The sequence below is a fragment of the Paraburkholderia sp. C35 genome, assembly GCF_003121405.1.
GTDB lineage: Bacteria > Pseudomonadota > Gammaproteobacteria > Burkholderiales > Burkholderiaceae > Paraburkholderia.
Map to the genome: position 1 here is coordinate 1 of NZ_QBUY01000003.1, position 114135 is coordinate 114135.

Annotated in this window: 111 protein-coding genes (1 of these 111 only partly in view); 51 read left to right on the forward strand and 60 right to left on the reverse strand. The window is 62.8% G+C overall.

What is annotated here, in order from left to right:
- From recD to DK391_RS02395, 5 genes are all read right to left on the reverse strand, one after another.
- The coding region (recD, locus tag DK391_RS02375) for an exodeoxyribonuclease V subunit alpha (RefSeq protein WP_109476388.1) at positions 1–2113 on the reverse strand (2113 nt) is incomplete at its 3' end.
- Complete coding sequence (gene recB, locus DK391_RS02380) at positions 2110–5922, reverse strand: exodeoxyribonuclease V subunit beta (protein ID WP_109476389.1); 3813 nt, start codon at positions 5920–5922, stop codon at positions 2110–2112. The genes recD and recB, both read right to left, overlap by 4 nt.
- Positions 5919–9551, reverse strand: coding sequence for an exodeoxyribonuclease V subunit gamma (gene recC, locus DK391_RS02385; RefSeq protein ID WP_239482682.1), 3633 nt, complete (start codon positions 9549–9551; stop codon positions 5919–5921). The genes recB and recC overlap by 4 nt, the downstream gene beginning before the upstream one ends.
- Before the next feature lie 155 nt (positions 9552–9706).
- Positions 9707–13180, reverse strand: a complete 3474-nt coding sequence (locus tag DK391_RS02390; protein WP_109476391.1) for a YhaN family protein — start codon at positions 13178–13180, stop codon at positions 9707–9709.
- Positions 13181–13183: 3 nt separating this feature from the next.
- Positions 13184–14440 carry a DNA repair exonuclease gene (locus tag DK391_RS02395; protein WP_109476392.1) on the reverse strand — a complete coding sequence of 419 codons (1257 nt, stop codon included), beginning with the start codon at positions 14438–14440 and terminating at the stop codon, positions 13184–13186.
- A gap of 258 nt (positions 14441–14698) precedes the next feature.
- On the opposite strand from DK391_RS02395, the gene DK391_RS02400 reads away from it, so the two are divergent.
- The 13 genes from DK391_RS02400 to DK391_RS02460 all read left to right on the forward strand — a co-directional run bounded on the left by DK391_RS02400 (position 14699) and on the right by DK391_RS02460 (position 28183).
- Complete coding sequence (locus tag DK391_RS02400; RefSeq protein ID WP_109476615.1) at positions 14699–15127, forward strand: DUF3293 domain-containing protein; 429 nt, start codon at positions 14699–14701, stop codon at positions 15125–15127.
- A 113-nt stretch (positions 15128–15240) separates the two neighbouring features.
- Positions 15241–17613, forward strand: a complete 2373-nt coding sequence (locus DK391_RS02405) for a bifunctional salicylyl-CoA 5-hydroxylase/oxidoreductase (RefSeq protein ID WP_109476393.1) — start codon at positions 15241–15243, stop codon at positions 17611–17613.
- Positions 17613–18392 carry an SDR family NAD(P)-dependent oxidoreductase gene (locus tag DK391_RS02410; protein ID WP_109476394.1) on the forward strand — a complete coding sequence of 260 codons (780 nt, stop codon included), beginning with the start codon at positions 17613–17615 and terminating at the stop codon, positions 18390–18392. The genes DK391_RS02405 and DK391_RS02410 overlap by 1 nt, the downstream gene beginning before the upstream one ends.
- Positions 18389–18946, forward strand: coding sequence for a MarR family transcriptional regulator (locus DK391_RS02415; protein WP_109476395.1), 558 nt, complete (start codon positions 18389–18391; stop codon positions 18944–18946). Before DK391_RS02410 ends, DK391_RS02415 begins: the two co-directional genes overlap by 4 nt.
- A 30-nt stretch (positions 18947–18976) precedes the next feature.
- Positions 18977–19828 (forward strand): enoyl-CoA hydratase family protein, encoded by an 852-nt coding sequence (locus tag DK391_RS02420; RefSeq protein ID WP_109476396.1) that lies wholly within the window; start codon positions 18977–18979, stop codon positions 19826–19828.
- Positions 19829–19830: 2 nt separating this feature from the next.
- Complete coding sequence (locus DK391_RS02425; RefSeq protein ID WP_109476397.1) at positions 19831–21030, forward strand: acyl-CoA dehydrogenase family protein; 1200 nt, start codon at positions 19831–19833, stop codon at positions 21028–21030.
- Complete coding sequence (locus DK391_RS02430; RefSeq protein WP_109476398.1) at positions 21027–21470, forward strand: thioesterase family protein; 444 nt, start codon at positions 21027–21029, stop codon at positions 21468–21470. Before DK391_RS02425 ends, DK391_RS02430 begins: the two co-directional genes overlap by 4 nt.
- The gene (locus DK391_RS02435; protein ID WP_109476399.1) at positions 21467–21865 is read left to right on the forward strand and encodes a RidA family protein; all 399 of its coding nucleotides are present in this window, start codon (positions 21467–21469) and stop codon (positions 21863–21865) included. Before DK391_RS02430 ends, DK391_RS02435 begins: the two co-directional genes overlap by 4 nt.
- A gap of 55 nt (positions 21866–21920) precedes the next feature.
- Entirely contained in the window at positions 21921–23561 is a 1641-nt protein-coding gene (locus DK391_RS02440) for an AMP-binding protein (RefSeq protein WP_109476616.1), read from the forward strand.
- Between the two features lie 87 nt (positions 23562–23648).
- A complete protein-coding gene (locus DK391_RS02445; protein ID WP_109476400.1) occupies positions 23649–24872 on the forward strand; it encodes a dienelactone hydrolase family protein in 1224 nt (407 codons plus the stop codon).
- 105 nt (positions 24873–24977) lie between these two features.
- On the forward strand, positions 24978–25649 hold the full coding sequence (locus DK391_RS02450; protein WP_109476401.1) for a glutathione S-transferase: 672 nt from the start codon (positions 24978–24980) through the stop codon (positions 25647–25649).
- A 108-nt stretch (positions 25650–25757) separates the two neighbouring features.
- Complete coding sequence (locus DK391_RS02455; RefSeq protein ID WP_109476402.1) at positions 25758–27227, forward strand: DHA2 family efflux MFS transporter permease subunit; 1470 nt, start codon at positions 25758–25760, stop codon at positions 27225–27227.
- Positions 27228–27325: 98 nt separating this feature from the next.
- Positions 27326–28183 carry an AraC family transcriptional regulator gene (locus DK391_RS02460; RefSeq protein ID WP_109476403.1) on the forward strand — a complete coding sequence of 286 codons (858 nt, stop codon included), beginning with the start codon at positions 27326–27328 and terminating at the stop codon, positions 28181–28183.
- Position 28184: 1 nt separating this feature from the next.
- Here the strand turns inward: DK391_RS02460 and DK391_RS02465 are convergent, their stop codons facing one another.
- From DK391_RS02465 to DK391_RS02475, 3 genes are all read right to left on the reverse strand, one after another.
- Positions 28185–28769 carry a flavin reductase family protein gene (locus DK391_RS02465; RefSeq protein WP_109476404.1) on the reverse strand — a complete coding sequence of 195 codons (585 nt, stop codon included), beginning with the start codon at positions 28767–28769 and terminating at the stop codon, positions 28185–28187.
- A 173-nt stretch (positions 28770–28942) separates the two neighbouring features.
- Positions 28943–29269 (reverse strand): hypothetical protein, encoded by a 327-nt coding sequence (locus DK391_RS02470; RefSeq protein ID WP_109476405.1) that lies wholly within the window; start codon positions 29267–29269, stop codon positions 28943–28945.
- 246 nt (positions 29270–29515) lie between these two features.
- Positions 29516–30736 carry a DUF2252 domain-containing protein gene (locus tag DK391_RS02475; RefSeq protein WP_109476406.1) on the reverse strand — a complete coding sequence of 407 codons (1221 nt, stop codon included), beginning with the start codon at positions 30734–30736 and terminating at the stop codon, positions 29516–29518.
- A 202-nt stretch (positions 30737–30938) separates the two neighbouring features.
- Between DK391_RS02475 and DK391_RS02480 the strand changes: the two genes are divergently transcribed.
- On the forward strand, positions 30939–31658 hold the full coding sequence (locus tag DK391_RS02480; protein WP_109476407.1) for a GNAT family protein: 720 nt from the start codon (positions 30939–30941) through the stop codon (positions 31656–31658).
- Here the strand turns inward: DK391_RS02480 and DK391_RS02485 are convergent.
- The 11 genes from DK391_RS02485 to DK391_RS02530 all read right to left on the reverse strand — a co-directional run bounded on the left by DK391_RS02485 (position 31655) and on the right by DK391_RS02530 (position 38745).
- Positions 31655–32179 carry a GNAT family N-acetyltransferase gene (locus tag DK391_RS02485; RefSeq protein WP_239482683.1) on the reverse strand — a complete coding sequence of 175 codons (525 nt, stop codon included), beginning with the start codon at positions 32177–32179 and terminating at the stop codon, positions 31655–31657. The genes DK391_RS02480 and DK391_RS02485 overlap by 4 nt on opposite strands.
- Before the next feature lie 107 nt (positions 32180–32286).
- A complete protein-coding gene (locus DK391_RS02490) occupies positions 32287–32763 on the reverse strand; it encodes a VOC family protein (protein ID WP_109476409.1) in 477 nt (158 codons plus the stop codon).
- Between the two features lie 87 nt (positions 32764–32850).
- The gene (locus tag DK391_RS02495; RefSeq protein ID WP_109476410.1) at positions 32851–33339 is read right to left on the reverse strand and encodes a VOC family protein; all 489 of its coding nucleotides are present in this window, start codon (positions 33337–33339) and stop codon (positions 32851–32853) included.
- 172 nt (positions 33340–33511) lie between these two features.
- Positions 33512–33733 (reverse strand): YXWGXW repeat-containing protein, encoded by a 222-nt coding sequence (locus DK391_RS02500; protein WP_204117275.1) that lies wholly within the window; start codon positions 33731–33733, stop codon positions 33512–33514.
- A gap of 63 nt (positions 33734–33796) precedes the next feature.
- The gene (locus tag DK391_RS02505) at positions 33797–34957 is read right to left on the reverse strand and encodes a DUF1501 domain-containing protein (RefSeq protein WP_109476412.1); all 1161 of its coding nucleotides are present in this window, start codon (positions 34955–34957) and stop codon (positions 33797–33799) included.
- Between the two features lie 2 nt (positions 34958–34959).
- Positions 34960–36480 (reverse strand): DUF1800 domain-containing protein, encoded by a 1521-nt coding sequence (locus DK391_RS02510; RefSeq protein WP_109476413.1) that lies wholly within the window; start codon positions 36478–36480, stop codon positions 34960–34962.
- A 96-nt stretch (positions 36481–36576) separates the two neighbouring features.
- The gene (locus DK391_RS02515) at positions 36577–37107 is read right to left on the reverse strand and encodes a periplasmic heavy metal sensor (RefSeq protein ID WP_109476414.1); all 531 of its coding nucleotides are present in this window, start codon (positions 37105–37107) and stop codon (positions 36577–36579) included.
- Positions 37104–37556, reverse strand: coding sequence for a hypothetical protein (locus DK391_RS02520; RefSeq protein WP_109476415.1), 453 nt, complete (start codon positions 37554–37556; stop codon positions 37104–37106). The genes DK391_RS02515 and DK391_RS02520 overlap by 4 nt, the downstream gene beginning before the upstream one ends.
- Complete coding sequence (locus tag DK391_RS02525; RefSeq protein ID WP_109476416.1) at positions 37553–38143, reverse strand: RNA polymerase sigma factor; 591 nt, start codon at positions 38141–38143, stop codon at positions 37553–37555. Before DK391_RS02525 ends, DK391_RS02520 begins: the two co-directional genes overlap by 4 nt.
- Positions 38144–38312: 169 nt before the next feature.
- Positions 38313–38417, reverse strand: a complete 105-nt coding sequence (locus DK391_RS44075; protein WP_162600654.1) for a lipoprotein — start codon at positions 38415–38417, stop codon at positions 38313–38315.
- Positions 38418–38442: 25 nt separating this feature from the next.
- Complete coding sequence (locus tag DK391_RS02530; RefSeq protein ID WP_109476417.1) at positions 38443–38745, reverse strand: YXWGXW repeat-containing protein; 303 nt, start codon at positions 38743–38745, stop codon at positions 38443–38445.
- A gap of 185 nt (positions 38746–38930) precedes the next feature.
- On the opposite strand from DK391_RS02530, the gene DK391_RS02535 reads away from it, so the two are divergent.
- The 3 genes from DK391_RS02535 to DK391_RS02545 all read left to right on the forward strand — a co-directional run bounded on the left by DK391_RS02535 (position 38931) and on the right by DK391_RS02545 (position 40620).
- The gene (locus DK391_RS02535) at positions 38931–39380 is read left to right on the forward strand and encodes a low affinity iron permease family protein (RefSeq protein ID WP_109476418.1); all 450 of its coding nucleotides are present in this window, start codon (positions 38931–38933) and stop codon (positions 39378–39380) included.
- Between the two features lie 3 nt (positions 39381–39383).
- Positions 39384–40187: a helix-turn-helix transcriptional regulator gene (locus DK391_RS02540; protein ID WP_109476419.1), complete on the forward strand. Its 804-nt coding sequence runs from the start codon at positions 39384–39386 to the stop codon at positions 40185–40187.
- A 139-nt stretch (positions 40188–40326) separates the two neighbouring features.
- Positions 40327–40620: a DUF1330 domain-containing protein gene (locus tag DK391_RS02545; RefSeq protein WP_109476420.1), complete on the forward strand. Its 294-nt coding sequence runs from the start codon at positions 40327–40329 to the stop codon at positions 40618–40620.
- A gap of 32 nt (positions 40621–40652) precedes the next feature.
- On the opposite strand, the gene DK391_RS02550 is transcribed toward DK391_RS02545, so the two are convergent.
- Positions 40653–41387 (reverse strand): DUF429 domain-containing protein, encoded by a 735-nt coding sequence (locus tag DK391_RS02550; protein ID WP_109476421.1) that lies wholly within the window; start codon positions 41385–41387, stop codon positions 40653–40655.
- A gap of 175 nt (positions 41388–41562) precedes the next feature.
- On the opposite strand from DK391_RS02550, the gene DK391_RS02555 reads away from it, so the two are divergent.
- Together DK391_RS02555 and DK391_RS02560 are read left to right on the forward strand one after the other, a co-directional pair.
- Positions 41563–42519 carry an NADP-dependent oxidoreductase gene (locus tag DK391_RS02555; protein ID WP_109476422.1) on the forward strand — a complete coding sequence of 319 codons (957 nt, stop codon included), beginning with the start codon at positions 41563–41565 and terminating at the stop codon, positions 42517–42519.
- 32 nt (positions 42520–42551) lie between these two features.
- Positions 42552–42728: a DUF1427 family protein gene (locus tag DK391_RS02560; RefSeq protein ID WP_109476423.1), complete on the forward strand. Its 177-nt coding sequence runs from the start codon at positions 42552–42554 to the stop codon at positions 42726–42728.
- Between the two features lie 3 nt (positions 42729–42731).
- Here the strand turns inward: DK391_RS02560 and DK391_RS02565 are convergent, their stop codons facing one another.
- The 4 genes from DK391_RS02565 to DK391_RS02580 form a co-directional block, all read right to left on the reverse strand.
- Positions 42732–44024 carry an RNA polymerase sigma factor gene (locus DK391_RS02565; protein WP_109476424.1) on the reverse strand — a complete coding sequence of 431 codons (1293 nt, stop codon included), beginning with the start codon at positions 44022–44024 and terminating at the stop codon, positions 42732–42734.
- 7 nt (positions 44025–44031) lie between these two features.
- A complete protein-coding gene (locus DK391_RS02570; protein WP_109476425.1) occupies positions 44032–44451 on the reverse strand; it encodes a VOC family protein in 420 nt (139 codons plus the stop codon).
- 31 nt (positions 44452–44482) lie between these two features.
- On the reverse strand, positions 44483–44896 hold the full coding sequence (locus DK391_RS02575; protein WP_109476426.1) for a YciI family protein: 414 nt from the start codon (positions 44894–44896) through the stop codon (positions 44483–44485).
- Between the two features lie 137 nt (positions 44897–45033).
- Positions 45034–45390 (reverse strand): YciI family protein, encoded by a 357-nt coding sequence (locus tag DK391_RS02580; protein WP_109476427.1) that lies wholly within the window; start codon positions 45388–45390, stop codon positions 45034–45036.
- A 228-nt stretch (positions 45391–45618) separates the two neighbouring features.
- On the opposite strand from DK391_RS02580, the gene DK391_RS02585 reads away from it, so the two are divergent.
- Both DK391_RS02585 and DK391_RS02590 read left to right on the forward strand, forming a co-directional pair.
- Positions 45619–45804 carry a glycine zipper 2TM domain-containing protein gene (locus DK391_RS02585; protein WP_109476428.1) on the forward strand — a complete coding sequence of 62 codons (186 nt, stop codon included), beginning with the start codon at positions 45619–45621 and terminating at the stop codon, positions 45802–45804.
- A 689-nt stretch (positions 45805–46493) separates the two neighbouring features.
- On the forward strand, positions 46494–47606 hold the full coding sequence (locus DK391_RS02590) for a porin (RefSeq protein WP_109476429.1): 1113 nt from the start codon (positions 46494–46496) through the stop codon (positions 47604–47606).
- A 152-nt stretch (positions 47607–47758) separates the two neighbouring features.
- Here DK391_RS02590 and DK391_RS02595 read toward each other — a convergent pair whose 3' ends face one another.
- The 5 genes from DK391_RS02595 to DK391_RS02615 all read right to left on the reverse strand — a co-directional run bounded on the left by DK391_RS02595 (position 47759) and on the right by DK391_RS02615 (position 53111).
- On the reverse strand, positions 47759–48223 hold the full coding sequence (locus DK391_RS02595) for an SRPBCC family protein (protein ID WP_109476430.1): 465 nt from the start codon (positions 48221–48223) through the stop codon (positions 47759–47761).
- 215 nt (positions 48224–48438) lie between these two features.
- A complete protein-coding gene (locus DK391_RS02600; protein ID WP_109476431.1) occupies positions 48439–49563 on the reverse strand; it encodes an aromatic ring-hydroxylating dioxygenase subunit alpha in 1125 nt (374 codons plus the stop codon).
- Between the two features lie 229 nt (positions 49564–49792).
- On the reverse strand, positions 49793–51355 hold the full coding sequence (locus tag DK391_RS02605; protein WP_109476432.1) for a glycosyltransferase: 1563 nt from the start codon (positions 51353–51355) through the stop codon (positions 49793–49795).
- Entirely contained in the window at positions 51355–51969 is a 615-nt protein-coding gene (locus tag DK391_RS02610; RefSeq protein WP_109476617.1) for a cytochrome b, read from the reverse strand. The genes DK391_RS02605 and DK391_RS02610 overlap by 1 nt, the downstream gene beginning before the upstream one ends.
- Before the next feature lie 227 nt (positions 51970–52196).
- Positions 52197–53111 (reverse strand): LysR family transcriptional regulator, encoded by a 915-nt coding sequence (locus tag DK391_RS02615; protein ID WP_109476433.1) that lies wholly within the window; start codon positions 53109–53111, stop codon positions 52197–52199.
- Between the two features lie 161 nt (positions 53112–53272).
- On the opposite strand from DK391_RS02615, the gene DK391_RS02620 reads away from it, so the two are divergent.
- Both DK391_RS02620 and DK391_RS02625 read left to right on the forward strand, forming a co-directional pair.
- A complete protein-coding gene (locus tag DK391_RS02620; protein WP_109476434.1) occupies positions 53273–54253 on the forward strand; it encodes a glutathione S-transferase family protein in 981 nt (326 codons plus the stop codon).
- Between the two features lie 50 nt (positions 54254–54303).
- Positions 54304–54588, forward strand: a complete 285-nt coding sequence (locus tag DK391_RS02625; RefSeq protein ID WP_109476435.1) for a hypothetical protein — start codon at positions 54304–54306, stop codon at positions 54586–54588.
- Positions 54589–54937: 349 nt separating this feature from the next.
- On the opposite strand, the gene DK391_RS02630 is transcribed toward DK391_RS02625, so the two are convergent.
- The 4 genes from DK391_RS02630 to DK391_RS02645 form a co-directional block, all read right to left on the reverse strand.
- On the reverse strand, positions 54938–55261 hold the full coding sequence (locus tag DK391_RS02630) for a thioredoxin family protein (RefSeq protein WP_109476436.1): 324 nt from the start codon (positions 55259–55261) through the stop codon (positions 54938–54940).
- Between the two features lie 84 nt (positions 55262–55345).
- Positions 55346–56470: a 3-deoxy-7-phosphoheptulonate synthase gene (locus DK391_RS02635; RefSeq protein ID WP_109476437.1), complete on the reverse strand. Its 1125-nt coding sequence runs from the start codon at positions 56468–56470 to the stop codon at positions 55346–55348.
- Positions 56471–56618: 148 nt separating this feature from the next.
- Complete coding sequence (locus DK391_RS02640; RefSeq protein ID WP_109476438.1) at positions 56619–57155, reverse strand: SRPBCC family protein; 537 nt, start codon at positions 57153–57155, stop codon at positions 56619–56621.
- A gap of 25 nt (positions 57156–57180) precedes the next feature.
- Positions 57181–58644 (reverse strand): PLP-dependent aminotransferase family protein, encoded by a 1464-nt coding sequence (locus DK391_RS02645; RefSeq protein ID WP_109476439.1) that lies wholly within the window; start codon positions 58642–58644, stop codon positions 57181–57183.
- Between the two features lie 102 nt (positions 58645–58746).
- On the opposite strand from DK391_RS02645, the gene DK391_RS02650 reads away from it, so the two are divergent.
- From DK391_RS02650 to DK391_RS02665, 4 genes are all read left to right on the forward strand, one after another.
- Positions 58747–59217, forward strand: a complete 471-nt coding sequence (locus tag DK391_RS02650) for a GNAT family N-acetyltransferase (protein ID WP_109476440.1) — start codon at positions 58747–58749, stop codon at positions 59215–59217.
- 113 nt (positions 59218–59330) lie between these two features.
- Positions 59331–59690 carry a DUF3564 domain-containing protein gene (locus DK391_RS02655; protein WP_109476441.1) on the forward strand — a complete coding sequence of 120 codons (360 nt, stop codon included), beginning with the start codon at positions 59331–59333 and terminating at the stop codon, positions 59688–59690.
- Between the two features lie 241 nt (positions 59691–59931).
- The gene (locus DK391_RS02660; protein ID WP_109476442.1) at positions 59932–60690 is read left to right on the forward strand and encodes a DNA/RNA non-specific endonuclease; all 759 of its coding nucleotides are present in this window, start codon (positions 59932–59934) and stop codon (positions 60688–60690) included.
- Entirely contained in the window at positions 60683–60940 is a 258-nt protein-coding gene (locus DK391_RS02665; protein ID WP_109476443.1) for a hypothetical protein, read from the forward strand. The genes DK391_RS02660 and DK391_RS02665 overlap by 8 nt, the downstream gene beginning before the upstream one ends.
- Positions 60941–60956: 16 nt before the next feature.
- On the opposite strand, the gene DK391_RS02670 is transcribed toward DK391_RS02665, so the two are convergent.
- The gene (locus DK391_RS02670) at positions 60957–62678 is read right to left on the reverse strand and encodes a tetratricopeptide repeat-containing glycosyltransferase family protein (RefSeq protein ID WP_109476444.1); all 1722 of its coding nucleotides are present in this window, start codon (positions 62676–62678) and stop codon (positions 60957–60959) included.
- A 229-nt stretch (positions 62679–62907) separates the two neighbouring features.
- On the reverse strand, positions 62908–63621 hold the full coding sequence (locus DK391_RS02675) for a Crp/Fnr family transcriptional regulator (RefSeq protein WP_109476445.1): 714 nt from the start codon (positions 63619–63621) through the stop codon (positions 62908–62910).
- A gap of 116 nt (positions 63622–63737) precedes the next feature.
- On the opposite strand from DK391_RS02675, the gene DK391_RS02680 reads away from it, so the two are divergent.
- Positions 63738–64283 carry an Mpo1-like protein gene (locus DK391_RS02680; protein WP_109476446.1) on the forward strand — a complete coding sequence of 182 codons (546 nt, stop codon included), beginning with the start codon at positions 63738–63740 and terminating at the stop codon, positions 64281–64283.
- 51 nt (positions 64284–64334) lie between these two features.
- Here the strand turns inward: DK391_RS02680 and rarD are convergent, their stop codons facing one another.
- On the reverse strand, positions 64335–65225 hold the full coding sequence (gene rarD / locus DK391_RS02685) for an EamA family transporter RarD (RefSeq protein ID WP_109476447.1): 891 nt from the start codon (positions 65223–65225) through the stop codon (positions 64335–64337).
- A 484-nt stretch (positions 65226–65709) separates the two neighbouring features.
- Here rarD and egtD point away from each other — a divergent pair, with 484 nt between their 5' ends.
- Positions 65710–66690: an L-histidine N(alpha)-methyltransferase gene (egtD, locus tag DK391_RS02690; RefSeq protein ID WP_109476448.1), complete on the forward strand. Its 981-nt coding sequence runs from the start codon at positions 65710–65712 to the stop codon at positions 66688–66690.
- A 72-nt stretch (positions 66691–66762) separates the two neighbouring features.
- Here the strand turns inward: egtD and DK391_RS02695 are convergent, their stop codons facing one another.
- On the reverse strand, positions 66763–67059 hold the full coding sequence (locus tag DK391_RS02695; protein WP_109476449.1) for an acylphosphatase: 297 nt from the start codon (positions 67057–67059) through the stop codon (positions 66763–66765).
- 177 nt (positions 67060–67236) lie between these two features.
- Between DK391_RS02695 and hpnA the strand changes: the two genes are divergently transcribed.
- Both hpnA and DK391_RS02705 read left to right on the forward strand, forming a co-directional pair.
- A complete protein-coding gene (gene hpnA / locus DK391_RS02700; RefSeq protein ID WP_109476450.1) occupies positions 67237–68247 on the forward strand; it encodes a hopanoid-associated sugar epimerase in 1011 nt (336 codons plus the stop codon).
- A gap of 120 nt (positions 68248–68367) precedes the next feature.
- Complete coding sequence (locus DK391_RS02705; RefSeq protein WP_109476451.1) at positions 68368–68898, forward strand: hypothetical protein; 531 nt, start codon at positions 68368–68370, stop codon at positions 68896–68898.
- A gap of 57 nt (positions 68899–68955) precedes the next feature.
- Here the strand turns inward: DK391_RS02705 and DK391_RS02710 are convergent, their stop codons facing one another.
- The gene (locus tag DK391_RS02710) at positions 68956–69639 is read right to left on the reverse strand and encodes a lytic transglycosylase domain-containing protein (RefSeq protein ID WP_109476452.1); all 684 of its coding nucleotides are present in this window, start codon (positions 69637–69639) and stop codon (positions 68956–68958) included.
- The gene (locus tag DK391_RS02715) at positions 69636–70814 is read right to left on the reverse strand and encodes a glycosyltransferase (RefSeq protein ID WP_109476453.1); all 1179 of its coding nucleotides are present in this window, start codon (positions 70812–70814) and stop codon (positions 69636–69638) included. Before DK391_RS02715 ends, DK391_RS02710 begins: the two co-directional genes overlap by 4 nt.
- Before the next feature lie 472 nt (positions 70815–71286).
- Between DK391_RS02715 and ispH the strand changes: the two genes are divergently transcribed.
- A complete protein-coding gene (ispH, locus tag DK391_RS02720; RefSeq protein WP_109476454.1) occupies positions 71287–72231 on the forward strand; it encodes a 4-hydroxy-3-methylbut-2-enyl diphosphate reductase in 945 nt (314 codons plus the stop codon).
- A gap of 10 nt (positions 72232–72241) precedes the next feature.
- Positions 72242–73399: an adenosyl-hopene transferase HpnH gene (hpnH, locus tag DK391_RS02725; protein ID WP_109476455.1), complete on the forward strand. Its 1158-nt coding sequence runs from the start codon at positions 72242–72244 to the stop codon at positions 73397–73399.
- Positions 73400–73483: 84 nt separating this feature from the next.
- Here the strand turns inward: hpnH and DK391_RS02730 are convergent, their stop codons facing one another.
- Positions 73484–74089, reverse strand: coding sequence for an ABC transporter substrate-binding protein (locus DK391_RS02730; RefSeq protein ID WP_109476456.1), 606 nt, complete (start codon positions 74087–74089; stop codon positions 73484–73486).
- Positions 74090–74292: 203 nt separating this feature from the next.
- Between DK391_RS02730 and DK391_RS02735 the strand changes: the two genes are divergently transcribed.
- Together DK391_RS02735 and DK391_RS02740 are read left to right on the forward strand one after the other, a co-directional pair.
- Positions 74293–76905, forward strand: coding sequence for an MMPL family transporter (locus DK391_RS02735; RefSeq protein WP_109476457.1), 2613 nt, complete (start codon positions 74293–74295; stop codon positions 76903–76905).
- A gap of 10 nt (positions 76906–76915) precedes the next feature.
- Positions 76916–77863 (forward strand): VacJ family lipoprotein, encoded by a 948-nt coding sequence (locus tag DK391_RS02740; protein WP_109476458.1) that lies wholly within the window; start codon positions 76916–76918, stop codon positions 77861–77863.
- 130 nt (positions 77864–77993) lie between these two features.
- Here DK391_RS02740 and DK391_RS02745 read toward each other — a convergent pair whose 3' ends face one another.
- The 5 genes from DK391_RS02745 to hpnD form a co-directional block, all read right to left on the reverse strand.
- Positions 77994–78479, reverse strand: a complete 486-nt coding sequence (locus DK391_RS02745; protein ID WP_109476459.1) for a hotdog domain-containing protein — start codon at positions 78477–78479, stop codon at positions 77994–77996.
- A gap of 142 nt (positions 78480–78621) precedes the next feature.
- Entirely contained in the window at positions 78622–79335 is a 714-nt protein-coding gene (locus DK391_RS02750) for a phosphorylase (protein WP_109476460.1), read from the reverse strand.
- Complete coding sequence (shc, locus tag DK391_RS02755; RefSeq protein ID WP_109476461.1) at positions 79335–81368, reverse strand: squalene--hopene cyclase; 2034 nt, start codon at positions 81366–81368, stop codon at positions 79335–79337. The genes DK391_RS02750 and shc overlap by 1 nt, the downstream gene beginning before the upstream one ends.
- Positions 81365–82642 carry a hydroxysqualene dehydroxylase HpnE gene (gene hpnE, locus DK391_RS02760; protein WP_109476462.1) on the reverse strand — a complete coding sequence of 426 codons (1278 nt, stop codon included), beginning with the start codon at positions 82640–82642 and terminating at the stop codon, positions 81365–81367. The genes shc and hpnE overlap by 4 nt, the downstream gene beginning before the upstream one ends.
- Positions 82642–83490 carry a presqualene diphosphate synthase HpnD gene (hpnD, locus tag DK391_RS02765; protein WP_109476463.1) on the reverse strand — a complete coding sequence of 283 codons (849 nt, stop codon included), beginning with the start codon at positions 83488–83490 and terminating at the stop codon, positions 82642–82644. The genes hpnE and hpnD overlap by 1 nt, the downstream gene beginning before the upstream one ends.
- A gap of 557 nt (positions 83491–84047) precedes the next feature.
- Between hpnD and DK391_RS02770 the strand changes: the two genes are divergently transcribed.
- Entirely contained in the window at positions 84048–84470 is a 423-nt protein-coding gene (locus tag DK391_RS02770; RefSeq protein ID WP_109476464.1) for a nuclear transport factor 2 family protein, read from the forward strand.
- A 48-nt stretch (positions 84471–84518) separates the two neighbouring features.
- Here DK391_RS02770 and DK391_RS02775 read toward each other — a convergent pair whose 3' ends face one another.
- From DK391_RS02775 to DK391_RS02785, 3 genes are read right to left on the reverse strand one after another with little or no spacing between them, the layout of a single operon-like run.
- Positions 84519–85457, reverse strand: a complete 939-nt coding sequence (locus DK391_RS02775; RefSeq protein WP_109476465.1) for a diguanylate cyclase — start codon at positions 85455–85457, stop codon at positions 84519–84521.
- Positions 85454–86077, reverse strand: coding sequence for a chemotaxis protein CheC (locus DK391_RS02780; RefSeq protein WP_109476466.1), 624 nt, complete (start codon positions 86075–86077; stop codon positions 85454–85456). The genes DK391_RS02775 and DK391_RS02780 overlap by 4 nt, the downstream gene beginning before the upstream one ends.
- A complete protein-coding gene (locus tag DK391_RS02785) occupies positions 86070–86438 on the reverse strand; it encodes a response regulator (protein ID WP_109476467.1) in 369 nt (122 codons plus the stop codon). The genes DK391_RS02780 and DK391_RS02785 overlap by 8 nt, the downstream gene beginning before the upstream one ends.
- A gap of 231 nt (positions 86439–86669) precedes the next feature.
- On the opposite strand from DK391_RS02785, the gene DK391_RS44080 reads away from it, so the two are divergent.
- The 3 genes from DK391_RS44080 (at position 86670) to DK391_RS02795 (ending at position 90744) form a co-directional block, all read left to right on the forward strand.
- The gene (locus tag DK391_RS44080; protein ID WP_162600655.1) at positions 86670–87161 is read left to right on the forward strand and encodes a hypothetical protein; all 492 of its coding nucleotides are present in this window, start codon (positions 86670–86672) and stop codon (positions 87159–87161) included.
- Positions 87158–89446 carry a hybrid sensor histidine kinase/response regulator gene (locus tag DK391_RS02790; RefSeq protein WP_109476468.1) on the forward strand — a complete coding sequence of 763 codons (2289 nt, stop codon included), beginning with the start codon at positions 87158–87160 and terminating at the stop codon, positions 89444–89446. The genes DK391_RS44080 and DK391_RS02790 overlap by 4 nt, the downstream gene beginning before the upstream one ends.
- A gap of 200 nt (positions 89447–89646) precedes the next feature.
- Entirely contained in the window at positions 89647–90744 is a 1098-nt protein-coding gene (locus DK391_RS02795; RefSeq protein WP_109476469.1) for a hypothetical protein, read from the forward strand.
- Positions 90745–90825: 81 nt separating this feature from the next.
- On the opposite strand, the gene DK391_RS02800 is transcribed toward DK391_RS02795, so the two are convergent.
- Both DK391_RS02800 and DK391_RS02805 read right to left on the reverse strand, forming a co-directional pair.
- Positions 90826–91377: an NADPH-dependent FMN reductase gene (locus tag DK391_RS02800; RefSeq protein WP_109476470.1), complete on the reverse strand. Its 552-nt coding sequence runs from the start codon at positions 91375–91377 to the stop codon at positions 90826–90828.
- A gap of 364 nt (positions 91378–91741) precedes the next feature.
- A complete protein-coding gene (locus DK391_RS02805) occupies positions 91742–92032 on the reverse strand; it encodes a DUF1272 domain-containing protein (protein ID WP_109476471.1) in 291 nt (96 codons plus the stop codon).
- A 256-nt stretch (positions 92033–92288) separates the two neighbouring features.
- On the opposite strand from DK391_RS02805, the gene DK391_RS02810 reads away from it, so the two are divergent.
- Entirely contained in the window at positions 92289–93254 is a 966-nt protein-coding gene (locus tag DK391_RS02810) for a sulfonate ABC transporter substrate-binding protein (protein ID WP_109476472.1), read from the forward strand.
- 81 nt (positions 93255–93335) lie between these two features.
- Here the strand turns inward: DK391_RS02810 and arsC are convergent, their stop codons facing one another.
- A complete protein-coding gene (gene arsC / locus DK391_RS02815) occupies positions 93336–93707 on the reverse strand; it encodes an arsenate reductase (glutaredoxin) (RefSeq protein ID WP_109476473.1) in 372 nt (123 codons plus the stop codon).
- 761 nt (positions 93708–94468) lie between these two features.
- Here arsC and parA point away from each other — a divergent pair.
- Together parA and DK391_RS02830 are read left to right on the forward strand one after the other, a co-directional pair.
- Positions 94469–95131 (forward strand): ParA family partition ATPase, encoded by a 663-nt coding sequence (gene parA / locus DK391_RS02825; RefSeq protein WP_109476475.1) that lies wholly within the window; start codon positions 94469–94471, stop codon positions 95129–95131.
- A 24-nt stretch (positions 95132–95155) separates the two neighbouring features.
- Positions 95156–96220, forward strand: a complete 1065-nt coding sequence (locus DK391_RS02830) for a ParB/RepB/Spo0J family partition protein (protein WP_109476476.1) — start codon at positions 95156–95158, stop codon at positions 96218–96220.
- 60 nt (positions 96221–96280) lie between these two features.
- On the opposite strand, the gene DK391_RS02835 is transcribed toward DK391_RS02830, so the two are convergent.
- Complete coding sequence (locus DK391_RS02835; RefSeq protein WP_109476477.1) at positions 96281–97630, reverse strand: replication initiation protein; 1350 nt, start codon at positions 97628–97630, stop codon at positions 96281–96283.
- Between the two features lie 1939 nt (positions 97631–99569).
- Between DK391_RS02835 and DK391_RS02840 the strand changes: the two genes are divergently transcribed.
- Entirely contained in the window at positions 99570–100775 is a 1206-nt protein-coding gene (locus DK391_RS02840) for a DNA-binding protein (RefSeq protein WP_109476478.1), read from the forward strand.
- A 79-nt stretch (positions 100776–100854) separates the two neighbouring features.
- Here DK391_RS02840 and DK391_RS02845 read toward each other — a convergent pair whose 3' ends face one another.
- The 3 genes from DK391_RS02845 to DK391_RS02855 all read right to left on the reverse strand — a co-directional run bounded on the left by DK391_RS02845 (position 100855) and on the right by DK391_RS02855 (position 103164).
- On the reverse strand, positions 100855–101910 hold the full coding sequence (locus DK391_RS02845; RefSeq protein WP_109476479.1) for a tyrosine-type recombinase/integrase: 1056 nt from the start codon (positions 101908–101910) through the stop codon (positions 100855–100857).
- Positions 101911–102064: 154 nt separating this feature from the next.
- The gene (locus tag DK391_RS02850; protein ID WP_109476480.1) at positions 102065–102463 is read right to left on the reverse strand and encodes a DUF2471 family protein; all 399 of its coding nucleotides are present in this window, start codon (positions 102461–102463) and stop codon (positions 102065–102067) included.
- Between the two features lie 86 nt (positions 102464–102549).
- Positions 102550–103164 carry an XRE family transcriptional regulator gene (locus DK391_RS02855; RefSeq protein WP_109476481.1) on the reverse strand — a complete coding sequence of 205 codons (615 nt, stop codon included), beginning with the start codon at positions 103162–103164 and terminating at the stop codon, positions 102550–102552.
- 143 nt (positions 103165–103307) lie between these two features.
- On the opposite strand from DK391_RS02855, the gene DK391_RS02860 reads away from it, so the two are divergent.
- Both DK391_RS02860 and tdh read left to right on the forward strand, forming a co-directional pair.
- On the forward strand, positions 103308–104507 hold the full coding sequence (locus DK391_RS02860; RefSeq protein ID WP_109476482.1) for a glycine C-acetyltransferase: 1200 nt from the start codon (positions 103308–103310) through the stop codon (positions 104505–104507).
- Between the two features lie 18 nt (positions 104508–104525).
- Positions 104526–105554 carry an L-threonine 3-dehydrogenase gene (tdh, locus tag DK391_RS02865; RefSeq protein WP_109476483.1) on the forward strand — a complete coding sequence of 343 codons (1029 nt, stop codon included), beginning with the start codon at positions 104526–104528 and terminating at the stop codon, positions 105552–105554.
- 15 nt (positions 105555–105569) lie between these two features.
- On the opposite strand, the gene DK391_RS02870 is transcribed toward tdh, so the two are convergent.
- Positions 105570–106217 (reverse strand): YceI family protein, encoded by a 648-nt coding sequence (locus DK391_RS02870; RefSeq protein WP_109476484.1) that lies wholly within the window; start codon positions 106215–106217, stop codon positions 105570–105572.
- Positions 106218–106346: 129 nt separating this feature from the next.
- On the opposite strand from DK391_RS02870, the gene DK391_RS02875 reads away from it, so the two are divergent.
- From DK391_RS02875 to DK391_RS02890, 4 genes are all read left to right on the forward strand, one after another.
- Positions 106347–106979: a TetR/AcrR family transcriptional regulator gene (locus DK391_RS02875; protein ID WP_109476485.1), complete on the forward strand. Its 633-nt coding sequence runs from the start codon at positions 106347–106349 to the stop codon at positions 106977–106979.
- Between the two features lie 22 nt (positions 106980–107001).
- Positions 107002–107478, forward strand: a complete 477-nt coding sequence (locus tag DK391_RS02880) for a nuclear transport factor 2 family protein (protein ID WP_109476486.1) — start codon at positions 107002–107004, stop codon at positions 107476–107478.
- 256 nt (positions 107479–107734) lie between these two features.
- Positions 107735–108262 (forward strand): hypothetical protein, encoded by a 528-nt coding sequence (locus DK391_RS02885; protein WP_109476487.1) that lies wholly within the window; start codon positions 107735–107737, stop codon positions 108260–108262.
- 334 nt (positions 108263–108596) lie between these two features.
- Positions 108597–109466 (forward strand): LysR family transcriptional regulator, encoded by an 870-nt coding sequence (locus DK391_RS02890; protein WP_109476488.1) that lies wholly within the window; start codon positions 108597–108599, stop codon positions 109464–109466.
- A gap of 15 nt (positions 109467–109481) precedes the next feature.
- On the opposite strand, the gene DK391_RS02895 is transcribed toward DK391_RS02890, so the two are convergent.
- Complete coding sequence (locus tag DK391_RS02895) at positions 109482–110468, reverse strand: zinc-dependent alcohol dehydrogenase family protein (protein WP_109476489.1); 987 nt, start codon at positions 110466–110468, stop codon at positions 109482–109484.
- A 392-nt stretch (positions 110469–110860) separates the two neighbouring features.
- Positions 110861–112612: an ATP-binding protein gene (locus DK391_RS02900; protein WP_109476490.1), complete on the reverse strand. Its 1752-nt coding sequence runs from the start codon at positions 112610–112612 to the stop codon at positions 110861–110863.
- 169 nt (positions 112613–112781) lie between these two features.
- On the opposite strand from DK391_RS02900, the gene DK391_RS02905 reads away from it, so the two are divergent.
- Positions 112782–113183 (forward strand): GFA family protein, encoded by a 402-nt coding sequence (locus DK391_RS02905; protein WP_109476491.1) that lies wholly within the window; start codon positions 112782–112784, stop codon positions 113181–113183.
- Positions 113184–113257: 74 nt separating this feature from the next.
- Here the strand turns inward: DK391_RS02905 and DK391_RS44760 are convergent, their stop codons facing one another.
- Positions 113258–113410, reverse strand: a complete 153-nt coding sequence (locus tag DK391_RS44760; RefSeq protein WP_167538882.1) for a DUF6496 domain-containing protein — start codon at positions 113408–113410, stop codon at positions 113258–113260.
- Between the two features lie 401 nt (positions 113411–113811).
- Here DK391_RS44760 and DK391_RS02915 point away from each other — a divergent pair, with 401 nt between their 5' ends.
- Positions 113812–114093: a DUF6723 family protein gene (locus tag DK391_RS02915; RefSeq protein ID WP_109476493.1), complete on the forward strand. Its 282-nt coding sequence runs from the start codon at positions 113812–113814 to the stop codon at positions 114091–114093.
- Between the two features lie 8 nt (positions 114094–114101).
- Here the strand turns inward: DK391_RS02915 and DK391_RS02920 are convergent, their stop codons facing one another.
- Positions 114102–114135: the 3' portion of a diguanylate cyclase gene (locus tag DK391_RS02920; RefSeq protein WP_109476618.1), read on the reverse strand. It continues 1556 nt past the right edge of the window; the window shows 34 of its 1590 coding nt (coding positions 1557–1590); its start codon lies beyond the right edge, outside the window; its stop codon occupies positions 114102–114104.

Consider the following 114135-nt stretch of genomic DNA (forward strand, 5'->3'; position numbering starts at 1 on the left):
CCACGACCGCACCCCAGCTCGGAGGCCGTCTCGCGGGCTCGGAGATGAGGATAAGAGTCAGCTCGATCACCGACCGCCCGCCCGCACTGGCGATCGTCAAAAACCGCCGCGCGCGCGTGCTCCCCGTATAAACCAGCTCACGCGTCAACACAGGACTCATCGTCTCAGGCAGCAGCAGCGCTGCATGCGTGAACTCCGATCCCTGCGACTTGTGAACCGTCAATGCAAACACGGTTTCCACCGCCTGCAGCCGGCTCGGCAACACCCACTTGATACGCTGCGATCCATCACTCGCGGCAAACGCCACCCGCAGATTCCACCCGCCACCCATAGCAGGCAGCACGAGCGTGATGCCGATATCGCCGTTCATCAGCCCCAGTTCATAGTCGTTTCGCGTCACGAGCACAGGACGTCCGACATACCACTCTCCCGCCGCCGCGATCAGGTGCTCTTCCTGAAGCAGACGCGCAACCCGCCGGTTCAATCCTTCGACGCCCCACGCACCGCGTCTTAACGCGCACAACAACTGGAACTCGCCGTGTGCGGCGAGCACATCGTTGGCCCACGCATCGAAAGCGGCTTGATCCGCTGCGTGCGCAGGCTGTCCGTCATGCAGCGTTTGCAGATAATGCCGATAACCGTGCCGCCCATTCGGCGCATCATCCGATCCGCCACCGCCATTCGCAACGCCGTCGACAACCAGCGCCTTGAACGCCGCATCGCCTTTATCGGTGCCTTCGAGCAGCGCGAGATCGGCGTGATTGCTCGCCCACACCGCGGCGACCTTGCCAGGCTCGCCGCTATTGACGGCTTCGGCCAGTTGCCCAATGCCGCTTTCCGCCGAAAAACGATGGCTGAACCGCAGCATCGCGATAGCCTGATCCAGCGCGCTACCGTCATCATCGACGAGCGATGCTTCGACGGTTTCGCCCGTCGCCTGCTCCAGCCATGCCTGGGTCGCGCGCGTGTAGTGTCCGTCGCTCGCGCGCCGGCACAGTTCGCCCAGCACGGCACCCGCTTCCACCGACGCGAGCTGATCCTTGTCGCCGAGCAGAATCAGGCGAGCCTGCGCAGGCAGCGCGTCGAGCACAGCGTTCATCATCTCCAGATCGACCATCGAGCCTTCGTCGATGACGAGCACGTCGAGCGCCAGCGGATTGCCTGCGTGATGCCGGAAGCGCCGCGTATCGGGCCGCGTGCCGAGCAACCGGTGCAGTGTCGTGACGGCGACAGGAATGGCATCGCGTATCGTCTCGCCATTGGCGAAGCCTTCGAGCGGCAAGCGCTCGACCGCACCTGCAATCGATTCATTCAGACGCGCCGCCGCCTTGCCCGTCGGTGCCGCCAGCCGGATGCGCAGCGGCCTGCCCTCGCCGTCGGACAGCGCCAGCGATTGCAGCAGCGCAAGCAGCTTCACGACCGTCGTCGTCTTGCCGGTGCCCGGTCCACCCGTGACGATGCTGAATGCGCTGCGCGCCGCGAGCGCACACGCGAGCTTCTGCCAGTCGGCGCGCGCGCCGTCCCGCGTCGCCTGCGCGGGAAACAGTGTGTCGAGCGCATGCCGCAAGCGGCTCATATCGAGTGCGATTTCCAGTTCGGCCGATGCATCGAGACGCTCGCCGATCGCGCGGCACACGTTCTGCTCGTACTGCCAGTAGCGCCGCAGATACAGCCGCGTGCCGACCAGCACCAGCGGCGTGCTTCCCTCTGCATCGCTGACCAGCGCGCTGTTGGCGAGCGCCGCGAGCCAGCGCTCCAGCGTGACATCGGCCAGCACTTTCGACGGCAGCGCGACGCTCTCGCCGCTATCTTCGTCTGCGCTCGCGATGAGTCCATCGGGCGGCAGCGACAGCGCGAAAGCAGGATCGCGCAACGTCGCGTCAAGATCGAGACACGCATGGCCGCGCCCAAGCTGATGGCTTGCGAGCGCTGCAGCAAGAATCAGCAACGCGTGCGCGTCGGGCACTTCGCGAGCGAGAAAACGGGCAAACGCGGCATCCACTTCACGCAACCAGCCTCGCTCGACCCAGTCCGCCAGCAGACGCCCGATCTGCTCGCGGCCGCCCGCGCCCTGCACAAGAGAAACGAAGGTGTCGGACATTACCGTGCTCATGCAACCTCCATGTCGGCGAACTGGGCGTCGCCCATAAACAACGCATCGAGTTGCTCGATCAGTTCGCGCGGAGGTCGCTCGGCAAAAATGCCTTGCGTCGATGCATTCAGGCCGCGCAGGAACAGATACACCGCGCCGCCGACATGCGTGTCGTAGTCATAGTCAGGCAAGCGCGCCTTCAGTTGCCGGTGCAAGGCAAGCAGATACAGCACGTATTGCAGGTCGTAACGCGAACGCAGGATCTGCGCTCGAATCCGCTCTGGCGTATAGGCTGCGTCGTCGGCGCCGAGCCAGTTCGACTTGTAGTCGGCGACGTAGTAGCGGCCTTCGTGCTCGAACACGAGATCCATGAAACCCTTGAGCATGCCGTTCAGTTGCGCGGGTTCGATCGCGGCACGTTCCACCTGGCCGATCGTATGCTCGCAGACCAGCCAGTCGAGCGCCGCCGTATCGACGCGATGCGCCGCGAGCCAGAACTCCATTTCGCTGATCGACGTCTGCAGGTCCGACATCCTGATCGACGTCGCTGCCATCCCATGACCCGCCTTCAGCACGAACGGCGTCGTGACGATCTGCTGGAGCCATTGCGTTAACGGCTCGATCCAGCGCTCCCAGCCGCGCACGCTGCAGCGGCGCGCGATCACTTCCCGCAGCGGCAACGGGTCTTCCGCAACCTGCGCGAAGCCATGTTGCGCGGCCCATTCGAGCAGATCGTGCAGGAAGCTGCCTTCGTCGGAACCGCGTGGAAAATCGTGCATCACGGACGTGTTCCGCGACGCCGCGTCGCGTTGCGGCGAAGGCTCTGCGGGCGGCACGTCGGTCTGCTCGACTTCGGCCTCGGCGTCGCGCGCCTCGATGAAATCTTCTTCGTCCGGCGTGTCTGCCGCGATGTACACGTCGTGACTCTTCTTGAGGCTCGAATAGCTCGCCACCGACCACGGTTCGCGCAGCACCCGCGCCGACACGCGCGCCGCGCCTTCCTGCAGCACGTTGTCGCGATGCACGAAGCGGTCGACACCCGCTTCCGGCGCAGGCGTGACCGCAATGCCCGGCGCCTCGCCGAGCGCGTCGTCGAGACACTGTTCGAGTCCACCCGGCGCCAGCGTGCGCGTGCCGCTAAGCAGATAACCGATCGCACTGCGCTCAAACTCCCTGAGTTCCGCGATGCCGATCCACGTTGCGTAGCGGGCGCGCGTGAGCGCCACATAGAGCTTGCGCAGGTCTTCGCCGAGCCGTTCGCGATCGACCTTCTCCAGCACGCCGCCCGTATCGGCGAGCGCGACCTGAAGCGTGCCGTCGGCGTCGTGCCACTTGAGCGGCACATCTTTCGCATCGGCGGGACGGTACGCGCAAATGAACGGCAGGAACACGAGCGGATATTCGAGGCCTTTCGATTTGTGGATCGTCACCACTTTCACGAGATCGCCGTCGCTTTCCAGCCGGATCTGCCGCACGTCGCCACCGCCGCCTTCCGCCGCTGCGTCGCGCTGTTCGACCAGATAGCGGATCAGGCCATGCTCGCCTTCAATCATCGTGCTCGCCTGCTGGAGCAGTTCCGCCAGATGCAGCAGATCGGTCAAGATGCGCTCGCCGCCCTGCACGCCCGGCGCGCTGCCGGCATGCAGACCGAGCAGACGCGCGGGCACGTTGAAATCGTTCAGCAGACGCCGCAGCATCGGCAACACGCCCTGACGCCGCCAGCACTCGCGATAGCCACGGAATTGCAGCACGCACGCTTCCCAGGCCATCTCGTCGCCGTAGTACGCATCGAGTTGCGCCCAGCCGAGACCGAGCGTCGTGGTGGCGAGCGCGGTGCGCACCAGTCGGCCATCGTCGGGATTCGCGCAGGCTGTCAGCCAGTGCTGGAGTTCAGCCGCCTGCGGACTCTCGAACACGGAGTCTTTGTCCGACAGATAGACCGTGCGCACGTTGCGGCTTGCCAGCGCCGTGCGGATCGCTTCCGCCTCCATCCGGTTATTGACGAGCACGGCGATGTCGCCGGGACGCAATGGCTTCAGCGCGCCGCCGGCTTCGCCAAATCCTGCGCGACCATGCTGGCCGAGATCGAGCAGACGCACCATCTCCGTCGCGCAACTCTGCGCCATGCGCTCGATATAGGCGGATTTGCTGAGCGGCTTGCCATCGTCGGAAGGCGGCAGCCACCAGGCCGTCAGCGCGCGCGGTGCTTCGCCATCGACCACGAACGCATCGTCGCGGCCTTTCGCGTCCACCTCGATGAAGGGCACGGGATTGCCGCTCTTCTCGCGAAACAGGAACGCGCCGGAGCCTTCCTTGCGCTGCTCCGCGATGTTGAAGCAATGATTGGTCGCATCGACCATTGCGCGCGTGGAGCGGAAGTTGGTCGCGAGCGTGTAGAGCCGCGTGCCGCATGAACGGCGGGCCGCCAGATACGTGAAGATGTCCGCGCCCCGGAACGCGTAGATCGCCTGCTTCGGATCGCCGATCAGGATCAGCGCGTTGTCCGTTCCGCTCTCCGCTTCCGTCTGCGCCGGATCGCCCGGCTCCCGATAGACGGCGTTGAAAATGCGGTACTGAACGGGATCGGTATCCTGGAACTCGTCGATCAGCGCAACGGGAAACTGCTTGCGGATCACTTCGGCAAGACGCTCGCCGTTCGCTCCATGCAGCGCCTCGTCGAGACGCGTCAGCAGATCGTCGAAGCCCATCTGCGCGCGCCGCGCCTGTTCCGCTGCGAACCGTTCCGCCACCCAGCGCGCCGCATGCGACAGCAGGTCGTCGCGTGCCTCGGGCAACGCATCGAGCTCGGCACGCAAACTTGCGAGCGCAACGAAGCCCGGATGCGAAGGCGGCGTGCCATGCTGGCAATATTGCGCGAGACCATCGGGTGTGAGGCGCGTCCAGCCGGCGTCGTTCAGCGCGGGCAGTTTCAGTTCCGGGGTGCTCACCCATTCGGCCAACGCGGCGAACCACTTTTTGCAGTTGGCTGCGCCCAGCTCTCTGCCCGTGAACTGCTTGGCCGCGCGGGCCGCATCGAGTGCGGATTCCATCTCTGCAGGCCAATCGCGCCACTGCGCCTTCAGCGTCGCGAGCTTGCGCGCGGAATCGTCTCGAGCCGCCTGAAGCGCGTCGGCAGGCGCCTGCGCGTCGGCGAGCAACGCTGCGATGTCGAGCAGATTTCGCAACTGCTTCTGCAAATCCGGCGGACCCGACATCCACTCGCTGACGGTGGCAGCATCGGCCGCAGCAAGCGGCGCCATGAACGTGCGCCAGTAATCGCGCACGACTTCGGCGAGCAGTTCGCTCTGGTCGGTTTCGAGTGTCTGCGTGAACAGGCTGTCGCTATCGAATGCGTGCTCGCGCAGCATCCGGTTGCACCACGCGTGAATGGTCGACACGGCCGCCTCATCCATCCACTCGGCAGCAAGCTGCAAATGGCGCGCGCAGGCCGCCCACTCTTCCGGCGGGTAATCGTCGCGCAATGCATGCAGCAGGTCGGTCTTGCTGGGCGAAAGCTCCGCGGCCTCGTCGGGATCGGCGAGAAAGTACGCAGCCGCCTGCGTCAGCCGCGAACGGATACGGTCGCGCAGCTCTTTGGTCGCGGCGTCGGTGAATGTCACCACGAGAATCTCGGGCGGCGTCAGCGGGCGCGCATGGTCGTTCGACGGATCGTGTCCGAGCACCAGCCGCACATAGAGCATGGCGATCGTGAAGGTCTTGCCTGTGCCCGCGCTCGCTTCGATCAGGCTGCGGCCCGTCAACGACAGGCGCAGCGGATCGAGCGGCTGCGGCGCGCCTGCCGCCGTCGCCGGAAGATTGCCTGCGGTCATTCATCAGCTCCTGCGTTGTTCTTCAGCGCGTCGATCAGCGGCTTGAGCAATCTGTCGGCCAGCATGGCAAATTCGCCGCTCGCGGACAGGCTGTTGAAATCCGGATACGCGCGGCGCAAGCTCGCGCTCTTTTCCACTTCGCCGATCAGGAAGCCGCCGCCGTCGCCTTCGTATTTGCGGCGCGCGGCCTTGCGCGCGTCGCTGAGATCCTGCGGCTGATCCGCTTCCCGGCGCGGCGTGCCGCCCGCAAAGATCCAGTCGAAGCCGGTCTCCACTGCGAGCGGTAGCGGGCTGCGCATGCCTTCTTCCCATGCGCGCAACAACGCGCCGAGATACGCGGCCGCGTCGCCGTCTTTCAGCGGCGGAAATTCGACCACGCCCTTCTTGCTGACGATCACCGTCGATGCCTGCTGGCCATCGAGGTTAGCCGCCAGATGCTGCACCCACGGCGCGACGAGCTTCGCGTAGCGATAACGCCGCGTTTTCCCATCGACCAGTTCGCTGGTTTCGAGCAGCACGCGCGCAAGCTTGCCTTCGTGGTCCGTGCGCCAATGGCCGAGCCAGTCGGCGAGGGCCAGTTTGCCGTGCTCGCCTTCGACCTCGAAGCCGATCTCACGCTCACGCGCGTTCGCGACCGGCCAGCGCGCAAGCTGCTGGCGATATTCCTGAAAGAGCTTGTCCATCGGCTCGATCAGCTTGTCGCTGGCGAGATCGCCGAAGCCGCCCGCAGCCACGTCGCCGCGTCGCCGGATGACAGCGAGGCACGCATCGCGCGCAGCAGCGATGGCCGATGCATCGCCGTCGTCATGCACTTCGGCGGCCTGCGCGCCGATCAGTTCGCTCTGCAGCTTCCATGTATCGAGACCGTCGAGTTCGAACGGCTCCTGATCGTCGCTGGCCGCTTCCTCGACATCCAGCGCGACGCGCAGGCGCTGCGCCAGAAACGCCTTGACGGGATTGCGCAGGAAGTCGGTGAGTTCGCGCAACGACAGCGGTTCTTCGCGAACAATAGCGGCGAGCGGCGCGTCCTGTTGCGCTCCGGACGCTGCCTTCTCAGGCGGCGCGGCGCGCCACTCGGCGGCGTAAGTGAAAAGCGGCGACGCGCCGGCAGCGGCATCGACGGGGAAATAGCCGGCACTGAACGGCTGCAGGCGATGCTCCACCGTCAGCGCATCGACCAGCGCATGCTGCCCGTCCTGTTCATCGTCTTCGAGTTGCCAGCCTGCGGCGAGATGGTCGCGCAACTGACCGATCAGCACAGATGGCGGCCGCTCGCTGTTGTCGTTGATGCTGCGTCCAACCCACGACACATGCAGATGATCGCGCGCCGACAACAGCGCTTCGAGCAGCAGATAGCGGTCGTCTTCGCGGCGCGAGCGATCGCCGGGCCGGTAATAGCCGCGCATCAGGTCGAAATCCATCGGCACGCGCGTGCGCGGATAGTCGCCGTCGTTCATGCCGAGCAGGCAGACGCGGCGGAACGGAATCGCGCGCATCGGCATCAGCGTGGCAAAGGTCACCGCGCCCGCGAAGAAACGCTGCGCGAGGCCGGTTTCATCGAGCTGGCTCAGCCAGTAATCGGCGACTACGGAAAGCGGCAGGAGATCGTCCAGCCCCGCTTCATCGCAGGCGTCGAGCCACGTGTGCAGGATGTTGTCGAGGCGCGCGAGCGTGTAGGCATCGTTGCCGTCGTCGGCGCTGAAGAACGCCTGCTTCAGCTGGCGCAGGCGCTCGCACCATTCGGCGGGCGTCGCCGGCTCGCTCATCGTGCGCCACGCGTGATCGAGTTCGTCGATCAGCCGGACAATCGGTCCGAGCAGCGCGGCATCGAGGCCGCCCACTTCGCCGAACGGCTCGATACCGGCCCACGCTTGCGTGTCGCTGCCGACCGCATAGCCCAGCAGCATCCGGCGCAGGCCGAACATCCACGTGTGCGGCGCCGCGGCGTTGTCGTCGAGCGGCAAGCCGAGGCTCGCGCGATGCTCGGCGTGCAAGCCCCAACGCACATTCGCGCCGCGCATCCATGCGCGCAGCGTCGGCAGATCGCTTTCGTCGATGTCGAAACGTCGGCGCAGCGCGGGCACGTCGAGCAGATCGAGCAGATCGCTGACGGTCAGACGCGAATGCTGCAGGCTGAGCAGCATTTCGAGCGCACCCACCAGCGGATCGGCCTTGCGTTGCCCGCGATCCGCGACGCTGAACGGAATGTAGCGCGGATCGTCGCGGTCGAGCAGCCCGAACACGGCCTGAATATGCGGCGCGTACGCGTCGATGTCCGGCACCATCACGATCACATCGCGCGGCCGCAAGGTCGGGTCGGCGTTGAACGCGGCCAGCAACTGGTCGTGCAGTATCTCGACTTCACGCTGCGGGCCGTGCGCGACGTGAAAGCGGATCGACGTATCCATTTCCGGATCGACAGGCGGCCATTCTTCTTTCGTTTCGTGCAACGGGCGCAGATCGCGGATATCGTCCTGAAGCTGTTGCAGCAGCGTCTCGGCCTCGCGCTCCTCGAACAGGTCGATGCGCTGCCCGATGCCCGCAAACTGCGGCCGATAGCGCTCGCGCGCCTCGGCATTGTCGAACTCGTCCAGCAGGCCGATGAAGTCGCGCCCCTGCTTGCCCCACGACGCCAGCAACGGATGCGCATGCAGATGCAGTTCGTCTGCCTGCAGTTCGGCGGGCGCGCCCGCGCGGCGTTGCTGACGCGAGTGTTGCGCGCGCAGCAATTCCTTGTCGGGCACGATGTCGGCCCAATAGTGCGCGCACGGATTCGGCACGCACATCAGCACCTGAGTCCAGCGCGAAATGGCCGCCAGCGCTTCCAGCGACTGACGCGGCAGGCTCGAAATGCCGAACACGATTACGCGGCGCGGCAAGCCTCGGGGACGTGCGTCGTGGCCCGCTTCGCTGTCTTCTTCGCTACCCCACGCATTGACGCGCGCGAGAAACGCTTCGTGGACGGCGGCCCGGCCGCCATCCGACATCACTTGCGGCGCCGCGCCGCCTTGCGTCGCAAGCGCGACGTCCGCAATCAACTCACGCCACAGCGCGGCCTGCCAGCGCTGTTCATCGGGCAGCGCATGGGACTCGCCGCGCGCATCGAGCACGCTATCGTCGCCACTCGCCCAACTGGCGAGCCAGTCGGAGCGATACATCTGATACTGGTCGAACAGATCGGCGATGCGTTCCGCAAGCTGAAAACGCTTGCGACGATCGTCGTCGTGACTGATAAAGCGGCGCAGCGGCGCGAACGCCGGCTGATCGATCAGCGCAGGCAGCACGCGCATCAAACGCCACACCAGCCGCGACTTGTCGAACGGCGAGATCTCGGCCACCGCCTGCGCGCCCAGCACCGCCCGATACGCCTGCCAGATGAAACTCGAAGGCAGCGAGATGTCGAGCGCGGCAGCAATGCCACAACCACCCGAACCCGTCGCGGGATCAGGGTCGGCGGCAAGCGCGAGCTTCAGCCATTGGGCGATGCCGTTGCTCTGCACGAGAATCGTCTCGTTTTCCAGCGGCGCGAGCGGGTAACGCTTCATCCATTCGACAAGCAGATCGCGAAGCCGCTCGGACCGGTTGCCGTGAATCAGCATCAGGCCGGGAGAAATCGAATTCGAGGTCAAGAAAAGCTCCATGAATGCGCGAAAACCGTGGCGCTACGCGCGCCTTTCGGGGCCGCAACGCGCGCGATCGAATGTTGAATCGCGAGATGCATAGCGACGGTAACAAAGTATCGCGCGCGGTCAACAGATGTTCCGATGTCACAGCAATGCATGCGTCAGCCCAACACCCGCACGTTCGCCGACGCCCCGAAGACGTCATTGACGATATCGACCAGGTGATCATGATGGCTGAGAAAGATCACCTGCATGCGCGTGGCCAGTCCAGCCAGCACGCGCAGCCCGGCTTTCGCGCGCCTGTCGTCGAAATTGATGAAGAGATCGTCCGCGACGAACGGCAACGCGGAACCATGCTCGCAATGCAGTTCGAGCGCGGCAAGGCGCAAGGCCAGATAGAGCTGATCGCGCGTCCCTTCGCTCATGCCGGTGATCTCGACGCGCTCGCCGCCTACGCGTACTGCAGCGAGCGCCAGCGGCTGCCGGTCGTAGTCCACCGACAGACGCTCGAACGCACCCAGCGTCAACTCCGAAAAGATCGTGCTGGCGCGCGCCAGCATCGGTCCCTGGCGACGTTCGCGGTAACGGTCGACGGCCCAGCGCAGCAAGGTGGATGCCGTCTCCACCTTGATGAAGCGTTCGGCGGCCTCGGCCATGGTGGCAAGCGCTTCCTGGCGCTTCGCTTCGGCAATCGCCGCATCGGCGCCGCCCGCGATCGCCGCCAGTTGCTGGCGAGCTTCGGCGAGTGCGGTCGCCCTGTCGGCGCGGGCGTTGACGGAGTCCGTCAACGCGACGCCCACCTCGAGCAACTCGGCCTGCACCGTCTGCGGATTGGTCGCGTCGGCCTCGGCGGCGAGTGCTTCGATGCTCAGGCCATCGCCGTCGCTCACGAGACCGTTGTGGGCCTGTTCGATGGCCGCCGCCAGTTCGCGCTTGCGGTCCGAACGCGCGATCAGCGGTCGCAACAGATCGGGCTTGTCGACAGCGGCGAGCGCATAGAGCGGACTGAGTTGCGCGGCGGCCGCGTCGACTTCGGCGTGGGCGAGGCGCACGCGTTCCGACGCGTCCGCGAGTTCCTTCGTCAGCCGCAGGGATTCGGCCTGCATCGCGCGCGCCGATGAGAGCCTGCGCGACAGTTCGACCGAAACGGCTTTCGCACCCGCATTCGCGTCTGCGTCACTCGCCATCGACACGCCGAACGGGAGCACCAGCCGGCTCGCTTCCGCCGCAAAACTCGCCATGGCTGCGCGCATCGGCTGGATCTGCGCGTTGCGAACCGAGGCGATCTGATCGAGTTGATCACGCACCGTTCTGGCGACGCCGAGCGCTGCCTGCGTCGCAGCGTCCGAATCCGCAACGGCAGACAAACCAGCTTTCGCCATGGCGCCGACCCACTGCGCATTCCAGACGCGATGCGCTTCGTCGTGAACGTCCGCTTCCGCCTGCAGCGTCGCGAGATCGGCCTGACCCGTTTCGATCTGCCCGGCCAGCAGGCGCCGCGTAGCCTGGGCCTGCTTGCGCTCGTTCAGGAGGCGTTCGGCAATCGAGCACATGCCTTCGAGATCGGCAGGCAGCGCGCCCGCGCCGGCCTGCGCGAGACTGGCAGCGAGCCGCGCGCGGCACGCTTCGACATCCGCGCGCTCACGTTCGGAATCATCCGTGCTCTTGTCGAGCGTGGCCGCGGCAAGCAGCGCCTGCTCGCGCCGCGTCATCCACGCGGCGATATCGTCGAGCGCCATGCCGGTGAGATCCGGCTCCGCGACAAGATCGGCCCAGTCTGCGTCGAAGCGCTCCAGCGCCTGCTGTGCCTGCGTCGCCAGCTGGCCGCGGTGCGACGCCGCTTCTCTCGTATCGGCAACACGTTGCTTCAGGTTCGCCAGTTCGGTGGCTTCCGTCACCGAGCCGACCTGGCGATCCGAGAGCCCATCGGCAGCAGAAATGGCCGCTTCGAATGCGGGCGCGCCGGTAACCAGCTGAACCGCGCCGTCCCGGATCGCCAACCACGCTGCGTCGCGGACGTCGCGCGCCTGCAGCACGGCATCGCGCGTCACGATCTGATTCGCCCGCTCGAATGCATCGTGTTCGGCGACGGCCGCGCGCTCGGCTTCGCGCGCTTCCTCAAAGCGGTCGCGCGCGCGGATCAGACGGGATACGAGATCCTCGCGCGTGTTGCGCAGCGAGGCGATGCGGTCCGGCGAAGGCAAGGTCATCGATTTCAGCGCAGCCAGCGGACGCGTCCACTTGCCGAGCGCCGCAAGACTCGCGTCGAGACTGCGCTGTGCCTCCGCCATCGCTTCCCGAAGCCGGCGCTGCGTGGAATCGTTCTCCGCGTAGCGCTGCGCGGCGCGCAGCGCCGCCTGCACGTCTTCTGGCACGTCCCCGGCTGGCAGGTTTTCGAGCTCGCGGCTCAGATCGCGAAGCGCGGCGAGCTTCTTCTGGATAGCCTGCCGCGCGTTGACGACAGACTGTTCGAGCTTGCCGCGCTCGCGCATCAGGCTTTCGACCGTCTGCAACGCCAGCGCGGAAGGCGCCCGCTCGCGTGCCGCCGGTTCGTCCTGCGGCCATTCGAGCTGCGCGCAGGCATCGCCGAGCTGGCCCAGCAGCAGCGCAACCTGTTGTTCGAGGCGCGCGACTTCGGCTTCGTGGTCGCCGCAACGGTGGCGCATGCCGTCCAGCGCCTCCACTTCGCTCGCGAACGCGAGCGCCGTCTGATCGACGTCGATGTTGTCGAGTGCGCCCTGCAACTCGGCGGCACGCCGCCTGTGCACGTCGAGTGCGCCGTCGGCGGTGGCGAGTTTTCGCAATGCCGCCTGCAGCGTGGCGTCGGCATCGTGCGGCAGATCGATCACCTCGCCCAGTGCATGCAGTTCGGCCGTCTTGTCGCGCCACGCGGCAAGATGATGCGTGACGCGGCGAATCCGTTCGAGACGGCTGCGCTTCAGTTCCAGTTCGCCGTGCTCGCGCTCCACGGCGGCTTTCGCTTCCAGCGCGTTGTCGACGGCCTCTTGCGCAGCGCGCCATGACGAGGTCCGCACGACAGCAGTCTTCAGTTCGGCGCTCGCGTCTTCGAGCTGCTTCTGTCCGACGTAGTAAGCGCGTTCGCCTGACTTGCGCTTGCTCCACACGCGGTCTGCCTCTTCCGCGAGACGCTCCCGCACGGGGCCGAGACTCGAAATCCCCGCCGCCGACTGGAACAGCACCTGGCCCCCGTCGCTCGATGCATCGAGAATGCTTTGCCCGCCCTTGATCAACGACGTGTGATCGAGACAGAACATCTGCTCGAAGAACGCGCGGTCCGCCGCGCCGAGGAACGGTGCCAGCGCTTCGCCCGCGAGCGGCTCGCCCGTCGGCGCGGACAGCGACGCTTTTCTCGCCTTCGAGCGATGAAACGCGAGCGCCTGCTCGTCGTGCTCAATTTGCGCGCCCAGCCGCAGTTCGCTCTGGGGATGGATGAAATCCAGCGGCGAACTGTGCGGCATGCCGAACAGCAGTTCGGTGATCGCGGTCTTGATGGTGGACTTGCCGGCTTCGTTGGGGCCGACAATAAAATGAAAATCGTGCGGCGCGCGGGGGAATTCCACCGCTTCGCCGGAGAACTTGCCGTAACGGATCAGTTCGAGCTTGCCAATGCGCATGTGTCAGTTCGCCTTCGCTACCTGTTCGACCAGCCCGGCGCGCACTTCGCGCACCAGGCCCGTCAGATCGCCGTTTCGCACGCTGGAGAGCGCGGGCACCATCTCTTGCAGTTCGTGAGGCGAATGTGTCGCCAGGCCGATCAGCCGTTCCTTCAGCATCGCGAGAAACTCGGGATCGGATTCCGCTTCGACCAGCAGGTTGTGCAGATCGGCGATGGCATCGGCGCGCTCGCTAACGGCGTCGCTGTTGCCCGGCGGTTGCGTCTCGATGCGAACCTTCTCGAGCCACAGCCGGTCGTGGCTCAGACCCGCAATCTGCGCGAGCACTTCGGCACGTAACTGCGGTTCGAGTCCGAACAGTTCGCCATGTGCCGCCGTCGTGCCCGCGACCGTCACCCGCACCGCATGCGGCACTGTCGTGGAGGCGGCACCCGCCAGCGTTTCCAATTGCATGCCTACCGCGCGCGCGACCTCGTTGAGCGTCGTGCACGCCGACGCATCGACTGTCAACGATTCCCAACGCAACACATCGACGTAAAGACGCTCGACGTCGATTTCGCCCGTATCGCTCACGGTGACCATCACAGCGCCGCGACGCCCCGTCTCGCGGATATTGCGACCTTGCAGATTGCCCGGAAACACGACCGTCGATTGCTCCTGCCACATCGCGAATTCATGCACGTGACCGAGCGCCCAGTACTGATAGCCCTTGCCATGCAGCTCCGCCAGCGAACAGGGCGCATAGCTTGCGTGCGCGGCGTTGCCTTCGAGGGCCGTGTGCAGCACGCCGATATTGAAGTAGCCGGCCACGGGCGGCGGATAGCCCGTAACGAGGTTCGCCGTGGTCTCACGCTCCTTGAAGCTGTGGCCATGCAGCGCGACTTTCAACCCGTCGATGCGAAACGTTTCGGCTTTGCGTGTCGCAAAGGTTTTGACGTTGTCGGGCAGTTGCAGCTGCTTCGTCATTTCGCTTTCGGCGTCGTGATTGCCGAATAGGACGAACACAGGAATGCCCGCGCGCCGCAACCGGCCCATCTCCCGGCAAAAGAAGATGCCCGTGTTGTGATCGCGCCAGGTGCCGTCGTAAAGATCGCCGGCGATCACCATGAAATCGACGGTTTCGTCGATGGCCGTCGTTACCAGCGACGAGAACGCGTCGCGCGTGGCATTGCGCAGCATGGCTGCGGGCGCGTCCGCATAGGCGCTCAGGCCGTGTAGCGGGCTGTCGAGATGGATATCCGCCGCGTGGATGAACCGCATGTGTACTCCCCGATTGATGCATGGGCCGTCGCTGCCTGCATGCGAGGCGCGCCGAAGCCGGAGGTCGATTCTAAGCGATACGCCGTGTGCAACGATGATAGCTAGCCGTTGGGACAAGGCGTGTCTCGAATGAAGCTACACGACGCATGGCATCATGCTGGCACGGATGCGCGGACCACCGCGGCTTCTCGCGGCGCTCACGGCCGGTTGGCGCCATGCGCCCTGAAAGTCTTTCTTGCGACGATACGGGGAGGTTTTTTGTTTTCAGACTCAGCGATTCCTCGCGAAACGATCCAGGCTTATCTGGAGACGCACTATCAGGTCCACGGCTCGACGCCGACCTGGCTGGAAATCGGCCAGTACAACACGACGCTCGCCGCGTTGCATGCTGCGCATCGCGTGACTTCGAGCGCTTTCATTACGGCCTGCAATCCGTTTAGTGAGCCGCTTGATGCATCCTCCAACGCACACCGGCAAAAAGCCCTTGCGGAAGACATCGGGCAGCTCGGCGCGAGATCGATCGATGGAATCGGGCAGCATCCTTCGAATGCCTGGCCGGGCGAGCCGAGTTTTCTCGTGCTCGGTCTGTCGCTCGATAAAGCGAAAGCGCTGGGCGTGAAGCACGGTCAGAACGCGATTGTTTTTTGTGGAGAGGATGCCGTGCCGCGGCTGATTCTGTTGCGGTGAGCGATTGTGGTCTGCACGTCGAGGGGAAACCGCCCCCTCATTTTCGACATTTACTTGACATCTAAACTATCAACTTCTAAAGTAAAACCGAACCCACCCCTTGGGGAACCAGTATGCGCATCGTCTGCATTGGCGGCGGCCCGGCCGGGCTGTACTTCGGCTTGTTGATGAAGCTCCGGCATCCGGCGCACGAAGTGGTCATAGTCGAGCGCAACCGCCCGTACGACACCTTCGGCTGGGGCGTCGTGTTCTCCGACCAGACGCTAGGCAACCTGCGCACCGCCGACCCCAAAAGCGCCGACAGCATCCTCGACGCGTTCAATCACTGGGACGACATCGAAATCAATTTTCGCGGCGAGAAAGTGCGTTCGTCAGGCCACGGCTTTTGCGGCATCGGCCGCAAGCGGTTGTTGAACATCCTGCAGGCACGCTGCGAAGAACTCGGCGTCATACTGGTCTTCGAAACGCAAGTGTCGAACGACGACGACTACGACGCCGACCTCATCATCGCCAGCGACGGCCTGAACAGCGCAATCCGTCAGAAATACGCCACCACGTACCAGCCTGACATCGCCATGCGCGACTGCCGCTTCGTGTGGCTCGGCACCAACAAGCTGTTCGATGCCTTCACCTTCGCGTTCGAACAGACCGAATGGGGCTGGTTTCAGGCGCACGCCTACCGCTTCGACGATCAAACCTCGACCTTCATCGTCGAAACACCGGAGCGCGTGTGGCGCGCCGCCGGACTCGACGAAATGAGCAAGGAAGACAGCATCGCGTTCTGCGAGCGGCTGTTCGCGAAGTACCTCGACGGCCATCCGTTGATGTCGAACGCCAGCCATCTGCGCGGTTCGTCGCAATGGATCCGCTTTCCGCGCGTCGTCAATCGCGAATGGGTGCACTGGAAAACCCAGGCGGACGGCAAACGCGTACCCGTCGTGCTGATGGGCGATGCAGCACACACTGCTCACTTCTCGATCGGCTCGGGCACCAAGCTCGCACTCGAAGACGCCATCGAACTCGCGAACAGCATCGACGCGCATCCACACGATCTCGCCGCTGCGCTCGCGCATTACACGGAAGTGCGTAGCGTCGACGTGCTGCGCATCCAGAACGCGGCGCGCAATTCGACGGAATGGTTCGAGCATGTCGACCGTTACACCGGCTTCGAGCCAGAACAGTTCGCGTATTCGCTGCTGACGCGCTCACAGCGCATCTCGCACGAGAACCTGCGCGAACGCGATGCGAGTTATCTCTCTTCATTTGAAGACTGGCTGGCAACGCGCGCGGGCGTCGAGCGCGCGCCAGAAAAGCACTCCATTCCACCGATGTTTACGCCATTCAGATTGCGCGGCGTGACGTTGAAGAACCGCGTCGTGGTCTCGCCGATGGCGCAGTATTCCGCCGTCGACGGCGTTGCAGGCGACTATCACCTGATGCATCTCGGCGCACGCGCAATGGGCGGCGCAGCGCTGGTGATGACGGAAATGACCTGCGTCTCGCCCGAAGCGCGCATCACGCCGGGATGTCCCGGCATGTACACACCGGAGCACCTCGCGGCGTGGCGTCGCATCGTGCAGTTCGTGCATACGCAATCCGATGCGAAGATCGGCATGCAGCTTGGCCACGCGGGCGCGAAGGCATCGACGCGCGTGAGTTGGGAAGGCATCGATCAGCCCTTGCCCGATGGCAACTGGCCGCTGATATCGGCGTCGCCGCAGCAATATCTGCGCGGTGTGAGCCAATGGTCGCGCGAAGCGACGCATGCGGAATTGCGCGACATCGAAGCGCAATTCGTGCGCGCAACGCAAATGGCAGCGGACGCGGGCTTCGACTGGCTTGAATTGCACTGCGCGCATGGCTACTTTCTGTCGAGCTTCCTCTCGCCGCTCACCAACCATCGCACCGATGAATACGGCGGTTCGCTGGCAAATCGCCTGCGCTATTCGCTCGAAGTGTTCGCTGCCATGCGCAAGGTGTGGCCGCAGGACAAGCCTATGTCGGTGCGCATTTCGGCGCACGACTGGGTCGATGGCGGCACGACACCTGACGATGCCGTCGAGATCGCGCGTGCCTTCAAGGCCGCGGGCGCAGACATGATCGACGTTTCGTCGGGTCAGGTCAGCAAGGAAGAAAAGCCCGTTTTCGGCCGCATGTTCCAGACGCCGTTCGCGGACCGCATCCGTAATGAAGCAGGCATCGCGACGATTGCAGTCGGCGCGATCTCCGAGGCGGATCACGTGAACAGCATTATCGCGGCGGGCCGTGCCGACTTGTGCGCAGTGGCGCGGCCGCATCTGGCGAATCCGTCGTGGACGCTGAACGAGGCCGCAAAAATAGGCTATTTCGATGTGAACTGGCCGAAGCAATACACGGCGGCCAAGTCGCAACTCGAACGCAACTACGAACGCGAGCGCGCGATGGCCTCCGAGAATGCGCGGCTATCGCCGCAAGAGCGCGCGCAACGCGCAGAAGGAACCGTTTGATGAGCAGCACCCTTGCTGGGAAGCACGCCGTTGTCACGGGCGGCGGCAGCGGCATCGGCGCGGCCACTGCGCAAGCGCTCGTGCAGGCGGGCGCGCGCGTCACGCTGATGGGACGCGATGCGCAACGCCTCGCCGCACAACGCGACAAGCTGGGCGCGTATGGCGAGATCGCCGCTTGCATCAGTGTCGATGTCAGTGACGAAAGTGCTGTAAACAAGGCGTTTTCTGAAGCGGTATCGATTGCAGGTGCTGTCGATGTACTCGTCAACAACGCAGGCCAGGCGCAAGCGTCACCCTTCGCACAAACCGACATCGCTCTGTGGCAACGCATGCTCGACGTCAATCTCACAGGCGTATTTCTCTGCACGCTCGCCGTGTTGCCGTCGATGCTCGAACGTAATCATGGCCGCATCATCAACGTCGCCAGCACGGCGGGGCAAACCGGTTACGCATACGTCGCCGCATATTGCGCCGCCAAGCACGGCGTGATCGGCCTCACGCGCTCGCTCGCGCTCGAAGTCGCGACCAAAGGCATCACCGTTAACGCTGTGTGTCCGGGCTACACCGAAACCGAACTGCTGCAGGCATCGCTCGATCAGATCACCGCGAAAACATCGCGCAGCGAGCAGGAAGCGCGCGACATTCTCGTGCGCAGCAACCCGCAGCGCCGCTTCATCGCGCCCGCCGAGGTCGCGAATGCGGTGCTGTGGCTGTGCATGCCCGGCTCCGAATCCATCACAGGTCAATCGATTTCCGTTTCAGGCGGAGAAGTCACATGAGCAACACAGCCAGGAAAAAAACCACTGAAGCCGCCGATACAAAACCGACGCGCAAAGGCGTTGCGAAACCCGCGGAGAACGTCGTGGACATGGAAATGAGCACGGGCGCGGACAGTCACATGGGCTTGCGCCTGTGGCTGCGCATGCTGACCACGACCAACCTCGTGCAGGCGGAACTGCGCAAGCGTCTGCGCAACGAGTTCGACACGACGCTGCCGCGCTTCGATCTGATGGCACAACTCGAGCGCCATCCCGAAGGCCTGAAGATGACGGAGCTATCACGTCGTCTGATGGTGACGGGCGGCAACATCACAGGCATTACCGATCAACTGGAAAAAGAAGGCCTTGTCGCGCGCGACACCGATCCAAACGATCGCCGCTCGATCAGCGTTCGCCTCACATCCGAAGGCCGCGCGCTGTTCGACAGGATGGCGGTAGCGCACGAACAATGGGTGGTCGAAATGTTCGGCGGCCTCGATCTCGACGAAAAATCGCGCACACATCAGAAGCTCGGCAAGCTCAAGCAGCATCTGCTGAACACGATCAAAAGCTAAAGCGCGTTACACGCAATGGAGGAGACAACCATGACCCGTTCCGCCACCGACGCCCTGCTGGCAGGCAACCGCACGACGCTCGCCGGTTACGAGGCGAGGCACTTCGGCTGGTCCGTCAACGCAGGCGTGGCGACGATCATGCTGAATCGCCCCGAGCGCAAGAATCCGCTGACGTTCGAATCGTATGCCGAGTTGCGCGATCTGTTCCGTCAACTCGCGTATGCAACCGATGTCAACGTTGTCGTGATGCACGGCGCAGGCGAGAACTTCTGCTCAGGCGGCGACGTGCACGACATCATCGCGCCGCTAATCGATCTGTCGATGCCCGAACTGCTGCTGTTCACGCGCATGACGGGCGATCTGGTGAAAGCGATGCGGCATTGCCCGCAGCCCATCATCGCCGCTGTCGATGGTGTCTGCGCAGGCGCAGGCGCCATTCTCGCGATGGCCTCCGACATGCGCCTCGGCACTGCGCGAAGCAAGCTCGCTTTCCTGTTCACACGCGTAGGTCTCGCAGGCTGCGACATGGGCGCGTGCTCGATCTTGCCGCGCATCATCGGACAGGGACGCGCCGCAGAACTGCTGTACACGGGCCGCTCCGCCAGCGGCGACGAAGGCTACGCGTGGGGCTTCTACAACCGGCTGTGCACGCCCGAAACGCTACTCGACGAAGCAGCGAAACTCGCCGCCGATCTCGCCGCCGGCCCAACCTTTGCGCATGGCGTGACGAAGAAAATGCTGCATCAGGAATGGAGCATGAGCATCGACGAGGCGATCGAATCCGAAGCGCAGGCGCAGGCGATCTGCATGACGACGCGCGATTTCGAGCGCGCGTATCGTGCCTTTGCAGCGAAGTCGCGTCCTGTGTTCGAAGGAGACTGATCTTGAATCACGACGATCCGCACGGCGCGCTCGCCTGGCCTTTCTTCGAAGCGCGTCATCGTACGCTGGCCGATGGCATAGAAACGTGGGCGGCACAACATCTTGCGCACATCCAGCATGACGACATCGATCAAACCTGTCGCCAACTGGTGCGAGCACTCGGCGAAGGCGGCTGGCTGAAGTATGGCGTCGGCGGCACGCAATACGGCGGACATGGCGAGACGATCGACACCCGCGCCGTGTGCCTGCTGCGTGAAACGCTCGCGAAGCACGACGGTCTCGCTGACTTCGCGCTCGCGATGCAAGGCCTCGGTTCCGGTGCGATCACGCTGGCAGGCACGCACGAACAGAAGCTGCGCTATCTGCCGCGCGTCGCGAACGGCGAAGCACTCGCGGCGTTCGCGTTGTCCGAACCCGAAGCCGGTTCCGACGTGGCCGCGATGGCATTGCAGGCGCGCGAGGATGGCGATCACTACATCCTCGACGGCGACAAGACGTGGATCTCGAACGGCGGCATCGCGGATTTCTACGTCGTGTTCGCCAGAACCAATGAAGCGCCTGGCGCGCGCGGCATCAGCGCCTTCATCGTCGATGCCGATACGCCGGGTTTGCAGATTGCCGAGCGTATCGACGTGATTGCGCCGCATCCGCTTGCGCGGCTGCATTTCGCCAGCGCACGCGTGCCGCGCAGCCAGATGCTCGGCGCGCCCGGCGAAGGCTTCAAGATCGCGATGCGTACGCTCGATATCTTTCGAACGTCGGTTGCGGCGGCGTCGCTGGGCTTCGCACGGCGCGCCATGCAGGAAGGGCTCGAGCGAGCCGCGTCGCGCAAGATGTTCGGCCAGACACTCGGCGACTTCCAGCTGACCCAGGCAAAACTTGCACAGATGGCGCTCACCATCGACAGCAGCGCGCTGCTCGTCTATCGCGCGGCCTGGTTGCGCGATCAGGGCGAAAGCGTCACGCGCGAAGCGGCCATGGCGAAGTGGCACGCGAGTGAAGGCGCGCAGCAGGTGATCGACGCCGCCGTGCAACTGTGGGGCGGCATGGGCGTGCAAAGCGGCACCACCGTCGAGCGGTTGTATCGCGAGATTCGCGCGCTGCGCATCTATGAAGGCGCGACGGAAGTGCAGCAACTGATTGTCGGGCGCGACCTGCTCAAGGCGCACGCGGCGGCGCAGGAACAGGAGCGCGCGCGATGAGCGCCACGTTCGACATGCCGATGCGCATCCGTTTTGCACACTGCGATCCCGCGGGCATCGTCTATTTTCCGCAGTATCTGGTGATGACGAACATGCTCGTCGAAGAGTGGTTCAACGAGCGGCTTGCCATCGACTACGCGCACATGATCCAGACGCGGCGTGTCGGCCTGCCTATCGTCAAGCTCGATTGCGAGTTTTCAAAGCCGAGCCGTATGGGCGAGACGATCACGCTTGCATTGGACGTCACGCGCATTGGGCGCCGTTCGATTGGCATCGAGATCGTCGCCCGTTGCAACGATGAAGTGCGTTTTCGCGCAGCGCAGGTACTGGTCACGACATCGCAGGAAAGCGGCCAGTCGATCGACATTCCCAACGATATTGCCGCCGCGCTCGCTGGCTTCGCGCCACACGCCGTTCAATCCGAGGAGACACGCTCATGAAGAAACGATCGCTTCTGCCCGCAGGCTGGGTCAAGCCGAAAGGCTATGCGAACGGTGTCGCGGCGAGCGGCACGCAGGTGTTCATCGCCGGACAGATCGGCTGGGACGAAGCAGCGCGCATGACCAGCGATCAATTCGCCGGGCAGGCCATCCAGGCGCTGCGCAATGTGCTCGCCGTGCTGCACGAAGCAGGCGGACGTCCCGAGCATCTCGTGCGCATGACGTGGTACGTGACGGACAAGCGCGAATACCTCGCGTCGCTGAAAGAGATTGGCCAGGCATTCCGCGAACTGATCGGCGATTACGACATTGCGATGAGCGCCGTACAGGTCGTTGCGTTGATCGAAGACGACGCCAGAGTGGAGATAGAAGCAACCGCTGTGATTACAGACTAGACACGCAGACCACGCCGTTTCGCACACCACGCACGTATGGCAGGGGAGTTTCATGATGGAACCGTCAGCTCACGTCGATACTTTTGCGCGCGACCACTTGCCGCCGCAGGAACAATGGCCGGTGTTCCTGCTCGACAATCCGGATGTCGCGTATCCGGCGCGTTTCAACTGCGCGACCGAACTGCTCGATCGTGCGGTGGAAAACGGGCATGGCAATCGCCCTGCTGTGTGGTCCGAAATCGACGGCAAGCCGCATGCGACCACGTATGGCGAACTGCTCGCGATGGTCAATCGCAGCGCGCATGTGCTGATCGACGACATGCGTTTGCAGCCTGGCAATCGCGTGCTGTTGCGCGGACCGAATACGCTGCAGATGGCCGTCGCGTTTCTCGCAGCGTTGAAGGCGGGTCTCGTCGTCGTGCCGACCATGCCTCTGCTGCGTGCGAAAGAACTCAAGCAGATCATCGACAAAGCGCATATCCGCGCAGCACTATGCGATACGCGTCTCACGGAAGAACTCGCGCGCTGCACGACGCGAGGCGACGAGTTCTTTTGCGAAGGCCTGACGAACACGCTGGTCTTTCACGATGAAGATGCAGCCGGTTCGCTCGAAACGCTCGCCGCCTCGAAACCCGCTGATTTCAAGGCCCGCGACACCGCCTCCGACGATGTCTGCCTGATCGCCTTCACCAGCGGCACGACAGGCGCACCCAAGGGCTGCATGCATTTTCATCGCGACGTGCTCGCGATGTGCGACCTGTTTCCGCGTCACATCCTGAAGCCCTCCGCCGACGATATCTTCTGCGGCACGCCGCCGCTTGCTTTCACGTTCGGCCTTGGCGGGCTGCTGTGCTTTCCGTTGCGCGCAGGCGCATCGACCGTGCTGATCGAAAAGCAGACGCCTGAAATGCTGCTGCAAAACGTCGAGCGCTTTCGCGCCACGGTGATGTTTACCGCGCCAACTTTCTATCGGCAGATGGCACCGTTGATTCCGCGTTTCGATATCGCATCACTGAAGAAGACTGTGTCCGCTGGCGAAGCGCTGCCCGATTCGACGCGCGCATTGTGGCGTGACGCGAGCGGCATCGAGATGATCGACGGCATTGGCGGCACGGAGCTGATTCATATTTTCATCTCGTCGGCGGGACATGATGTGCGGCCGCATGCAATCGGCAAGGCCGTGCCTGGCTATATCGTGCAAGCCGTCGACGACGACATGCGCCCCGTTCCCGCCGGCACGCTGGGCAAGCTTGCAGTGCGCGGCCCGACCGGCTGCCGCTATCTCGCCGACGAGCGCCAGCGCAAGTTCGTGCGCGACGGCTGGAATCTGCCCGGCGATTCCGTTTATATCGACGAAGACGGCTATGTGTTCTATCAGGCACGCGCCGACGACATGATCGTTTCGGCTGGCTACAACATCTCGGGCCCGGAAGTGGAAAGCGTGCTGATGCAACACAAGGCCGTCGCCGAATGCGGCGTAATCGGCGTGCCCGACGAAACGCGTGGCCAGATCGTGAAGGCCTTCGTCGTGCTCAATGCAGGCTTTAGCGCCGACGAGAAACTGGTCGCGGAGTTGCAGGAATTCGTGAAGAATACCGTTGCGCCGTACAAGTATCCGCGCGTCGTGGCCTTTATCGACGCGCTGCCTCGCACGGAAACCGGCAAGCTCAAGCGGTTCGCTTTGCGTGCGATGTAGCGCAGCCTGATGCTTCATTCGATAGCGGCAAGCGGTTGAGGCGACGATGCGCGCAGTCCCCGTCTTCCCACAATCGAGGAGCATTCGATGGCCGGTTCCTTTATCGAAGTCGCCGCACACGATGGCGGCCGTTTCAACGCATACGTAGCGCGCCCGGCGCAAGGCTCTGGCCCCGGCCTCGTGCTGCTGCAAGAAATTTTCGGCATCAACGATTACCTGAAGCAGACCGCCGACCGCTATGCCGAAGAAGGCTACGTCGTGCTGGTACCCGATCTGTTCTGGCGCATGCAGCCCAATGTCGTGCTCGGCTACGACGGCGACGACATGAAACGCGCGCTCGATCTCCACGCGAAGTTCGATATCGATCTCGGCGTGCAAGATATCGCCACATCCGTCGACGCCCTGCGTGCGCTACCCGAGCAGCAAGGCAAGGTCGGCACGATCGGTTACTGCCTGGGCGGCAAGCTCGCACTGCTGGCCGCGTCACGCACGAATGTGGATTGCGCGGTGAGCTACTACGGCGTCGGGCTGGAAGCGTATCTCGACGAAGTGAAGAACATTCGTTGCCCGATGGTGTTTCATTTCGCCGAGAACGATGCGTATTGTCCGCCGCCCGTGCGTGAACCGATCATCGCCGCGTTTCGCGCGCATGGGAACATCGAGAGCTATGTGTATCCGGGCTGCGATCACGCGTTCGCCTCGCCGGCACGCCCGCAGTACGACAAGCCCGCTGCAATGATGGCCTACTCGCGCACGCTGTCGCTGCTGCGCAAGGTGCTCGGTCCCGTCTACGACCTCAACACGTTGTGGGAGCAACATTGCTACTTCGAGTTCGCGACACGCGACGTCGAAGCCGTGATGCCGACCATGGTCGCGCAACCCTACGTCAACCACGTGCCGACAATGACAGGCGGCGTAGGTTACGACAACCTCAAGCGCTTCTATACGAATCACTTCGTCAATTCGAATCCACCCGATACGAAGCTGATTCCGATTTCGCGGACCATCGGCTCGGATCGCATCGTCGATGAATTCATCTTCGCTTGCACGCATAGTTGCGAGATCGACTGGCTGCTGCCGGGCGTTGCGCCGACGGGCAAGTACTTCGAGGTGCCGATGCTCGCGGTGGTCTGCTTCCGCGGCGACAAGCTGTACAACGAGCATATCTACTGGGATCAGGCATCCGTGCTCGTGCAGGTGGGCTTGCTCGATCCGAAGGGCTTGCCTGTCGCGGGGATCGAAAGCGCACGGAAACTGCTCGATGAAAAGCTGCCGTCGAATGAACTGATGGGCGGTAAGTGGTCGAAGTAAAGGTTGCGAGCACATCATGATGAATAGAGGCCGCCCTCTCGCGCGGCCTCGTATGATGGTCGCTCCGCCGACGTCCGGCCTTTCCAGGCGATCCGCCGCCAGCTCATGCTCACCGTCCATCACCTGAACAACTCCCGTTCGCAGCGCGTGCTGTGGCTGCTCGAAGAACTCGGCGTGCCGTACGAGATCAAACGTTACGAGCGCGATCCGAAGACGATGCTGGCACCGCCTGAACTGCGCGCCGTTCATCCACTCGGCAAATCGCCTGTCGTCACCGATAATGGTCAGACCCTTGCCGAATCCGGCGCGATCATCGAGTATCTGCTCGAGCGCTACGGCGAAGGCCGCTTCGAGCCTGCTGCGGGCACGCCCGAGCGTCAGAAGTTCAGATACTGGATGCACTACGCGGAAGGCTCGGCCATGCCGCCGTTGTTGCTGAAGCTGGTTGCGATGCGTATCGGCAGTGCGCCGATGCCGTTCTTTGCAAAGCCGATCGCAAAGAAGATCGCGGCCACATTGCAGTCGAGCTTTGTCGATCCGCAGATTGCGCTGCATATGCGTTTTATCGAAGATTCGCTGCGCGAGACGGGTTACTTTGCGGGCAACGATTTCACCGCCGCCGATATCCAGATGAGCTTCCCGCTCGAAGCCGCGACGGCACGCGGCAACCGCGATGCGAAATTTCCGTCTATCGCGCGTTTTCTCGACACGATTCATGCCCGGCCCGCGTATCAGCGCGCACTGGAACGCGGCGGCAAGTACGAATTGTTGAGCTGAAACCTGTCGATTCCCGCTGCCCTCGATCGTCGTATATGAACGGGCGGTGCGCGTCGCGGCCATCGCTCATATTGCAATAGCACACCTGGCCATGGAGGGCACGCGCGCATGACGCATAACATCGAAGGCAACAAACGCTGGCTCGCACTGGTCGTGCTGTGCATGGGCGTGCTGATGATCGTGCTCGACACGACCATCGTCAACGTCGCGCTGCCGTCCATCGCCGCCGATCTGGGCTTTTCGGAAACCGCACTGGTGTGGGTGGTCAACGCCTATATGCTGACCTTCGGCGGCTTCCTGCTGCTCGGTGGACGGCTCGGCGATCTTTACGGGCATCGCAAGCTGTTTCTGGCGGGCATTACGCTGTTCACGCTCGCGTCGCTTGCGTGCGGGATGGCGAACTCGCAGGTCATGCTGGTTTGCGCGCGGGCGATTCAAGGGCTTGGCGGCGCAGTGGTGTCGGCCGTGTCGCTGTCGCTCATCATGAATCTGTTCACCGAAGAAGGCGAACGCGCCAAGGCCATGGGCGTGTACGGCTTCGTGTGCGCGGGTGGTGGCAGCATCGGTGTGCTGCTCGGCGGGCTGCTGACCAATCTGCTTAGCTGGCACTGGATCTTTCTGGTCAATCTGCCTATCGGCATCGCCGTGTATGCGGCGTGCCTTGCCTTGCTGCCGGCAGGCCGCGGGCATGCGCATGGCGAACGGCTCGATGTCGCGGGCGCGGCAACTGTCACCGCTTCGCTGATGCTGGCCGTCTATGCCATCGTCAACGGTAACGAGGCGGGGTGGCTGTCCGCGCAAACGGTCGGCCTGATCGTGATCGCGCTGGCATTGCTCGGCGCGTTTCTCATCATCGAAGCGCGCGTCGAGCATCCGTTGATGCCGCTCAAGCTCTTCACGCTGCGCAATGTCGCAACGGCCAATGTGGTCGGCGTGTTGTGGGCGGCCGCCATGTTCGCGTGGTTCTTCATCTCGGCGCTGTATCTGCAACGCGTGCTCGGTTACGCGCCGCTGCAGGTCGGCCTTGCGTTCCTGCCCGCCAACCTGATTATGGGGTTCTTCTCGCTCGGTCTGTCGGCGCGCATGGTGATGCGCTTCGGCATCCGCAAGCCGCTGGCCGTTGGCCTGTTTCTCGCTGCGCTCGGCTTGCTGCTGTTCGCGCGTGCGCCTGTCGATGGACACTTCGTGGTCGACGTGCTGCCCGGCATGGTGCTGCTCGGCATCGGCGCGGGTGTCGCGTTCAATCCGCTGCTGCTCGCGGCAATGAGCGACGTCGATCCATCCGATTCGGGCCTCGCATCGGGCATCGTCAACACGGCGTTCATGATGGGCGGCGCCTTGGGCCTCGCCGTGCTGGCCAGTCTCGCGGCAGCGCGTTCAGCGAGCGGCGGCGCGCAACTGGCCGACACGCCCGCAGCGCTCGCGAGCGGTTATCACATTGCGTTTCTGTTCGGCGCGATCTTTGCAGCGATGGCAGCGTCGATTGGCGGCGCGTGGCTGCGGCCCGGCGCGCAGACGGTTGCCCAACAGGCCGGCGACGACAAAGCGCTGAAGCAGCAAATGGAGCAATCGCCATGAGGCGGACTACGGATATGCCGTAAGCAGAACCGCAAGCGCGATCAAATGAGCCGACGTCTCGCTCGATATGCTGGGTTCATGCCTTTACGAGAGTCCGCATGAACCCGCCAGGAAACCCTGCCGGCAAGGCGCTGTGGTTTATCGAAAGCTTTTTCCACGGCGAATTGTCACTCGACGATATCGCGGCTTGCGGTTGCGTGTCGCGCTTTCATCTGTCGCGCGCATTTGAAGCCGCGACCGGTTACGCGGTGATGCGCTACGTCCGCGCGCGCCGTCTGACGGAAGCGGCGCGGCGTCTTGCTGGCGGCGCGCCGGATATTCTCGCCGTCGCAGTCGATGCAGGTTACGGCTCTCACGAGGCATTCACGCGCGCGTTTCGCGACCAGTTTGGGCTCACGCCCGAAGCGTTGCGCGCGCAAGGTCATCTCGACAACATTGCACTCGTGGAGCCGATCAAAATGGATCAATCTCTTCTCGCCCATCTCGAAGCGCCGCGTTTCGTCGACGGCAAGCCATTGCTCGTCGCGGGACTCAGCGAGCGGTATCACTGTGAAAGCAGTTCGGGCATTCCCGCGCAATGGCAGCGCTTCAACGCGATCTTCGGCAAGGTGCCGGGGCAGGTCGGCAACATCGCTTACGGTGTCAGCTATAACGCCGACGACTCGGGCAACTTCGATTATCTGTGCGGCGTCGAAGTGGCCGATTTCTCGGCCTTGCCGGAAGAACTGAGTCGCGTGCGTATCGGTGCGCAGCGCTATGCAGTGTTCACGCATCGCGAGCACATATCGACGATCCGCCGCACGTGGAACACGATCTGGAACAAGTGGCTGCCCGAATCGGGTCACGCACCCGCCGATGCGCCCAACTTCGAGCGCTACAGCGAGCAGTTCAACCCGGTGACGGGCATGGGCGGACTCGAGATCTGGCTGCCGCTGCGCAGCCAGGCAATCGCGTAAATCAGCCCTTGCCGTCGAGCGGCGCGGCTTCGACTTCGAAGGTATCGCCCGTTTCGAAGAAGGTGCCGCCCGCTACATAGTGGCAGGTGCGCATGTCGTGGTCGTCGCCGAAATGCCAGCGGTTCTCCGAATAGACCCGGCTGTCCGCATAGCACGCGACCACTTCGGCGAGGATCAGGTCGTGCCGCTGGGCGTCGTCGGGGATCACCTTGCATTCGAACCACGCGACACAGCCTTCGAGCATCGGCACGTCGATTTTTTCGGCGGGAAAAGTCTTGAGTTCGAGCGCGGCGAATTTATCGATTTCGACGCCCGCGTTCGATCCGACCGCGAGCGTGTGCCGCGCAAAGCCGCGCGTGGGCAGTTGCAGGCCGAACACGCCGCTCGCCTCGACAAGCTGGCGCGTTAACGTCTTCGCGTCGATCACGACGACGACTTTAGGCGGCATGAAGTCAAGCGGCATCGCCCACGAGGCCGCCATGACGTTCGTGCGCCCTTCGTACGCGCTGGTGATCAGCGTGACGGGACCATGGTTCAGAAGGCGCGTCGCGCGCGCCAGATCGACGGGTTGCCGGAATGCTTGCATGAGAGACCTTCGCGATTTCGATCGATGCATTCTAGCGAAGGTCGGCAAAACGCGACGACTGCGCGCCGCCTGGTCGGGCAAGCGCTCGGATCTACGTTTGGACAGATATGCCGCAGTGCAAAAAAAAAACGGCGGCGCCAGTGCGCCGCCCGCAGATTCGCATCAATTCGCAGTCAGTGCGTGGTCGGCGGCTTGCCGTGTGCAGCGTCGAGCGGTTTGTGCGCTTCGCCGTTCGCGCCCGGGAAGAACGCGTTCCATGCGGCACGCACGCCCTCGGCTGCCGTGGCTTCGGCGTCGATGGTTTCCGGTTCGTCCACACGGGCAGGATCTTCGCTCAGTCCGCGCCAGTGGGTGAACACGAGAAGCGGCTTTTCGGTCCATCCGCCTTCGATGAATTTGGCGAATGCCGTATCTCCGCTCACGAGCTGGACCTCATACCACCCGTCTCTCACGGGCGCATAGTCGTCCAGCGGGAACCATGCGGTCGCTTCGATTTCCATAGTGCCGTCTCCTGTCGTGGAAGTGACTCATAAGAAGGCATTGTTCATGCCTCACGGGCGGCGCGCCCGTTCACGGCGTCGGGACATGGCGTGGTTCGGGAATTGCAGAGCGAATGCAGCCGGAAAACGACGCACTTTTGACCACGACGCCATCGTCAGATTTACACATCTGGGCCATCGCCGTAAAGCCCGCCAACATATTCGGATCTTTCGAACGTGTGGTGTCGTACGTTCGAGCCCGAAAACTCACGTCTTGTCGTCCACTTTGAAGGCGCCGCGATCGAACGCTTCGCAGTAAGCCTTCCAGTCGCTGACGACCTGCGCTTCGCATTGCGTCGCGAGTTCGATGAGCGGCAATTGCCACTCGCTGTCTTCGCCGAAAGCGATCAGATCGTCGGCGATAGCGGAGGTTTGCCTTCCGCTGCTGCGAAAATGCGCCCACGCGACCAGTTCGGCCATGTTGCGCACCACGGACTCGAGCCGGGGCAGCTTGCCGTCCCAGTTCTCGAGCGCGACGCGGTCTTCCGACGGCTGCAGCCCGCGCAGCACGAAGGGCTGCTGGTCGAACTCGACGGCATGCAGAAAAGCCTGCGACACAACCTGGTTGCGCCGCTGGATCGCCACGACACGCTCGGCCTCGCTGCCCCATTTCGGCTGCGGCGTGCCGACATTCGGCGCGGTCGCGGACGGCAGCGCCAGCTTCATGTCGAGCAAATAATTGCCGTCCGGCGAACCTTTGCCTTCCACCAGAACCACATACCGCTCGACGCCCAGGCTACCCGTGCCCGCGATGCGGCGCGCGACATCGAGAATCTCGAAGAACTGGGGATTCGGCTCGCTCTTCGCGAATGCAGTCATGAATGCGACGACCTTGTCGCGCGCCGTATCGGTGACGGCCAAAGCCTTCTTGCCGTCGATGCGCAGAGTGCGCTTTTTCCCCTTCAGCTCGGTACGGCGGTTCAGATAATCGACGCGCTTGCGCTGATGCAATGCCGCGAACAGTTCGCCGACCATGCCCTCGGCTGTTTCCTCCTCGATCCAGCGCGCCTTGCCGAAACGCAGCGCGGTAGCGTAGGCGTCGACGGCTGTGTGGCACAGCGCGAGCGCTTCGGCGCGACTCAGCTTGAGATCGTCGGCGGCCACCAGCACGCTCGACAGCAGACGGATCATCTCGTAGAGGCAAGGCGCGAGACAGGCTTCGTCGAAGTCGTTGATATCGAAGTAGATGAGCCGGTTATCGCCCTTGTAGCTGCCGAAATTCTCCAGGTGCATGTCGCCGCAGATCCACGCACGCGGCGAGCCGTCCAGCACCTTGCTTCTGGATAGAGACAGGCGCTTGTAGAACAGGTGGCAGGTTCCGCGCAGGAACACGAACGGCGACGTGCGCATGCGCGCGTACTTCATCGCGAGGCGTTCGGGATCCCGGCCCGCATTGAAGCGGGCGATTTCATCAGCGACGTCGAGCATGCGGCCCTCTCATGAATTGGGGAATGGTCAGGATCATTCTGTATCGACAGGCTTTCACTTCCAAGCGTTCGCAATGGATGCGCCTGTCGGCTCCGTGTTGGCTCCATCGATTCGCGCCCGCCTGGTTCTTACGGGCGCGTGGCGATTGCCGTATCGTGACTGCCTGACATACTTCAAACAGCACATGCGACGGGAGAGTAACGTGGTGCAACGAGTCAACGAATTCGGTCAGGCAATCGGCGAACCCATGCCGGAGTGGCATCCCGCGAAGCCGCCAGGCGACCAGCCGATGACAGGCCGCTACTGCCGGCTGGAGCGCGTCAACGTCGAACGTCATGCGGACGATCTGTACGAGGCCTACAGCGCGGCGCCCGATGGCCGCGACTGGACGTACCTTTCCGTCGGCCCGTTCGATTCGCGCGACGCTTACCGTGACTTCCTTTCCGCTTGCGCGGCTTCCCCCGACCCGTTGCATCACACCGTCATCGACCTCGCGACGGGCAAGGCCATCGGCACGTTGTCCCTGATGCGTATCGACAAGGCGAACGGTGTGATCGAAGTGGGCTTCGTCGTGTTCTCGCAGCGCCTGCAAAAGACGCGCATGGCGACGGAAAGCATCTTTCTGCTGATGCAGCGCGCGTTCGACGAACTCGGCTATCGACGCTTCGAATGGAAGTGCGATTCGCTAAATGCGCCATCGCGCGCCGCGGCGGCCCGCTTCGGTTTCACGTTCGAAGGCATATTCCGCCAGGCCGTGACCTACAAAGGCCGCAATCGCGATACGGCGTGGTTTTCGATCATCGATAGCGAGTGGCCGGCGCTGCGCGCCGGTTTTGCGGCGTGGCTCGATGAAGGGAATTTCGATGCGCAGGGCAAGCAGCGGAAGACGCTGCGGACGTGTATTGGGGCGCAGAGAGGTTAACCCACGCGCCGAAACACCCCCGTCGCGTGCCCTTTGTACGTCGCCTGCCGCTCCTCGACGTAGCCGCATTTCGCCGCGACCCGGCGCGACGCGACGTTCTCCGGCGCGATGATGCACACCGTGTCGCCGCCCGGCCATTTCGCGTCGGCCCATGCCAACGCGCCGCGCAGGGCTTCCGTCGCGTAACCGATGCCATGCATCGACGGCATCAGCGCCCAGCCGACCTCCGGCGCCCCAAGCGGCGGATCGATTTCACGCTGGAAATCCGCGAAACCGATCTCGCCGACAAAGCGCCCGCTGCCCTTCTCGCGGATGACCCAATAGCCGTACCCGAGCAGCGCCCAGTGCCCGGCGTAACGCAGCAGCCGCGCCCACACGTCTTCGCGGCTGAACGGCTTGCCGCCGATAAACCGCGTGACGGTTTCATCGGACCACATCGCGTAGCTTTCCTCGAAGTCTTCGAGGACATGAGGACGCAAGATCAACCGATCGGTTTCAAACCCGGCAGCTAAAGAATTCATTGCGCATATCCGGCGGGAGCCGGCAAGGAAGAAAGCGCAGATGATCGCAGATGCATGCGCCGAAGCAAAAGGCATTCACGCCCCGACGCACGCTGCGTTCGACACAATCACTCGCCGTTGAACGCCGCTTCGAGCGCTTTCACATCGAGCTTCACCATCTGCATCATGGCCTGCATCGCGCGCTGGGTCTTGGCCTGATCCTTGTCGGTGAGGAATTTCATCATCGCGGTCGGCACGATCTGCCACGACAGGCCGTAGCGATCCGTCAGCCAGCCGCATTGCACGGGCTTGCCGCCGCCTTCGAGCAGTGCGTCCCAGTACCTGTCGACTTCCTCCTGCGATTCGCACTTCACGAACATCGACATTGCCGGCGTGAACGGATACTGCGGGCCGCCATTCAACGCGACATATTCACGGCCTTCCAGATGGAAAGTGACGGTGAGCACCTGTCCTGCCTTGCCCGGCACGGCATCGCCGTAGTGTGTGATGTCGCCGATGCCCGAATTGCTGAAAATGCCCGTGTAAAACCGGACGGCTTCCTCCGCATTGCCGTCGAACCACAGGCATGTCGAAATCTTGTCCATTACCTCTCCTTGGATTTTCTGCGAGCGCGGCAGCGGGCAACGCAGCGCACGCAATGCCTGCTGCGCCGCCGCGTGCCGCCGACAGCCTTATTGACGGCTTTGCGCCGCCATCTGCTCCATGGCTGACCGTATTTCGTCGGGTGTCACGTCGCGCGTGTGCGTCGCGACGGACCAGCGGTGGCCGAACGGATCTTCGACCTGACCATAGCGGTCGCCCCAGAACATGTCGGTGGCAGGCATGATGACCTTCGCGCCCGCTGCAGCCGCTTGCGCAATGGTGGCGTCAGCATCGTTGACGTAGAGATGCAGCACGACAGGCGTGCCCTTCAGCGCCTTCGGCCCGTACGACGCGCCGCCGCCGCAATCGGGCATTTCATCGACGAGCATCAGCGTCGAATCGCCGATTTTCAGCGACGCGTGCATGATCTTGCCGCCGGGACCGGGCAGGCGTACCTGCTCGACTGCGTTGAACGCTTTCTTGTAGAAATCGATTGCTTCGGCCGCGCCCGCGACGATGATGTGCGGTGTCAACGTGTGCATCCCTTCGGGGATGGGCTTGACGGCTGGCGTGGACATAATGGTGTCTCCTGAGGTGAGGAAGTCCATGAGTGACGAAGTTTCGCCCGATCAGCGAGTCTTCATCACTATGACGACTAAGCCACACCCAGATCGACACGCGCAACCGATTATTTTTTCGAGACAGGTCGAAGCTGCCCCGGCGGCGGAATTGTGCCTCGAAACTTAAGCGTCAGACCGGCCGCCAGTGGCCGCGCACCCATTGCCAGTGATTGCCTTCCCAGCGATAGTGACCCTTCACCCACACATATCCCGGCGCGGGCGGCGGCCCGATGACCTCGGCGACGGGCGCCGGCTGCGCCGGCCGCGCGGGTTCGACATAGCAGGCAGATAAGGTCGATGCACACAGCGCGCCAACCAGCAATGCGCGCAACGTCGTGGCCTTAGGATTCAGTGTTGTCATATCGATTCTCCCTGTTCGATCGATTGTTAAATTGGTTGGCCGATCCACCTGCGGTTAAGCGCGGATCAGCCCTGTCATCGGCGGCGCGTTGCCCGCCTGCGCGAACAGCGTGCGCGAAGTGCGATGCGGATCCAGCCCAAGGCTTTCGCTGGCGACGCCCGTGATCAGCGCGTCGAGCGAAGCCGTCGGTTTCAGGTCGCGCGCCTGATAGAGATCGCCTTGCCGCAAGCCCGGCCAGTCGGCGACCACGCGCCCGCCCGCCACCGCGCCGCCGATCACCATCGCGACCGACGCCGTGCCGTGGTCCGTGCCGCCCGTGCCGTTCGCAGCCGCCGTGCGGCCGAACTCGGTGGCGACCAGCACCGTGGTCTTGCTCCATTCCGCCCCGAGCCCGTCGCGCAAGGCGGCGACCATCGTGTCGAGCGCCTTCAGTTGCGCGGCCATGCGCGGCATCTGCGCGCTGTGCGTGTCCCAGCCGCCCGTTTCGATCATCGCGATGCGCGGCCCGTCGTCGCGCGACAGAAACCCCGCCGCCAACTTGCCGAGACTGGCGGGATCCTGGCGCGCGCCCGCGTCGCCGGACAGGCCGCGCGCCGTCATCGCGGATTCCCACAACGGACGCAGCTGCGCATCCTGCTCGTAGAGTTGCGACACGCGCGTGAGCAGATCATCGGGCGCTTGCGGCAAACCGGAAGGTGCATACGACGCGACGTTCGCCGTGCCGCGCAATGCCATCGGCACGGTCGGTGCGAATGCAATTGCATTCTCATGCGTAGCAGGCGATGCATTCGGCATCATGCCGACCAGCCGGTTGAGCCAGCCGTCCTTCACCTGATACGCGGCCGTTCCGCCCGTTTCCAGCACGTTCTGGCCATCGAAATGCGAGCGGTCCCGATACGGCGATGCGACCGCGTGCACGAACAGCGCCTCGCGCTTCGCGTACATCTGCCCGATCTGCACCAGCGACGGATGCAGCGCGAACGTGCCGTCGAGCTTCGTCGCCGCCGAGGTATCGACGGTCAGCGGGCCGCGCAGCGTCGCGTAAGCGGGATCGGCGTACGGCACGACGGTATTCAGCCCGTCGGCGGCGCCGCGCTGGATCACGAACACGAAGCGGCGGTCGGTGGCGGCGCGCGCGAACACCATCTGCGGCGCGACGAGCATCGCGCCCGCGCCGGCTGCGGCGACACGCATGAAACTGCGACGAGTGAGCATGATCATCTCCGTTGAAAATCGGGCGACACGAGCAGCAGCGCAAGCGCCGTCGATGCGCTTTCCGCCCGCGATACGGCCTGCTGCGTCGGCTCGCTCAGCGAACCCGCCGTGAGCGTCTGCCCGAGCGAGCGCGCATCGAGCCGGTCGCCAACGCGCGCCGCGAATCGCTGCGCAATCTCGACACGCCGCACGAGCGCATCGGGCGCGGCCCAGCTCGCAGCGATATCGTCGTAACCCGCTGGCGAACCGGGCCGCCACACCTGCTGGCCGAGTTGCGTGAGCACGGGTGCCATCTGCACGGCGTTGCCCGCGTTGTTGTTCAGATCGCGCAGACCCAGGCCGCGCAGCGACGAAATGGTCCACTCCCACGGCGACTTGAACTTGACGGCGACGGGCGACCACGCGGCGTCGCTGGCAATCAGCTCGCGATACACCGTCGGCAGATCGCCGCGGCTGCGCATGAACGCCGTCGCCAGCCGGTCGACCACATCGGGCGGCGGATTGTCGGCAACGAAGTGGCGCGCGAGCTTGGTAGCGATATGCGTCGCGGTGGCGGGCGCGCTCGACAGATCGTGCAGCACGGCGAGCGTCTGCCCTTCGCCCGGCTGGTCGTAACGGCGGCCCATGATGGTCCGCGTGCCGGGTTCGTGCACTTGCGGACGGAACACGAACGCGCCCGGTGGCGCATTGTTCGGCTGCGGGCCTTGCGCAGCCGCGATGCTCCAGCCGGTCATCGCGCGCGCGAACTCGGTGACGTCGTCCTGCGTGTAGCCGCTGCGCACGCCGAGCGTGTGCAGTTCCATGATCTCGCGCGCGAGGTTCTCGTTGAGGCCCGGCTTGCGCTCCGGATTGCGCTGCGCGGCACGCATCGCGGCGACGCTGTCGGGTCCGACCGAGCGCGTCTGATCGAGAAAAAGCTGCATCGCGGGATGACGCTCGACGGCGACGAGCATGTCTTCGAAACGTCCGAGCACATGCGGGCGAATGGCTTCCGCTTCGAACGCGCCGGCGAAGGGCGCAACCTGGCCTTTATCGATCGATACCGCGAAGTGATTCGCCCAGAAATGCACGAGACGTTCGACGAACGGCGCAGGCGTGGTCAGCGCACTTGTGACGCGCGCATTCACAGCCGCGCGGTACATGTCGCGCGATTCCACCCGCACGGCCTTGTTCGCGGCCTGGCGCGCGGTTTTGCGGGTATCGCCGGGAGTGGCGGCGTTGGTGGCGCTGGCGGCTGCGTTCGGCCCACTGCCAGGATTTGCGCCGCTCGCGGTGCCATTCGTCATCGCGTTAGCCATTGCCTGCTGACGTTCGTCGGCGAGTTCGGCGGCAATGGCCAGCGTTGTCGGCTGGCTAGCCCACGCAGCGGGCATCGGCTGATACGCGTCGAACTGCGCGAGCAGCCAGTTCTTCGGATTCGCGGGCGGCGCCTCGTCGGCGCGTGCGCCGAGGCCGAACCGGTTCAACGCGATCGCAGCCGCGCTCAACGGCGGCGCCGTCATTCCAGCGGGTGAATTGGCCATGGTCGCTCCTTCCTGTGTCGCCTGTCGTGCGTCGTTCGATACCGGTTAAACGCAACGTGCGGCGTTTTTCCGTCGCTGTTTTTTTGATTCGATGGATCAATCGCTCGCGGCCTGATCGCCGGGCGTCTTCTGCGCCCGCTGCTGTTGTTGCTGTTGCTGAGCCTGCGCGATCCGCCATTGCCCACGTTCATGCAAGCCTTCCGCGAACTTCACGCGCTCCTCGGGCGTCAGCGTTGCCGCAAAATCGGCAACACCCTGCTCCACGCGCGAACGCAACGCGATATCAGCCTCGCGCGTGCGATTGAGCGCCGTGTCGAGCGCCGGGCGATCCAGTTGCGGCGCCGCCAGCAGACGCAGCACTTCGCGCCGGTCCTCTCGTCCATCGCGCGCGTACTCGCGTGCTTCGCGGCGCGCTTGCTTCAGCGCATCGACGAACTGCTTTTGCCGCTCCACCGACAGGTCCTCCGCCGCAAAGCGCAACGCACGCGGCTGAGGCTGCGCCGCGGCGGCCTTCGTGCTGCCATGCGCAACAAACCACTGATACGCGCCGCCCGCCACGCCACCGATCAAAAACACGTTGAGCACCAGCGAGCCAATCAACAGAAACTTCCAGGCGCGTCCGCTCATTCGCCACTCCAGTCTGCGGCTGTGCCGCCAAATCCAGTTGTCAGATACGAAGATTCCGGTCCCGGCGACGGATTGCCCGTCACCAGGAAAAACGACACGGCGAACGCGCCCGCCAGGCCGCCGATCAAGCCGACGCCCGCGAACGCCGCGCCCGACCACCACAAGCCTGCGCGGCGCGAGCGGCGACCCGGCCATGTCAGCGAGAACCAGCGGGATTGACGGCGCTTCGGCGCAGACGCAACGACGCGCTCCGTCAGCCCGCTATCCGGCGCGGCGACGGCATCGGTTGAAAGCCATGCGTCGAGTTGCGCGGCCTGCGCGAGCAGCGTGTCGGCCTCGATGCGGTTGTGAGCGGCCCATGCGCTCGCCGCCGCGCGTTCCGCTTCAGGCCAGTGGCGCGCCTCGGCACCGTATGCATCGACGATTGCGCGAAATCTCTCTGGTGTCATCGTCTGGTCCTCGTTCCGGCAAGATCGTCGCCCGCGAGTTGCGTGCGCAAGGTGCGGCGCGCGCGGGACAGCAGGCTTTCGAGCGCTTCGACGGTAATGCCCATCAGCGCGGCGGCCTCGATATTCGACAGTTCCTGGTAGTAATTGAGCACGAGCGCTTCGCGCTGACGCGCGGGCAACGCAGCAAGCGCGGTGCGCACACGTGCATCGCGCGATTGCGCTTCGAGTTGCGCGTCGGGCGCGGCGGCGGGATCGACGGCGTCAGGCAGTTCGTCGACGGGTTCCTCTCGATGCGCGCGCAAACGGTCGTAGCATAGATTCAACGCCACACGATGCAACCACGTATCGAAGCGCGCCTCGCCCTCACGCCAGCGCGGCGCCTGGTTCCAGATGCGCATGAACGCTTCCTGCGCGACGTCTTCGGCTTCCATACGGTCTCCCAGCAGACGCGTGGCGAGAGCAAGCAGGCGCGGCAACTTGCGCGCGACGAGCGAACGCACGGCGGCCGGCTCCTGCCTGCCGACCCCCGCCACCAGTTCCGCGTCTGGATCGCGTTCGCTCAACGCGCGCCACTCCGTCCGGGCCATCGCCTGTGCCACGCATGCCACGCGCCACGCATCGCATGTATCGCGACAAGATGGTCTGTCGTCACTTGCTGTCGCTCCCTGTTGTTATGTGTCGCGGTGATGTCCCACCCGCTGCACGACAAACGCCGCCAACCACACGATGCATGCCACGCACGCCGCTATCGCCCGCTCAATATACGACGACGGCTGGCCGGTAATAGTAAGGCCGCCCCGGCACGACGACACAGCCCGCAAGCGTCGCGGCGAGCAACGCGATCAAAAGCAGTTTCTTCATCGCTTTCAGTCTCCCTTCGCCGCGCTCAGCGCGCCCAGTGCGCGGGCACCCAGCGCCAGTTCGGACCGTGCGCGACCCAGTGTCCCGGCACCCAGCGATAACCCGGATTCATCGCCTGCCAGTGCCCGCCAACCCAGACATAGCGGCCGCCCGCCCAGCGCCAGTGGCCGGGATCCCACGCGTAGCCGGCGCGCGGCGGCGGCATGACTTCGGCGCGTGGCGGCGGCGGCGCCATCGGCGCGACGATCACCGCCTGCGCAAACGCCGCCGACGCACTCAGCGCGACCACGCCTGCTGCAAGGATGCGGACCAGTTTTTGCATGTTCATTGCGTTCTCCCTTGAGGCGATGCCCGGCCCAAAAACAGCCGGTTTGAGAGTTAAACGCGCGAGCCACGAAAATCCGTCGCAGATTTTTTGCGGGCCGGGAGCACGGTGGCCGGGAGCACGGTGGCGCGGGCATGGGGGAATGGGTATCGTCAGAGAGGGACGACTTCACACGACAGGAGCGCCGCGTGACAAACAGCAACTGGTTCTCGAAATTCTCGACGGGCCTTTCCACCATGGCCGGCAAGCCGGCGACGTTCGTCATCGCGGTGGTGCTCGTGATCGTGTGGGCCGTCAGCGGGCCGATGTTCCACTTCAGCGACACCTGGCAACTCGTGATCAACACGTCGACCACGATCGTCACCTTTCTGATGGTCTTCCTGATCCAGAACACGCAGAACCGCGACACGGCCGCGATGCAGATCAAGCTCGACGAGTTGATCCGCGCACTGGACGGCGCGCACAATGCGCTGCTCGATCTGGAGGAACTGAATGAAAAGGATCTTGGGCGTTTCCGGCGGCGCTACGAGCAGCTCGCCGAAGAAGCGCGCAGCGCGTTGCAGTCGGGCGGCACCGACACCGATTCGCCGTTCATCGACGAAAGCAATGACGCAAGCGATCACGACAACAAGCGCTGAACCATGACGCAAGCTACGCCACCCGCCCTGCAGGACGCAGACAAGGGCCATTCGCTCGCGCGCCACTATCCGCGCGGTCTGCGCATCGATCCGCATTCGCATACGTGGGCGCAGGTGCTGTACGCGGTATCGGGCGTGATGTGGGTCGAGGCCGGACGCGAAGCGCTCGTGGTGCCGCCGCAGCGCGCCGTATGGCTGCCCGCCGGCACCGAGCACTCGATCCACATGATGAGCGACGTCGAGATGCGCAACCTGTATTTCCACGAGCGCAGCATCAGCCATCTGAGCGCGCGCAGCGACGTGTTCGAGATCAATGGTCTGCTGCGCGAGCTGATCGCGTCGATTGCGGAACATGAGGCCGCGCAGACGCGCGACGAGGACTATCTCGGCACCGCATACCGGCTCACGATGCTCGAACTCGAACACGCGCCGCGCTCGTCGTTGCGCATCCCGCTGCCCGACGCGTCGGACCGGCGGCTCGATGCGCTGTGCCGCGCGGTAATCGGCGATCCGTCGAATGCGATCAGTTTCGAGCAGCACGCCGCGTCGGTGGGCGCGAGCGTGCGCACGCTCGCGCGGCTCTTCACCCGCGAGCTGGGCATCGGCTTTGCGGAATGGCGCAGGCAGGTGCAACTGGCCGTCGCCGTGTCGGGTCTCGCGGAAGGGCGCGCGGTCAGCAGCATCGCACGCGAGCTCGGTTATCTGCCGAGCAGCTTCAGCGACATGTTCCGTCGCGAACTCGGCTCGCCGCCGACTGATTTCGATCCTCACGCGACGCTGGCGATGCCGGCTGCGCCGTTACGTTAAAGTCCTGAGTCCGCTGCCTCGCCTGGCTTCGGCGAGCGCGCTGGCGGCGCTTGAGCGAGAATCGTGGACGTTGACGGCGCGGGAGGCTGGATCGGGCCGGCGTCGTCATAGCCAAACCTTCAACCTGAGGAAACGTGAAATGAGCAAGGGATACTGGGTTACTCACTACCGCAAGACGAACGATCCGGCGGCACTGGCCGCGTATGCGCAACTGGCCTTACCGGCTGTCACGGCGGCTGGCGGCAAGTTTCTCGTGCGCGGACTTGCCGAAGAAGTGCGCGAGCAAGGACTGAAGGACCGCACTGTCGTGATCGAATTTCCGTCCTATGAAGAGGCGCTCGCAGCCTACGACAGCGACGCGTACAAGAAGGCATTGGCCGCGCTGGGCAATGCCGTCGAGCGTGACTTGCGTATCGTGCGCGGCGCGGAGTGATTTTTTTAGCCTTTGGTGATCGTCAGGTTCGGTTAGTAGCGGATCACCATCGGCAGATTGGCGCTGTCGCGTGGCTCGTTTTCGGGCAGCGTCTCTGCGCTGCCCGCTGCGATGCGGCGTGCGCTCCATAGCACGGCGAACGCGTCGAGTATGTCGTCTTTCTTGACGTGCTTCGCGATGCGTTCGTCGAGTGCGGTTTGCAAGGCCGCGCCAAAGAAAGGGACGAGCAAGGCTTGTCGCTTTGCGTGGCCTGCTTCTGATGTTTTACCTTCCTTTAGACCAGCCGCTTCACCGCCCTGTTCGATCCGAAGCTGCATGAAGGCAAGCTCCGGATGGACTTCGAAAACGCGCGCTGCGTCCGTTGCGCTCTCGCGCAACGCCTGATCGACTTCGGCGATCTTCCTGAGAATGTTGTAGGCCTGTTGCGAGATTGCTTTGCCTGTTATGTCGCGGTTATGCGCGCAGGCTTCTGCGTAATCCTTGCTTCCTAACGTCTGACGCACTGGCGTCTGAAATACCGATGCGCTGCGCGGCCACTTGAGCTTCTTCCTCGCTTCGGAATCGGCAGCGCGATCACCAGTCGATGAGAGACCGATCGGCATATCGACGGCGATGATGGCAGGTGCGGGTGCCCACGCGAGCACGTCGTCGAAGGACTCGCAAATGCGTGTTTCGATTGCGCCTGTTTTCGCGTGTTGTTTCACTGCGTACCAACCGCCTTTGCAGCCGTCTACGCCTAGCAGGTCGGTTGCCTTCTGCCGCTTCATGTATTTCCCCGTATTAATCTCGTCGTGTCGAACCGGCCCGCCCCTGTCCGGTATTCGAAAGCACTTGTCCGCACAGCGCCACACCGGTCAATTAGACTGCCTTCATACGCTGATTCACCCCTCGTGAAACAGCCCGCGAACCCCACCGAATCCTTCAGATTCCGCAGGAGCAGCAATGAAAGCGATCCAGTTCACCGCCTTTGGCGGCCCCGAAGTCCTTAACCTCATCGATTTGCCGACACCCACCGCCGACGCCGACAGCGCGATCGTGCAGGTGAAAGCCGCCTCGGTGAATCCGAGCGACGTGAAAAACCTCTCGGGCCACTTCAGCCACACGACGCTGCCACGCACGCCGGGCCGCGATTTCAGCGGCGGCGTGGTCGACGGTCCCGCCGAATGGAGCGGCGCGGAAGTCTGGGGCACGGGCGGCGACATCGGCTTCACGCGCGAAGGCACGCACGCGCAATTCATCAAGGTTCCCGTCGGCGCACTCTCGCGCAAGCCGCGCGCCCTCACACACGACCAGGCGTCGGCGATCGGCGTGAACTTCGTGGTCGCGTGGCTCGGCGTGATCGATTATGCACAGCTTGTCGCGGGCGAAACCGTGGCCGTGATCGGCGCGAGTGGCGGCGTTGGCGGTGCCGTGGTGCAAATCGCGAAGTCGCGCGGCTGCCGCGTGATCGCCGTCGACCGGCGCGAGCCGGATGCAGACTCGCCCGCAGGCCGTCTGATCGATCACTACGTGCCGTTCGACGAACACGCCGCTGAACGCGTGAAAGAACTCGGCGGCGCGGATGTCGTGTACGACGCTGTCGGCGGCGTCGCGTTCGAAACCGCGCTGAAGCTCGCCAAATGGCGTGGCCGCGTGGTCGAGATCAGCGCGACGGGCAAGCGTCGCGTCGATTTCGATCTGATCGATTTCTATCACAACGAGACACAACTGTTCGGCGCAGATAGCGCAAAGCTAGGCGTCGCCGATTCGGCGCGGCTGATGACGGAACTGGCCAGCGTGTTCGACAGCGGCGCGCTGCAGCCGCCGTCGATCGCACAAGCCTTCCCGCTCGAACAGGCACGCGACGCCTATGCGGCCGTCGCAGGCGGCACGCGCGGGCGCGTCGTCATCACCATGTGACGCCTGCCGTCCAATCGAATCCGGAGACTCGTATGAAGCCGTATCTCGTGTCGCTGGCGGCGGGTGTCGTCGTCGGCTTGCTGTACAACATCGTCGATGTGAAATCGCCTGCGCCGCCTATCGTCGCGCTGCTGGGTCTGCTCGGCATGGTGGCGGGCGAACATGCGATTCCGTTCGTGCGCTCGCTGCTCATGCATGTAACGAGCTGAAGCCTATTGCATGCGTCCCGGCGCGCCGCCCATTTCGCGCGCGCGTTCGAGCAGCAGTTCGCGTTCGCGCCCGTTGCGCGTCATCGATGCAGCCCGTTCGAACTCGGTGCGCGCTTCGTCACGGCGGCCGAGTTTGGCGAGCAGATCGGCGCGCACGCTCGGCAGCCAGTGATAGTTTTTGAGTGACGGCTCGTCGGCAAGCGCATCGACGAGTTCTAGCGCGGCCATCGGCCCGTACGCCATGCCGACGGCCACCGCGCGATTCAGATCGACAACCGGCGACGGCGCAACTTCGGCAAGCGCATCGTAGAGCGCGACGATCTGCGCCCAGTCCGTCTGCGCCGCCGTGCGGGCACGCGCGTGGCACGCGGCGAGCGCGGCCTGCAGCGTGTATGGGCCGCGTGTGCCGTCCAGCGCTTCCGAGCGCTCGAGCGCGGCCAGCCCGCGGCGGATCAGCAGCCAGTCCCAGCGGCTGCGGTCCTGGTCGAGCAGCAGCACGGGGCGCCCCTGCGCATCGACACGTGCATGCATGCGCGACGCCTGAATCTCCATTAACGCCATCAGGCCGTGCACTTCGCTTTCGTCGGGCATCAGACCGGCCAGCACGCGGCCAAGACGCAGCGCTTCCTCGCATAGCGCCGGGCGGGTCCAGTCGTCGCCTGCTGTCGCCGAATAGCCTTCGTTGAAGATCAGATAGATCACTTCCAGCACCGACGCGAGCCGCACTTCGCGGTCTTTCGCTTGCGGCACTTCGAACGGCACTTTCGCCGCCGTCAGCGTCTTCTTGGCCCGCACGATGCGCTGCGCGATGGTCGGCTCGGGCGCGAGAAAAGCCCGCGCGATTTCATCCGTGGTCAGGCCGCCGAGCAGGCGCAACGTGAGCGCGACCCGCGCATCTTTCGAGAGCACGGGATGACACGCGGTGAAAACCAGCCGCAGCAGATCGTCGCCGATATCGTCGGCGCGCGCGGCATCGAGCGAGTCGACGAAATCAGGCACGATGTGCGCCTCGCGCGCGTCCATGTCGGCGCCGAGTTCCTCGTGCTTGCGCGCGTGCAGCGCATCCTGACGCCAGCGGTCGAGCGCGCGGTTCTTTGCGGTCGCCATCAGCCAGGCTCCCGGATTGTCGGGCACGCCGGCGTGCGGCCAGGTTTCGAGCGCGGCCACCAGCGCGTCCTGCGCGAGCTCTTCAGCCACGCCGACATCGCGCACGATCCGCGCGACGTGAGCGATGACTTTTGCGGATTCGATCCGCCAGACTGCCTCGATGGCACGATGGGTCGCAGCCGTCGTCACGGCGGCCTCAGGACGCGTCAGCCGCTGGCATCACGGCGTTCGGGTCCATGTACACGAGTTCCCAGATATGCCCGTCGATATCCTCGAAGCTGCGCTCGTACATGAAGCCGTGATCTTGCGGCGGACGCGGCACGGCGCCGCCCGCTGCCAGCGCCTTGCCGACGAGATCGTCCACTTGCGCGCGGCTGTCGCATGACAGACAGATCAGCGCTTCTGTGCTTTCCTTCGGATTGCACAGCGTTTTTTTCGTGAAAGTCTGGAAGAAGTCTTTGGCGAGCAGCATCGCGTAGATGTTTTCGCCGATCACCATGCACGCGGCCTGCTCGTTGGTGAACTTCCTGTCGAACGTGAAGCCGAGTTGCGAGAAGAATGCTTTCGATTTTTCCACGCTGTTCACGGCGAGGTTCACATAGATTTGCTTGTGCATGATCGATCCTTGATGAGTCGCAGTGGCAATGTCAGCGGTTTGCGCCTTCGCTGTTGCGAAAGCGTTCGATCGACTGGGCTGGCTCGAAGTCGTCGAGATCGAACATCTGGCGCACTTCGATTTCTCCGTCCGCGTATTCGCCGGACGGCGCGGGAAAACGCCGCGCCCATTCCATCGCTTCTTCGGGCGAACGCACCTGAATCATGGTGTAGCCGCAGATCAGCGCGGCCGTATCCGCAAACGGCCCTGACGTGACCGTGCGCCTGCCGTCGCCATAACGCACGCGCCAACCCTTCGCGCTCGGCTGCAAGCCGGATGCATCGAGCAGTACGCCCGCCTGCTGCAGCGCGTCGTGGTACGCCGCCATCGATGCAATCAGCGACTGGTCCGGCATCTTGCCCGCTTCGCTGTCGGCCGTGGCCTTCACCAGAATCATGAATCGCATCGCCGTCTCTCCTCGTGAATAAGGAAGCCCCGTGGCGGCTTCTACTTCCACGACGGGCGGCGGGGGTCCGAATCGACAATCTGGATTGCCAGGGAAAACCCTTGCTCAGGCATCGGCGATCGTCGCGTGATGCGACGTCAATAGTCGTAGCAGGGCGAGACCTTGCGGATCTCGATGGTGCACCACTCGGCGGCGGGACATTGTTCGGCGAGCGCGAGCGCTTCCTCGTAGGTATCGACGTTCAGCAGAAAGAACCCGCCGACCATTTCCTTCGCTTCGGCGAACGGGCCGTCGATCAAACGCGTCTCGCCATCGCGTTTTTCGAGACGCACGCCCTTCCTGCTCGGCGCCAGCGATTCGGCCGCGACCAGTTGTCCGCGCGACTGCAGCTCGGCGCGGTACTTCAGCATGCGGTCGTAGACGGCGCGGCCTGCGACTTCGCCACGTTCCTCGCGTTGCTCGGTGGGTTCGACGATCAGCAGCATATATGACATGGTGACTCCGAGTTCCGGTTGTCGGGGCCGCAGCGTTCGGGAGAGGCCGTGCTTCGTGGGACGGATGGCGCGGCGGCGAAGGCAGCGGACGTTGATTCCGCTGGCGAAGGCAGTCTAGCAAAGTGGCATCGCAGGAGGAAACGCCTGCCGCGCGAGTGGGCATTCCGCTGATGGAAATGGCACAACGCTTGCTGGAGGCAGATATGTTCAACCATGCAGGAGCACGACATGTTGAAGCGCTATATCGTCCGCATCGCAATCGCGGCGGCGGCTATCGTGCCGCTCGTCAGCGGATGCACCGTCGGCGGCGCAGCAGCGGGTGGCTATGTCGGTCATGAAACGACGCACAGTACAGCGGGCACGGTAGGCGGTGCCGTGGCAGGCGGGATCATCGGTCACGAACTGGGCAAGTGAGCGGCTTTCGAATTTGTGCAAAATCGTTAAAAAGGCGGCAATTGGATCGCAATTGCCGCTTTGCTCTCTATCAAACAATTCCTCATCTTGTTTATTTTATAAAGCGAAAATTTTTGTTATTCGTCGATGTCAATTTTTTGCGTTTTATGCGCACAAATTCCGGCACTGATTCTTATCTTTTTTAAACAATCATCTTGATAAACGATCCGTTTCCGAGAGTGCAATTCGCCGAATAAGTTCATTATGTTTTTTGATCTTCAACACACTCTGACGAGATTCACATTTCGGCTCGAAACGACCGATACGCAAGGCTTTTCAGCTTTCTTCCGGTCTCATTCGGTTAATTCAACAAACTGCATGATCTTCATTTTTTAGATATGATTTATCTCAAATAGAAGATCGAATATTTTCGTTGTCTTATCACAACAATAAAATTTATACCAATAAAATCTCAAAATATCGACTCACGTAAAAACTCAATCAAATCAAGCGCACACGACCTTTATTTCTTTTTTAGAAATAGATCGTTTCCAATTTCGATGTCAATCGATAGTTAGGGTCCCTTTCTATACTTGCGCTTCCCTAAACAGGGCAAGTCAGGTGGTCTTGCTTCGTACAGGACGTGGCACGCATAGCTTGTCCGTTTGTATTCAAGCCTCGTATTGCCCCCAGAACTGAAGGAAGCACAGATGAAGAAGATTCTGATCGCGACGGCAGTGGTTGCCTCGTTCGCATCGGTCGCCCACGCGCAAAGCAGCGTCACGCTGTACGGCACGCTGGACGCCGCACTCACGTACACGAGCAACGTCAACGGCAACAAGCAATTCGCACTCGGCAGCGGCGCTATCGATGAAAACCGCTTCGGCCTGCGTGGCGTCGAAGATCTGGGCGGCGGCCTGAAGACGGTCTTCACGTTGGAAGAAGGCTTCAACCTGAACAACGGCTCGCAAGCGAACAGCGGCAAGATGTTCTCGCGCCAGGCCTACGTCGGCCTGTCGAGCCAGGCTGGTAAGGGCACGCTGGGCCGCCAGTTCGATGCATCGCAAGACTTCCTGGCGCCGGTGTCGGCAACGGGTACGTGGGGCGGCACGAACTTCGCGCACTTCGGCAATCTCGATAACCTCGACAAGAACAGCGAGAACGCGACCAACAACTCGATCAAGTTCACGAGCGCGAACTATGCTGGCCTCTCGTTCGGCGGCACGTATGGCTTCTCGAACAGTTCGCAGTTCGCGAATAACCGCGCGTACAGCTTCGGCGCAGGTTATCAGTACGCTGGCTTGCGCGTCGGCGCCGGCTATGCCCAGCAGAACAACCCGAATAGCACCGCTGTCGGCGCGACGACGGGCGCAGATCTGAGCGGCCTCGACCTGCCGGCAGGCGTGTCGTACCGTCAGCGTGAATTCGGCGTCGGCGCGAGCTACGCGTTCGGCCCGGCTGTCGTCGGCCTGCTGTGGACGCAAGCGCGCGTCGACAACCTCACGGGTTCGTCGGCTTCGGCTCACGTCAACAACTACGAAGCCAACGCAAAGTACAACGTCACGCCGGCTCTGGGTCTGGGCGTTGCCTACACGTACAGCAACGGCGACCTCGGCGACGACCGCTTCCACGCAAACCAGATCGGCCTGCAAGGCGACTACTCGCTGTCCAAGCGCACGGACGTCTACGTGCAAGGCGTGTATCAGATCGTCAGCTCTCCGGACAACGCGATTCCCGCAGTCGTCAGCAACGGCGACACGACGGGTGTCTCGAGCTCGCGCCGTCAAGGTGTGGCATCGGTTGGCATGCGTCACCGCTTCTAATCAGACACGAAGCGCGGCCGGGTGATGCGTACGATCATCCAGCCGTAAGCTCGGGCCCGCGAGGCGACCACGGCGCGCCCGCGTTCTTCGGAACGCGGGCGCGTTGTCTATTGGCGCAATCGAAATAACACGGCTAGAAGCGTGAAGCCCGCTCAGACCATCCGCTTCAGTTCCTTCTGCAAGCGGTCGAAGTTCTCTTCGTTCGCCTTGACGGCGAAGGTCTTCACCTGCGCGCACACGGCGGGCGTTTCGAACAGCATGCAGAACGTGATGCGCGTTTGCGCGTCGCCCAGCGCGTCGAACGTGACGGTGACGCGAAAGTACGGACCCGACATATGGTCGAACACGATCCGTTCAGGCGCGGCGACCTCGACGAATACGCTGTGGTTCTTGTAGTCGACGCCATCCGGCCCGTGCATGACGAAGCGCCAGTTGCCGCCCGGACGCAGATCGAATTCGTGGAAGGAATTGGTGAAGCCCTTCGGCCCCCACCAGTGCGCAAGATGGGCCGGCTCAGTCCAGGCCTTGAACACGAGATCGCGCGGATAGTCGAGCACGCGCGTCGATATGATTTGCAGATCCGCGATCGGCGGAGCTGCGTCGCCATCCTCGGACATGAGACAGCCTCCTTCGAGCAAAACGCCGCGCCCGCCCGATAGCGGGCAGGCAATTCAAGCATAACGCATTGTCGAAGAATCGAACGCGCGCGCAGCCGGATGCGCGCCGGGAAAGTCATGCCGAATGCGAGGCGCCGAACGTTACAGCGTCCGACGCCGCTAACGTCCGATCAATGGCGTTTGAAACGCCGCCCGGACGCTAATGGAAGCCACGCTCACATGGCCACGGATTCGGCCGAAGGCTCGATGGGAATCACCCGCCGCGCCACGGGCGCGCCGCATTGCCGCAGCAGATCGCGCAACTCGTTGATCACCGGGAAGACTTCGTGGTTCCAGTCGGCGCCCTGCGCGTCGTGAGCCGCCTGCTCGAGCTCGACGATCCAGCGGTCCTCCTTGAAGATGCGCTCGGTGAACCACACCAGCAACGGCCACGCGATGTCGAGCAAGGCACCGATCTTCGGCCGCTTGACCGACAGCAGGCCGAACGTGCGGTTGGTGCGCTGCTCGCGGTCGAGCGGGATGTAGCAGATCCACAGATCCATCACCAGCGAACCCTCGGACGTGCGGATCTGCAGCGTCTGATAGGGATACTGCGTGCGGATCGTCATCACGTCCTTGTGCTCGACCTTCGTCTTGTTGCGGCTCTGCCCGAACACGAGCGCCTCGCCGATCGGCTGCTGGCCTTCTTCACGCGAAAACGTGTAGTCCACTTCGACCCAGTCGTCGCCGCGGCGGCGTCCGAGCGAGCGCGCGCGCATCTTGCCCATCTGCTTGCGGTGCAGGAACTGATGGTTCATGTCCATCAGGTTCTCGTGCATGAACGAATAATGGCAGCCCACCTCGCGGCCAAAGCGCCGCGTCTTGTACGCCTTGTCGGCGACCGAGCCGAGCGGCGGCAACGGCGTCGTCTCGGCGAGCGTGGCATCGCCGGGGAATACGAAAATCAACCCTTCGGATTCGCGGCACGGATACGCGCGCACGCCGTTCGGCAGGCGCTCGCGACCGAGATACGGGACATCGATGCATTTGCCCGAACAGTCGTAGGTCCAGCCGTGATAGCCGCAACGGATCGCCTCGCCGTCCACCACACCGCCGCTCAGCGGCACTTGCCGGTGTGCACAGCGGTCTTCCAGCGCGAATGCCTTGCCGGCTTCGCTGCGCGCCAGCACGATCGGCTCGCCGGCAAAGCGCACGGCGAGCGTTTTCCCGCGCTTCACTTCGCGCGACCATGCAACGGGATACCAGTAATCGGGGTGAATATCGACGCGGCGCAGGTCGCGCACGGCCGGTTTGGACGGGTTATCGGTGGAATTGCTGTCCAACGGAGCGACGACATGCATGAATGAGGCCTCCTGGCACAACGGTCGGCCGGTCGCTCGGACCGGGCCGGTTTGATAGTTAGAAAACCGGTGTCGCCGATCAGTCTACTAGAAGTCGCCAGGGAGAATCATGAGGGCTGACCGCAGGTAGGCAACGTGCGTCGCCTCCAGATCAGCAAATTCCAGTCCCGGCGGCGGCAGCGAAGCGGAGGAATCGCGCCGCCGCGCCGGGTCGTTGCAGGCGCAACGCTCAGTGCGTGCTGAGCGGCTGCTCTGTCTGCGTCGCGCCGACGAGGCCCGAGCGGTGCTGCGTGCCCCACGCCTTGCCGCCGCGCAGGAACTGCAGCCAGCCGAGCGCTGCGCCCGTGTGACGCAGCAGCTGGAACGTGAACGGCTCGGCGATGGCGGCCGCGACGGCCATCGGCAGGCTGGTGCCGTGCGTCAGCCCCGTCCAGCGACGGTAGAGATGGATGCTCCACACATAAAACGCCAGGTCGATGGCCGTCTTCAGGCCGATTACGCTGAAGATCGACACGACGATCGGCCCGTGTCCGCCGAACACGAAGCCGAGCAGCAGCGCAAACGCCGTCAGGCCGTAGATGGGTTGCATCGTGTCGAACGCTTTTACGGGCAGCATCAGCCGGCCGAGCGTGCCGTAGCGGGCATTGCCCGTCATGTCGCGGTTCCAGTATTGCGTTTGCAGGAAGCCCGCAAACCAGCGGCGGCGCTGGCGCAGGAACGCGCCGAGCGTGGCAGGCGCTTCCGTCTGCGCATGCGCGTCGCCGACCACGCGCACATCCCAGCCGAGATCGCGATCGACGGAATAGCGCCGCAGGCGGTGAATCAGCTCGTAATCTTCGACAAGACATTGCGCGTCGAAGCCGCCGACGGCGACCAGCGCCTCGCGCCGGAACGACGCAAACGCGCCCGACACCAGCAGCAGGCTATCGGCCCGCATCCACGCGAAACGTGCGATGAAGTTGCGCATGTACTCGTAGTTCTGGAACCACTGGAACACGCGCCCGCTCGCCGTGCGGTTGCAGACCGGCACGAGAATGCCCGACGCCGCGACCAGCTTCGGCGACTGCGCGAAGGCAGCGCGCATGGCCAGCGTGGCGTTATCGGCCAGCAGCGTGTCGGCGTCGACGGTCATGACGGTTTCCGTCGTCATCACCTCGATCGCGGCGTTCAGCGCGAGCGCCTTGCCGCCGTGCGGCACGCGCAGCCAGTACAGGTTCGGATAGCGGCTGCTCGGCGCGCTCAGTTCGCCCTGCGCGGGTTCCGTCAGACCGAAACGGCCGGTGAGGAGATCGCGCGTGCCGGCGGTCGAGCCGTCGTCGGCGATCACGATCTGCGCCGGGCCGTGCGTCTGCCGCAGCAAAGCCGCGAGCGTCACGGGCAGCACGGCCGCTTCGTTGTGCGCGGCGACGATCACGCCCATCGACGGCAATTTCGCCGCCTCAACCGGGCGGCGCGCAGGCAGCGACCGGCGGATCAGCGGCAAGGTCTTCCAGGTGACGAACGCGAGCAGCAGCGTGTCGTACAGCACGTAAGCAATACCCGTCGACCACGCCAGCGCGCCATGCAGGAAGAACGCACGCGCGAACAGCAGCAGCCACAGCGCCGTCACACTGCCGTGAATCACGGCGCTTTGCCACGTGCCCTTGCGCGGATTGATGCGCGGCGAGGCGGCGGCGAGCGCTTCTCGCAGCGAAGCCCGCGGGCGCTCAACGGCAGGCTCGCCGGACAGGCTGTGATTGGTCAGCGTGACGTCGTCGCTGAGCGTGGCATCGTCGATCACGTCGATATCCATTACGGCACCATCCGCTTGATGACGGAATGACGGTCCAGCAGTTCATGCTTCAGCGCGCCGCCGATATGCATCGCGAGCAACGCATACAGTGCATAGCCGAGATACGTGTGCAGCATGCCGAATTTGTCGTGCAACGGTTCTTTGACGGCAGGATCGAGATTCATGATAAAGCCGATGCGCGGAAACGGGATCACGCCAAACAGGTGCATCGGATGCGTCGCCGCCGCTTTCCACGCCGAGTCGTGCATCCAGCCCGACAACGGCAGCGCGATCATCAGGAAATACAGCAGGAAGTGCGCGACATGCGCGGCCATCCGTTCCCACGATGGAAACTCGCGCGGCAGCGCCGGCGGCCGGTGCGACACGCGCCACAGCACGCGCAGCAGCGCGAGGCCGAGCACCGTGATGCCGATCGACTTGTGCGTGTCGATCACGGGGCGCACCCAGCCGTCGGGCAGCGAATCGGCGGACAGGCCGAGCACCACATTGACGATGATCAGCGCGGCGATGAGCCAGTGCAGGATCATCGCCGTGCGGGTGTAGCGGGACGCCGGCGTGGCCTGCGATTCGATGCTGTCGCGCGAGGCCGTGCGGGAAGTAGTCGATGTGTTCATGAGCCGTTCTGGTTGGAAATCGGTAGGGACGGCGAAAGCGATGTGCAAGCCAGCGGATGGATCGTGCCGATCATGTCGGCGGCGCATTGCTTTCGTCTTGTCAACAGAACGCCTCGCCTGGGCGCTTTATTCCTTCAACGTAGCACCCGCCCGTTTCCGTCGCATTCCCGCCCGTATTACCGTCTGTTTCCTGTCTGATGCCTGACGGCCGTATGTATGCCAAACCGTCAGGCAAACTGGTCGACGCCCTGCACCAGCCGCTTCGCGAGGCGCGGCTCGCGCAGCTGGTCGAGCCACCACTTCAGCGCGCGGCCTTCCTGATCGCCGCGCCATGCAACGTATAGCACGTTCGGTTCCCGCGGATCGGCGGTGCTCTTTTCGACCAGTTCGCCGCGCTTGAGCATCGACGCGACGCGCTGACGTGGCAGCCAGCCGACGCCGAGGCCGTCGCGCTGGGCGAGGATTTTCGCACGCATGCTGGGCACCGCGAGCGAAGTCTGCCCGCCGAGCAGGCCGTACGCGCGGCCGCTCGCCCGCGACGAATCAGCGACCACGATACCGCGTTGCTTCGCAATCTGCTCGCGGCGCAGCGGTTCCTTGACAGTCGCGAAAGCATGTCGCGGCGACACGGCGAACACCCAGTCGACCACGCCCAGTTCGAACCCGCGCAACCCCGGAATCGCGGGCGGCTCATTGGTCGCGCCGACGATCAGATCGGCGCGGCCGTCGCGCAGCGCGTCCCAGGTGCCGCTGAGCACTTCCGTGGTCAGACGCAGCTTGACGCCCGACTGCAGCGCGTCGAACGCGTGCACCACGGGCATGAAGGTCTCGAACTCCATGAGTTCGTCGGCGACGATCCAGAGACGGTCTTCCCAGCCGCTCGCGATCTGCCGCACCCGTTGCGTCATGCGCGACACGTCCTGCATCAGCCGAGCGGCCTCTTCGGCGAGCAGCTGTCCGGCGGGCGTCAGTTGGAGCCGGTAACGGCGGCGGTCGAACAGCAGCGCGTCGAAACGCGTTTCGAGCTGACGCGCCGCATGCGATACCGTCGACGGAGCTTTGCCGAGCCGCGCCGCGGCGCGCGACAGGCTGCCGCTTTCGCGTATCGCTTCGAGCAGGGCCAGCTCTTCATCCGTCAACATGTGCGAACCTGTCGAATGAGATCAACGGGAAAATCGTACGGCAAATCCCGAACCGGGGTCCATCATAGGGTCTTCTGCCGAAGCCTTGCCGCGCGGCTAACATCGCGGTCGCGGCACGCATGGCACGCTGACCGGAAACGCAGGATGGAAGGAGCACCGACATGGGATTGTTAGTCGACGGAAAATGGCAGGACAAGTGGTACGACACGGCATCGACAGGCGGCCGCTTCGTGCGCACGGACGCTATCTTTCGCAACTGGGTCACGCCGGACGGCGACGCGGGACCGAGCGGCAGCGACGGTTTCGAAGCGGAAGCGGGACGCTACCACCTGTACGTGAGCCTCGCGTGTCCGTGGGCGCATCGCACGCTGATCATGCGCGCGCTGAAGGGTCTGGAAGACATGATCAGCGTGTCGGTCGTGCACTGGCTGATGCTGGAGGACGGCTGGACCTTCGCCGATGGACCGGGCGTGGTGCCGGATTCGCTCAATCACGCGAAGTATCTGCGCGACGTGTACGTTGCCGCCGATCCGCACTACACGGGCCGCGTGACTGTGCCGATCTTGTGGGACAAGCATCGGAGGACGATTGTCAGCAATGAATCGTCGGAGATTATCCGCATGTTGAACTCGGCGTTCGACGAACTGGGCGCGGAGCCGGGCGACTACTATCCGCCGCCGCTGCGCGCGGAGATCGACGCGATCAACGCGCGCGTCTACGACACGGTCAACAACGGCGTGTACAAGTCGGGCTTCGCGACGACGCAGGCCGCGTATGAAGAAGCGGTGATGCCGTTGTTCGACACGCTCGACTGGCTGGAGCGGAAACTGTCGACGCAGCGTTTTCTGACGGGCAACCGGCTGACGGAAGCGGACATCCGGTTATTCACGACGCTCATCCGCTTCGACGCTGTGTACTTCGGGCACTTCAAGTGCAATCTGCGGCGCATCGACGACTACACGAACCTGTCGGCTTATACGCGGGATATTTATCAGCATCCCGGTGTGGCGGCGACGGTAAATTTCGAGCACATCAAGCGTCATTACTACGAGAGCCATCGCTCGGTGAATCCGACGGGAATCGTGCCGCTTGGTCCTGTGCAGGATTTCAGCGGACTGCATGATCGCAAGCGGTTCGAGTGAAGGGGTTGCGCTAGACTGTTGGGCTATCCGTAAGACCGTATGGAGACGCCATGCTACGCAAGACACGCACTGCTTCGCAGCTACAGGACGAGGTGAACCGCCGCATTCATCGCGCGCCGGAAGTCGTTGAGGATGGCGTGAAAATTCGTGTGCCGCGTCCGCAGATGCAGGAAGCGGACGCAAGCGGCTGCAACTGGACGATGAAGCATTTCGGCAACGCGATCGGGTTCGAAAGGACAGTGGAGGCGGCGCTGAAAGCGGTGCAGAAGGAGTACAACTTGTCGGAAGAGGTGAAGGATTTGGGTAGTCTGTTTGGGGAACCCCAAAAGGACTAAACAAACGAATTGAAGCACCAGAAGCTGAAGCACCACAAGCCGACACACAGTTTGCCACCTGGGCGGCGATAACGGTTCGCTTCCGCTGGCAGTACTACGGGTAATTGAAGGTGGTGATGCGTTAACTCGGAGCGCTGGCAGCGGGCAAGGAGAAGAGCGTTACCACGAACAGGACGGGGCCGCTGGGGGCCCGTGGGCAATAACAAGTGCTGGCGGTGTTGGCCCGCTTTCTTTTGCCTACTTTTCTTTGCGGCGGCAAAGAAAAGTAGGTGCCGCCCCGCACAGGGGCAACGCTAGCAAACCACTAACAAACCGCGGACGCCAGCGCACGAAACCTAGGCACCCCACATCAACCCACAGCAACAAACCCCTCCTCAATCTCCGCAACACCAGTAGGCCGAACAACACGCGCCACCTCAACCCCATCCCGCATAAAAATCAGCGTCGGCCCCAGCTTCACCTTAAACGACCGCCCGAGCGCGCGCCCTGGCCCATCCTCGATCTTCAGATGTCGCGTACCCGGATGAAATCCAAACGCCTCGCCAATAACAGGCTGCGCGCCCTGGCAAAACCCGCACCAGTCGGTGCCGAACTCAACCACAGTCACACCAGCCATCGCATCGACATCAGCGCGGCTCGGCGCGGTTTTCGAATAGGGATTCGCGGTACTCATAAACCTCCACATGCCGGAAAAACGGAGCGCTATAAAACACCATACTGCCCGTAATCGAACCAACCTGCCGACGCGCCGCCACGCTCAAACAGCAGCCTTACGCCGCGCCCGAACAGCTTCGGCCAGCACATCCAGCACAGGCTCAGTCTGCGCCCAGCCAATGCACGCATCCGTAATCGACACACCACGCGCAAGCGGCACACCGGGCTTCAGATCCTGCCGCCCAGCTTCAAGATGACTCTCGATCATCACACCGATAATCCGCTTTTCACCGCCTGTCAGCTGATTCGCCAGATCCTTCGCCACTTCGATCTGCCGCTCATGCGACTTGTTCGAATTCGCATGCGAGCAATCGACCATCACCTGCTCGCGCAGACCGACCTTACGCAACGCAGCGCACGCTTCTTCGACGCCGGCAGCGTCATAGTTCGGCCCCTTCTTGCCGCCCCGCAAGATGACGTGAGCATCGTCATTGCCGCGCGTCTCGAAGATCGCGGCCATGCCCATCTTCGTCATGCCCATGAACGCGTGGCTCGCAGCGGCGGCAACGATCGCATCCGCCGCAATTTGCACGCCGCCATCCGTACCGTTCTTGAAACCGATCGGACACGACAACCCCGACGCCAGTTGCCGATGGCTCTGGCTTTCCGTCGTGCGCGCACCAATCGCACCCCACGCGATCAGATCCGCGATGTACTGCGGACTCAGCAGATCGAGAAACTCCGTCCCCGTCGGCAAACCGAGGCCGCTGATTTCCAGCAGCAACTCACGCGCGCGGCGCAGTCCTTCGTTGATACGGAAGCTGCCATCCAGACGCGGATCGTTGATATAGCCCTTCCAGCCCACCGTCGTGCGCGGCTTTTCGAAGTACACGCGCATCACGATCAGCAGATCGTCGCGCAGCGCTGCGGCGGCTGTCTTCAGCTTGCGGGCGTATTCCATCGCCTGCTCGTGATCGTGAATCGAGCACGGACCGACGACGACGACCAGACGGTCATCGCGGCCATGCAGAATATCGGCGATTTCGACGCGGCTCTTTTCGACCAGCGTCTGCACGCCGGGCGGGCACGGCAGTTCGTCGAGCAGCAGCGCGGGCGAGATCAGCGGGCGCACTGCGCCGATGCGCGTATCGTCGATGCGCGTAATGTCCTGGGTGGAATCGGCGACGCCGGCTTCCTGGTCGCGTGTGTGGTTGTCGATGCGGCTCACTTTATTCTCCAGCTCTGCATTTTGGGGCGAATGCCGATTATCGCACTCGCCGCGCGGACAACGCAGCCGGCCTCCTGCAAGCGCCTCAACTAGCGCTCATCAACTGGATCAGATACGGCTTCCACACTTGCGGATACGCGTGCAGCGCTCAGAGCGCGTCATAGCGTGCCTTGATGCCCTCGAACATCGTCCAGAACGAAGCTGGCGCGGAGCCGTTCAAACGTTCGCGCAATACGTCGAGATGGCTATGCCAGCCAGGGCCGACATCGAGTTGCTCATCGCGGCCGGAAAGGTTGCAATGCGTCAGCACGAGCTTCACGTGCTCGCCTGCTTCGGAGAGTTCAAAGGTCACTTCCGACAGATTGTCCTGAATGCTGCCCCACGTGAATGCAAGCACGTGCGGCGGCTCGAAGCGCAACAGGCGGTGCAGCGAATCGTGTCCACCCGCGTATTGCCGGTAAGGCTCGGGCGGCAGTTCGGGTGTCGCCGACAGCAGCGAGTGATCGAAATGCATCATGAAATCGCCACCTGGCTGCACCGGCAACACACCCGATGCAAGCCACTGGCCACGCTTGTCGGACTCAGTGAGCCAGACCCATACGCGCTCGATCGGGCCGGGCAGCAGACGCTCGAAACGCACGGCCTGCGTGCCGTCGAAAACGCCGAGTGTTTCGTTGTGGTTCATCGTGGTTCTCCCTTGGAATCGCGCTTCAATTCATCAGAGCGCGAATCGCAGCACCGAGTTCACTAACCAGCCTGTCGGCCTGTTCGGGCCGCACGCCCGCATAGCCGAGCATGAAGCCGTTGTAGTGCCGCGCATCTTCGCCCTGATGGCAATACGTGCTCAACGGCGACACCGAGATGCGCTGCTCGCGCAGCGCCGCGCTCACGTCGCGGTCCTGAAGCGGCGCGTCGAGGCGCATCGTCAGATGCATGCCACTGCCATCCGACGACACCGTCACGAGATCGTTCATGTGCGTGTAGATTGCACCGACCATCGCTTCGCGGCGCTGCTGATAGATGCGGCGCATGCGTCGCAAATGTCGCGCATATTTGCCGCTTTCGATGAAATCCGCCAGCGCGATCTGATCCGCAACGCGCCCCTGGCGCGACATCTCGCCGATCACACCGCCGATCTCCGCAGCAAGCGCCGCCGGCACGATCATGAAGCCGATGCGCAATGCCGGGAACATGGTCTTGCTGAAGGTGCCGAGATAGATCACGGGCGCCGCCTCGCGCAAGCCCTGCACCGACGGTAGCGGCGGGCCGCTGTGACGCAGTTCGCTGTCGTAGTCGTCTTCGATGATCCACGCGCCGCGCTCGACGACGTTGTCGATGATCGACCAGCGGCGCTCAAGGCTCAGTACGCTGCCAAGCGGATACTGATGCGACGGCGTGATGTACACGATGCGCGGCGGCGTGTGCTGCCAGTGTGTGTCGGTGGGCGCGAGGCCGTTTGCATCGACGGGAATCGGCACGATGTTCAGGCCAGCCGCCTGAAACGCGATGCGCGCGCCCTGATAGCCGGGGTTTTCGAGCCATGCGGTGGCGCCAGGATCGGCGAGCATGCGCGCGCACAGATCGAGGCTGGTATGCGTGCCCGACGTGATGAACACCTGCTCAGCCGTGCAGCGCACGCCGCGCGACACGCGCACATATTCGGCCACTGCGCGCCTGAGCGACGGGTGACCGGCGTGATAGCCATAGCCGAGATCGCGTGCATCGACGGCTCGCCACGCGCGTTCCATCGACGCACGCCATTGCGCAACGGGAAACTCGTCGAGCGCGGGGACGCCCGCCTGGAACGGTGAAGGCACGCCGCGCGTGCCGCGATCGCGCGGCAAGCTCGCGACGCGCTGCGACAGACGGCTGACGGGCGGCTCGATGGTGGCCGACGCGTTCGCATCGGGCAGCGCCACGCAACTGACCACCGATCCGTGCCGGCTCGCCGCGATAAATCCTTCTTCGGCCAGCCGTTCATACGCGTACAGCACCGAGTTGCGCGCAATACCGAGTTGCTCCGCGAGCGCGCGCGTCGGCACGAGCTGACTGCCGTGGCGAATGTCGCCGTTCAGAATGGCGTGACGCAGGCTTTCGTAAAGCAAGCTTTGCTGCGTGAACTTGCGGCCGGGCGCTTCGCTCGCGAAGCTCGACATCAACAGCCCGTAATCCAATTGCGTGGCTCCAGATTTTGCATTCGACGTGGAGCTAACAATGGTGCCACAGAAACCCTATGCTACGGCGATACCTGTCGATATAAGCAAGGAGCGCTACCCGTGACGCAAGCTGTGAAGATCCGCCCCGTCGTCCCCGCCGATTACGCAGCATGGCTGCCCTTGTGGGACGGCTATAACCGCTTCTATGGCCGCTTCGATGAAACGGCACTGCCGCGTGAGATCACGCAACTCACGTGGTCGCGCTTCTTCGATGGCCTCGAACCGATGCATGCCATGGTTGCCGAACGCGCCGACGGCTCGCTGGTCGGTCTCGTGCATTATCTGTATCACCGCAGCACGTTGATGGCGGGACCGACGTGCTATCTGCACGATCTGTTCACGCTCGAATCGGAGCGCGGCAAAGGCGTAGGCCGCGCATTGATCGAGGCCGTCTATGCAACGGCAAAGTCTGCGCACGCCGAACGCGTCTACTGGCTCACGCATGAGACCAACAAGACAGCGATGCAGCTCTACGACAAGATCGCCGATCTGTCGGGCTTCGTGGTGTATCGCAAGCCGCTCGTCCAGTGATGCGTTCCCAATTGGGTTTTCAATGTAACCAATCGCTGTTTGCCTTGCATAACGGTCAGCCCGCAGTAGACTGAGGAAGCGCACATACTCAATTTCCACCGGGGGATTTCTGCATGCGGCTGACAATATTGATCAACGGTTCAGACCCCACCGTCAATCACGATTACGCCGTGCTCTGGCTCGATACAGAAGAGCGCCGCTGGTCGAGAGAAGCACACGATGGGATCGACCTGCCTCCATGGGGCGAACTTCGTGACGACAACGGCGTCACCCGGCTCTGCGCGCCGAGCGCAGAGGCACCTTTATGCACCTTGAATGGGCTGCACGTGGATGGACGGCAGCGCGTCAGTTCGGTGCAAGGCAGCGCGGCGTGGTCGTCGGACCGGACGCACACGCCGATGAACGGCTACTGGCGCCTGCAGGCCGTCGACCGCTTGCCCGTCAACGCCGAGCACAGCGTGTTCGGACGCTAAGCCTGCTTGCTATTCACGCCCGCGTCGCACGCCCCTCGCGCGCGGGCTTTCGCTTCACGTCGAACCTGTACGCTTCCCTGCCACGCGAGCAACGCATCGCGCATTAACCTGCCGTGCCGAATCGCGTCGTGACGCTTCTGCCGATTCACTCGAAATTTCTCAAGTAACGACCTGTAAGCCCTTGCATTGCGCATAGGTCGCACGGCTATACTTGCGGCCCCTCATCCGCATTTCCCGATCTATGAAGAAGTGGTTAGTCAGCCTGCTCATGGTTGCCGCGAGTCACGCGACTCACGCCTGGGCAGCCACGTCGTGCACGGATTTCACGCCCAACGCCCAATGGCCCGTGCTGACGAACACAAAAATGGCACCGAAATCGCGCATGCTGTGCTACTCCGATTTCGCCGTTCTGCATTCCGGCATCACGCACGGTCCGCTATGGTCCGCCGAGCATCTGACGCGCGACCATATCGAAGCCGCCAAAGACATGGTGCGCACCAACAAGTTCTTCGAAGACTCTCGCCTGCCCGACGGTGAAGGCGCACCGCTCGCCGACTACAAGCGCAGCGGCTTCGATCGCGGACATATGAGTCCTGCAGGCAATCGATGGAATGAGCAGGCGATGGCACAATCGTTCTCGCTCGCGAACGTCGTGCCGCAGAACCGCGAAAACAACCAGCGCATGTGGTCGCATATCGAAACGGCCGTGCGCAAACTCGCGGTGAAATACGACGATACGTATGTGGTCACCGGCCCAATGTTCGTCGGCTCGCAATTGCAGACCATCGGACCGACGCGGGTGTTCGTGCCGACGCAGTTGTTCAAGGTCATCTACGTGCCGTCGAAGAAGCTCGCGTTTGCGATCGTCGCGGATAACGTGGCAACGGACCGCTACGAAGTGAAGTCGGTGCATGAACTCGAGGCGATCAGCGGCATCCGCTTTCCGGGCATTCCGGAGGGCCTGAAAGACCAACGTCCGGGAGGGCTGAAAGGTGTTTAAAGCGTATTCCAACGACGACGACGTGCTCAACATCCAGGGCGACGCGCTCACCGTATCCAACGGCACGACGCGCGTCACCGTGAACGGCACGCTCGATATCACGAAGGACAAGCGCGGCCTGAAAGCAGCGCTGGCACTGAAAGAAGCGCTCGATGGCATCGTCGCCGCGCTGCAGGCGGACGCGCATCTGCCTGAGCAGGTGAAGGAAGCGCCCGACGCGAAGCCGGGCGTGATCGACAATCCGTTCTAGTGCTGGGCGCGGGTCGTCAGTGCGTTGCAGCGGGTTCGAACAGGTCCGCGAGCGCGTGTGCGACTCGCGCGACCACATCGTCCCAGTCGTTCGGCGCTATCTGCCGGAATAGCCGCGCGGTCGGATACCACGGCGAATCGTCGCGATCGCGGAACCAGCGCCAGCACGCGTCGTAGCGCGACAGGATCCACACCGGCCGGTTGAGCGCGCCCGCCAGATGCGCCATCGACGTATCCACGGTAATCACCAGATCCAGGTTCTCGACGATAGCAGCCGTATCGGCGAAATCCTGCACCTCGTCCATCGGATCGAACGGACGATATTCCGCGGGCAATTGCCCGATCTGCGGGCGCGTCGCAGCGCCCTTCTGAAGGCTCACGAAAGTCACGCCCGGCACGCGCAACAGCGGCAGATACGATAGTGCCGTCAGCGAGCGGCGCTGATCGATGGCATTTGAACTGGGGTCGTGCGGACGCGGATCGCCTGCCCATACGAGGCCAACCTTGCGTCCTTCTGCGGGCAAGCGGTTGCGCCAATGCTGCGCGAGTGCAGCAGGTGCGCGCAGATAAGGCATGGGCGCCGGAATCGTATCGACGGTCGTGCCGAACAGCATCGGCAGACTGAGCATGAAGCACCAGTAATCGTGCGCTTGAATCGACGATTCGCCGTCGAGCGAATAGACGGCATCGACGCCCTCGAGGCTCTCGAACAGCCGCTGCAAAGGCGACTGGCAAGCGACGCTCACCTTCGCCGCACCACGCGCCTTCAGCATCGACACATAGCGGCAAAACTGCAGGCAATCGCCAAAGCCCTGCTCCGGCCACACGAGCAGCGATTTGCCGTGCAGCGGCTCGCCGCGCCATTGCGGATAAGGCACGGGCGGCGGATACACGCTGCGTGTGCCGATGGCTTCGTGATAGCGCGATTCGTACAATGCCCAACCCTGCGCGTAATCGCCGATGCACAGCAGCGGCAACGCGAGATTCGCCTTCGCGCCGACGTAATCGGGCCGTAGCGCGAGCGCCTGACGGTACGCCGCAATTGCATCTTCGATGCGGCCCTGCTGCCACAACACGTTACCGAGATTGTTATGCGCTTCGGGCACGTCGGCGTTGAGTGCCAGCGCCTCGCGGCACGCCGCTTCTGCTTCGGGCAGGCGGTTGAGTTCCAGCAGCAGCAAGCCGAGATTATTATGCGCGCTCGCATCGCCCGGCTTGCGGCTGACGACGTCCCGATACGCAGTCTCGGCCTCCGGCAAACGCTTCAGTTGCCACAGCATCACGCCCAGGTTGTTGCGTGCCGTCACGTAGTCCGGCGCGATGGCGAGCGCGCGCAGAAACGCGGCTTCCGCTTCCGGCTCGCGCTTGAGATCGCGCAGCACGAGGCCAAGATTATTCAATGCCTTGGTGAGATCGGGTTTGATCGACAGCGCGCGGCGGTAGGCGTGCTCGGCCTGTTCGAGCTGTTTGCGTCCGTAGAACCAGCCGCCCAGATCGTTGTGCGCTTCGGCGAGGTCGATCGTATCGTCGATGGCCGGCTTGCCCGCTTCTGCCTCTCCTGCATCCAGAATGTCGTTCAGACAGACCGCTGCGAGGTTCATCGCTTCGGGGTGCGCGGGATCGCGTTGCAGCATCTCGTCGAGCAATGCGAGCGCCTCTGCGAGATGTCCGGACGAATAGAGCGAGAACGACGCCTGATAGCGCTCGGCAGGCGAGAGCGCGGTAACTGACGGATTCATTTCAATCCTTTGGAATTCTTAATAGTTCAGCGAGTGTGCCGCGCAACAGCGATCGGGCCTGACCGGCCTGTGAGAGACAGGGAATGCGTGACGGCGGCGGCAACGATGAAGACCGCAACGAAGACCGCGGCAACGGCTAACGGTGGCGAAAAAAGTATAGGCGATCGTACCTTGGCCAGCCGATGATCTATCTCTAAAGTCCGTCAGATGAGACGCACGCCAATAGCGATCAGCTACGCGCCGTGTCGCTGTCAGTCGATGCCGCAAGCATGCGTAACCGGTCCGCATCGACGATCTCGATCTCCGCATAACGCAAGGCGAGCGCGCCTTGTGCTTCGAACTGCTTGAGGATCTGATTGGTGGTTTGACGGGACAGCGCGAGCATCATCGCGAGATCTTCCTGCGGCACCTTGAGCACGCGCCGCAGCATGGTCGAGCCGTCGCCGTAGCCGCCCGCCATCAACAACAGACGGCGCGCGATGCGCTGCGCGGCTGGCAGCAGCGCGGCTTCTTCGATGGCATCGAAGGCAAGGCGCAACTTGTGGGTAAGCAGCAAGCCGAATGCATGCCAGAAGGCGGGCGTGCGTTCGAGCAACGCAGTGAGCGCCGCGCGTGGCACATGAAACAGCAGCGTGTCGCGTTCGGCATACGCATCGTGCGTGCGCGACTGGCCGTCGAACAGCGCGATCTCGCCGAACCAGTTCACGGGTTCGATCACCGCGAGCAATGCCTCCTTGCCGCTTGCGCTGGCGGCGCCAATCCGCATCAAGCCATCGAGCACGCAATAGAAACCATCGTCGGTATCGCCGCGGCTGAACAGGCGCTGACCCGCAGGCAGTTGCCGCGTGCGGCCAAGCGCGACCAGTTCCGCACGCAGCGCGTCGGGCGCGTCGCGAAACCAGGCGCTGCCGTCGAGCAAATCGGAAAGCTCTGTCGAAGTCATCGTTCAGGGGCGCGTCAGTGGTCAATTACAGATGAAGGATTCCAATTGTCGGCTAGCCGAAAGTGTCGCAGCGCGCCGCCGGCGATTATGATGACTTTCAACGAGGAACTGCATCCATGAGAACGCTCACTGACCAGCTTGCGCAATACGCCGCCTATCATCGCGACCGCCGCAACATCGCGACGCACTTCATCGGCATTCCGATGATCGTGCTCGCGCTCGCCGTGCTGCTGAGCCGTCCCGCGTGGACGGTGGCCGCGCTGCCATTTGCGGTGTCGCCGGCGTGGGTGCTGTTCGGCCTGAGCGTGATCTACTACTTCGTGCTGGACGTACCGCTCGGTTTGATGATGACGATCGTGTCCGCGCTGTGCGTGGCGTGCGGCGCGTGGCTCGCGCAGCAGTCCACGCTGACCTGGCTCGCATCGGGCATCGGCCTGTTCATCGTTGGCTGGGTGTTCCAGTTCGTCGGGCATGTTGCCTACGAGCATCGCAAGCCCGCTTTCGTCGACGATGTGATCGGCCTGTTGATCGGGCCGCTGTTCGTGCTCGCCGAAGCGCTGTTCGCGTTCGGCTGGCGTCCCACGTTGCGTGAGTCGATCGAAGCCAGGGTCGGGCCGACGCGCGGTGATGCGGCGCATGGCGCCGCGCGGCATCGGTCTTGAGGTGCTGTCAGTGTGAGGGCCGCCGGGTTTGCACGGCGCCCCAGAAGCGCATCAACGCGGCGCGAGCAGCCTCGCGCTGTGCAGCGCCGTCAAACCGACGGCAATCCAGATCGGCACATAGGTGCCAAGCTGCTGCGCCGTCAGGCTCTCGCCGAGCAGCGTCACCGACACCACGACCAGCAACACCGGCTCCACGTAACCGAGAATGCCGAACAGCGCCATCGGCAGCATCCGGCTTGCTTTCAGATAGGTCGCGAGCGCAACCGTGCTCAGCGCGCCAAGTCCTGGCAACAGCAGCAGCCACATGTCGATACGGCCCGACAGCAGCGCGAGCGAGCCGCCATGCAACGCCATGGCGAGCGCAAAAGGCAGCAGCAGCGACATTTCGAGCGCAAACGCCGTCAGCGAATCGGCGTTGATCTTGCGGCGCAACACGAAGTACGGCGGATAGCCGAGCGCGACTAGCAGCGTGGGCCACGAGAACGCGCGCGTCACCCACAACTCATGCAGCACGCCGAGCGCCGCGCATGCAACGGCGAGCCACTGCAAGGGTTCGAGCCGCTCGCGGTAGTAGAACCGGCCGATCAGCACCATCGTCAGCGGCAACAGGAAATAGCCCAGCGACACTTCGAGCATGCGCCCATGCAGCGGCGCCCACAGGAACACCCACAACTGCGCGCCAAGCAGCAGCGCGCTGGCAGCCAGTAACAGCGCCGTGCGCGGCTCGCGGACCACGCGCTGCAACAGCACGCGCAATTGCGGCAACCGCGAGCGCAAGGCGATCAGCGTAAACGCGCCCGGCACGGTCCAGATCACGCGCCAGGCGAAGATGTCGAGTCCCGTCAACGGCGTGAGCAGCTTCGCGTAGACGGACATGAGGGCAAACAGCGTCGATGCGCTCACGGAGAGAGCAATGCCACGCCCTGGTTGATAAGCGTTCATCGGTGCGTCCGCAGCGAAGCGTCAGCGGTACGGCGGGGCGCGATGTCGCGAGTCGAGTGATCCATTATTAAGTCTTGTTTTAACTGCGCGACCTGCGCGCCGCTCCAGGTGGAGCGCACTGCATCGCGTGAAGCGCGCATTCTAGCGGTTGCGAACGCATCGTTCGTTTTTTCCGCCTGGCAGTTCCCGTGCAGATTCATGCGGGATGCACTATAAAAACTAACTTCATGGTCACGCCGCATGGTCGGCGAATCGTCGGCGGAAACACGCGCCTGTTTTTTGCTTCTGTGTTCCGCTCATGGCCGCTGTGACGCGGCTTTCAACCTGCTTCCACGCGTCTTCGGCGCAAGAACGCAGACACGTGCCGGTCATCGAATGCGCTCAGGCTTGTACGCCTGAACGTGCGCCGGTCCACTCACTCCAGACGCACTCGCTCTTCCGCAGTCCGCACGCCATCACTGGAACGAGACAACACGGAGACAACATGACTCAGCCAGCCGTATCGCATCATCTGTCGCACGACGTATCGCCGGAGTTCGCCGCCGCCGTTCGCGCTGGCCTCAGCAAGCATCCTCAGAAGGAACTGCCGTCGAAGTATCTCTACGATGAAGTCGGTTCAGCGCTGTTCGAAGTGATCACCGCGCTGCCGGAATATGGCGTGACGCGCGCCGAAGAACGCCTGCTTGCGGAACACGCGGGTGACATCGTCGCGCATTTGCCGCACGATGCGATCGTCGCTGAACTGGGCAGCGGCAGTGGCCGCAAGACGCGCCGCATTCTCGAAGCGCTCTGTAAAAAGCGCCCCACGACTTACAGTCCGATTGAAATTTCGCGCACCGCTTTGCAATTGTGCCGACGCGAACTTGGCGATATCGAGCGCATTTCGATCGTCGGTTATGAGCGCGATTACCTCGCGGGCCTCGCTGAAGTCAGCAAGCGCCGCGCGAAAGACGAACCGCTGCTGGTGCTGTTTCTCGGCAGCACGATCGGTAATTTCGGCCGGCTCGCGGCAACGCGCTTTCTGCGCGACATCCGCAACATGCTCGCGCCCGGCGATGCGCTGCTGCTCGGCACCGACCGCGAAAAGCCCGTGCCCGTGCTGATCTCCGCGTACGACGATCCGATTGGCGTGACGGCTGCGGTCAACCTGAATCTGCTCGCGCGCATCAACCGCGAACTGGACGGCGATTTTCCGCTCGATGCCTTCGAGCACGTCGCGCGGTTCAATCCGGACGTGCGCAGCATCGAAATGCATCTGCGCGCGAAGCGGCGCGTCACGGCGCAGGTGCGCGCGGCGAAGCTGACCGTCGAGTTACAGGAAGGCGAGTCGATCTGGACGGAAAGCAGCCACAAGTATCGTCCGGAAGAACTGCATGCGATCGCCGACGACGCCAACTTCACCTGCAGCCGTCAATGGATCGAGCGCGATTGGGGTTTTGCGGAGAGCCTGCTGGTCGCACGCTGATGCGCGTGACGTGAAAAAAAGCGCGCGAGGCTCGACACCTCGCGCGCTTTTTTCATGGCGTGCAACTGCGCTTCAATGCTGCTCGACGCGTTCGTAACGTTTGTCGCTGGCGCGCTCTTCGTGCGTGACTTCCGTCACGCGCGCCGCCGGCGGGCCGTGACGCAACCACGACAGCATCCGGTCGAGCTGATGCGCCGGGCCTTGCAGCAAGGCTTCGACGGAACCGTCTTCCAGGTTTGCCACCCATCCTCGAATGCCGAGCGCGTGCGCCTGGCGCACCGTCGCGTGCCGAAAGCCGACGCCCTGCACTACGCCGCGCACCCGCACGTAATACGTTTCGATCCGCGAATCGAGATCCGTGCCGGACATGCTTGTTCCTCCTTTTATGCGTTTCGATGCCTTCCACATGTTTACGCGGGCATTCTAGTCGCGCCGCGTGTGCTTTGCTCGCGCGCTTCGCGCACGGAAGGCTGCGAGCGCGGCGCACGCCATCGGCAGCACGTACAATCCGACCTCTGCGAACCTTCAAACACGTCACAGCAAGCAATGACCGATCAGACCCGCGATCTCGTACTCGTCACCGGCGCATCCGGTTTCGTCGGCTCGGCCGTCGCGCGCATCGCGCAGCAGAAAGGCTTCGCCGTGCGCGTGCTCGTGCGTCCGACCAGCCCGCGCCGCAACGTCGAATCGCTCGATGCGGAGATCGCCGTCGGCGACATGCGCGACGAGGCGTCGATGCGCGCCGCGCTGCGCGGCGTGCGCTATCTGCTGCACGTTGCGGCCGATTACCGGCTGTGGGCGCCCGATCCGCTCGAAATCGAGCGCTCGAATCTGGAAGGCACGGAAGCGACCATGCGCGCCGCGCTCGCGGAAGGCGTCGAGCGCATCGTCTACACGAGCAGCGTCGCGACGCTGAAGGTGACGGGCTCGGGCGCATCCGTCGACGAAACCTCGCCGATGACGGCGCAACAGGCCATCGGCGTGTACAAACGCAGCAAGGTGCTGGCGGAGCGCGCGGTCGAACGCATGATCGCCAACGACGGCCTGCCTGCCGTGATCGTCAACCCGTCCACGCCGATCGGGCCGCGCGACGTGAAGCCCACGCCGCCGGGCCGCATCATCGTCGAAGCGGCGCTCGGCAAGATTCCCGCCTTCGTCGATACCGGGCTGAATCTCGTGCATGTCGATGATGTCGCGATGGGCCATTTTCTTGCGCTCGAACGCGGCAAGATCGGCGAACGCTACATTCTCGGCGGCGAAAATCTGCCGCTACAGCAGATGCTCGCGGACATCGCGGGTATGGTCGGCCGCAAGCCGCCGACCATCGCGCTGCCGCGCTGGCCGCTGTATCCGCTCGCGCTCGGCGCAGAAGCCGTCGCCAAGTTCACGAAGCGCGAGCCGTTCGTCACCGTCGACGGACTGAAGATGTCGAAGAACAAGATGTACTTCACGTCGGCGAAAGCAGAGCGCGAACTCGGCTACCAGGCGCGGCCGTATCGCGAAGGTTTGCGCGATGCGCTCGACTGGTTCCGCGAGGCGGGTTATCTCAAGGCGTGACGCCTCTCACGCGGGTTTTCTGGCCGCTCGCACACGCTTTGTTACAACTCGCGTTGCCGACACGAAAGCTGACGTCAGCGCGCAGAAGGTAAAATCGCGGGTCTTATCAGAGAACTACGCATGAATCTTCAGGAACAGATTGGCGCGCTCGAATCGGAAGTCGAGCAGCTCATTCAGGCTGCGACGGCTTCGCGCGAAGCCAAAGCCGCGGCCGATGCCGCGCCCGGTCAACATGTGAATGGCGAAGCGGCAGCCGCTGCCGAGTCGCCCGTCGAAACGGCGGGTGCAGAACCGCAGGCTCAGGCAGCGGAACCTGTCGCGGAAGAAAAGCCGACACTGCACATCGACCGCCCGAGCCAGAACGAAATCACGATGACCATCGGCGGCAAGTCGGTCACATTGCATCCGTTGCAACTGGGTCAGCTGATCGAGGAACTGGCGAACGCGCGTGCGTCGATGGAACCGGAAGTCCCGCCGAATCTGCCTTCCGGCTGGCGTTTCGTGTCGACGAAGAATCCCGTCATGGCGGCGCAGAAGCAGTCCAACGGCGACCGTCTGCTGGTGTTGCGCCACACGGGGCACGGCTGGGTACCGTTCCAGTTCTCGCCCGACATGGTCATCCAGATGTACATGATGCTCACGCAAAAGTGATGCGCGACGGCCCGCCGGGCCGTCAGATGCATGCTTTTACGTCTTCGTGTCGCCAGGTCAGTGTGACCGCGGCAGCAACGAATTCAGCAGACTGGTGGCGCGCTGCGTAACGCTTGGGCTGCTCGCCGGATCGTCGATCGGGCTCACATACACCACCGGCCCGATGCACAGCGACGTATAGCGCGCGTCACAGCCACCGTCGCGCGACGCCAGCGGCTGGTCCGCGCCCGATACCGCGCTGGCATCCGCATTCACCACGTCCGCGAAGGTCTTCACGCGGCCCGTGACCTTCTCGGCATACGCCTGCGAACCGCCGTAACTCTTCAACGCGGCGTTCAGATCGCCGCCCGACGACTTCACATAGCCATACAGAATTGCCGATCCGACCTCGATGTTGGTCTCGGGATCGGTGAGATCCTTTACGTCTTTCAGCATGCGCTTGTGCGCGCCGGGCACGACCTGCATCAGCCCCGTCGCGCCGTTGCCGCCCTTGGCCTTTTCCTTGAAGCGCGATTCGATCGAGATGATCGCGAGAATCAGCGCGGGCGGCAGCGCGTACTTGTCCGACGCGGCGCGCACCGCGTTCGAAATCTGTTCGGCCTTTTCTTTCGCGAGGCCGAATTTTTGGCGCAGATAATCGGAAGTGTGATCGGCGGGAGGCGGCGGCTGGGTCTGATCGTCGGCCAACGCACCTTGCATCAAACCGAGCGCGACGACGATCAGGCAGACGAGCCGCTTCATTGATTGGTCCCGGCCGGCGCCTGCACGCGCGCCTTCCACTGGCCGCCCTTGCCTCGCCAATAGCGGACGGCTGAGCCAAACGTCGCGCTGACATAAAACAGCGCAATAAACGGCAGGAACGGCGCCCATAGCGGCGAGCGGTGGTAGTAGCGCAGCATCGGCGCATACGCGCAGCACATCGCGGCCCACGCCAGCCACGCGGGCCAGCCTTTCGCGCCGAGCACGATGGCGACCACGGGCGGCACGAGATAGATGATCGTCATGCCGAGCAGCGTGCCCGCCAGCAGCCACGCCGAATAGCGCAACTGCGTGAATGCGGTGCGCGCGATCATGTTCCAGATCTCACGCCAACTGTCGTACGGACGCAGCGAGATACTGCGCGCCGCCACATCGAGGCGGATCGGATGGCGCCCTTCACCGCGATGCTTGATGCGCGCCGCCAGGCTGCAATCGTCGATCAGTTCGGCGCGGATCGATTCGATGCCGCCCGCTTCTTCCAGCGCCGTGCGGCGCACCAGCATGCAGCCGCCTGCCGCGCCCGCCGTGCGGTTGCGCGGGTTGTTGACCCACGAGAACGGATACAGCTTGGCGAAGAAGAACACGAAGGCGGGAATCAGCGCCTTTTCCCAGAACGAATCGCAGCGCAGACGGACCATCAGCGAGACGAGATCGCGCTTTTCGGCGTCGGCGCGCATTACGAGTTGCGTGAGCGCGTCGGACGGATGGCCGATGTCGGCGTCCGTCAGCAGCAGATATTCGGGCGCGTAGCCAAGCGAGCGCGCCGCCTCGATGCCCTGCGACTGCGCCCAGACCTTGCCCGACCAGCCCGCCGGCAGCGGCTTCGCGCTAATCACGGTGAGGCGGTCGGGGCATTTCAGCGCCAGCGCGGCGGCGCGTGCAGCGTCGGCGGTGCCGTCGGTGCTGTGGTCGTCGACGACGATCACGTGGAATTCGCCCGGATAGTCCTGTTCGAGCAACGAGGTCACGGCCCGCGCGATCACGTCCGCTTCGTTGCGCGCCGGCACGACGGCGGCCACGCCCTGCCACGCTTCACGCGCTTCGGGCGCGAGCGGCGCAGCAGGCTGCGCACGCCAGAAGCCGCCGCGGGCGAACAGCAGCACACACCAGATCAACAGCGACAGACACGCCAACAGAAACAGAACCGCCGCAATCATGCATTGCCCTCTATGAAAGCCGCGCGCCTGGAACGCGGCGACAGGCACGGCGCGCCAACAACACCTGCGGCGCGGCGCCAATCGTGGAAATCGAGCACGAGCCAGTCATCAAATATGTGATAGGCCGCCTTTTCGATACGTTCAAGAATGCGTCGTCGGGAAAAGACGTCGCAGAAAATTCAAAGACTGCGCGCCGGAGCGCACAGGCGATGCGTCGGCGCAACAAAGCCCGATAGTTTAAGGGTTCCAGCCAACAGGCGCAGCGAGTCATTTTTGCCGTGCAAGGCGCCTCACAAATGCCACACTCCCGGGCGCCTGAAAAGCAAACAGACGGCGATAGCGTTAGAATGCGCGTTTGGTCTCAAGTATCGACTTTCGTCGGATTTAAGACATCAACTAAATACAGACGCGGCGAACAGGTCCTTTTTACCGATCTGTCCGGAATCCCGCGTCAGTCGGAGTTCGCCAGCCTATGCGAGTCATCCTTGCTCAACCCCGCGGCTTTTGTGCGGGAGTCGTAAGGGCGATCGAAATTGTCGATCGCGCTTTGCAGCAACATGGCGCACCTGTTTACGTGCGTCATGAAATCGTCCACAACAGGCACGTGGTCGATAATCTTCGCCGTAAAGGCGCGCGCTTCGTCGAGGAACTCGATGAAGTGCCGCAGGGCGCAGTTGCCATTTTCAGTGCCCACGGTGTTGCGCAAAGCGTCGAACGCGACGCGGAGCAGCGCGGCCTCGACGTGCTCGATGCCACCTGCCCGCTGGTGACGAAGGTCCATGTGCAAGGTCGTCAGTATGTCGGCGGGGGCCGCACGCTGATCCTGATCGGTCACGCGGGCCATCCCGAGGTTGAAGGTACGATTGGCCAGATTCCGGGCAAGGTGCTGCTCGTGCAAAGCGAAGCCGAAGTGGCCAAGCTGGAACTGCCGATCGACACGCCGCTCGCATATGTCACGCAGACCACGCTGTCGGTGGACGACACGCGCGGCATTATCGACGCGTTGAAGCGCCGTTTTCCGGACATCGTCGGTCCGGATACGCGCGACATCTGCTACGCGACGCAAAACCGCCAGGCAGCCGTGCGCGAGCTCAGCTCGCAGGTCGACGTGCTGCTGGTGGTCGGCGCAACGAACAGCTCGAACTCGAACCGTCTGCGCGAAATCGGCAGCGAATCGGGTCTGCCGAGCTTCCTCGTCGCCGATGGTTCCGAAGTCAAGCCGGAATGGTTCGCCAACGTGAAGACGGTCGGTATCACGGCGGGCGCGTCGGCACCTGAAGAGATGGTCGAGAACGTAATCGATGCGCTCCGCGCACTGGGCCCCGTCGACGTAACCACGATGGCGGGACGTGAAGAAAAGGTTGAATTCAAGTTGCCGTCGAAGCTGACGCAACCACTCGCCGCACGCGAAGTTTAAGGAGGACGATTTGTCTATTCCGATGCTACAAAAAGTCCGGGTGGGCGCATACATCATGCGTAACCATCTGAAGGGCAACAAACGCTACCCGCTCGCGCTCATGCTCGAGCCGCTGTTCCGCTGCAATCTGGCCTGTAACGGCTGCGGCAAGATCGACTATCCGGATCCCATCCTGAACCAGCGTCTGTCGCTGACGGAATGCCTCGAAGCCGTCGACGAGTGCGGCGCACCCGTGGTCTCGATCGCGGGCGGCGAGCCGCTGCTGCACAAGGAAATGCCGCAGATCGTCAAGGGCATCATGGCGCGCAAGAAGTTCGTGTATCTCTGCACGAACGCGCTGCTGATGGAAAAGAAGATGGACGACTACGAGCCGAACCCGTACTTCGTCTGGTCGGTGCACCTCGACGGCGACCGCGAAGCGCACGATCACTCGGTCTCGCAGGAAGGCGTGTACGACAAGGCCGTCGCGGCCATCAAGGAAGCCAAGCGCCGCGGCTTCCGCGTGAACATCAACTGCACGCTGTTCAACGACGCCGTGCCCGAGCGCGTGGCGAAATTCTTCGACACGGTCGGCGAAATTGGCGTGGACGGCATCACGGTGTCGCCGGGCTATGCGTATGAGCGTGCTCCGGATCAGCAGCACTTCCTGAACCGCGACAAGACCAAAACCCTGTTCCGCGAAATCTTCAAGCGCGGCGACAACGGCAAGAAGTGGTCGTTCAGCCAGTCGAGCCTGTTCCTCGACTTCCTGGCCGGCAACCAGAGCTACGAATGCACGCCGTGGGGCAACCCGGCGCGCACGGTGTTCGGCTGGCAGAAGCCGTGCTATCTGGTCGGCGAAGGTTACGTGAAGACCTTCAAGGAACTGATGGAAACCACCGAATGGGACAAGTACGGCACCGGCAAGTATGAGAAGTGCGCGGACTGCATGGTCCACTGCGGCTTCGAAGCGACGGCCGTGATGGACACGGTCGCGCATCCGCTGAAGGCGCTGAAGGTCAGCCTGAAGGGCGCGCGCACAACGGGCGCGTTCGTCAAGGACATCCCGCTCGACAAGGCGCGCCCCGCCGAGTACGTGTTCTCGCGTCACGTCGAGATCAAGCTCGAAGAGATCAAGGTCAAGGGCACGGGCAAGAAGGTGCAGACCTCGGCAGCTGCGTTGAACTAAGACGCATCGAAGCCGCATAAAAAAGAGCGCAACGGTTTAGCCGTTGCGCTCTTTTGTTTTGTGCCGCTGCTTCCGTGCTTCGGGTCAGCCCGCGCTACGCGCGTTGTGCTCGGTCAGGAACTTGATCAGGCCATCCACGCCGCCCTTGTTCAGCTGATCCTGAAACTGCGTCTGATACACCTGGATCAGCCACGCGCCCATCATGTTGATGTCGTAAATCTTCCATCCGTTCGCCGTTTTTTCCAGCCGATAGTCGATGGCATCGTCGCCGCCGTTGCTCAGCACGTGCGACTGGACCACCGCATCTTTCGCGTCGGCGGCTGCCGTGGACGGCGCGAATTTGAACTTCACGTCCTGGTCACGCAGTTGCGACAGCGACGCCGCGTACGTGCCGACCAGCAGCTTCGTGAATTGCTCATACAGTTGCTTTTGCTGCTCCGGCGTGGCCGTCGCCCAAGCCTTACCGACAGCGATGCGCGTCGTGCGCTGGAAGTTCGTAGCGGGCACGAAGTGCGTTTCGACCACTTGCGTGATCTTCTTCATGTCGCCGCCGCGGGCTTGCGGATCGGCCTTCATCGCATTGACGGTGCCTTCCACCGCGCTCTTCACGATGGCGTCAGGCGCGGTTTGTGCGAAAGCCGCGGTGGACACCACGGCGGCTGCCAGAAAAGCAGAGAGGTAACGTTTCATACGCTCGTCGGGACAGTTAGGAGTGAGCTCACGCAGGACAGCCCGCATCCAGCGCAATTACGGGCCAGTATACCGACTTAAGACTTTAACCGGCTGCACAGGGTTCACTCGCGGATCACTTAAGCGACCGTGCGGCGGTTGCGTCGGTATACTTGTGCCCTCTAACCAATAATGCCAATCGTGACAAGGCCCCGCACCAGTACATGCTGAAGTCATCTATCGTTCGCCTCGTTGTCTGGTCGGTGCGCCGTCCGCTGCACGTGATCGTGCTGTCGCTCGTGCTGGCCGTGCTGAGCGCCATTTACGTCGTTCATCACTTCAAGATCAACACCGACATCAGCCGTCTCGTCGAGAACGATGCGCAGTGGACAGCGCTCGAAGAGCAGATCGACAAAGCCTTTCCGGATCGCGGGCAGACCTTGCTGGTCGTAGTCGAAGCGGGCGCGCCCGAATATGCGGACGCCGCTGCCAATACGCTCGCCGCTGCACTGCAAAAAAATTCGAACGAATTCAGCTCGGTGACGCAGCCGGGCAGCGGGCCGTTCTTCGAGAAAGAAGGCTTGCTGTTCCCGTCACTGGCCGATGTGCAGTCCACCACCTCGCAACTGGTCAAGGCGCGTCCGCTGATCAACTCGCTTGCGCATGATCCGAGCCTCACGGGCCTCGCGGGCACGCTCACCACGAGCCTGCTGCTGCCATTGCAGATTGGTCAGGTGAAGCTCGGCGACATGAGCAATCTGCTGTCGCGCAGCGCGACTGTGATCGATCACGTGCTCGCCAATGAGCCCGCCGTGTTCTCGTGGCGCGCGCTGGTCGACAAGGATGCCGTGAAGCTGCCGGCGCGCGCGTTCATCGTGGTGCAGCCGAAGCTGGACTATGCCGCGCTCAAGGCGGGCGCCAAGGCATCGGAAGAGATTCGCCAGACGGCCGATTCACTCGATCTCGAATCGCAGTACGGCGCGCGCATCCGTCTGACCGGCGAACAACCGCTCGCCGACGACGAGTTCGCGTCAGTGCAGGACGGCGCGGAGCTCAACGGCATCATCACGTTCTTTGTGGTGCTCGCCATTCTCTGGCTGGCGCTGCGCTCGGGACGCCTGATCGTCGCCGTGTTCATCACGCTGTTCGTCGGCCTCGTGATCACGGCGGCACTCGGCCTGATGATGGTCGATGCGCTGAACATGATTTCCGTCGCGTTCATGGTGCTGTTCGTCGGGCTGGGCGTCGACTTCGGCGTGCAGTTCGGCGTGAAGTACCGCGAAGAGCGCAATCGCGACGACCGGCTCGCCGCCGCGCTGATCCACACGGCATACAGCATCGGCGTGCCGCTGACGCTCGCCGCCGTGGCCGTCGCCGAGAGCTTCTTCTCGTTCCTGCCCACGGCTTATCGCGGCGTGTCGGAACTGGGCAAGATCGCGGGCGTCGGCATGTTCGTCGCGTATCTGACCAACATGACGCTGCTGCCCGCGCTGATCAAGGTCTTCAATCCGCCGGGCGAAGCCGAATCGCCGGGCTTCACGTTCCTCGCGCCCGTCGACGACTTTCTCGACCGCAATCGCACGCCCGTGCTGATCGCCACGGCCGTGCTGATCCTCGGCGCGTCGCCGCTGCTGCTGCATCTGCGTTTCGACTTCAATCCGTTGCACCTGAAGGACCCGAACACGGAGTCGATGGCGACGCTGATCTCGCTGAACGACGCGCCCGAAGCCGCCGTCAACAACGTGCGGGTGCTGGCGCCCTCGCTGGCGGACGCGGACCGGATCGCTGCACGTCTGTCGAAGCTGCCGGAAGTGGGCCGCACGACCACGCTGAGCACCTTTATTCCCGCCGATCAGCCGCAAAAGCTCGAACTGATTGCAGCGGCAGCGCAGCAACTGCTGCCGGCGCTGACGCAAACGCCCGCGCCGCCCGCCACCGACGCCGTGCGCGTCGCCGCGCTCAAGCGCACCGCCGCGCAGCTTTCGCTCGCCGCCGAAGACCACCCTGGTCCCGGCGCGGCGGAAGCCAAACATCTGTCCGACACGCTGACCAAGCTCGCCGCCGCCGACGTCTCGACGCGCGACCGCGCCGAACGCGCGATGTCGGAGCCGCTGAAAATTTCGCTGAAGCAGCTGGCCACGCTGCTGCAACCGACGGAAATCACCCGCGAGAACGTGCCGAAAGACATCTCCGACAGCTGGGTCTCGAAGACCGGTCAGGCGCTCGTCGAGATTTCGCCGAAAGTACCGCCCGGCGTGGATCCCGGCGATGACGTGATGCTGCGCAATTTCGCCAAGGCCGTGAAAGCGGCGGAACCGGGCGCGATCGGCGGGCCGATCTCGATCCTGCATTCGGCGAACGTGATCATCAAATCGTTCGTGCAGGCGGGCGCGTGGGCCATCCTGTCGATCTCCGCGCTGCTGTGGCTCACGCTGCGCCGTTTCGGCGACGTGCTGCGCACGCTCGTGCCGCTGCTGGTGTCGGCCGTGGTCACGCTGGAGCTGTGTGTGGTCTTCAACATGCCACTTAATTTCGCGAATATCATCGCCTTGCCGCTGATGCTCGGCGTGGGCGTCGCGTTCAAGATCTACTTCGTGATGGCATGGCGCCGCGGACAAACGGGCCTGCTGCAGTCGAGCCTCACGCATGCCGTGCTGTTCAGCGCGGCGACCACGGCAACGGCGTTCGGCAGTTTGTGGCTGTCGCATCATCCGGGCACGTCGAGCATGGGACGTCTGCTGGCGTTGTCCCTTCTCTGCCCGCTGATCGGCGCTGTGGTATTTCAACCGGTATTGATGGGCAAACCGCGCGCTCGCCGCGCATCGAAGAAACAATAAGGAAAGCCGCATGAAGATGCGTACAGCCGCGCTGGCATTGGCAGCCGCGAGTCTCACGTCGGGGTGTGCAACGGGTCCGGACCGCAAGCCGGGCGCCCCGCTCGAGCCAATGAACCGCGCGATTTTCAATTTCAACGACGCACTCGATCGCACGGTCGCAGTGCCGATTGCGAAGGGTTATCAGAAGGTCACGCCGCAGCCGCTGCGCCAGGCAATCAGCAACTTCTTCTCGAACCTCGGCGATCTCGACAACTTCGCCAACAGCCTGCTCCAGTTGCACATCACGGACGCGACCGAAAGCCTGATGCGTTTCGCGATGAACTCGACCTTCGGCCTCGGCGGCCTGATCGACTTCGCAACGCCCGCCGGCCTGCCGAAGCACAAGGAAGACTTCGGCCTGACGCTGGGCCGCTGGGGCGTGCCGTCCGGTCCGTATCTGGTGCTGCCGCTGTTCGGCCCGAGTTCGTTCCGCGACGGTCTTGGCTATCTGGTCGACTTCCGCGCCAATCCGATCTCGTACATGGGTTGGGAGTACAAATATCCGCTGTACTTCGTGCAGTTCGTGAGCGTGCGTTCCGATCTGCTCGGCGCAACCACGCTGCTGGAACAGGCGGCTCTCGACAAGTACTCGTTTGTGCGCGACGCCTACACGCAGCAGCGCCGCTCGTTGCTGCGCGGCGCGAATGCACCGGCGTCGGCGTTGCCTGACTACGGCGACGACGACGATTCGGGTGCGCAAGCGCCTGGCGGCGCATCGGGCACGGCGCCGACCACGGTGCCGGGCGCGGCGCCGCTCGGCTTGCCGAACTACAGCGATCCGGGCCAGGCAGCGCCGGCTGACGGTGCATCGGGCGCTGGTGGTGCGAAGGCTCCGAAGACCAACGACCCGAGCCTGCCGAAGTACGACGATCCGGGCAATGGCGCGGCGCCTTCTTCGGATAAGCCGGCTTCGCAGTAAATCTGCCCGAGCGGTCTGCCGCCGCGTGCAGCGTGTGGAAAGCAAAAAGCCCCGGCTGGTCGTGAGACCAGCCGGGGCTTTTTAGTATTCCGGCAGCCAGAGAACACCGCCGACTCCGCCGCCAGACTATTTAATGTGCTGCGTCCGCTTCCTGATCGACGTCTTCCGTGCTTTCGGATGCCAGCATAGCCGACGGCTGCTGCATCGCCACGCGCAGCTTTTCGCTGTAACGCTCGAATGCTTCGTCCGCGTAACGGATCTTCGAGCGGCCATGCGGCGCGGGATTACCTTCCGCATCCAGATTCACGAACACCATCTTTTCGACGGTCAGAATGCTCTTGCGCGTGATCTTGTTGCGCACTTCCGCGCGCAGCGTAATCGACGTCGTGCCGAAGTGCGTCGCCGTCATGCCGAGTTCGATGATGTCACCCTGACGCGCCGAGCTGACGAAGTTGATCTCCGACATGAACTTGGTCACGACACGCTGGTTGTCCAGTTGGCAGATCGCGTAAATGGCGGCTTCTTCATCGATCCAGCGCAGCAGGCTGCCGCCGAACAGCGTGCCATTGGGATTCAGATCTTCGGGCTTGACCCATTTGCGTGTGTGGAAATTCATTTCGGTCCCTCTTTGGAAATAGCGTGGTCACGCGCACTGGCGTGTCCTAGGGTTAACACCTAGCACTATATCAGAGATAAGGGTTTTCCCTAGGTCTTCAAGACCAACACACTATTTCGCTATCCGCGCAAATCGGGACGCTTCAGATGGCGCGCAAAGCGCCTGCTCGCTCCAGCGCGGCGCGCGCGGCGATGAGCGTGGCTCGGGCGGCGCGGGCATCGGCGGCGACCTGCAGCAGGCCGCCTAGCTGCGACGGCTGGCGCGCCAGCTCGCGCAGGATGGGACCGATGGCCGTCGTGCCATCGTCGCGCAGCCCTGCCGTTGCGGCCGATGGCAGCGTGCGCCACGCGGGGTCGACGATCGCGCGGCAGATCACGAACGGCAAGCCGTTCGCCTCGGCGATGGCGCCCGCAAGGTGAGATTCCATATCGACGGCGAGCGCACCTGTCGATGCATGCAGCGCGGCCTTGTCGGCGGCACCGACGAGCGGCGCGGCGACGCCCGCCATCGGCCCGCGCTTGAGTTTCGACGCGAGCGGCGTCGCGCCGAGCGCGGTGGCGATCCGGCCCGCCCAACGCAGGTCGGTTTCGACGACGCCCAGCGGGCTATGCACGTTGCTGGCGATGATCAGCGTGCCGGGCGCGAGATCGGGCGCCAGTCCGCCCGCCGTGCCGAAGCTGATAATGCCCGCACAACCGCGCGCAATCGCCTCGTTGAGCGCTCGCTCGAGCAGATCGGCGCGGGCCGCGTACACGGCTTCGACGCCCTTGCCACGCGCGATGCGCGCTTCGAACGCCATGCCCGTCACCGCGATGACGGGCAGGTTGCCGTTCATGAGGTCCGGCCGCGCCGCCATCACAGGCCGAAGGCGACGCGCTTCTCGCCCGAGCGCTTCAGGTTGCGGTAGCGCGCGAGCGCCCACAACGGGAAGAACTTGCGGTAGCCGTGGTAGCGCAGATAGAACACGCGCGGGAAGCCCGTCGCCGAAAAGCGCGTTTCGTCCCACAGGCCGTGGTCGCGCTGTTCGTTCTGCAGGTATTCGATGCCGCGCGCGACAGCAGGATGATCGACATAGCCGACGGCCATCAGGCCGAGCAGCGCCCACGCCGTTTGCGACGGGATGCTTGGCGCCTTTTCGTAGCCGCGATAGTCGAGCTTGTAGCTGGTGCCGTCTTCGCCCCAGCCGCCGTCGGCGTTCTGGATCGACACGAGCCATTGGGCGGCGCGCTTGATGCGGGCGTCGTCATGCGAGATGCCCGCCGCGTTCAGCGCGCACAGCGCCGTCCACGTGCCGTAGATGAAGTTCATGCCCCAGCGGCCGTACCAGCTGCCGTCGTCTTCCTGCTCGTTCAGCAGATAGTCGTAAGCGCGGCGCGCCGGTTCGCTGTTGGCGGGGAATTCGCCGAGTTGCGCGAGCATCGACAGGCAGCGGCCGGACACGTCGGCCGTCGGCGGATCGAGCAAGGCGCCGTGATCGGAGAACGGGATGTTGTTCAGGTAGTACTGAGTGTTTTCCGGCTCGAACGCGCCCCAGCCGCCGTCGCTGCTCTGCATGCCGACCACCCATTCGCGGCCGCGCGAAATCGCGTTCGCGTCGACATCCGATTTCGTCAGCCCTGCCGAACGGTGCATCGCTGCCACGACCACGGCCGTATCGTCGACGTCGGGGTAGTGCGCGTTGTTGTACTGGAACGCCCAGCCGCCCGGACGCACATCGGGACGGCGCGAAATCCAGTCGCCGCGCACGTCGAGAATCTGCAGCGGACGCAGCCACGCGAGACCGCGCTCGGCCGCCTGCTCGGCGCGCGCGTCGCCCGTTTCGAGCAGCGCGTGTGCCGCCAGCGACGTGTCCCATACCGGCGACAGGCAAGGCTGGCAATACGCTTCGTCTTCGTGGATGACGAGCAGCTTTTCAATCGATTGACGGGCGATCGCGCGATTCGGGTGATCGGCGGGATAGCCGAGCACGTCGTACATCATCACGGAATTCGCCATCGCCGGGAAAATTGCGCCGAGGCCGTCTTCGCCGTTCAGACGTTCATCGACGAACGCAACGGCGGCCTTGATCGCGCGTTCGCGCGAGGCCTTCGGGAACAGGCCGTCCGTCACGCGCAGCACGCTGTCCACGGCACGGAAGAACGCGAACCAGCTCTTGCTCTGATGGCCTGCGCGCGGCCGCGGCCCCGTCGTGACGGGCGCACCGCGGAACAGCTCGTCGATGCGCACGCCGCGCGGATTGCGCGCCACCGGCCGCTTCGCGTTCAGCACCAGCAGCGGCACGATGACCGTGCGCGCCCAGTACGACACCTTCGACAGGTGGAACGGGAACCACTTGGGCAGCAGCATGATTTCGACCGGCATCATCGGCACTGCGTACCACGTGACGACGCCAAACAGCGCGAGCAGGATACGCGTGAACACGTTTGCCGCTTCCGCGCCGCCGTTGGCCAGAATGCACTCGCGTGCGCGCACCATGTGCTCGGCGTCCGGAGAGTCGCCGATCATCTTCAGCGCGAAGTACGCCTTCACGCTCGCGCTGACGTCCATCGCGCCGTCGGTGAAGAGCGGCCAGCCGCCGTCGGCCAGCTGGATACGGCGCAGATAGCGCGCGATCTTCTGTTCGAGCTCGACATTCGGCGTTTCGCCGAGGTAATGGACGAGCAGCACGTATTCGGCGGGAATGGTCGCGTCGGCTTCGAGTTCGTAGACCCAGTGGCCGTCGTCGTTTTGCGCGGCGAGGATGGCGTCCGTCGCGCGCGTGACAGCGGCCTCGAGCGCGTCGACGGGTGCAGCGCCCGTTGCCAGTGCGGCGGCCACGGGAGCGTGGTCGTCGATCAGCGTTTGAGGCAGTGCGTCGCCCAGCGTCTGGGTCAGGGATAAATCGTTCATCGGCGTTCCATCGGTTCGTTCAATAGCGTATCCGCGGCCTTCTGGCCAGAGCGAATCGCGCCTTCGATGCCCGGCGGCAGACCGGTTGCCGTCCAGTCGCCCGCAAGCATCAGGTTGTTCCAGCGAGTGCGCGTGGCAGGACGGCGCATCTCTTCGTCGGGTTGCGCGGCAAAGGTCGCGCGCGGTTCGACACTCAGTTGCCACTTCAGCGGCAGATCGGCCGACAAGCCCGTCACCTGCACGACGTCGGCCCACAGCTTGCGCACGAGTTCATCGCGCGGCATGTCGGTGAGTTTTCCGGCGTCATAGACCGTCACCGACAGGCGTCCATCGGATGCCGTCATCCAGTTGGCGCTCGCGTTGACGAGGCCCATCAGCGGCGGATGTCCGAGCGGCGGCTCGACGGCAAAATGCGCCGTCACAGTCGCTGAAAAGCGCTGAGGCGTTGGCAGGCCGGGCACCAGCGCCTGCGCAACGTCGGGCGTCACAGCCAGCACGACAGCTTCGTTCGCGCCGATCTCGATGCGCTCATCGCCATTCAGCCGCAAGGCGGCGATACGGCTTTGCGCGCCATCAGCGACGAATTCGAGCTCGTCGATCCGCGCGTCGAGCCGGATCGCCGCGCCGCCATGCTGCAAAAGCCGCAGCGCCGGTTCGACGAAGGCCGATCCCAGCCCGTTGCGCGCAACGAGCGGCCGGCTCGACGGCCCGCCCGCGGCCAGCGTGTCGCGCAGCGCCGCGGCCGCCAGCTCGGCCGTCGCGTGACGCGGCTCGATGTTGGTCATGGCCAGCAGCAGCGGACGCAGCATGCGGTCCCACAGCGGACCGTTGCTGCGCATTGTCTGTGCGACCGTGCGGCCGGGCTTCGCCAGCAGCAGCGGCACGACGGACAGGTAATCGGTCCATTGCGTGTCGGGCACGCGCGCGGCGGCTTCGAAAATCCACGCCGGAAACCGTCCCGCCGACATCCTGACGGTCCAGCGCCGGTTCGTCGCGAGATCGACGAACGGGTATTCGGGTTTCGTCGGTCCGACGAGTTCGTCGGCGGAACCGATCGCGCGCACGTAGTTCAACGTGGCCTGCTGGCCGGACAGCACCAGATGATTGCCGCTATCGACGGTCGCGCCGAGCGTCCGGTCGTAATACGTGCGGCAACGGCCGCCCGCCTGTTCGGCCGCCTCGTACAGCACGACCTGCGCACCGCGCCGTTGCAGTTGCACGGCGGCGGCCAGACCGGCAAGGCCTGCGCCGATCACGTGCACCAGCTTTCGCATCAAAAGAAAGCGTAGCGCGCCACGATTGCCAGCATGCGCAGCTTCGGCTTGCTGACTTTCGTGCGCGGAATGTCGAAGCCGCGTTCCAGCGTGCGGTCCAGCAGGATGCGATACACGCCCGACATGATGCGCGGCGCCTTCACATGTGCACGCGGCTGCGCGTCCATGATCGCGTCGGCGGCGGCGAAGTGCTGCTTCGCGCGCTCCGCAATCGTCGCGCAGACGCGCGGCAGCGATGGATCGTCGGCGATCGTGTGCGGATTCGTCGCCGCAATGCCTTCGCGCGCCAGCAATTCGTACGGCAGATAGCAGCGGTTGATGTCCGCGTCCTCGTCGATGTCGCGCAGGATGTTCGTCAGTTGCAACGCACGGCCCAGATGGTGCGACAACTCGATACCGGGCTGATCCTGCATCCCGAAAATTCTCACCGATAGCCGCCCAGCCGCACTTGCGACGCGGTCGCAGTACAGGTCGAGCGTGGCTTCATCGGGCGCGCAGATGTCGGCGGCGGCGTCCATGGCCATGCCGTCGATCATCGCGTGGAAATCCTCACGTTGCAGATGAAACGTGTGGATGTGCCGCGTCAGCTCGAGCAGCGACGCGCGCGGCGAGCCGGCGTAGCAGGCGTCGATGTCCGCACGCCAGCGCTCGAGACCCGCGGCACGCTCGGCGCGCGGCAGGTCGCTGTCGGCGATGTCGTCGACGGCGCGGCAGAACGCGTACACCTGATACATCGCATCGCGCTGCGCAGGCGGCAGGATGCGCATCGCGAGATAAAACGAGCTGCCTGAGCTTGCCGCAGCTGCGTCAGTTTGTGTGTCGTCCACGACGAGATTGGAAACGGCCAAGACGATCTCCGCTGAGACACCCCGAAGGGGCGATCAAGAAGTCATGCCTACCCGCAGGGCAAGCCGCCCGCGCGCGCGGACACGCGCGAAACACCGGCTGAAAGACCGGAAAACGGGCAAAAGTATACCAACCTTTGATAGGCGACGCAGGAACGGCGGGAAGGCCGGGGCGGACGGACGCGGCAACGAACCATGCGGGAGCCACGGACTGTCACGACAGCGCATCGCTATCGCACGCAGGCGAAAATCAGCAAAAAATCACATCTCTATTTATTCGTCGATTTTCGTCGCGGGTCATCGGCTTATCTCAAATTTAAGAGTTGTCTGAAATACATCAATATTAGATAAGACTATCTTTTAAACCATGATGAAACGCAGTTAGACGAAGAAATCCTCGATCGCCAAGCGTGACAAGGCGATACGGGCGTGACGAATCACTTGCAAGAATCACGACCCACATTCATTCAGTTAATCAATCGTAGTTTATTTGAATAGTCTCGCGTCGCAGAAAATCGGTGAACGGGATTATTACGTTGAATCTGTTTTAGGGAAAAATCATGAAACTGCCTCTGCTCTGCGCTGCTCCGCTTCTCGCCGCTTTCGGTTTCTCGACGTCGGGTTTTGCCTCGCAGGAAGATGAAGCGATGATCCGCCGGATGGAAAACACGTGGATCCAGGCGAGCATGCATCAGGATCGGGACACGCTCAATGCGCTGCTCGACGATTCATATCGCGGCGTCACGCCGTCGGGTGCCACGCGCTCGAAACTGGATGTGCTCAGCGCGCCGCCCGCACCGGCCGGCTCCCGGCAGATTCTGCGCGAGCTGGAAATCCACGTGGATGGCGACCGCGCGATCGCGATCGGTGAAAGTCAGTTCATGGCACCCGATGGCCAGCAAGTCTTGTTCGCCTTCGCAGACGATTTCGCCCGCCAGGATGGACAGTGGCGGGTGGTCGGATCGTGGGTGACGCGCAGGTAAGGTGATTCGCCGCAGCGGGCGCACGCCCGCTTGCCGGCAAACAGATCTTCAGATAAACGCGACCGAGCGGTTGCGTCCTTGTCTTTTCGCGCTGTACAGCGCCGCGTCCGCCTCGTTGATCAGCGCTTCGTAAGCCGGCACGCCAGTGCGCGCGGCCGCGCCACCCACACTCGCCGTCACGGGCACATCGACGCCTTGCACGTCGACAGCGCTTCCGCCGATCGTATTGCGAATCTTCTCCGCCACCAGCATCGCATCTTCCAGCGGCGTACACGGCAGCAGCAGCGCGAATTCCTCGCCGCCGAAGCGCCCGAACGTATCCTGCGCGCGCACCACATGCGACACGCGCTGCGCCATTTCGCGCAGCACGGTATCGCCGACCACGTGACCAAACTGGTCGTTGATCTTCTTGAAGTGGTCCAGATCGAACAGCAGAATGGACAGTTCGCCGCCGTAGCGCTGCCAGCGCGTGTATTCGTCGCGCAGACGCGCTTCGAAGTAGCGGCGGTTCGCAATGCCCGTCAGTCCGTCGCGGTCCGCGTATTCCTGCAGCTTGGCCACGGCCTCTTCGCGTTCGCGCTGCATGATGCTGACATGCGTCACATCCGACACCGTCACGCAGACAGCCTCGACCTCGCGGTCGCGCATGATCGGCATGAACGTGCAGTCCTGCTGCATGAAATCGACGCCGCCTGTGATCGGCCGGTCGTGATCGAACTTGAACAGATACGGGCGCTGCTCCCACGAACTGAACGCGAAGCTGCCGAGCTGGAACACGCTTTCGAGCTTGCGCGTGAGCCACACGCGCGGCAGTTCGGGGAAGCTCGCGAAAATCGACTTGCCAACCACCTGTTCCGCCGGCATTCCGCTGTGATCGTGCATGAAGCGATTCCACATCAGCACGTTCATCTGACGGTCGAGCACGAAAATGCCAAAACCGACCCGTTCGACAACCAGGTCGCTCAGCGAAGGAAGCGGGGCATTCATATGCTGGAAAGCAGCGCGTCCAGCGCGTTGCTCAGGTGACGGATCGAGTCTTCCGCCATCAGCATCACGAGATGGGCGCGGAAGCTCTGATCTTCCAGCGCGAAATTCACTTCAACCAGCAACGCGACTTCCCATGCGAGCACGTTCGGCTGGAACACATCGTCGAGCGACATCGCCGACCCGAGCAGGCCCGGCGCCGAGAACACCGGCGTGCGCCCCAGCTGATCGAGGATGCACGACACGCACGCGCCCGTCAGGATATTCGCGACATCGAACACCAGCTCTTCCTGCGTCGTCGCTTCGTAAGCGGACTTCGCATACGGGTCGCTCACCAGCGAGCACAACTGCTCGATGCTGCCGCTGCGGCAGATCACCAGCGCTTCGCCCTTGATATCCGAGCGGAAACCCTGTCGCACCGCACTCACCGGCTCATTGATGCCTGTCATTTCGCGCAGCGCCGGCGCCGCCTCGCGCACGGCCACCACGCGCACGCGCGGCACGGACAGTTCGATGAACGCATCCAGCAGAAGGGCGAGGCGCGTCGCGGCCTGGCCCATCGCCAGATTGGCGACCTCCTGCAGCGCGTCGCGCTGATCTTCGTTGAGGACTGGCTCAGACATACAACCCGTACTCCTTGAGGATGGGAAGCACCGCCTCGGTAGTCACGGGCTTGGGAATGAAAGCGATTGCGCCAAGCGCGCGCACGCGTTCCCTTGCCATCGGCTGGACATCGGCGGACACGACGATCACGAAGGTATTCAGGTCCTCGTGCTGCAGGGCCTCCAGAACCTGATAGCCCGTCATGTCGGGCATCGTCAGGTCGAGAAACATCACCGACGCACGCCCGTTGCGATAATGCTCGAGCGCTTCGCGTCCATTGGACGCGTAGGTAATGTCGACGCTCCAGTCTTGCGGCAATGCCTTGGTGAGCACCTTGCGGGCAAGCAGCGAATCATCGGCGATCACAATGGGCAAAGACATGGTGGCGAACTGGAAACGGAGTGGGCTCTTACGTGTTAACGGCGGCGCTCGGACGAACTTGAGTGACCGCCGGCGACATTGCGCACAGCAGCCACCTCGGCGGCGACAGGACGGAAACCCGGAACCAGCGATGCTGAACTCGCGCAGCGCGGCGTCAGATGCGCCAGACGACGGCGGGCGCTTCGCGTGTGGTGCGCGGCCGCTGCAGCGCGCGCGCAATGGACAAAGGCAATGACCGGCATGTTCGAAGCCTACCCCGTAGATAGTGCTGCGGTGGCAAGACGGCGTTCATGGCTCCGTGGTGCCCCGCTGGTCTCCGCGAGGGTCTATCCGGTCTTGCACGGCATGCAATGCCCGGCCCCTCGCGCGGAATTCGCCCGATCATGGCGGGCTCATTTTTTATCTTGGCGCAATTTTCGAAGTAAAACGGCGAAAAGGCAACTCGCCAGAATGCATTCGTCGAACGAATTTAACTCGTTTGAGTCACTTTCGAGTCAAAACGTAAGCATTCGTCAGATAAAAGATCACCTTTATACTTTTGTGTACGTTTGCGCTTCTGGATTCGTCGCTGATTCGCGCTTTCGTATGACTAAACTGCCCTTGCCGCCACAGGACGGCAACGGCGTCCGCTTGGTTGCATTGCGCGCGAGCGGGTGGTCCACTGAAACCTATGATGAGAAGACCCATGTTTTTCACCGGCCGCGCGTGCGGCTTGCGCCATGACAGCTGACCGGCCCGATTCCGCCGACGCCAATACGCCCGACGAACGCACCGCCGACAAGCGGCCGGACGAAGCGTTATTTCCCGCCGTTCCCGAGCAGAATTTTGCCGTGCGTCGCCTGACGCTGATCGCGCTGCTGGTCGCGGCCGTGGTGGTGCCATGCGTGTTCGTCGCGGCGATGGCCTTCAGCGATCTGCGCATGCGCGAAAGCGACGCGACGGATGTCACGCTGCGGACCGTGCGTGTCGCCGAAGAACACGCGTTGAAAGTGTTCGACATGAACGAGGCGCTCGACGCGCGCGTCGTCGATCTCGTGCAGGGACTCGACGACGACGGAATCCGCCAGCGCGAAGCCCCGATCCACGAAAAGCTGCAGACCATGGGCGGCGGCTATCCGCAGGTCGCGGCCGTGTCGATTTTCGGGCACGACGGCACGCTGCTCGCCAGCAGCCGCTTTTATCCGGCACCGCCCGTATCGATCGAACAACGCGAGGATTTCGTCGGCATTCGCGACGGCCAGTTGCTCGCGCATGTATCGAAGGTGATGGTGGGGCATGTCGCGGGCGAGATCGTGTTCAACACGGGCGTCGCGCGGCGCGGCGTAGATGGTGGTTTTGCGGGCGTGGTATCGGTGGCATTGCGGCCGAGCTATTTCGCGGCGTTCTATCGCGAGTTGCTGGGCGGCGCCGATTCGCCGATGACGATGGCGCTGACGCGCTCGGATGCGGCGGTGCTCGCGCGCTATCCCGTCGGGCTGCAGTCGAAAACGCAACAACCCGTGCGCAAGAACGCCTTCACCGATGCACTCGCCGAAGGCCGGCGCGCGGGTGTCGTGCGCGTGCGCGGAGCGCTCGACGGCGAAAACCTGATCGTCGCGTTTCGCCGGGTGGGTTCGTATCCCGTGTACGTTGCGGTCGGTTACCGCACGTCGGCGATCTGGGCAGCGTGGTATCGGCATCTGAGTGTGCTGATCCTGTCGACTTTCGTGCCGTCCATTGTGTTGTGGTGCGTGATCTGGCTGTCGCTCAAGCGCCTCGGCGCCGAAGAGGAAGCGTGGGAGCGCTGGCAGGCCGAAGCGTCGATGCGGCGCTCGATCGAATCTGCGTACCGTCAGTCGCGCAAGATGGAAGCGCTCGGCAATCTGGTCGGCAGCGTCGCGCACGACTTCAACAATCTGCTGATGATCGTCTCGGCTAACGTGCAGATCGTGCGACGGCGCGGCGCAGCGGCATACGACCGCGAGCTGTCCGCAGTGGAGCGCGCGCTCAAGAGCGGCCAGTCGCTCACGCGGCAATTGCTCGGCGTCGCGCGCAAGCAGCCGTTGCGTAATGAAACGCTCGATGTCGAGCGCTGGCTGCCGGGTTGCCGCGATCTGCTGCGCGCGTCGCTGGGCGCGAAAGTCGCGCTGGTGATGGATGTCGGCACGGGCGTGTGGCCGATGCAGGTCGACGTCGCCGAGCTCGAGCTGGCGCTGATCAACGTCGCCGTCAATGCGCGCGACGCGATGCCGAACGGCGGCCGCTACACGGTGCGCGCGAACAATGTGAGCTTCCGCCGCGAAGACGGCTTTCCGATCACGGGCGATTTCGTGCAGTTGTCGCTCGAAGATACGGGTGTCGGGATGCCGCCCGACGTGTTGGCGCGCGCATTCGAGCCGCTCTTCACGACCAAGCCGAAGGGCATGGGCACGGGTCTCGGCCTGCCACAGGTGTTTGCCTTCTGCGAGCGCTCGGGCGGGCTGGCCGCAATCGATAGCGCGATTGGCGCGGGCACGTCGGTGCGGCTCTATCTGCCGCGTGCGACGCAGGCGCCGGAAGTCGAGCGTCCCGTCGAGCCGGTGGCAGAAGAAACGGGCGCGCCGCATGGTCTGCGCATCCTGCTGGTCGAGGACAACGACGAGGTCGCGGCCGGCACGGAAGCGCTGCTGCAAATGATGGGTCATGACGTCACCTGCGTATTCAACGCCGACGCAGCAATGGAACGCTTCGACGCGGCGCATGCGCGGCAAAAGGAAACGGGCGAGCCGTTACCGTTCGATCTCGTGATCTCCGACATCCACATGCCGGGCAAACTGAACGGCATCGACCTTGCGGAACGCGTGCAGGCATTCGAGACGAAATTGCCCGTGATTCTCGTCACTGGCTATGCGGAGGAACTGGAGCGGGCACGCCATGTCGATGCGCGCGTGCTGTCGAAGCCCTTCGATATCGCGCTGCTCGACAAATTCCTGCAAACGCTGCAGCGCGACCTCGCGCATGCGCACACACCGACTCACCCCGCGGGCTGAACGCCGTTTGTCGGGGATTACCAGCCGTTTGTAAAAGCGCGTCATGAAGGACGCGCTTTTATCCGACACGACGCGGCGTCTGGCGCTTTTCGGGCCATTGCGGCACGTCCGTCATCCGGCATGAACGTTGCGGCTTTCTTTACACCGCGGATGCAGCGGTGCGCCGCCGCATCCGTCCCAGAAAGCCGACGGAGACAGCCATGCGACATACCGTGATTGGTCTTTTCGACACCTACGCGCAAGCCGAGAGCGCGCGCAACATGCTCGTGCAAACCGGCTTCGCTTCCGCCGATATCGACTTGCAGGCGAATCCCGAAACGCCCGTCGACGCAGTCGCCGCGCAGTCGCCAGGTGTGATCGCCAATATCGAGCGGTTTCTGGCGAGCCTGTTCGCGACCTCGGGTCCGACAGCGTCCGAAGCCGAGCGCTACACGGAAGCCGTACGACGAGGCGCGGTGCTGGTCGCCGTGAATGCCGAGAGCGAGTCGCACGCGGAACTGGCGCGCAGTTCGCTGGCCAGACTCGGCGCAATCGAAGTGAGCGAGCGGGCGCCCGATGCAGGCACCCGGGAGAACTCGGTATTCGACGAACTCGGCATCGGTGCAGCGACGCGTACTGTCGCGCAGCCTCACGGCGACGCGATACCTGACGAAGAAGAGGCGCGTCGTCGTGCACGCCTCGACGCATTGCACGGCGTGCCGCCTGTCGATGACACGTCCGTCCAGGCGCTGGCGGCCGCAAGCGCGCCGGGCGCAGGTGCCGTCATGCGGCCCGACGTGCCTCCGTCGCCGCAGCAGCAGTCGCAGTCGCAAACATTGACTGGCCTTCCCGGCGAGCCGCCGCATCAATCGGCTTCGCAGTATCCCGACTACGGTGTGCCGACGGGTTCCAGCCGTCCCGCTACGCAGCAGACCGACGCGGCACCCGCAGCGGCGGCGATTGCATCGGCAGGCATCGCAGGCTCAGGCGCGGTGATGACACCCGACACGGCTGCGCCCGCGCGCGCGATGCCCCAACAGGTGCCCGATGAATTCCTCGAATATGAAGAGGATTTCCGCACGCACTACGACTCGGAGTACGCACACGAAGGCGTGCGTTATGACGAATACGTGCCCGCGTATCACTACGGCGCGACCATGGCGCGCGAAATCCGCTATCAGGACAGATCGTGGGACGAGGTCGAACCGGAAGTGCGAGAAGATTGGGAGCGCGATACGACCGAGGGTAGTTGGGAACGGTTCAAATCAGCCGTACGGCATGGTTGGGATCGCGTGACAGGACATACGCATCATCATTGACGTGTTGCCGCGTTCGCGTTGATTCGCGTTGCAGCCGAAGCGGCGCCATTGAGCGCCGCTTCGCCTGAGCATCGGTGATGTTTAATCGACTTGACGCTTCACCCAATCGACATATCGATCGACGAACTTTTGCAAGAACTTGCGCGTGTCGTCGTTTGCGATGTTGCCGTTCTCGTCGATCTGGCCAGCCGTGTGCTTGATAAACATTTCCGGCTGAGCGAGCGTCGCCACGTCCAGATAGGCCAGCACGTTGCGCAGATGTTGTTGCGCGAGCGCGGTGCCCGTCGCACCCGGCGACGTACCGATCACCGCGCCCGGTTTGCCACCCCATACGCTGTGTCCCCACGGGCGCGAACCCCAATCGAGCGCATTTTTCAGGACACCGGGCATCGAGCGGTTGTATTCGGGCGTGACGAACAGCAGCCCGTTCGCGGCCTGAATGCGCTGCTTGAAATTGCGCGCAACCTCAGGGAAATCGTCGTCGTAGTCCTGGCTGTAAAGCGGGAGCGAGCCGATGTCGAGAAACTCAAACGAAAAGTCTGAAGGTGCCAGTGAGATCAGCGCTTTCGCAAGCTGGCGATTGGTCGAGTCGCGGCGCAGACTGCCGACGACCACTGCAATTTGATAGGCCATGTCTTCCTTCCTTGGTTGGCGCGGAAAGCGCGAAAGGGGTGCGACCTGTCAATCATAGCGTCCGCGCGGCGCACGGATGTGTCGCTTGCGCGCCTCAAATATGTCGACTCCGTGACGGGCAGTGGATAACTTCGAGTACAAAAAAGTTATCCACAGATTTTCTGGATAACCCTGTGGATAGGTGGAATCTTTGCCTTATCAATCAAGCCCGTCATCGGGCTGTCGCCATACGCAACAAATGGCTCGCAATCTTGCCTGCTGTTACAGGTTCAGTCTTGCTGCTGTGGACAAACGCTATTGCGATTTGCCGCGCAAAACTTGCCTGAGTTGTTGTCGGCTGGTCTTGCGCGAGCGGTTGAGAGGATCAGCGTTCGGACGCTGCAATATCCCGATATCGCGCGAAGAAAGCCGCATGCGACGCTTCGTCGATGCCGACAGCATGACGTTCCGAAGACGCGGGATGCTTCTGCCGCATCGCGGCGGGTCGGATCGGCCGATGCTGGAAATTTCCTCCGCAGTTGGGACAGACGTTGCGCAAGGCGGTCAGCGCGCACACCTCGCAAAACGTACATTCGAAACTGCAGATCATTGCGTCGTTCGCGTCTGGCGGCAGTGTCTTGCCGCAACCTTCACACGACGGCCTTAGTTCGAGCATTTTCAGTCTCTCTTTTCGATGAATTGGACGTTCGCTGCGCAATTTTGCTGAAAACACCGATCGAGTGTATTGAGCCGGATGGTGGCGAACACGTCAAAGCGGCGTCAATTCCTGCCAGGCAATCAAACGCGATCGACGACGACTGACGCCGTAATTTGCTTATACGAATTTATCGGTTCGTGCAGATTTCCCGGCGGCTTATCGTTGAGCGCAATCGGTCCCTGTCGCGACCGTCTTCGCCATATCGAATTCGTCTATGTCTCGTCACTTCACATTCAGTCGCCGCACGTTTCTGACTGGCGTCGGCGCGCTGCTAGCTTCAACAGCTTTACCCGCTTTCGCAGACAATCGGGCAAAGGAAATTCGCATCGGTTACCAGAAGGCCGCAAGCACACTGGTATTGCTGAAGGCGCACGGAACGCTCGAAAAACGCTTCGCGCCGCAAGGCGTCAGCGTGAAATGGACGGAGTTTCCTGCGGGTCCACAGTTGCTGGAAGGACTCAACGTCGGTTCGATCGATTTCGGCTACGTCGGGGAGGCGCCCCCTGTCATTGCGCAGGCCGCTGGCGCCAACTTCGTCTATACCGCGTACGAGATCCCAACGCCGCAAGCCGAAGGCATTCTTGTGCATCACGATGCACCGATTCAATCGGTGGCCGATCTAAAGGGAAAGCGCGTCGCGTTGAACAAGGGATCCGACGTGCACTGGTTTCTGGTCGCCGCTCTGCAGAAGGCAGGTGTGAAGTACACCGATATTCAGCCCGTTTTCCTGCCTCCCGCCGATGCGCGGGCCGCATTTGAGCGCGGCGCGATCGACGCATGGGCCGTCTGGGACCCGTTTCTCGAAGCGGCGAAGCGTCAATCGAACGCAAGGCTTTTGACCGATGGAACAGGCATCGTCAGTCATCACCAGTTTTTCCTGAGCGCGCGGCCGTTTGCTCAACAAAACACTGAACTGATCGATGCCGTTGTGGCTGAAGTCGGTAAGGAAGGTGCGTGGGTGCGTGAGCATTACGCAGAAGCAGCCGTACAGTTGGCACCGATCCAAGGTCTTGACGCCAGCGTGATCGACGCTAGCTTGCGGCATTACGCTCACGTCTATAAACCGGTCGACGCCGGCGTGCTCGCCGAGCAGCAAAGAATTGCCGACGCATTTTCCGAGCTCCGCATCATTCCGACGAAGATCGCTACGAAGGAAGCGGTGCTTGGCGCTAAAGCGTGAAGGCGTCGTCGCTACTTTGTAGGGGCGTGCTTGATACTTGCCGACGCGAACTGATGTCGTCGCGCGTCGTATCGGGTTGCGTCATTCTTCCGCGTCTGGGAACAGCGCCTTGACGTTCTCCGGCGGCCTGCCGATGACGGCGCGCCCATCGCGCACAACTATCGGGCGCTGAAGCAAAATCGGATTCGCGGCGATCGCTTCGTATAACTGAGCGTCACTCAACGACACGTCAGCCAGCCCCAATTCCTCGTAGACCGATTCCGAGTCTCGCAACATCTCGCGCACGGGGACGCCCAGCATCCGGTTGAGTTCCTTCAACTGCTCCACTGATAACGGCGTACGAAGGTACTCGATCACCTCGACAGATTCATTGGACGGGTTGTACACGTCGTTGACGAGTTCGCAAGCGCCACGGGATTTTGAGCAACGCGGGTTATGGTAGATGGTGATCATGCGCGGTAGGGTAAGTGAGGGTCGTGGCTGAGGATTGTAGCCGGTGCGTTCGTGTTGAATGGGTGGTTGATATGGTGCGATGGCTGGTTCCGTGGAGACGTAGCATTCGCCCGCGATGGAGTTCGGCCAAAGCACGCTGCGTTTGGTCGTTGCCGATGTGCAGCGGTTGAACGCGCGCGGGGAAACCTTCGGTCATGACTCTGTTCACCATGAAGTCGCGCGCAACAGCGTGCTCACTGTGCGCATCCGTCGCGTGGTCCGTTTGCGGTTGTTTGATTCGCAGGGTGTCCCTGCGCCCGGGTCTTGAGGCGGATCGCGTGCGTTGCCAGTTGACACATGCCTGAGGACTCGGCTGAGTTTATGCGCATAACGTTCGCCCCCTTCGAGCGAGCGGTTGCGTCTCCCGCAACATCCATCTCCGTGTTGAACGAGCGCCACTCGCCGGGCTTTATGCGCATAAACCCATGACTTCGGGATTCCATCGTCACCTGTTGACGTCAGCCTATTCAAGGTCGATCAGCGCTTAAGGCATCAACCGAGACATCCTTCGCATCGCATGATGTATCCGCGCTCGCCATCTCGTTTGCAGCCGAATTGCCCATCGCACAACTCTGACACCACCCAGCCGGGAAGTTACGTCGCGGCTTTATGCGCATAAAGCCATACCAAACGGCCTATAACTGTTGCGCGTAACCAAAAATGTTTGAATTAGAAAATCAGCAAGGTAAAATTCAGCGGCGTCCAAAAAGAGGAGGTGAACATTGGCAGCAGAAATCATCGCAGTTACACAGCAGAAGGGCGGGGTCGGTAAAAGCACAATTGCGATGCACCTCGGCGCAGCCTTCCATGAGAGAGGCAAGCGCGTCCTCGTCGTCGACGCCGACGGTCAAAATTCCCTCATCCATTGGGCAAGTGCGGCGTCGGATAGCGACTCCGGCATCCCATTTCCCGTCGTCAACCTGTCCGAAGCAGGCGCGCAGATCCATCGCGAGATCAAGAAGTTCGTCGCGGACTATGACCTGATCGTCGTCGACTGCCCGCCGTCGATCACAGAGAAGGTTTCGGGTGTCGTCCTGCTAGCCGCAACCGTCGCCGTCATTCCTACATCGTCATCGCCTGCGGATTACTGGTCGAGCGTCGGCCTTGTGAAGCTCGTCCAGCAAGCGCAGGTCATGAACGAAGACCTTCGCGCGGTCTTTCTCCTCAACAAGACGGAAGAGAAGCGAATGCTGACGCGTGAGTTGAAGCGCGCATTGGAAGAACTCGGTTTTCCGCTTTTGCGCACCCAGATTCCGACGCGCGAGGCCTACAAGCAGGCGATGGCTTTAGGTCAAACCGTCTTGCAGATGAGTGATCGAGGCGCGAAGCTCGCCGCCCTCGAAGTTCGCGCATGCGCCGATGAGATCGCCGCGCTGCTTCCCTGAATTTATGCGCATAAAGGTACTTGAATGAAACCGTCCCAGTTCGCAAAAGGCTTCCAGGCTCGCCCCGATACGACCAGTAGCGAAAAGCGCACGGCGCTCGATCGCCTCAACGCGATCGATGGACTGGTGCAGAACGCACCGAAGAACACGAACATCGCCGCGTTCAAGAGTCCCGTTGTCCCGCCCGTTGCGCCGAGCGAAGCGGATCCGGCCGAATCTGCGAACGAATCGGTTGAATATCGCGCCTGGCGCGCGGAGCACAGCTATCGGCCCGGACAGATCGTCGAGCTCCCCCTCAAAGCGATCAAGCCAAGCCCGTTCAATCCACGTTACTTCTACGTGAAGTCGTCGATTGCCGAACTCGCGGTCAACCTCGCGAAGCAAGGCCAGCAGCAAGCTATTCACGTCATTCCCGATTACGACAACCCCGGCAGCTACTTCGTCAGCGATGGCGGCAGGCGGGTTCGTGCGTTGAAGGAAGCGAACAAGGAAACGGTCAAGGCGATCGTCATCGATCTCCCCATCGGCATTCAGAGCTACAAACTCGGCTATGACCTCAACGTCCAGCGCGACTCGCAAACGGTGTTCGATAACGCCGTCGTGTGGCGCCGCTTCCTGGAGGAGAAGCACTTTCAGAGTCAAAAGGAACTCGCCGAGCATCTTGGCCTGGATGAATCGACGATCGCCGTCGCGCTCTCGATTGCCAAGCTGCCTGAGACGGTGATGCAGGAAATGGTCGCGAGACCGGACCGTTTCGGTTCGAATATGGCTTATCAGGTTGGCCGGTATCACTCGGCACGGGGCACCGATTCGACACTGCGACTGATCAATAAGATTCTCTCCGACGATCTGAGCACGCGTCAGGTTGCGGATATCGTGAAGGGAAGAGCGAGTGCACAGGAAAGTGCCAAGCCGGCGGGACGGCAGCGCTACGCGCAGCGGCTGGACATCAAACTGGGTGGTGTATCCGTTGGTGATCTGAAGTCGTATGGCGACGACCGGATCGAACTGAAGCTACGTGGATTGTCGCGTGACAAGCGCGACGAGATTCTTCGACAGATCGAGCAGATGCTGTCAGAGCAGTCGTAAGCAGAACGGTGTAACCAGAGTAGAAAAACAGCGCGCCTGACACGGCGCGCTGCATTAGAATCAGGCAGCTCGCGACTGGCTTAGTGTGAACGACAGCAGATCGCCATCCGTCGGCTCGCCCCACGTCTTGCGCGCGAGCCAGTCGAAGAACGCCGTTTCCGTCAACTTCGACTCCAGCCCGCGGCGGCGCCAGTCATCGCGCAGATGCGTGCCGAGCCCCGGCAGTTCATCCTCTTCGAACGAGTGACGCGCAAGCTCACGTTCAGCCTCACCCTGCTCCTCGTATAGCGCCTGCGCTTCCTTGCGTCGATGCGCCGTGTATTCACCGAGAAGCCGTGCCTTGAGGTCGTCGGCAGGTGCGCCCGCGGCGCCCTTGCCGGCTGCCGCAGAAGGCAGTGCGTCGACGGGCGGTGCATAACCCTTCTTCAGGGCATCCTTGAACAGCGCGGGGGCGCTGCGCACGGGTGGAAGCGTCGTGCTGCGCATCCGTTGTTCTGTCATCTGCAGTGCTGCGCGGATACGGTTTTCCTCGCTATCGGCGTACAACGTCTGCGCTTCCTTGAGCGGAATGCCAATCTTCACCATGCGGTCGACGAGCGTACTGTCGAACACATTGGGATGTTCATCGAGAGCGAGCATCGGCTGCTTGCGCTCCGTTACGCGAAACTGGATTTCGGCAACACGCCGTCCTTCACGATGTTCGATCAGTTCGACGAAGATATTCGTGACGGCATTCACTTCCGCGATCGCGGGACGCAGGTAGTCACGCTTGAAGTACTTGTACTCGCGCTTGGCTTCATCGCCCGCTTCCGTGTCGGGCGTGCCGGAAAGAATAGGCCGCCACCATTCCCACGCCTCACGCATCGTCAGATGGCTCGGATTGGTCAGGTAACGCACGCAGATCTCGTATAGCGCCAGCCCGGCGCTACTGCGCAACTGGCTCTGAAACTGCAGGCTCAAACGCGCGTACTGCACGGGATCGAGCAGTTTCTTTTTGATCTTTGGCGCAAAGGAGAATTCGACCCAGACGCGACGCGTCGCCGGATCTTCGAGAATTTCGGCGTCGGCGATCAGCGTGGAAATACCCCACTTGCGGCCGGGCTTCTGGCTCGACGTGCCCTGGCTCCACTCGACCTGCACGGAGACCATGCGACGCAAGTGCTCCTTGACGAGGGCGGTGTCATTCGAGTCGAACGCGGAGTTCGCCACGATATCCGACAACAGGGCGCGATAGGTATCGCCCGACTCATCCGCTTGCTGCGCGACCGCGAGCAAGACGTTGAACAGCTTGCGTGTGAGCAGCGTAATCTTGCCGCTCTTGGGCTGAATGGCGATCGCCTCGACGGCTTTGCGCAATTCGGCGGAGCTTGGGCTCACCACATCGGTTTTTTTCGCGCGCTTCGTGGCCATGCGTCGAGTCAGGAAGAGATTTTGCGCAAGCATACCGGCTGCGGTGATGCACGTCTATAGCGACTGTCTCACCTACTTTGGGTGAAATCGGCACGGCGTGACCGACTCACCAGGAGCGAATCCTGAAAACGCTCACCTTTCGCCAACGGCCACTTCTTCTGGCGGCGTTGGCGGCCGGGGAATTGCGGTAAACCTTGCTAAATCGCCGATGCAGATCACCGGGTAACGCGCTCCCGAAAGTCCTCACCGCAATGACGTCGCAATTAGACGATGGGTTTTTTCACTTCGAGCGAGAAGATCACGGGCGCCATTGCGGAGACCTCCGCCATCCCTGAAGACGCCCGCCACTCCACTAGAGATGGCGATGCATGGCTGTGTCCCTCTCACCCAGCGCTGTCGGGCGTGATTGGATCGTCCGCCCTAGCGTTTCAAGCCTCTCGACACGCCACCCTGACAGTCGGGCCAGCATCCAGAAGGCGAACATCGACGTCGAAAACGTGCGCCAACATCGAGCCACGACACACGTATCGCAATCTACTCCTGAATATCCTCACCTTCGAAAACGCGCGAGCCAAAGAACCGCCTAGGTTTACCTACGAGGTGCGAAATCTTCAGCGAAAAATATGTCCTGAATATCCTCACCTTTGGATCCAGCAGCATGTTGATCTCAAAATTGGTCGGGAGCGCACCTCGTCCCGAAAAAGCTCACCAACCGTTAGCTAAGAGGGAAAAATCCTGCAAATTTAAGCACTTAGCAAATCCAATCGTGGTCGAACCTCCAGGAACAAGAATTCTACACTCCCGAATATCCTCACCATTCCCGGATCGCTGCTCAAAACCGTGCTCAAAAGTTGGGCGTGTCATGCTCCTGAAAATTCTCACCTTTATCCGAAGCAGTATCGACTGATCGCAGTTGCTACACCGCGCCAATACAGCCTCTGACGACAATACCATCCGTCTTTCCTCCCGAATTCCCTCACCATTCAGCCCCAAAGGCATGTTTTAGGCTCCCGAAACGTCTCACCTTTACGCGATTTGACCACCATTCTGGCGCGGGATATGCGTACATCGGCTACCTCCCGAATCCGCTCACCTTTCGCATTTCAGGTGCTATGCCGGAGACTTTTCTGGCAGCGACGAGAGTAAATAGCCCGGACAATCTCCCGTAAAATCTCACCTTTGGGTTTTGGGCGGGCTTAAACCCCCTTAAAACGCCCTCTAAGCCCCGAAAAATCTCACCTTTGATTTCCGTTTTCTCCTGTGAGCGCTCACCGAGCCTTCTCAGAGGTCAGAAAAGTACGCAAAAACAGCCCTAGTTGACGATCCTGAATCCCCTCACCAGGGTCCGATCGGGTGAAGGCCGATATATTCAATGTAAACAGATACCAGTTAGCGGCAGAGTCCCGAAAACCTTCACCTAAGATTCCCGTCGGCTATCCGGGTGTTCCCGAAGCCACTCACGATGATTCCCGAGCTCGCTCACCTGTCTCCCCGAACCCCATCACTGCGGTATCCTGTCAAAGCTCACCAACTCTCCCGTAAAGTTTCACCTGACCGGCCGCAACGCCTTATGCAGTAAGGGTTTTGCTAGGCGTTAACGGTTTTAACTAAGGTTCAAAGGTGTTTACTTTTATTACTCTCAACAACGAGACCCGCGAGTCCTCGAAAGACAACCCAACTCAAACAGCGACCAATGCCCTTGCAACGGCGTGAAACAGTGCCAAAACAACCGCCTGTTGTGTAAATTCGTTGGTTAACATAGACTTAGCGACATTTCTTCGATTTGTTTCACGGTTCACTCGCAGAGACTGGTGTTTGATCGTCAAATTCAAGCGTACTAACAGCGATTGACGAAAATCAGACACGATCACCAGAAAAACGTATCGAATACTACGTAAATTGTTATGATTCATCGCACTTACGTAGCGCTGAGACGATCATGAACCTGGACGAAGAACGCCAAGCCATCCGACAAGAACTCGATTCCCTGCGCGCAAGTGGCGCTCGCCGTCAGGAATTGTCGCTTCACGCCTGCAAGCGGCTTTTTTTCGATCTGGGTATTCGACCGTCGATGGCGGCTGTCCGCGATCTGACGCAGACAGGAAGCGCGAGCGACATTCCAAAAGACATCGACAGTTTCTGGGAGCGTATTCGTATGGCATCGCGCGTGCGCGTCGGGGCCGGCGTGATCCCCAAAGCGCTCGAAGAAAAAGCTGGCGAGTTGCTGGGTGCGTTATTCGAAGACGCGCTAACCCACGCGAAGGCATCACTCGATGAAGAGCGCCAGGAACTCCAAACACTGCGAGCGACCGCCGAGCGCGATTCGCACGAAGGACGAATCCGCAAGGAGGTGTCCGAGGAAGCCATACAGCGCAGCGAAGCACGCGCGGACGCCGCCTGGGAGCGAGTCCGTGTTCTCGAGGCTCAACTGGCGGCATCGAACACGAGCGGTTCGGCGCATCAGGACGGTCTGAAGGCATCCGTCCGCCGTCTGGAGGCCGAAAACGAGTCCTTGCACAAACGCATCGATACAGAGCAATCCACCAATGCCGGTCTGCGCGATCGTCTCGACGGATTGCACGCGGAGATGCGCCAGAACGCCGAGCATTACGCTCAACAGATCAAGGATGCCGTCGCCGAAGCTGAACGCCGTGTCAAGCCGATGCTGGTTGAACTGGATTCGTTGCGCGCGATGGCATCGACATATCAGGCAGGCGTGCGCGATGCGAGCCGCAAGGAATTCGATTTCATCCAGCAACTCGCGGCGGCCAAAGCGCGCGGCGACAGGCTCGACGCGCAGATGCGTGAACAGTCCGATGAACTCGATCTGCTGACGCGCCAGATGGCAGCACTGCGCGCGCAGCAAGGCGTCGACCCGAACATCGCGGAATTGCTCTGCGAGCTGGCAAGTGCCGGGAGGTTGAGCGCAGATGAACTGGAGTCGATCGGAACCGCCATCGATGGGCACATCGCCGTGCCGACGCGTTGTCCGAAATGTGTAGAAGGTGAGCCGGAGCTTTCGCAGGTCGATCACCGCTACGAGCTGCTTTGTCCTGAATGCGAGCATTCGTCGGGGACGGGCGGATCACGTCTCGCGGCCGTCACGCGCTTTATCGCAAACACGCCAAACTCGGCGTTGACCTGACATTTAATGCACGCGGTTCCCGAAAACGTTCAAGGTGAGCGTTTACGGGATCTTCAAGGTGAAGGTTTACGGGAGACCGTCAGCTGGCGTCCCGCGCACCGTCTGGATAACTGGAAGCGACCGGCGCTTGAGCTAGTGCCATTTCTGTGTCGAACTGCTCCTGTTCGAACCAGGTCCTCCAGGCGCGATGCAGGCGGTTCGCCGACACCGGCTGCGCGAATCCAAGCCACTGCCCAACGGCTTCAGGCTCTACCCCGCTTTCGAACAGATCGGCGGCGAACGAATTACGCAAGGTATGCGGACTGGCTCGCGCTTCACGCGATTGACTGATGCCAGCCGCTTCGGTCAGCGCATCGACGGCGCGAAGCATGGTCGCCTTGTGCATCGGGCGTCCCGATGGCGAAGCGGGGAACACCAACTCGCCGGGGAGTTCTGCCTGCGTACGCTCGTCGAGCCATGCATCGAATACGGATACGGCAAATGGCGCGAGACGCGTTCTACGTGTGAACAGCGGATTGGCGTCTTCGATGACCACCCACGGTGAACCGGGCGTGATGCATCTGAGCGAAAGCGTTCGCGCTTCACCTGTCTTGATGCCGCCACCAAGAAAGGCAGCAATCAAGGCACGATCGCGGCGTTCACGCCAACGCTGCGCTGCCGTGAGGTTCGTCAGCGGCGACAGAAGATAGGCGACCAACGCGTTGCGTTCCGCGACAGTGAGAAATCCCGTCGGCTCGTTGTCGCGTGCATTGCGCCATTCTGCTTCGCCATCCTGAGCAATGAAGCGTGCCGGATTCGTCGATGCCAGTTCGATCTCGCGTACATGGTCGAGCACACGCTCGATCAGGCGGAGATATCGGGCACGTTGTGGTTTGCGAATCGACAAACCGCCGACGAAATCGGCGATTGCACGCATGTCCACCGTCACGAGGTTTTTATGACGCGCGTTCAACCATTCGAGAAACAATCCCCATTGCGCGCGATACACGTCCGCAGATGAGTTACGAAAGTTCTGCCCGGCAAGCCAGGCGTCGAACGCTGCATGCGGGTCGATCAGCCAGTCTTGACGTTCGCGGTCGAACAAGTCCGTTGTGGTGGGTGTACCAGTCGAGCCAACGGGATCAGAGGAGACCATATCCTGTCTTTCCGTTAGTTGCACAAAAGTGATTCTAGTCGAGCGCGAGTGGGCGTTGACAAGGCCGTGACTGCCGCGCCGACTTTACGCTCATAAACTTTCGCTGCCCGCCTCATTCGCGTGGACGCAGGCGGCACTTGATACCGTGTGACGATCACCCGCCCCACGCCCTTCCTGTGCTTCGATCACGATTCACCACCGGTTGCCTTTTACCGGTGGTCTTCGTTTTCTCGGCTTCGTCATAAGCCGCGACAGCGAACGCAAACACAGCCGGCAGCGCATTCGACTGGCCGAAATTTACTGGGTCGTCGGTTTCAGGGAACTGAAAATCGCCGGGCCGTTGAAACAGCCCGAGCATGAAGGGATCGTGCCGGCTGGCAAAGCCGAGATCCGCGAGCGCTTCTGCTTCGATTGCATGCAGAAGCCGCCAGGTGAGTGGCACCTGTTGCACGATGTATCGTGCCGCGATGTGCCGGACGATGTGTGAGAGGTCACGCGCCGCGGTCTTGAAGCGCAGCGCAGCCAGATCCTGTTCGTTGTTCAACTCATTCATTCTTCGGCTCCGTCGGACTGCGTATACTGTACAAACATACAGTATTGGCTGCAACCCGGAGATGCGCCGAAGAACGGCAATTCCACCTAGCCGTGTATCACCACGAGCAATGCTTTCGCTTCGCCCTTGCCGGCGTTGCGAATTGCATGCGGCTCGTCGGCGACATATCGGGCGGTGTCGGCGGCTTTCAGGCGCCGCGTGGTGCCCGCCGCATCGATATCAATCGAACCGTGCAATACGGTCAGATGCTCGCGCGTTCCTGGCTCGTGCGCACTCGACACCAGCGCACCGCCCGGTTGCAGCGTCAGTTCGTACCATTCGAACTTGCCGGCGAGCTCGATCGGACCCCACACACGCAACTGGTAGCGCGCTTCATGCCCGCTCAGGGTCGGAATTTCATGTGGACCCGACACCGCAATCGGATCCGGCGCCTTTTGCGGCGCGAACAGCGAGTCAAGACTCACGCCTAACGCGTTAGTCAGCCGCCACGCGACGGCAATCGTCGGATTGGCCTTGTCGCGTTCGATTTCCGACAACATCGATTTAGACACGCCCGCCGCGCGCGACAGATCGTCGAGCGTCATTTTGCGTTCGCTGCGCAAGCGTTGAATCTGCTCGCCGACGCGAGGCGGCGCCGATATCGACTGCGCGGCCGTCGCCGCCGTATTCGACGAACTTCTGCGCGTTCCCGAACTTGCCATTTCCTGACCTATCGATTAGAGTTGTTCGACATATCGAACTTTGGTTCGAAAAAACGAATATTTCCGATAAAACACAAGCCGACTATAACAGGCCGCTGCGCCGCATGGTGCGCTGCAAAGCCGGCCACTCAAGGAGCCGTTTCATGCGTGACCCCTTTCTCGCGCATCTGCGCAGCACGCTCGACCAGATTCGCGCCGATGGTTTTCACAAGACTGAGCGCGTGATCGCGAGCCAGCAATCGTCGGATATTCGTCTGGAGAGTGGCGCCGAAGTGCTGAACTTCTGCGCGAACAACTATCTCGGCCTCGCGAACGACACGCGCCTGATCGCCGCTGCGAAAGAAGGGCTCGACACGGATGGCTTCGGCATGGCGTCGGTGCGCTTTATCTGCGGCACGCAGACGGTGCACAAGGAACTCGAACGCGCGCTGTCCGCATTCCTGAAAACGGACGATTGCATTCTCTACTCGAGCTGCTTCGACGCAAACGGCGGTCTGTTCGAAACCCTGCTCGACGACAACGACGCCATCATCAGCGACGAACTGAATCACGCGAGCATCATCGATGGCGTGCGGTTGTCGAAAGCAAAGCGCTTCCGCTACAAGAACAACGATCTCGCCGATCTCGAAGCGAGGCTGCGCGAAGCCGACGCGGCAGGCGCGCGCTTCAAGCTGATCGCCACCGACGGCGTGTTTTCGATGGACGGCATCATCGCCGATCTCGCGGGCATCTGTGATCTCGCGGATCGTTACGGCGCGCTGGTGATGGTCGACGATTCGCATGCCGTCGGCTTTATCGGCGAACACGGACGCGGCACGCCCGAGCATTGCGGCGTGCTCGATCGCGTCGACATCATCACGGGCACGCTGGGCAAGGCGCTCGGCGGCGCATCGGGCGGTTATGTGGCGGCGCGTCAGGAAATCGTCGATCTGCTGCGTCAGCGCTCGCGTCCGTATCTATTCTCGAACACGCTCACGCCGAGCATTGCCGCTGCATCGCTGAAAGTGCTCGAACTGCTCGCCAGCGATGAAGGCAAGCAATTGCGCGAACGCGTGCAAGCCAACGGCGCGCACTTCCGTCAGGCAATGAGCGCGCACGGCTTCACGCTCGTGCCCGGCGAACATCCCATCATTCCCGTGATGCTCGGCGACGCGCAACTCGCATCGAACATGGCCGACGCGTTGCTCAAGGAAGGTGTGTACGTGATCGGCTTTTCGTATCCCGTGGTGCCGAAGGGCCGCGCGCGCATTCGCACGCAGATGAGCGCCGCGCACACGGCAGAACAGATCGATCGTGCCGTCGACGCATTCGCGCGTGTCGGCCGTTCGCTTGGCGTGATCTGAAACGGGGTATCCACAACAATGAAAGCACTGGCAAAACTCGAACGCGCACCGGGCCTGACGCTCACGCGTGTGAAGAAACCCGAAGTGGGCCACAACGACGTGATGATCCGCATCACGCGCACGGCGATTTGCGGCACCGACATCCATATCTGGAAGTGGGACGACTGGGCGCAAAAAACCATTCCTGTGCCGATGCACGTCGGCCATGAATACGTCGGCGAAATCGTCGAAATGGGTCAGGAAGTGCGCGGCTTTGCGATCGGCGATCGCGTGTCGGGCGAAGGACATATCACTTGCGGATTCTGTCGTAACTGTCGCGCGGGACGTCGTCATCTGTGCCGCAACACGGTCGGTGTCGGCGTGAATCGCGAAGGTGCATTCGCAGAATATCTCGTGATTCCCGCCTTCAACGCATTCAAGATTCCGCCCGAAATCTCCGACGATCTCGCCGCGATCTTCGATCCGTTCGGCAACGCGACGCACACCGCGCTGTCATTCAATCTGGTCGGCGAAGACGTGCTGATCACAGGCGCAGGGCCGATTGGCATCATGGCCGTGGCGATTGCGAAGCACGTGGGTGCTCGCAACGTCGTGATCACCGACGTCAACGATTACCGTCTCGAACTCGCGCGCAAGATGGGCGCGACGCGTGCGGTGAACGTCTCGCGCGAATCGCTGCGCGACGTGATGAGCGATCTGCACATGACGGAAGGCTTCGACGTGGGCCTCGAAATGTCGGGCGTGCCGAGCGCATTCACGTCGATGCTCGAAGCGATGAACCACGGTGGCAAGGTCGCGCTGCTCGGCATTCCGCCGGCGCAAACAGCCATCGACTGGAATCAGGTCATCTTCAAAGGCCTTGAAATCAAGGGTATTTATGGCCGCGAGATGTTCGAGACCTGGTACAAGATGGTTGCGATGTTGCAAAGCGGACTCGATCTTTCGCCGATTCTCACGCACCGCTTCGCTGTCGACGATTACGAAACAGCCTTCGCCACGATGCTGTCGGGCGAAAGCGGCAAGGTGATTCTCGACTGGACCGTTTGATCGCGCAGTAAAAACTCAACCCGCAGGAGGCCGCGCGGCCTCCGTCTGAATGATGACGTGAATCTCGTCGCCCACGGCGGGATACCACGTCGTCAGACCAAACTTCGAACGGCTGAACTGGCCAGTCGCTGAAAAGCCGAGCGTATCGGCTTTCGTCAGCGGATCGTTGCCGTAGCCGTTGAACGTCACATCGAGCGTCACGGGCTGCGTGACGCCGCGTATCGTCAGATCACCCGTCAGTTTGCCGCGTGCTTCGCCCGTGCGTTCGAAACGCGTGCTGACAAAGCGGATCTGCGGATTACGCTCCACATCGAGCATGTCCGATCCCTTCACCATCTTGTCCAGCAACGGCACGTTCGTATCGATGCTCGCCGCGTCGATCGTCACCTCGACCTGACTCGTATCGAGTCCGCCCGCCTTCCAGTCGATCTCACCCGCGACACGGTCGAAGCGCATCGTGAAGTGCGAGAACTTCAGATGATCGATGTTGAAAACCACGCTCGTGTGATGCGGGTCGAGCTTGTACTGACCGGCCGGCACGCGCGTTTCCGTCTGCGTGACGGTGTGCGTGACGACCTGCAACGGCGTGCATGCGCCTAGCGCCGTCGCAAGCGCGATTGCGACGGCAGAGACAGATACCGCACGGCGAAAAACGATGCGCATGACACTCATCCTTTTGAACGATTCCCCCCACACGATAATCCATGCCGCGCCAAAGCAACAGCCAATGCGAAGCGGGCGCACACGCAACGAAAACTTGACGAAGGAGAATGATCGTTCTACCCTTCGCGCATGGCTACTCTCGACGACATCACGGGCAGCGCACGCGAACGCCTGCTCGACGCAGCGGAAGCGCTGATTTACGCGGGCGGCATCCACGCTACGGGCGTCGACGCGATCGTCCGTCTGTCCGGCACCGCGCGCAAAAGTTTCTACTCGCATTTCGAATCGAAAGATGCGCTGGTCGCAGCCGCGCTCGAACGGCGCGACGAACGCTGGATGAACTGGTTTATCGAAGGCACGTTGCGTCGCGGCAAGCAGCCGCGCTCGCGCCTGCTTGCCATGTTCGACGTATTGCGTGAATGGTTCGTGTCGGACGATTTTCACGGCTGCGCGTTCCTGAACGCCGCAGGCGAGATCGCTTCGCCTGACGATCCCATTCGCGTCGTCGCGCGCGAGCACAAGGAGCGGCTGCTCGAATTCGTGCGCGCGCAATGCGATGAATACGTTGCATCGACAGGCGGCGACAGCCGGCGCGCGGCGCGGCTGTCGCGGCAATGGCTGATTCTGATCGACGGCGCGATTGGCGTCGCGCTGGTCAGCGGCGACGCCGATGCCGCGCTCGACGCCCGTGCCGCAGCCGGACATCTGCTTGATTCCACCCGTGCAAACACCCGCTCGCCAACCGCGCGAGCGTCCACCTGACGCAGTTCAACGAGGAACCATCATGGCCGAAATCGAAAGACGTCCTCCCGTCCCGCCCTTCACGCGCGAGACGGCCATCCAGAAAGTGCGCGCCGCTGAAGATGCCTGGAACACGCGCGAACCCGAGCGCGTGTCGCTTGCTTATACGCCGGACAGCAAATGGCGCAACCGTGCGGATTTCCCGCAGGGACGCGCGGAAATCGTCACGTTCCTGCAGCGCAAATGGGCAAAGGAACTCGACTACCGACTGATCAAGGAACTGTGGGCTTTCACGGACAATCGTATTGCCGTGCGCTTCGCCTATGAATGGCACGACGATTCCGGCAACTGGTTCCGTTCGTACGGCAACGAGAACTGGGAGTTCGACGAGAACGGACTGATGGCCTATCGCCACGCCAGCATCAACGACAAGCCGATTCGCGAAGAAGATCGCCTGTACCGCTGGCCGCTCGGCCGCCGTCCTGACGATCATCCGGGCCTGTCGGATCTCGGCCTGTAATCCTCGCGCACGAGTCGGACACAAGCCGCACACAAGTCGCGCATCACGCGCGCATCTCCACGGTGAACGCACGCGCGGTGCGTTCACCAAGCTGCAATCGTTGCTTCGTTATCGTTGCCGTCTCAAGGCGCGTTGTCGTTCCGAGCGCACACTCCATCCCGCTGCAGGTTTTGTGGGGTACAGTGCGCGACTGGGGAGCAATTCGACACAAATCGCGACATTCAGACGCCGGCACGCGACCGGTTGCGGAGAGCACATGCCGTTTGGAAAGATCAAGAACAAGATTCGTCGAGCATGCGTGGCGGCAGCGGTAGCAGGCATCGGTTTGACAGGGGCATCGGGCGCGCAGGCGGCCGACTGGTGCGGCGGCGGCATATGGGTCGACGCGATGCTCGGCTCGTATCACATCGATCCCGATCCCGGCACCCACTTCGAGCAGTTCAATCCCGGACTTGGCGTCGAATGCTGGCTCAACGGGCAATGGGCCGTGACGGCAGGCGGTTTCCGCAATTCTCTGCGCCGTCCGTCGTACTACGGCGGTGGCGTGTGGGCGCCGGAGTTCGTGCACTGGGGCTTTGTTCGTCTTGCCGTGATGGCGGGGATCATCTCCGGCTACAACTACGGCGACTGGGGACTCGGCCGCAACCACACCGTCGGACCGGTTGCCGCGCCGATCGTGATGCTCGACTACAAGCGCGTCGGCGCAAACATCATCCTGATTCCGCCCATTCCTTCCGATAATCTGCCGTTCACAATAGGCTTTCAGGTGAAGATGAAGTTCTGAGCGTGCTTCACTTGTCGTCATGGGTGAGGCTTTTCGGGAGCATGGCGCCTGGTGAGGCATCGACACAATTCGTGCATCACCTCAAGCCTGAAACGCCTGCGATAAAGCCTGGAAAAGGGCTTGGGAACGAGCCGCGAGTCTTGTCGGACACGACGCAAAAGCATCAAAGGTGAGGGTTTGCGGGACTCAGAATGCGCATCCAGCGTGCTCCCGAAACCTCTCACCATTGCGATACAAACGTGCAAAGCCAGCGAGCGACGCATTCACCGCAAGCCCGCTCGCGCCGTTCATAATCGCAGGCAATGCGACCTCTGCAAGGCGGCTGAAGGCGTCTATGAACGATTCGAAACTGGACTGGAGCGACGTGCGCATCTTCCTCGCGGTCGCTCGCTGCGGCACGCTGGGCGCGGCCGCGCGCGAACTCGGGCAGACGCAGCCGACCATGGGTCGGCGTCTGCGAGCGCTCGAAGAGGTGATTGGTCATACGCTCTTTCAACGTACCTCCGAAGGCTTTGTTCTCACCGACGAAGGCCATGCCGTGCTGACTTACGCCGAGCGCATGGAAGAGGAAGCGCACGGATTCATGCGGTCGCTCGCGGGCAACGAACAGCAACTAACGGGTGGTTTGCGCGTTTCGTCATCGGACTGGTACGGCATTCACGTGCTGACGCCCGTGTTTGCCGGGTTTCTTGCACGGCATCCGCAGATGTCGATCGAACTGATCACCGACACGCGCCGCTACAATCTCGCGCGCCGCGAAGCCGACCTGGTTTTTCGCATCACCCCGTTCGACGAACCCGACGTCGTGCAGCGCAAGCTGATGCATATGGATTACGCGCTCTATGGGCGCATCGATCTTGTTGCGCCCGTGCGCGGTGATGGCGCGGGCCAGTCGCTGATCACCATGGATAGCGCGTTCGGCGAACTGCCCGACGTCGCGTGGATCCGCCAGATGCTGCCAAACGCGCACGTCGCTTACGCCAGCAACAACCGCGGCGTGCAGGCGCGCATGTGCGCCGAAGGCGGCGGCTTCGCGGTGCTGCCGTGCCCACTCGGCGATAACACGCCGAACCTGCGGCGCATCGATCTGGGCGAAGCGCCGCCGGGCCGCGATGTTTGGCTTGGCTATCATCGCGACCTCAAACGCCTCGCGCGTTTGCGGGCCTTGCTCGACGTCGTGATCGAAAAACTCTTGAACGTGTGAGCCGAGCCGGCGCGTTCAATCGATCTCGACGACGATCTTGCCGCGAGCGGTGCGCTCCGTGATCGCATCGTACGCACGTTCTGCCGAGGCCAGATCCCAGCGGCGCGCATCGAGATGCGGCACGAGTTTGCCTTGCTCGGCGAGCCGTGTTGCCTCGACGAGCATCTCGCCGTGGTGCGCGCGGTGCTTGCCGGTGAGCAGAGGATGCAGCGTGAACACACCGGAATACGTGGCTTCGCGGAACGACAGCGGCGCGAGCGCATGAGTGCCCCAGCCGAGCGCGCTCACGACATGCCCGAAGTGTTTGACCGCCGCGAACGACGCGTCGAGCGTCGCACCGCCGACGGTATCGACGACGAGATCGAAGCCTTCGCCTGCCGTCATGTCGTAGACGTATTGCTCGACTGTGCGCGTCGCGTAATCGATCGGCGTGGCGCCGAAGCGTGCGACCACCTCGTGATCGCGCGCGCTCGCTGTTGCGTAAACGTTCGCGCCGAGCGCGCGCGCCAGCTGCACGGACACATGTCCTACACCACCCGCACCGCCTTGCACCAGCACGGTTTGACCAGCCTGTAGCCGCGCACGGTCGACGATGCCCGCATACGACGTGATGAACGCGAGCGGCAGCGCGGCGGCTTCGCGCATCGACAGACTGGACGGCTTGTGTGCGAGCAATTGCGCATCGACAGCAGCGTATTGCGCAAGCGAGCCCTGAATGCCGCCGACGCCACCCGTCATCCCGTAGACCTCGTCGCCGACCTTGAAGCGCGTCACGTCCGCACCGAGCCCGACGACCACGCCCGCGAGATCGATGCCCAGCACCAGCGGCAACGGATGACGCGCATGCGCGGCGGCACCTGCGCGAATCTTCGTGTCGAGCGGATTGAGGCCGCTTGCGTGAATCCGCACGAGCACTTCGCCGCGCGCCGGTTCGGGGATGGGCAATGTCGTGGGTACGAGAGGGCCTTTGTACTGGCTGAGAACGAGGGCTTGCATGGACATGATGTGCTCCGGCGAAAGTGGGATGCGATGGACTGAAGACATGATGAGCGAATGCAGAACCCTGGTAAATCAACGATTTAGCATGAGGTCCAAACAGAAATGCATGGCATCGACCGCGCTCCGAATGAAGCCGTGGGTTACCTGGGTATGCGAACCGAAGCCTGCGGCGAACAGGTCGCGCCGCGTAAAGGTGAGACGATTCGGGAGTGAGCGAAAAGCCTGCGGAACGCGCACCGAAGCCTCGCGCAAACCCTTGATGCATAAGGGTTTGCGGGAGACATCAAAGATGCTTTGCGAGGCGTGCGACCGGCAATGGTGAGGGTTTGCGGGACCCTGGAAAAGTGACCGCGATGCACGCGATCAGGCTCACCTTTAGCGCGTGCGCGCCAGGTTCAGACAAGACCGCTGATGGTTCTGCCGTCGCGATGCGAGAGCACATCGGCGAGCCGCTCCAGCGAGACGGGTTTGGTCAGGTGATAGTCGAAGCCCGCTGCGAGCGCGCGCGACTTGTCCGATTCGGATGAATAACCGGTGAGCGCAATCAGGAACATGTGCGCGATCGTCTCGTTTGCGCGGATCGCGCGGGCCACTTCGAAGCCATCCATCTCCGGCATGCCAATGTCGATGATGCCCACTTCAGGCAATGCTTTCGCCGCGACCTGCAGCGCATCCCGGCCGCTGCGCGCGACGATCACCTGGTGGCCTTCGAGTTCGAGCAGCAGATGCAGCGCATCGAGCGCGTCGGCGTTGTCGTCCACCAGCAGGATGCGGCTCGGCGCGGCGCTCGCTGCGGACTTTGCCTCGCGCGCCAGATGCGGCTCGCGATCGAGTATCGGCAGGCGCAGCGTGACGCGTGCGCCCTGACCGACGCCCTGGCTCTCGAGTGAGATCGTGCCGTCATGCAGTTCGATGAGCCGTTTGGCAACTGCGAGTCCGATACCGAGCCCACCTTCCGAACGGCGCATGCTCGAAGGCGACTGCGCGAACAGCTCGAAGACATGTTCAAGGGCGTCGCGGCTCATACCCACACCGTTGTCCTCGATAACGATCGACACCATGCTGTCCGCGTCGACTTCTACAGCAAGACGCAACGTGCCGCCCGCCGGCGTGTACTTCGCCGCGTTCGACAGCAGATTGCCGACCACCTGGCTCAGGCGGACATGATCGGCGCGCACATGAAGCGGCTGGTCCAGCCCTTCGATCACGAGCCGATGCTTGCGTGCGTCGATGTGATGCTTGAGCGCTGTGATCGCGTCGTAGACGATTTCATTCAGTGACGTGCGGCTGTACCGGATCGCGAGCTTGCCATGCCGCAGCCGCGCGGCGTCGAGCAGATCGTCGACGAGTGTGCGCAACTGGCGCATCTGCCGCTGCGCGATCGCGAGGACATCGGTGGCTTGCTCCTCGCCTGCACATAGCAGCTTGAGCGCGGCGATGGAGCTGTCGATGGGCGCCATCGGATTGCGCAACTCGTGGCCCAGCATCGCGATGAATTCATCGCGCCGGTGCGCAGCGTCTTCGAGTGCGCGCTGCGCCTGCTCAGCCACGGCGGTTTCGGCTTCGGCTGCCTGTTGCGCGTCGAGCAGCGTGAGCGCCGCGCCTGCAAGCACGGCGAGATTGCCGAGCAGGCGCACATCTTCGCTATCGAAACGATGGTTATCGTGCGAGGCGACCCAGATCGCGCCGAGCTGCTTCGATTCGGAGCCGCGAATGGGGATCGGCGTGACGATGCCTTCTGTCATCGACGCGCCCGCATCGCGCAAGCTCTTGAAAAAGGTATGCGGCTCGACGAACAGTTGCGGTGCGCCGAGTTCCAGCGTCATGCCGCACGGACATTCGGCCCACGCGGTTGTCTTGCCCTCGAACGCAGCGCACGCACCCGCGACCGCGCGCCAGCGAAAGACTGGCTCGCCTTCGGGTGTGGTCTCCAGAAGGCTGATGCCTGCGCTGCCTGCGCCACATGCGCCAAGCGCTGCATTGGCGATGGCTTGCAGCAAGGTGTCGCGGCGTCCCGTTTGCGCGCCGGCGACGGTGACGAGCGTGCGGACTTCGGCGGCGTGATCAGGCTTGCGCGCCGGACGATCCTTCAGATCGTCCGTACGCAGTACACCCGCCTTCCGGGCGCTTTCGATGCCGTCGCTCATGGTGCTCGATGAAGTTGGATTTGCAACGTGCTGTCGTTCTGGCAAACGCAGACACGCAGTTATCCGACAAGTATAGGCTTGTGCCTGCAGCGACGCTCCCGATTTGTGGGGATCGGGTAGGTATGTTCCCTGCGTGTCGGTCATGCACAGCTTGATAAAGGGGCAAGCAATGAACCAGCAGATAACGTACGAAGGTGGATGCGCGTGTGGTGCCGTGCGGTTTCGCGCGAGCGGCTCGCCGATTCGCGTCGGCATGTGTCACTGCATGACATGTCGACGGGTGCACGGGTCGGCCTTCGGGTCGTACGCGATCTTCGAGCGCGGCGCCGTCACGATGGCGGGCAACACACGCGAGTGGCAAAGCTCGGAGCAGGGACGGCGGCACTTCTGTCCGCTGTGTGGATCGGTGGCGTACATGATGTACGCCGACCGCGACGAGATCGCGATACCGCTCGGTGCGTTCGACGAGACGGCGCTGTTCGAGCCAGCGTACGAACTCTGGTGCAAGCACAAGGAATCGTGGCTGCCGCAGGGCGTGCGACCAGAGTACGACGAAGAGCGCACCCATTAGATTGCGGTGCAGACAGACATGGTGCGAGACATCATGCGCGGATACATCTTGCCGCGCAGCCGCAAGGGGAACCGCTACTGGTGATGCTTCTTCGGTATCTTCGCGCCTGACTTGCGAGCCTGATTCAGAGCAATCGCGACAGACTGCTTCTGCGATTTGCCCGCCTTCTTTTCGGTCTTGATGTTGTGACCGATGGTTTCCTTCGATGTGCCGCGTTTCAGTGGCATGACGCTCTCCTTGTCTGTGAACAGGCCATTCGCCTCCGTAATCTCTTCGAGCACGCGTCGTTCCTGCGCCCGCCAGCCGTTGCGAAATCGGCCGTGCGCGCGGCTTGCAGCACGTTCATGAAGCGCTCGCCGAAAAAGCGGTACGTCGCTTGCTGAACGATTCTCAGAACGTCAGAACGCTGAAAGCGGACGCCGGTCGTGAATACCGTTTTGATTGCAGGTGATGCGTCGGCGGCAAATTTTGCCGTGCGGGCAAGCCGACGCACCACCAGGTCCGACACGCTCCGCAACTTCGCCCGCATTCGCTCGCAACGCACACTCAGCCCGCGAGCAAATGCGGTAACCCAACCGGTTTGCCGGCAAAAGCGCGAGTCCGGCATCCACAGCAAGGGAGCTGCAACATGACAAGGCCACGGATGATTTTCCCGAAAGCACGCAATGCTGTGGCCTCGAAACCCGAGTCGACAGAGGACTATCAGATTTACGCGACCTACCGACGCACCACGGACGGTTCATACATGGGTCAGCTCAAGGTCGTGCGCAAGACGGACGGCCGCCTGCTGTTCCCATTTACGGGTGCGCCCGACATCGGCCCATTCGTCGACGGCGACCTTGCTCGCGAGGCCGCGCAACGTCATGGCGAAACGGTGGTTCAATCGGACCTCGACAATCCCGAACCGTAGGGCAGGAGTTAACACGCGAAAGCGCCGGATGAAGCGGGATCG

Coding starts and splice junctions, on each gene's coding strand:
- DK391_RS02430 (WP_109476398.1), top strand. CDS start 21,027: ATGAGCGCCACGTTCGACATGCCGATGCGCATCCGTTTTGCACACTGC.
- tdh (WP_109476483.1), top strand. CDS start 104,526: ATGAAAGCACTGGCAAAACTCGAACGCGCACCGGGCCTGACGCTCACG.
- DK391_RS02905 (WP_109476491.1), top strand. CDS start 112,782: ATGAACCAGCAGATAACGTACGAAGGTGGATGCGCGTGTGGTGCCGTG.
- DK391_RS02440 (WP_109476616.1), top strand. CDS start 21,921: ATGGAACCGTCAGCTCACGTCGATACTTTTGCGCGCGACCACTTGCCG.
- DK391_RS02705 (WP_109476451.1), top strand. CDS start 68,368: ATGAATCTTCAGGAACAGATTGGCGCGCTCGAATCGGAAGTCGAGCAG.
- DK391_RS02835 (WP_109476477.1), bottom strand. CDS start 97,630: ATGGCCACGAAGCGCGCGAAAAAAACCGATGTGGTGAGCCCAAGCTCC.
- DK391_RS02695 (WP_109476449.1), bottom strand. CDS start 67,059: ATGTCCGGCACGGATCTCGATTCGCGGATCGAAACGTATTACGTGCGG.
- DK391_RS02575 (WP_109476426.1), bottom strand. CDS start 44,896: ATGCGATTCATGATTCTGGTGAAGGCCACGGCCGACAGCGAAGCGGGC.
- DK391_RS02680 (WP_109476446.1), top strand. CDS start 63,738: ATGAGAACGCTCACTGACCAGCTTGCGCAATACGCCGCCTATCATCGC.
- DK391_RS02770 (WP_109476464.1), top strand. CDS start 84,048: ATGAAACTGCCTCTGCTCTGCGCTGCTCCGCTTCTCGCCGCTTTCGGT.
- DK391_RS02610 (WP_109476617.1), bottom strand. CDS start 51,969: ATGAACACATCGACTACTTCCCGCACGGCCTCGCGCGACAGCATCGAA.
- DK391_RS02805 (WP_109476471.1), bottom strand. CDS start 92,032: ATGCTCGAACTAAGGCCGTCGTGTGAAGGTTGCGGCAAGACACTGCCG.
- DK391_RS02495 (WP_109476410.1), bottom strand. CDS start 33,339: ATGTCCACGCCAGCCGTCAAGCCCATCCCCGAAGGGATGCACACGTTG.
- egtD (WP_109476448.1), top strand. CDS start 65,710: ATGACTCAGCCAGCCGTATCGCATCATCTGTCGCACGACGTATCGCCG.
- DK391_RS02730 (WP_109476456.1), bottom strand. CDS start 74,089: ATGAAACGTTACCTCTCTGCTTTTCTGGCAGCCGCCGTGGTGTCCACC.
- DK391_RS02505 (WP_109476412.1), bottom strand. CDS start 34,957: ATGCTCACTCGTCGCAGTTTCATGCGTGTCGCCGCAGCCGGCGCGGGC.
- DK391_RS02810 (WP_109476472.1), top strand. CDS start 92,289: ATGTCTCGTCACTTCACATTCAGTCGCCGCACGTTTCTGACTGGCGTC.
- DK391_RS02435 (WP_109476399.1), top strand. CDS start 21,467: ATGAAGAAACGATCGCTTCTGCCCGCAGGCTGGGTCAAGCCGAAAGGC.
- DK391_RS02870 (WP_109476484.1), bottom strand. CDS start 106,217: ATGCGCATCGTTTTTCGCCGTGCGGTATCTGTCTCTGCCGTCGCAATC.
- DK391_RS02595 (WP_109476430.1), bottom strand. CDS start 48,223: ATGTCCGAGGATGGCGACGCAGCTCCGCCGATCGCGGATCTGCAAATC.
- DK391_RS02875 (WP_109476485.1), top strand. CDS start 106,347: ATGGCTACTCTCGACGACATCACGGGCAGCGCACGCGAACGCCTGCTC.
- DK391_RS02630 (WP_109476436.1), bottom strand. CDS start 55,261: ATGAGTACCGCGAATCCCTATTCGAAAACCGCGCCGAGCCGCGCTGAT.
- ispH (WP_109476454.1), top strand. CDS start 71,287: ATGCGAGTCATCCTTGCTCAACCCCGCGGCTTTTGTGCGGGAGTCGTA.
- DK391_RS02460 (WP_109476403.1), top strand. CDS start 27,326: ATGAACCCGCCAGGAAACCCTGCCGGCAAGGCGCTGTGGTTTATCGAA.
- DK391_RS44760 (WP_167538882.1), bottom strand. CDS start 113,410: ATGCCACTGAAACGCGGCACATCGAAGGAAACCATCGGTCACAACATC.
- DK391_RS02605 (WP_109476432.1), bottom strand. CDS start 51,355: ATGGATATCGACGTGATCGACGATGCCACGCTCAGCGACGACGTCACG.
- DK391_RS02715 (WP_109476453.1), bottom strand. CDS start 70,814: ATGATTGCGGCGGTTCTGTTTCTGTTGGCGTGTCTGTCGCTGTTGATC.
- DK391_RS02775 (WP_109476465.1), bottom strand. CDS start 85,457: ATGAATGCCCCGCTTCCTTCGCTGAGCGACCTGGTTGTCGAACGGGTC.
- DK391_RS02860 (WP_109476482.1), top strand. CDS start 103,308: ATGCGTGACCCCTTTCTCGCGCATCTGCGCAGCACGCTCGACCAGATT.
- DK391_RS02560 (WP_109476423.1), top strand. CDS start 42,552: ATGAAGCCGTATCTCGTGTCGCTGGCGGCGGGTGTCGTCGTCGGCTTG.
- DK391_RS02890 (WP_109476488.1), top strand. CDS start 108,597: ATGAACGATTCGAAACTGGACTGGAGCGACGTGCGCATCTTCCTCGCG.
- DK391_RS02745 (WP_109476459.1), bottom strand. CDS start 78,479: ATGAATTTCCACACACGCAAATGGGTCAAGCCCGAAGATCTGAATCCC.
- DK391_RS02485 (WP_239482683.1), bottom strand. CDS start 32,179: ATGAATTCTTTAGCTGCCGGGTTTGAAACCGATCGGTTGATCTTGCGT.
- DK391_RS02800 (WP_109476470.1), bottom strand. CDS start 91,377: ATGGCCTATCAAATTGCAGTGGTCGTCGGCAGTCTGCGCCGCGACTCG.
- DK391_RS02585 (WP_109476428.1), top strand. CDS start 45,619: ATGTTGAAGCGCTATATCGTCCGCATCGCAATCGCGGCGGCGGCTATC.
- DK391_RS02390 (WP_109476391.1), bottom strand. CDS start 13,180: ATGCGCATTGGCAAGCTCGAACTGATCCGTTACGGCAAGTTCTCCGGC.
- DK391_RS02470 (WP_109476405.1), bottom strand. CDS start 29,269: ATGGAAATCGAAGCGACCGCATGGTTCCCGCTGGACGACTATGCGCCC.
- DK391_RS02885 (WP_109476487.1), top strand. CDS start 107,735: ATGCCGTTTGGAAAGATCAAGAACAAGATTCGTCGAGCATGCGTGGCG.
- DK391_RS02395 (WP_109476392.1), bottom strand. CDS start 14,440: ATGCGGTTCATCCACGCGGCGGATATCCATCTCGACAGCCCGCTACAC.
- DK391_RS02855 (WP_109476481.1), bottom strand. CDS start 103,164: ATGGCAAGTTCGGGAACGCGCAGAAGTTCGTCGAATACGGCGGCGACG.
- DK391_RS44075 (WP_162600654.1), bottom strand. CDS start 38,417: ATGAAGAAACTGCTTTTGATCGCGTTGCTCGCCGCGACGCTTGCGGGC.
- DK391_RS02790 (WP_109476468.1), top strand. CDS start 87,158: ATGACAGCTGACCGGCCCGATTCCGCCGACGCCAATACGCCCGACGAA.
- DK391_RS02845 (WP_109476479.1), bottom strand. CDS start 101,910: ATGGTCTCCTCTGATCCCGTTGGCTCGACTGGTACACCCACCACAACG.
- DK391_RS02795 (WP_109476469.1), top strand. CDS start 89,647: ATGCGACATACCGTGATTGGTCTTTTCGACACCTACGCGCAAGCCGAG.
- hpnE (WP_109476462.1), bottom strand. CDS start 82,642: ATGCGAAAGCTGGTGCACGTGATCGGCGCAGGCCTTGCCGGTCTGGCC.
- DK391_RS02655 (WP_109476441.1), top strand. CDS start 59,331: ATGCGGCTGACAATATTGATCAACGGTTCAGACCCCACCGTCAATCAC.
- DK391_RS02450 (WP_109476401.1), top strand. CDS start 24,978: ATGCTCACCGTCCATCACCTGAACAACTCCCGTTCGCAGCGCGTGCTG.
- DK391_RS02510 (WP_109476413.1), bottom strand. CDS start 36,480: ATGGCCAATTCACCCGCTGGAATGACGGCGCCGCCGTTGAGCGCGGCT.
- DK391_RS02475 (WP_109476406.1), bottom strand. CDS start 30,736: ATGCTCGACGTCGCTGATGAAATCGCCCGCTTCAATGCGGGCCGGGAT.
- DK391_RS02580 (WP_109476427.1), bottom strand. CDS start 45,390: ATGTCATATATGCTGCTGATCGTCGAACCCACCGAGCAACGCGAGGAA.
- shc (WP_109476461.1), bottom strand. CDS start 81,368: ATGAACGATTTATCCCTGACCCAGACGCTGGGCGACGCACTGCCTCAA.
- DK391_RS02640 (WP_109476438.1), bottom strand. CDS start 57,155: ATGAACCACAACGAAACACTCGGCGTTTTCGACGGCACGCAGGCCGTG.
- DK391_RS02525 (WP_109476416.1), bottom strand. CDS start 38,143: ATGGCCCGGACGGAGTGGCGCGCGTTGAGCGAACGCGATCCAGACGCG.
- DK391_RS02415 (WP_109476395.1), top strand. CDS start 18,389: ATGAGCAACACAGCCAGGAAAAAAACCACTGAAGCCGCCGATACAAAA.
- hpnA (WP_109476450.1), top strand. CDS start 67,237: ATGACCGATCAGACCCGCGATCTCGTACTCGTCACCGGCGCATCCGGT.
- DK391_RS02900 (WP_109476490.1), bottom strand. CDS start 112,612: ATGAGCGACGGCATCGAAAGCGCCCGGAAGGCGGGTGTACTGCGTACG.
- DK391_RS02410 (WP_109476394.1), top strand. CDS start 17,613: ATGAGCAGCACCCTTGCTGGGAAGCACGCCGTTGTCACGGGCGGCGGC.
- DK391_RS02615 (WP_109476433.1), bottom strand. CDS start 53,111: ATGTTGACGGATGAAGAGCTGGCCCTGCTCGAAGCGATACGCGAAAGC.
- DK391_RS02555 (WP_109476422.1), top strand. CDS start 41,563: ATGAAAGCGATCCAGTTCACCGCCTTTGGCGGCCCCGAAGTCCTTAAC.
- DK391_RS02540 (WP_109476419.1), top strand. CDS start 39,384: ATGACGCAAGCTACGCCACCCGCCCTGCAGGACGCAGACAAGGGCCAT.
- DK391_RS02420 (WP_109476396.1), top strand. CDS start 18,977: ATGACCCGTTCCGCCACCGACGCCCTGCTGGCAGGCAACCGCACGACG.
- DK391_RS02850 (WP_109476480.1), bottom strand. CDS start 102,463: ATGAATGAGTTGAACAACGAACAGGATCTGGCTGCGCTGCGCTTCAAG.
- DK391_RS02570 (WP_109476425.1), bottom strand. CDS start 44,451: ATGCACAAGCAAATCTATGTGAACCTCGCCGTGAACAGCGTGGAAAAA.
- DK391_RS02550 (WP_109476421.1), bottom strand. CDS start 41,387: ATGAAGCGGCAGAAGGCAACCGACCTGCTAGGCGTAGACGGCTGCAAA.
- DK391_RS02880 (WP_109476486.1), top strand. CDS start 107,002: ATGGCCGAAATCGAAAGACGTCCTCCCGTCCCGCCCTTCACGCGCGAG.
- DK391_RS02590 (WP_109476429.1), top strand. CDS start 46,494: ATGAAGAAGATTCTGATCGCGACGGCAGTGGTTGCCTCGTTCGCATCG.
- DK391_RS02740 (WP_109476458.1), top strand. CDS start 76,916: ATGAAGATGCGTACAGCCGCGCTGGCATTGGCAGCCGCGAGTCTCACG.
- DK391_RS02545 (WP_109476420.1), top strand. CDS start 40,327: ATGAGCAAGGGATACTGGGTTACTCACTACCGCAAGACGAACGATCCG.
- DK391_RS02455 (WP_109476402.1), top strand. CDS start 25,758: ATGACGCATAACATCGAAGGCAACAAACGCTGGCTCGCACTGGTCGTG.
- DK391_RS02620 (WP_109476434.1), top strand. CDS start 53,273: ATGGGATTGTTAGTCGACGGAAAATGGCAGGACAAGTGGTACGACACG.
- DK391_RS02895 (WP_109476489.1), bottom strand. CDS start 110,468: ATGTCCATGCAAGCCCTCGTTCTCAGCCAGTACAAAGGCCCTCTCGTA.
- DK391_RS44080 (WP_162600655.1), top strand. CDS start 86,670: ATGACCGGCATGTTCGAAGCCTACCCCGTAGATAGTGCTGCGGTGGCA.
- DK391_RS02710 (WP_109476452.1), bottom strand. CDS start 69,639: ATGAAGCGGCTCGTCTGCCTGATCGTCGTCGCGCTCGGTTTGATGCAA.
- DK391_RS02785 (WP_109476467.1), bottom strand. CDS start 86,438: ATGTCTTTGCCCATTGTGATCGCCGATGATTCGCTGCTTGCCCGCAAG.
- DK391_RS02625 (WP_109476435.1), top strand. CDS start 54,304: ATGCTACGCAAGACACGCACTGCTTCGCAGCTACAGGACGAGGTGAAC.
- DK391_RS02780 (WP_109476466.1), bottom strand. CDS start 86,077: ATGTCTGAGCCAGTCCTCAACGAAGATCAGCGCGACGCGCTGCAGGAG.
- DK391_RS02840 (WP_109476478.1), top strand. CDS start 99,570: ATGAACCTGGACGAAGAACGCCAAGCCATCCGACAAGAACTCGATTCC.
- DK391_RS02750 (WP_109476460.1), bottom strand. CDS start 79,335: ATGGCGGCGCGGCCGGACCTCATGAACGGCAACCTGCCCGTCATCGCG.
- DK391_RS02830 (WP_109476476.1), top strand. CDS start 95,156: ATGAAACCGTCCCAGTTCGCAAAAGGCTTCCAGGCTCGCCCCGATACG.
- DK391_RS02675 (WP_109476445.1), bottom strand. CDS start 63,621: ATGACTTCGACAGAGCTTTCCGATTTGCTCGACGGCAGCGCCTGGTTT.
- DK391_RS02735 (WP_109476457.1), top strand. CDS start 74,293: ATGCTGAAGTCATCTATCGTTCGCCTCGTTGTCTGGTCGGTGCGCCGT.
- DK391_RS02530 (WP_109476417.1), bottom strand. CDS start 38,745: ATGAACATGCAAAAACTGGTCCGCATCCTTGCAGCAGGCGTGGTCGCG.
- rarD (WP_109476447.1), bottom strand. CDS start 65,225: ATGAACGCTTATCAACCAGGGCGTGGCATTGCTCTCTCCGTGAGCGCA.
- DK391_RS02520 (WP_109476415.1), bottom strand. CDS start 37,556: ATGACACCAGAGAGATTTCGCGCAATCGTCGATGCATACGGTGCCGAG.
- DK391_RS02465 (WP_109476404.1), bottom strand. CDS start 28,769: ATGCAAGCATTCCGGCAACCCGTCGATCTGGCGCGCGCGACGCGCCTT.
- DK391_RS02405 (WP_109476393.1), top strand. CDS start 15,241: ATGCGCATCGTCTGCATTGGCGGCGGCCCGGCCGGGCTGTACTTCGGC.
- DK391_RS02660 (WP_109476442.1), top strand. CDS start 59,932: ATGAAGAAGTGGTTAGTCAGCCTGCTCATGGTTGCCGCGAGTCACGCG.
- DK391_RS02600 (WP_109476431.1), bottom strand. CDS start 49,563: ATGCATGTCGTCGCTCCGTTGGACAGCAATTCCACCGATAACCCGTCC.
- DK391_RS02490 (WP_109476409.1), bottom strand. CDS start 32,763: ATGGACAAGATTTCGACATGCCTGTGGTTCGACGGCAATGCGGAGGAA.
- recB (WP_109476389.1), bottom strand. CDS start 5,922: ATGACCGCAGGCAATCTTCCGGCGACGGCGGCAGGCGCGCCGCAGCCG.
- DK391_RS02670 (WP_109476444.1), bottom strand. CDS start 62,678: ATGAATCCGTCAGTTACCGCGCTCTCGCCTGCCGAGCGCTATCAGGCG.
- arsC (WP_109476473.1), bottom strand. CDS start 93,707: ATGATCACCATCTACCATAACCCGCGTTGCTCAAAATCCCGTGGCGCT.
- DK391_RS02515 (WP_109476414.1), bottom strand. CDS start 37,107: ATGAGCGGACGCGCCTGGAAGTTTCTGTTGATTGGCTCGCTGGTGCTC.
- DK391_RS02445 (WP_109476400.1), top strand. CDS start 23,649: ATGGCCGGTTCCTTTATCGAAGTCGCCGCACACGATGGCGGCCGTTTC.
- DK391_RS02915 (WP_109476493.1), top strand. CDS start 113,812: ATGACAAGGCCACGGATGATTTTCCCGAAAGCACGCAATGCTGTGGCC.